The organism is Mycobacterium fragae, from assembly GCF_002102185.1.
Lineage (GTDB): Bacteria > Actinomycetota > Actinomycetes > Mycobacteriales > Mycobacteriaceae > Mycobacterium > Mycobacterium fragae.
The window spans coordinates 1-115,343 of the sequence record NZ_LQOW01000008.1 but is presented as its reverse complement, the minus strand read 5'-3'; the positions used below and the strand labels follow the sequence as shown (position 1 = coordinate 115,343).

The 115,343-nt window shown below is 64.4% G+C and carries 100 protein-coding genes, 1 tRNA gene and 5 pseudogenes (1 of these 106 running past the window's edge); 46 read left to right on the top strand and 60 right to left on the bottom strand.

What is annotated here, in order from left to right:
- A protein-coding gene (locus tag AWC06_RS05975; protein ID WP_264480035.1) for a cytochrome P450 crosses the window boundary here: on the top strand, positions 1 to 1,124 show its 3' portion. Its footprint begins 109 nt before the window's first position; 1,124 of the gene's 1,233 nt are visible here — the last part of the coding sequence; its start codon lies off the left edge, out of view; its stop codon occupies positions 1,122 to 1,124.
- Positions 1,121 to 2,281 carry a Zn-dependent alcohol dehydrogenase gene (locus tag AWC06_RS05970; protein WP_085195355.1) on the top strand — a complete coding sequence of 387 codons (1,161 nt, stop codon included), beginning with the start codon at positions 1,121 to 1,123 and terminating at the stop codon, positions 2,279 to 2,281. The genes AWC06_RS05975 and AWC06_RS05970 overlap by 4 nt, the downstream gene beginning before the upstream one ends.
- Here AWC06_RS05970 and AWC06_RS05965 read toward each other — a convergent pair.
- The gene (locus AWC06_RS05965; protein WP_085195353.1) at positions 2,256 to 2,993 is read right to left on the bottom strand and encodes an SDR family NAD(P)-dependent oxidoreductase; all 738 of its coding nucleotides are present in this window, start codon (positions 2,991 to 2,993) and stop codon (positions 2,256 to 2,258) included. The two genes, AWC06_RS05970 and AWC06_RS05965, sit on opposite strands and share 26 nt — an antisense overlap.
- Entirely contained in the window at positions 2,990 to 3,430 is a 441-nt protein-coding gene (locus tag AWC06_RS05960) for a VOC family protein (protein WP_169715301.1), read from the bottom strand. The genes AWC06_RS05965 and AWC06_RS05960 overlap by 4 nt, the downstream gene beginning before the upstream one ends.
- A 73-nt stretch (positions 3,431 to 3,503) precedes the next feature.
- Here AWC06_RS05960 and AWC06_RS05955 point away from each other — a divergent pair, with 73 nt between their 5' ends.
- From AWC06_RS05955 to AWC06_RS05945, 3 genes are all read left to right on the top strand, one after another.
- The gene (locus AWC06_RS05955) at positions 3,504 to 4,271 is read left to right on the top strand and encodes an alpha/beta fold hydrolase (RefSeq protein WP_085195349.1); all 768 of its coding nucleotides are present in this window, start codon (positions 3,504 to 3,506) and stop codon (positions 4,269 to 4,271) included.
- Positions 4,272 to 4,282: 11 nt separating this feature from the next.
- Positions 4,283 to 4,672: a PPOX class F420-dependent oxidoreductase gene (locus AWC06_RS05950; protein ID WP_085195347.1), complete on the top strand. Its 390-nt coding sequence runs from the start codon at positions 4,283 to 4,285 to the stop codon at positions 4,670 to 4,672.
- 212 nt (positions 4,673 to 4,884) lie between these two features.
- Positions 4,885 to 6,528: an alkaline phosphatase family protein gene (locus AWC06_RS05945; RefSeq protein WP_085195345.1), complete on the top strand. Its 1,644-nt coding sequence runs from the start codon at positions 4,885 to 4,887 to the stop codon at positions 6,526 to 6,528.
- 6 nt (positions 6,529 to 6,534) lie between these two features.
- Here the strand turns inward: AWC06_RS05945 and AWC06_RS05940 are convergent, their stop codons facing one another.
- The 3 genes from AWC06_RS05940 to AWC06_RS05930 all read right to left on the bottom strand — a co-directional run bounded on the left by AWC06_RS05940 (position 6,535) and on the right by AWC06_RS05930 (position 9,347).
- Positions 6,535 to 7,755, bottom strand: a complete 1,221-nt coding sequence (locus AWC06_RS05940) for a cytochrome P450 (RefSeq protein ID WP_085195441.1) — start codon at positions 7,753 to 7,755, stop codon at positions 6,535 to 6,537.
- Positions 7,756 to 7,780: 25 nt separating this feature from the next.
- The gene (locus AWC06_RS05935; RefSeq protein WP_085195343.1) at positions 7,781 to 8,803 is read right to left on the bottom strand and encodes an LLM class F420-dependent oxidoreductase; all 1,023 of its coding nucleotides are present in this window, start codon (positions 8,801 to 8,803) and stop codon (positions 7,781 to 7,783) included.
- Positions 8,804 to 8,888: 85 nt separating this feature from the next.
- Entirely contained in the window at positions 8,889 to 9,347 is a 459-nt protein-coding gene (locus AWC06_RS05930) for a pyridoxamine 5'-phosphate oxidase family protein (protein WP_085195342.1), read from the bottom strand.
- 107 nt (positions 9,348 to 9,454) lie between these two features.
- On the opposite strand from AWC06_RS05930, the gene AWC06_RS05925 reads away from it, so the two are divergent.
- Complete coding sequence (locus tag AWC06_RS05925) at positions 9,455 to 10,951, top strand: acyl-CoA carboxylase subunit beta (RefSeq protein ID WP_085195340.1); 1,497 nt, start codon at positions 9,455 to 9,457, stop codon at positions 10,949 to 10,951.
- A 22-nt stretch (positions 10,952 to 10,973) separates the two neighbouring features.
- On the opposite strand, the pseudogene AWC06_RS05920 reads toward AWC06_RS05925, so the two are convergent.
- The 4 genes and pseudogenes from AWC06_RS05920 to AWC06_RS05905 form a co-directional block, all read right to left on the bottom strand.
- A pseudogene (locus tag AWC06_RS05920) lies at positions 10,974 to 11,809 on the bottom strand (SDR family oxidoreductase).
- Between the two features lie 5 nt (positions 11,810 to 11,814).
- On the bottom strand, positions 11,815 to 12,861 hold the full coding sequence (locus tag AWC06_RS05915) for a TIGR03857 family LLM class F420-dependent oxidoreductase (RefSeq protein WP_085195338.1): 1,047 nt from the start codon (positions 12,859 to 12,861) through the stop codon (positions 11,815 to 11,817).
- A complete protein-coding gene (locus AWC06_RS05910; RefSeq protein WP_085195336.1) occupies positions 12,858 to 13,985 on the bottom strand; it encodes an alpha/beta hydrolase family protein in 1,128 nt (375 codons plus the stop codon). Before AWC06_RS05910 ends, AWC06_RS05915 begins: the two co-directional genes overlap by 4 nt.
- Positions 13,986 to 14,015: 30 nt before the next feature.
- Positions 14,016 to 14,459 (bottom strand): nuclear transport factor 2 family protein, encoded by a 444-nt coding sequence (locus tag AWC06_RS05905; RefSeq protein ID WP_085195334.1) that lies wholly within the window; start codon positions 14,457 to 14,459, stop codon positions 14,016 to 14,018.
- A 78-nt stretch (positions 14,460 to 14,537) separates the two neighbouring features.
- On the opposite strand from AWC06_RS05905, the gene AWC06_RS05900 reads away from it, so the two are divergent.
- The 6 genes from AWC06_RS05900 (at position 14,538) to AWC06_RS05875 (ending at position 21,444) form a co-directional block, all read left to right on the top strand.
- The gene (locus tag AWC06_RS05900) at positions 14,538 to 15,530 is read left to right on the top strand and encodes a Rieske 2Fe-2S domain-containing protein (protein ID WP_085195439.1); all 993 of its coding nucleotides are present in this window, start codon (positions 14,538 to 14,540) and stop codon (positions 15,528 to 15,530) included.
- On the top strand, positions 15,527 to 16,144 hold the full coding sequence (locus AWC06_RS05895; protein WP_085195332.1) for a cysteine hydrolase family protein: 618 nt from the start codon (positions 15,527 to 15,529) through the stop codon (positions 16,142 to 16,144). The genes AWC06_RS05900 and AWC06_RS05895 overlap by 4 nt, the downstream gene beginning before the upstream one ends.
- Positions 16,141 to 17,793, top strand: a complete 1,653-nt coding sequence (locus tag AWC06_RS05890) for an acyl-CoA synthetase (protein WP_085195330.1) — start codon at positions 16,141 to 16,143, stop codon at positions 17,791 to 17,793. Before AWC06_RS05895 ends, AWC06_RS05890 begins: the two co-directional genes overlap by 4 nt.
- A 63-nt stretch (positions 17,794 to 17,856) precedes the next feature.
- Positions 17,857 to 19,065: a cytochrome P450 gene (locus tag AWC06_RS05885; RefSeq protein ID WP_085195328.1), complete on the top strand. Its 1,209-nt coding sequence runs from the start codon at positions 17,857 to 17,859 to the stop codon at positions 19,063 to 19,065.
- A gap of 22 nt (positions 19,066 to 19,087) precedes the next feature.
- Entirely contained in the window at positions 19,088 to 20,302 is a 1,215-nt protein-coding gene (locus tag AWC06_RS05880; protein WP_085195437.1) for a CaiB/BaiF CoA transferase family protein, read from the top strand.
- On the top strand, positions 20,299 to 21,444 hold the full coding sequence (locus tag AWC06_RS05875) for a thiolase family protein (protein ID WP_085195326.1): 1,146 nt from the start codon (positions 20,299 to 20,301) through the stop codon (positions 21,442 to 21,444). The genes AWC06_RS05880 and AWC06_RS05875 overlap by 4 nt, the downstream gene beginning before the upstream one ends.
- Here the strand turns inward: AWC06_RS05875 and AWC06_RS05870 are convergent.
- Complete coding sequence (locus AWC06_RS05870; protein ID WP_139819927.1) at positions 21,441 to 22,055, bottom strand: TetR/AcrR family transcriptional regulator; 615 nt, start codon at positions 22,053 to 22,055, stop codon at positions 21,441 to 21,443. The genes AWC06_RS05875 and AWC06_RS05870 overlap by 4 nt on opposite strands.
- A 146-nt stretch (positions 22,056 to 22,201) precedes the next feature.
- Here AWC06_RS05870 and AWC06_RS05865 point away from each other — a divergent pair, with 146 nt between their 5' ends.
- Both AWC06_RS05865 and AWC06_RS05860 read left to right on the top strand, forming a co-directional pair.
- Positions 22,202 to 22,969: an alpha/beta fold hydrolase gene (locus tag AWC06_RS05865; protein WP_211281913.1), complete on the top strand. Its 768-nt coding sequence runs from the start codon at positions 22,202 to 22,204 to the stop codon at positions 22,967 to 22,969.
- Between the two features lie 39 nt (positions 22,970 to 23,008).
- Entirely contained in the window at positions 23,009 to 23,950 is a 942-nt protein-coding gene (locus tag AWC06_RS05860; RefSeq protein WP_085195322.1) for an alpha/beta hydrolase, read from the top strand.
- 28 nt (positions 23,951 to 23,978) lie between these two features.
- On the opposite strand, the gene AWC06_RS05855 is transcribed toward AWC06_RS05860, so the two are convergent.
- The 8 genes and pseudogenes from AWC06_RS05855 to AWC06_RS05820 all read right to left on the bottom strand — a co-directional run bounded on the left by AWC06_RS05855 (position 23,979) and on the right by AWC06_RS05820 (position 32,765).
- Positions 23,979 to 25,166, bottom strand: coding sequence for an acyl-CoA dehydrogenase family protein (locus AWC06_RS05855; RefSeq protein WP_085195321.1), 1,188 nt, complete (start codon positions 25,164 to 25,166; stop codon positions 23,979 to 23,981).
- The gene (locus AWC06_RS05850) at positions 25,167 to 26,222 is read right to left on the bottom strand and encodes an acyl-CoA dehydrogenase family protein (RefSeq protein WP_085195319.1); all 1,056 of its coding nucleotides are present in this window, start codon (positions 26,220 to 26,222) and stop codon (positions 25,167 to 25,169) included.
- Positions 26,223 to 26,224: 2 nt separating this feature from the next.
- Positions 26,225 to 27,061, bottom strand: a complete 837-nt coding sequence (locus tag AWC06_RS05845; protein ID WP_085195317.1) for an amidohydrolase family protein — start codon at positions 27,059 to 27,061, stop codon at positions 26,225 to 26,227.
- On the bottom strand, positions 27,058 to 28,686 hold the full coding sequence (locus tag AWC06_RS05840; RefSeq protein WP_085195315.1) for an acyl-CoA synthetase: 1,629 nt from the start codon (positions 28,684 to 28,686) through the stop codon (positions 27,058 to 27,060). Before AWC06_RS05840 ends, AWC06_RS05845 begins: the two co-directional genes overlap by 4 nt.
- 22 nt (positions 28,687 to 28,708) lie before the next feature.
- Complete coding sequence (locus tag AWC06_RS05835; RefSeq protein WP_085195313.1) at positions 28,709 to 29,911, bottom strand: amidohydrolase family protein; 1,203 nt, start codon at positions 29,909 to 29,911, stop codon at positions 28,709 to 28,711.
- Positions 29,899 to 30,753 carry an enoyl-CoA hydratase gene (locus tag AWC06_RS05830; protein ID WP_085195311.1) on the bottom strand — a complete coding sequence of 285 codons (855 nt, stop codon included), beginning with the start codon at positions 30,751 to 30,753 and terminating at the stop codon, positions 29,899 to 29,901. The genes AWC06_RS05835 and AWC06_RS05830 overlap by 13 nt, the downstream gene beginning before the upstream one ends.
- A gap of 176 nt (positions 30,754 to 30,929) precedes the next feature.
- A pseudogene (locus tag AWC06_RS05825) lies at positions 30,930 to 31,951 on the bottom strand (dihydrodipicolinate synthase family protein).
- Positions 31,952 to 31,967: 16 nt separating this feature from the next.
- Positions 31,968 to 32,765, bottom strand: coding sequence for an SDR family NAD(P)-dependent oxidoreductase (locus AWC06_RS05820; RefSeq protein WP_085195433.1), 798 nt, complete (start codon positions 32,763 to 32,765; stop codon positions 31,968 to 31,970).
- Between the two features lie 104 nt (positions 32,766 to 32,869).
- Between AWC06_RS05820 and AWC06_RS05815 the strand changes: the two genes are divergently transcribed.
- Positions 32,870 to 33,646 (top strand): TetR/AcrR family transcriptional regulator, encoded by a 777-nt coding sequence (locus AWC06_RS05815; protein WP_085195309.1) that lies wholly within the window; start codon positions 32,870 to 32,872, stop codon positions 33,644 to 33,646.
- Here the strand turns inward: AWC06_RS05815 and AWC06_RS05810 are convergent.
- Genes AWC06_RS05810 through AWC06_RS05800 form a run of 3 tightly spaced genes read right to left on the bottom strand, consistent with a single transcriptional unit; the run spans position 33,643 to position 35,958 of the window.
- A complete protein-coding gene (locus tag AWC06_RS05810; RefSeq protein WP_085195308.1) occupies positions 33,643 to 34,518 on the bottom strand; it encodes an enoyl-CoA hydratase/isomerase family protein in 876 nt (291 codons plus the stop codon). The genes AWC06_RS05815 and AWC06_RS05810 overlap by 4 nt on opposite strands.
- Positions 34,515 to 35,300 (bottom strand): FadR/GntR family transcriptional regulator, encoded by a 786-nt coding sequence (locus AWC06_RS05805; protein WP_085195306.1) that lies wholly within the window; start codon positions 35,298 to 35,300, stop codon positions 34,515 to 34,517. The genes AWC06_RS05810 and AWC06_RS05805 overlap by 4 nt, the downstream gene beginning before the upstream one ends.
- 1 nt (position 35,301) lies before the next feature.
- Positions 35,302 to 35,958 (bottom strand): hotdog family protein, encoded by a 657-nt coding sequence (locus tag AWC06_RS05800; protein ID WP_085195304.1) that lies wholly within the window; start codon positions 35,956 to 35,958, stop codon positions 35,302 to 35,304.
- A 121-nt stretch (positions 35,959 to 36,079) separates the two neighbouring features.
- Here AWC06_RS05800 and AWC06_RS05795 point away from each other — a divergent pair, with 121 nt between their 5' ends.
- From AWC06_RS05795 to AWC06_RS05770, 6 genes are read left to right on the top strand one after another with little or no spacing between them, the layout of a single operon-like run.
- The gene (locus AWC06_RS05795; RefSeq protein WP_085195302.1) at positions 36,080 to 36,901 is read left to right on the top strand and encodes an enoyl-CoA hydratase/isomerase family protein; all 822 of its coding nucleotides are present in this window, start codon (positions 36,080 to 36,082) and stop codon (positions 36,899 to 36,901) included.
- Between the two features lie 28 nt (positions 36,902 to 36,929).
- Positions 36,930 to 37,742 carry an enoyl-CoA hydratase/isomerase family protein gene (locus tag AWC06_RS05790; RefSeq protein ID WP_085195300.1) on the top strand — a complete coding sequence of 271 codons (813 nt, stop codon included), beginning with the start codon at positions 36,930 to 36,932 and terminating at the stop codon, positions 37,740 to 37,742.
- Positions 37,739 to 38,515, top strand: coding sequence for an enoyl-CoA hydratase/isomerase family protein (locus tag AWC06_RS05785; protein WP_085195431.1), 777 nt, complete (start codon positions 37,739 to 37,741; stop codon positions 38,513 to 38,515). The genes AWC06_RS05790 and AWC06_RS05785 overlap by 4 nt, the downstream gene beginning before the upstream one ends.
- Positions 38,512 to 40,002 carry a class I adenylate-forming enzyme family protein gene (locus tag AWC06_RS05780; protein ID WP_139819926.1) on the top strand — a complete coding sequence of 497 codons (1,491 nt, stop codon included), beginning with the start codon at positions 38,512 to 38,514 and terminating at the stop codon, positions 40,000 to 40,002. Before AWC06_RS05785 ends, AWC06_RS05780 begins: the two co-directional genes overlap by 4 nt.
- A complete protein-coding gene (locus AWC06_RS05775) occupies positions 39,992 to 41,563 on the top strand; it encodes a class I adenylate-forming enzyme family protein (RefSeq protein ID WP_085195296.1) in 1,572 nt (523 codons plus the stop codon). The genes AWC06_RS05780 and AWC06_RS05775 overlap by 11 nt, the downstream gene beginning before the upstream one ends.
- Positions 41,556 to 43,076 (top strand): class I adenylate-forming enzyme family protein, encoded by a 1,521-nt coding sequence (locus AWC06_RS05770; protein WP_085195294.1) that lies wholly within the window; start codon positions 41,556 to 41,558, stop codon positions 43,074 to 43,076. Before AWC06_RS05775 ends, AWC06_RS05770 begins: the two co-directional genes overlap by 8 nt.
- Positions 43,077 to 43,078: 2 nt before the next feature.
- Here the strand turns inward: AWC06_RS05770 and AWC06_RS05765 are convergent, their stop codons facing one another.
- From AWC06_RS05765 to fabG, 5 genes are read right to left on the bottom strand one after another with little or no spacing between them, the layout of a single operon-like run.
- Positions 43,079 to 43,768: a GntR family transcriptional regulator gene (locus AWC06_RS05765; RefSeq protein ID WP_085195293.1), complete on the bottom strand. Its 690-nt coding sequence runs from the start codon at positions 43,766 to 43,768 to the stop codon at positions 43,079 to 43,081.
- A 2-nt stretch (positions 43,769 to 43,770) separates the two neighbouring features.
- A complete protein-coding gene (locus AWC06_RS05760; protein ID WP_085195291.1) occupies positions 43,771 to 44,964 on the bottom strand; it encodes an acyl-CoA dehydrogenase family protein in 1,194 nt (397 codons plus the stop codon).
- 12 nt (positions 44,965 to 44,976) lie between these two features.
- Positions 44,977 to 46,164, bottom strand: coding sequence for a CoA transferase (locus tag AWC06_RS05755; protein WP_085195290.1), 1,188 nt, complete (start codon positions 46,162 to 46,164; stop codon positions 44,977 to 44,979).
- 2 nt (positions 46,165 to 46,166) lie between these two features.
- On the bottom strand, positions 46,167 to 47,390 hold the full coding sequence (locus AWC06_RS05750) for an acetyl-CoA C-acetyltransferase (RefSeq protein WP_085195288.1): 1,224 nt from the start codon (positions 47,388 to 47,390) through the stop codon (positions 46,167 to 46,169).
- Positions 47,387 to 48,127, bottom strand: a complete 741-nt coding sequence (gene fabG / locus AWC06_RS05745; RefSeq protein WP_085195286.1) for a 3-oxoacyl-ACP reductase FabG — start codon at positions 48,125 to 48,127, stop codon at positions 47,387 to 47,389. The genes AWC06_RS05750 and fabG overlap by 4 nt, the downstream gene beginning before the upstream one ends.
- Before the next feature lie 53 nt (positions 48,128 to 48,180).
- Between fabG and AWC06_RS05740 the strand changes: the two genes are divergently transcribed.
- The gene (locus AWC06_RS05740) at positions 48,181 to 49,389 is read left to right on the top strand and encodes an acyl-CoA dehydrogenase family protein (protein WP_085195284.1); all 1,209 of its coding nucleotides are present in this window, start codon (positions 48,181 to 48,183) and stop codon (positions 49,387 to 49,389) included.
- Positions 49,390 to 49,441: 52 nt separating this feature from the next.
- Here the strand turns inward: AWC06_RS05740 and AWC06_RS05735 are convergent, their stop codons facing one another.
- The 10 genes and pseudogenes from AWC06_RS05735 to AWC06_RS05690 form a co-directional block, all read right to left on the bottom strand.
- On the bottom strand, positions 49,442 to 50,515 hold the full coding sequence (locus AWC06_RS05735) for a phosphotransferase family protein (RefSeq protein WP_085195282.1): 1,074 nt from the start codon (positions 50,513 to 50,515) through the stop codon (positions 49,442 to 49,444).
- Positions 50,516 to 50,614: 99 nt separating this feature from the next.
- Positions 50,615 to 50,994 (bottom strand): annotated as a pseudogene (locus tag AWC06_RS23550) (maleylpyruvate isomerase N-terminal domain-containing protein).
- A gap of 28 nt (positions 50,995 to 51,022) precedes the next feature.
- Entirely contained in the window at positions 51,023 to 52,489 is a 1,467-nt protein-coding gene (locus AWC06_RS05725; RefSeq protein WP_372458071.1) for an adenylate/guanylate cyclase domain-containing protein, read from the bottom strand.
- 112 nt (positions 52,490 to 52,601) lie between these two features.
- Positions 52,602 to 54,086, bottom strand: a complete 1,485-nt coding sequence (locus tag AWC06_RS05720) for an aldehyde dehydrogenase family protein (protein WP_085195280.1) — start codon at positions 54,084 to 54,086, stop codon at positions 52,602 to 52,604.
- Positions 54,087 to 54,268: 182 nt separating this feature from the next.
- On the bottom strand, positions 54,269 to 55,486 hold the full coding sequence (locus AWC06_RS05715; RefSeq protein WP_085195278.1) for a cytochrome P450: 1,218 nt from the start codon (positions 55,484 to 55,486) through the stop codon (positions 54,269 to 54,271).
- Complete coding sequence (locus AWC06_RS05710; RefSeq protein ID WP_085195276.1) at positions 55,486 to 56,466, bottom strand: SDR family NAD(P)-dependent oxidoreductase; 981 nt, start codon at positions 56,464 to 56,466, stop codon at positions 55,486 to 55,488. The genes AWC06_RS05715 and AWC06_RS05710 overlap by 1 nt, the downstream gene beginning before the upstream one ends.
- The gene (locus tag AWC06_RS05705) at positions 56,459 to 57,601 is read right to left on the bottom strand and encodes a spirocyclase AveC family protein (RefSeq protein ID WP_085195274.1); all 1,143 of its coding nucleotides are present in this window, start codon (positions 57,599 to 57,601) and stop codon (positions 56,459 to 56,461) included. The genes AWC06_RS05710 and AWC06_RS05705 overlap by 8 nt, the downstream gene beginning before the upstream one ends.
- A 12-nt stretch (positions 57,602 to 57,613) precedes the next feature.
- Positions 57,614 to 58,726 (bottom strand): ABC transporter substrate-binding protein, encoded by a 1,113-nt coding sequence (locus AWC06_RS05700; RefSeq protein WP_085195273.1) that lies wholly within the window; start codon positions 58,724 to 58,726, stop codon positions 57,614 to 57,616.
- Between the two features lie 81 nt (positions 58,727 to 58,807).
- On the bottom strand, positions 58,808 to 59,659 hold the full coding sequence (locus AWC06_RS05695) for a CbbQ/NirQ/NorQ/GpvN family protein (protein WP_085195271.1): 852 nt from the start codon (positions 59,657 to 59,659) through the stop codon (positions 58,808 to 58,810).
- Positions 59,660 to 59,802: 143 nt separating this feature from the next.
- Positions 59,803 to 61,452 (bottom strand): nitric oxide reductase activation protein NorD, encoded by a 1,650-nt coding sequence (locus AWC06_RS05690; RefSeq protein ID WP_085195269.1) that lies wholly within the window; start codon positions 61,450 to 61,452, stop codon positions 59,803 to 59,805.
- 134 nt (positions 61,453 to 61,586) lie between these two features.
- Here AWC06_RS05690 and AWC06_RS05685 point away from each other — a divergent pair, with 134 nt between their 5' ends.
- The 7 genes from AWC06_RS05685 (at position 61,587) to AWC06_RS05655 (ending at position 68,336) form a co-directional block, all read left to right on the top strand.
- Entirely contained in the window at positions 61,587 to 62,744 is a 1,158-nt protein-coding gene (locus AWC06_RS05685; protein WP_085195267.1) for an acyl-CoA dehydrogenase family protein, read from the top strand.
- Complete coding sequence (locus tag AWC06_RS05680; RefSeq protein WP_085195265.1) at positions 62,741 to 63,829, top strand: acyl-CoA dehydrogenase family protein; 1,089 nt, start codon at positions 62,741 to 62,743, stop codon at positions 63,827 to 63,829. Before AWC06_RS05685 ends, AWC06_RS05680 begins: the two co-directional genes overlap by 4 nt.
- A gap of 137 nt (positions 63,830 to 63,966) precedes the next feature.
- Positions 63,967 to 64,614, top strand: coding sequence for a nitroreductase family protein (locus AWC06_RS05675; protein WP_085195263.1), 648 nt, complete (start codon positions 63,967 to 63,969; stop codon positions 64,612 to 64,614).
- A gap of 129 nt (positions 64,615 to 64,743) precedes the next feature.
- Positions 64,744 to 66,063, top strand: coding sequence for a TetR/AcrR family transcriptional regulator (locus AWC06_RS05670; RefSeq protein WP_085195261.1), 1,320 nt, complete (start codon positions 64,744 to 64,746; stop codon positions 66,061 to 66,063).
- 91 nt (positions 66,064 to 66,154) lie between these two features.
- Entirely contained in the window at positions 66,155 to 66,997 is an 843-nt protein-coding gene (locus AWC06_RS05665) for an SDR family oxidoreductase (RefSeq protein WP_085195259.1), read from the top strand.
- A 106-nt stretch (positions 66,998 to 67,103) separates the two neighbouring features.
- On the top strand, positions 67,104 to 67,526 hold the full coding sequence (locus AWC06_RS05660) for a lipoprotein LpqH (protein WP_169715300.1): 423 nt from the start codon (positions 67,104 to 67,106) through the stop codon (positions 67,524 to 67,526).
- A 285-nt stretch (positions 67,527 to 67,811) separates the two neighbouring features.
- On the top strand, positions 67,812 to 68,336 hold the full coding sequence (locus tag AWC06_RS05655; protein ID WP_085195254.1) for an excisionase family DNA-binding protein: 525 nt from the start codon (positions 67,812 to 67,814) through the stop codon (positions 68,334 to 68,336).
- Positions 68,337 to 68,448: 112 nt separating this feature from the next.
- Here the strand turns inward: AWC06_RS05655 and AWC06_RS05650 are convergent.
- Positions 68,449 to 68,532 (bottom strand) — tRNA-Leu (locus tag AWC06_RS05650).
- A gap of 80 nt (positions 68,533 to 68,612) precedes the next feature.
- Here AWC06_RS05650 and AWC06_RS05645 point away from each other — a divergent pair.
- On the top strand, positions 68,613 to 68,993 hold the full coding sequence (locus AWC06_RS05645; RefSeq protein ID WP_085195252.1) for a hypothetical protein: 381 nt from the start codon (positions 68,613 to 68,615) through the stop codon (positions 68,991 to 68,993).
- Entirely contained in the window at positions 68,990 to 69,319 is a 330-nt protein-coding gene (locus tag AWC06_RS05640) for a DUF3817 domain-containing protein (RefSeq protein WP_085195250.1), read from the top strand. Before AWC06_RS05645 ends, AWC06_RS05640 begins: the two co-directional genes overlap by 4 nt.
- A 70-nt stretch (positions 69,320 to 69,389) precedes the next feature.
- On the opposite strand, the gene rdgB is transcribed toward AWC06_RS05640, so the two are convergent.
- The 11 genes from rdgB to clpS form a co-directional block, all read right to left on the bottom strand.
- Positions 69,390 to 69,989, bottom strand: a complete 600-nt coding sequence (gene rdgB / locus AWC06_RS05635) for an RdgB/HAM1 family non-canonical purine NTP pyrophosphatase (protein ID WP_085195427.1) — start codon at positions 69,987 to 69,989, stop codon at positions 69,390 to 69,392.
- A complete protein-coding gene (rph, locus tag AWC06_RS05630; protein ID WP_085195248.1) occupies positions 69,986 to 70,765 on the bottom strand; it encodes a ribonuclease PH in 780 nt (259 codons plus the stop codon). The genes rdgB and rph overlap by 4 nt, the downstream gene beginning before the upstream one ends.
- A 28-nt stretch (positions 70,766 to 70,793) precedes the next feature.
- The gene (locus AWC06_RS05625) at positions 70,794 to 71,561 is read right to left on the bottom strand and encodes a cyclic nucleotide-degrading phosphodiesterase (RefSeq protein ID WP_211281907.1); all 768 of its coding nucleotides are present in this window, start codon (positions 71,559 to 71,561) and stop codon (positions 70,794 to 70,796) included.
- Positions 71,562 to 71,628: 67 nt separating this feature from the next.
- The gene (gene murI, locus AWC06_RS05620; RefSeq protein ID WP_085195244.1) at positions 71,629 to 72,450 is read right to left on the bottom strand and encodes a glutamate racemase; all 822 of its coding nucleotides are present in this window, start codon (positions 72,448 to 72,450) and stop codon (positions 71,629 to 71,631) included.
- Positions 72,447 to 73,112, bottom strand: coding sequence for a rhomboid family intramembrane serine protease (locus AWC06_RS05615; protein ID WP_085195242.1), 666 nt, complete (start codon positions 73,110 to 73,112; stop codon positions 72,447 to 72,449). Before AWC06_RS05615 ends, murI begins: the two co-directional genes overlap by 4 nt.
- On the bottom strand, positions 73,103 to 74,065 hold the full coding sequence (locus AWC06_RS05610) for a cysteine synthase (RefSeq protein WP_085195240.1): 963 nt from the start codon (positions 74,063 to 74,065) through the stop codon (positions 73,103 to 73,105). The genes AWC06_RS05615 and AWC06_RS05610 overlap by 10 nt, the downstream gene beginning before the upstream one ends.
- A 3-nt stretch (positions 74,066 to 74,068) precedes the next feature.
- Positions 74,069 to 74,341 carry a MoaD/ThiS family protein gene (locus AWC06_RS05605; protein ID WP_085195238.1) on the bottom strand — a complete coding sequence of 91 codons (273 nt, stop codon included), beginning with the start codon at positions 74,339 to 74,341 and terminating at the stop codon, positions 74,069 to 74,071.
- Between the two features lie 9 nt (positions 74,342 to 74,350).
- Positions 74,351 to 74,764: a M67 family metallopeptidase gene (locus tag AWC06_RS05600; RefSeq protein ID WP_085195236.1), complete on the bottom strand. Its 414-nt coding sequence runs from the start codon at positions 74,762 to 74,764 to the stop codon at positions 74,351 to 74,353.
- Position 74,765: 1 nt separating this feature from the next.
- A complete protein-coding gene (locus AWC06_RS05595) occupies positions 74,766 to 75,803 on the bottom strand; it encodes a P1 family peptidase (RefSeq protein WP_085195234.1) in 1,038 nt (345 codons plus the stop codon).
- On the bottom strand, positions 75,803 to 76,378 hold the full coding sequence (gene aosR / locus AWC06_RS05590; protein ID WP_085195232.1) for an oxidative stress transcriptional regulator AosR: 576 nt from the start codon (positions 76,376 to 76,378) through the stop codon (positions 75,803 to 75,805). The genes AWC06_RS05595 and aosR overlap by 1 nt, the downstream gene beginning before the upstream one ends.
- Before the next feature lie 24 nt (positions 76,379 to 76,402).
- A complete protein-coding gene (gene clpS / locus AWC06_RS05585; protein ID WP_085195230.1) occupies positions 76,403 to 76,705 on the bottom strand; it encodes an ATP-dependent Clp protease adapter ClpS in 303 nt (100 codons plus the stop codon).
- Positions 76,706 to 76,746: 41 nt separating this feature from the next.
- Between clpS and AWC06_RS05580 the strand changes: the two genes are divergently transcribed.
- Together AWC06_RS05580 and AWC06_RS05575 are read left to right on the top strand one after the other, a co-directional pair.
- A complete protein-coding gene (locus AWC06_RS05580; protein ID WP_085195228.1) occupies positions 76,747 to 78,063 on the top strand; it encodes a nicotinate phosphoribosyltransferase in 1,317 nt (438 codons plus the stop codon).
- Between the two features lie 26 nt (positions 78,064 to 78,089).
- A complete protein-coding gene (locus AWC06_RS05575) occupies positions 78,090 to 80,057 on the top strand; it encodes an ATP-dependent DNA helicase (protein ID WP_085195425.1) in 1,968 nt (655 codons plus the stop codon).
- 30 nt (positions 80,058 to 80,087) lie between these two features.
- Here AWC06_RS05575 and AWC06_RS23930 read toward each other — a convergent pair.
- Positions 80,088 to 80,753: pseudogene (locus AWC06_RS23930) on the bottom strand (NHL repeat-containing protein); the annotation flags it as partial.
- A gap of 353 nt (positions 80,754 to 81,106) precedes the next feature.
- Positions 81,107 to 82,231 carry a BTAD domain-containing putative transcriptional regulator gene (locus AWC06_RS05565; RefSeq protein ID WP_085195224.1) on the bottom strand — a complete coding sequence of 375 codons (1,125 nt, stop codon included), beginning with the start codon at positions 82,229 to 82,231 and terminating at the stop codon, positions 81,107 to 81,109.
- Between the two features lie 251 nt (positions 82,232 to 82,482).
- Here AWC06_RS05565 and AWC06_RS05560 point away from each other — a divergent pair, with 251 nt between their 5' ends.
- Complete coding sequence (locus tag AWC06_RS05560) at positions 82,483 to 83,043, top strand: hypothetical protein (protein ID WP_085195222.1); 561 nt, start codon at positions 82,483 to 82,485, stop codon at positions 83,041 to 83,043.
- Positions 83,044 to 83,772: 729 nt separating this feature from the next.
- Complete coding sequence (locus AWC06_RS05555; protein ID WP_085195220.1) at positions 83,773 to 84,456, top strand: S1 family peptidase; 684 nt, start codon at positions 83,773 to 83,775, stop codon at positions 84,454 to 84,456.
- A gap of 22 nt (positions 84,457 to 84,478) precedes the next feature.
- On the opposite strand, the gene AWC06_RS23545 is transcribed toward AWC06_RS05555, so the two are convergent.
- Together AWC06_RS23545 and AWC06_RS23925 are read right to left on the bottom strand one after the other, a co-directional pair.
- A complete protein-coding gene (locus AWC06_RS23545; protein WP_227371037.1) occupies positions 84,479 to 84,949 on the bottom strand; it encodes a hypothetical protein in 471 nt (156 codons plus the stop codon).
- A 312-nt stretch (positions 84,950 to 85,261) separates the two neighbouring features.
- Positions 85,262 to 85,366, bottom strand: a pseudogene (locus AWC06_RS23925) (DUF2510 domain-containing protein); the annotation flags it as partial.
- A gap of 456 nt (positions 85,367 to 85,822) precedes the next feature.
- Here AWC06_RS23925 and AWC06_RS05545 point away from each other — a divergent pair.
- The gene (locus AWC06_RS05545) at positions 85,823 to 86,461 is read left to right on the top strand and encodes a vWA domain-containing protein (protein ID WP_211281905.1); all 639 of its coding nucleotides are present in this window, start codon (positions 85,823 to 85,825) and stop codon (positions 86,459 to 86,461) included.
- Positions 86,462 to 86,783: 322 nt separating this feature from the next.
- Positions 86,784 to 87,593, top strand: coding sequence for a protein phosphatase 2C domain-containing protein (locus AWC06_RS05540; RefSeq protein WP_169715297.1), 810 nt, complete (start codon positions 86,784 to 86,786; stop codon positions 87,591 to 87,593).
- 590 nt (positions 87,594 to 88,183) lie between these two features.
- Here the strand turns inward: AWC06_RS05540 and AWC06_RS05535 are convergent.
- Complete coding sequence (locus AWC06_RS05535) at positions 88,184 to 89,443, bottom strand: glycoside hydrolase family 3 N-terminal domain-containing protein (RefSeq protein WP_085195214.1); 1,260 nt, start codon at positions 89,441 to 89,443, stop codon at positions 88,184 to 88,186.
- Between the two features lie 13 nt (positions 89,444 to 89,456).
- Positions 89,457 to 92,000: a protein kinase domain-containing protein gene (locus tag AWC06_RS23540; protein ID WP_085195212.1), complete on the bottom strand. Its 2,544-nt coding sequence runs from the start codon at positions 91,998 to 92,000 to the stop codon at positions 89,457 to 89,459.
- Positions 92,001 to 92,596: 596 nt separating this feature from the next.
- On the opposite strand from AWC06_RS23540, the gene AWC06_RS05525 reads away from it, so the two are divergent.
- Positions 92,597 to 93,310, top strand: coding sequence for a serine hydrolase (locus AWC06_RS05525; protein ID WP_244899022.1), 714 nt, complete (start codon positions 92,597 to 92,599; stop codon positions 93,308 to 93,310).
- A 78-nt stretch (positions 93,311 to 93,388) separates the two neighbouring features.
- Here AWC06_RS05525 and AWC06_RS23535 read toward each other — a convergent pair whose 3' ends face one another.
- A complete protein-coding gene (locus tag AWC06_RS23535; protein ID WP_085195207.1) occupies positions 93,389 to 95,914 on the bottom strand; it encodes a protein kinase domain-containing protein in 2,526 nt (841 codons plus the stop codon).
- A gap of 793 nt (positions 95,915 to 96,707) precedes the next feature.
- Here AWC06_RS23535 and AWC06_RS05515 point away from each other — a divergent pair.
- Together AWC06_RS05515 and AWC06_RS05510 are read left to right on the top strand one after the other, a co-directional pair.
- A complete protein-coding gene (locus AWC06_RS05515) occupies positions 96,708 to 99,263 on the top strand; it encodes a protein kinase domain-containing protein (RefSeq protein ID WP_085195206.1) in 2,556 nt (851 codons plus the stop codon).
- Positions 99,264 to 99,582: 319 nt separating this feature from the next.
- Positions 99,583 to 100,617 (top strand): adenylate/guanylate cyclase domain-containing protein, encoded by a 1,035-nt coding sequence (locus AWC06_RS05510; protein WP_227371204.1) that lies wholly within the window; start codon positions 99,583 to 99,585, stop codon positions 100,615 to 100,617.
- A 31-nt stretch (positions 100,618 to 100,648) separates the two neighbouring features.
- On the opposite strand, the gene AWC06_RS05505 is transcribed toward AWC06_RS05510, so the two are convergent.
- Complete coding sequence (locus tag AWC06_RS05505) at positions 100,649 to 103,243, bottom strand: glycosyltransferase family 1 protein (RefSeq protein WP_085195204.1); 2,595 nt, start codon at positions 103,241 to 103,243, stop codon at positions 100,649 to 100,651.
- Positions 103,244 to 103,421: 178 nt separating this feature from the next.
- Here AWC06_RS05505 and AWC06_RS05500 point away from each other — a divergent pair, with 178 nt between their 5' ends.
- Both AWC06_RS05500 and glgB read left to right on the top strand, forming a co-directional pair.
- Complete coding sequence (locus tag AWC06_RS05500; protein WP_211281903.1) at positions 103,422 to 105,506, top strand: alpha-1,4-glucan--maltose-1-phosphate maltosyltransferase; 2,085 nt, start codon at positions 103,422 to 103,424, stop codon at positions 105,504 to 105,506.
- Positions 105,507 to 105,513: 7 nt separating this feature from the next.
- Positions 105,514 to 107,709, top strand: a complete 2,196-nt coding sequence (gene glgB / locus AWC06_RS05495) for a 1,4-alpha-glucan branching protein GlgB (protein ID WP_085195200.1) — start codon at positions 105,514 to 105,516, stop codon at positions 107,707 to 107,709.
- 21 nt (positions 107,710 to 107,730) lie between these two features.
- Here glgB and AWC06_RS05490 read toward each other — a convergent pair whose 3' ends face one another.
- Positions 107,731 to 108,630 carry a thioredoxin family protein gene (locus tag AWC06_RS05490; protein ID WP_085195198.1) on the bottom strand — a complete coding sequence of 300 codons (900 nt, stop codon included), beginning with the start codon at positions 108,628 to 108,630 and terminating at the stop codon, positions 107,731 to 107,733.
- Between the two features lie 153 nt (positions 108,631 to 108,783).
- The gene (locus tag AWC06_RS05485) at positions 108,784 to 109,965 is read right to left on the bottom strand and encodes an acetyl-CoA C-acetyltransferase (RefSeq protein WP_085195196.1); all 1,182 of its coding nucleotides are present in this window, start codon (positions 109,963 to 109,965) and stop codon (positions 108,784 to 108,786) included.
- A gap of 81 nt (positions 109,966 to 110,046) precedes the next feature.
- Between AWC06_RS05485 and mce the strand changes: the two genes are divergently transcribed.
- Positions 110,047 to 110,529: a methylmalonyl-CoA epimerase gene (mce, locus tag AWC06_RS05480; RefSeq protein WP_085195194.1), complete on the top strand. Its 483-nt coding sequence runs from the start codon at positions 110,047 to 110,049 to the stop codon at positions 110,527 to 110,529.
- A gap of 1 nt (position 110,530) precedes the next feature.
- Here mce and AWC06_RS05475 read toward each other — a convergent pair whose 3' ends face one another.
- Positions 110,531 to 110,821, bottom strand: coding sequence for a hypothetical protein (locus tag AWC06_RS05475; protein ID WP_085195192.1), 291 nt, complete (start codon positions 110,819 to 110,821; stop codon positions 110,531 to 110,533).
- 22 nt (positions 110,822 to 110,843) lie between these two features.
- Positions 110,844 to 111,515, bottom strand: coding sequence for an endonuclease NucS (gene nucS / locus AWC06_RS05470; protein WP_085195190.1), 672 nt, complete (start codon positions 111,513 to 111,515; stop codon positions 110,844 to 110,846).
- A 48-nt stretch (positions 111,516 to 111,563) separates the two neighbouring features.
- Here nucS and AWC06_RS05465 point away from each other — a divergent pair, with 48 nt between their 5' ends.
- The 3 genes from AWC06_RS05465 to AWC06_RS05455 all read left to right on the top strand — a co-directional run bounded on the left by AWC06_RS05465 (position 111,564) and on the right by AWC06_RS05455 (position 115,217).
- Positions 111,564 to 113,168: an adenylate/guanylate cyclase domain-containing protein gene (locus AWC06_RS05465; RefSeq protein WP_085195189.1), complete on the top strand. Its 1,605-nt coding sequence runs from the start codon at positions 111,564 to 111,566 to the stop codon at positions 113,166 to 113,168.
- A 67-nt stretch (positions 113,169 to 113,235) separates the two neighbouring features.
- Positions 113,236 to 114,723 (top strand): DNA-3-methyladenine glycosylase 2 family protein, encoded by a 1,488-nt coding sequence (locus tag AWC06_RS05460; RefSeq protein WP_085195187.1) that lies wholly within the window; start codon positions 113,236 to 113,238, stop codon positions 114,721 to 114,723.
- The gene (locus AWC06_RS05455; protein ID WP_085195185.1) at positions 114,720 to 115,217 is read left to right on the top strand and encodes a methylated-DNA--[protein]-cysteine S-methyltransferase; all 498 of its coding nucleotides are present in this window, start codon (positions 114,720 to 114,722) and stop codon (positions 115,215 to 115,217) included. The genes AWC06_RS05460 and AWC06_RS05455 overlap by 4 nt, the downstream gene beginning before the upstream one ends.
- Positions 115,218 to 115,343: the final 126 nt, after the last annotated feature.

The following is a 115,343-nucleotide window of genomic DNA, read 5'->3' as shown; positions in this document are numbered from 1 at the left end:
TTTGGCACGGTGCCCTCATGGACAATTCGCAACTCCCGCCGGAACTGAAGCCGGCTGATGAATGGGTGCTGTTCGGCTACGACGACGTCTTCCAGAGCTTCCGCGACGACCGGATCTTCAGCTCGCACGCCTACGACCAGACGATCGGATTGGTCATGGGCCACACCATCCTGGCGATGGGCGGTAAGGAACATCACGATCATCGCAGCCTGGTAGCCAAGGCATTTCGCGCCACCGCGCTGGAGCGATGGGAACCGGCGGTCATCGGGCCGGTCTGCAATCAGTTGGTCGATGAAATCAAACACTCTCGCACAGCCGACCTCGTGAAGGCCGTGACGTTCGAATTCCCGACGCGGATCATCGCCACGCTGCTCGGGCTGCCGCGCGAAGACCTGGATCTATTCCGGCGGCTATCCCTTGACCTCATCTCGATTCCGACCGACATCGAGGCGGGCTTGAACGCGTCGATCGAGTTACAGAGCTATTTCCTGAACCAGGTCGAGCAGCGACGCCGGAAAATGACAGACGACATCATCGGCGATCTGGTCGCCGCGGAGATCGACGGCGAGAGGCTCACCGACGAGGCCATCATCTCGTTTTTGCGGCTGCTGCTCCCGGCCGGATTGGAAACCACCTACCGCTCGTCGGGTAATCTGCTCTACCTGCTGTTGAGCCACCCCGAGCAGTTAGCGCTGCTCTACGCTGACCGGTCGCTGATTCCCGCAGCGATCGAGGAGGGGTTGCGCTACGAGACACCACTCACCACGGTCGTGCGCACGACCACCGAAGATGTCGAAATCGGCGGCAAGACAATACCTTCCGGTTCACAGATCGACTTGTGTATGGGCTCGGCCAACCGCGACGAAACCCGCTGGCATGATCCGAACACGTTCGACATCCGCCGGCCGCGACAGGCACACATCGCATTCGCCGGCGGTATCCACATGTGCCTGGGTATGCATTTGGCCCGGCTGGAGACCCGGGTGATCCTGAACAGCCTGCTGGACCGCCTCGCCAACTTGGCCCTGGTTACCGACGACGGTTCGGGAGAGGCTCCCAGAATTGTCGGACTGACGTTCCGGTCGCCCAACAAGCTTCCGGTCACCTTCACACCCGCCGCATGAAAAGCCGCGCGGCCATCCTGCACGACGTCGGCAGCCCGTGGTCTGTCGAGGAATTCGAACTCGATCCACCGCGCGCCGGCGAGGTGCTCGTCGAAATGGCCGCCGCAGGGTTGTGCCACTCCGACGACCACATCCTGAAGGGTGACCTGGCGGCGCCCAACGAGGTCATGCGCTCGCTTGGTCTGCCCACCATGTTCCCGACGATCGGCGGCCACGAGGGTTCCGGCATTGTGCGCCAAGTCGGCGCCGGCGTCACCGATTTCGAGCCGGGTGACCACGTGGTGATGTCGTTCGTGGCCGTTTGCGGCGGCTGTCGCTGGTGCGCAACCGGCATGGAGTACCTCTGCGATGCCGGCATCGGCACCCTGACGCCGGGAATGCCAACCGATGGCACATTTCGCCATCACACCGTCGACGGCAAACCGCTGGGTCACATCTCTAAGATCGGGGCATTTGCCGAACATACTGTGGTATCGACGAATTCACTGGTGAAAATCGAGGCGGATCTGCCGCTACTGCCCAGCGCGCTGTTGTCGTGCGCCATTCCCACGGGGTACGGTTCGGCCGCCAATCGGGCCGGCGTGCGCGGCGGTGACACCGTCGTCGTCATCGGAGCCGGCGGTATCGGTACCGGCGCAATCCAGGGCGCGAAGATCAACGGTGCCGCGCAGATCGTGGCCGTCGACCCAGTGGAATTCAAACAGAAATCGGCGCTGCGGTTCGGCGCCACCCATAGCACCGCAACCGTCGACGACGCGCTTGATCTGGTGCGTGGCCTGACTTTCGGGGTGATGGCCGACGCGGTCGTTGTTTCGCCGTCGTTGATCAGCGCTGACGACGTCCGCAGCGCGTTGCAGCTCACCCGCAAGGGCGGGACATGTGTGCTCACCGGCATGACTGCGCAAACCACCCGATCGGTCAATCTCGACCTGCAGGACTTCATCCTGATGAACAAAACCTTGGCGGGCACGGTGTTCGGCTCCTGCAACCCCAAGGCTGACATCTACCGGCTGGCCGGTCTCTATCAGAGCGGTCAACTGCTGCTCGATGAGATGATCACCAAACGTTATCGTCTCGATGACATCAACGACGCCTACGCTGACCTGCTCAATGGTGAAATCGTCCGCGGTGTCATCGATTTCGGGGTGGGCCCATGAGCCGCTGCATCTGTCCGTAAGCGTCGATCGGGCTGTGTAGGGCCAAACCGCCATCAGCGTGCACGACTTGTCCTGTGACCCAGGGCAGTTCGAGAACGCCAACGATGGCGGCGGCCACGTCTGCCGCCTCGCCCAGTCGGCCCAACGGCGTGCGCTCGCACAAGCCCTCCACCCAGCCGGGCAGTTTCTCCGCCTCGGCCAACATCGGTGTTCGGGTGACCCCCGGACCGACCGCGTTCACCCGAATGCCGTAGCTACCCCATTCCACGGCAGCGACCTTGACAAGCATGTCCACCCCGGCCTTGGACACGCAGTACGCGCCCATATCCCGGTCGGCGATCGTTCCGCTGATGCTGGAAACCCCGACGATCGATCCGCCCGTGCCGGCATCGATCATCGCTTGCGCGGCGGCCCGCATCGTCAGCCAGGTGCCGGTGAGGTTGACCGCCAGCACGCGCTGCCACTGTGCGGGCGATTGCGCCAGCAGCGTGCCGGATGCGCCGATGCCGGCGCAGGCCACCACACGGGTGGGGGTCCCGTGCTCGCGCACCGTCTGGCTCATCGCAGCCGACACCGCATCCGGATCGCTGATATCGCAGTGAATCTCGCCGCCGGCCTGGTCCCACACCACAACGTCATGGCCCGCGTCGCGCAACCGGCCGGCGACGCTCCCCCCGATCCCCGACGCGCCCCCGGTCACTACCGCTGTCATGCCGGCGATCCGATCAGCTCAACGAGTACCCCGTCCGGCGCAGTGATCACCGCCATCGGGACCGTTGCGCCGGAGGGCGCAGGCATGTTGATGCGACGAACACCGTCGGTGAAACCCAAAGCGGCCAAGGCCGACAGCGTGGCGTCGACGTCACGCTGCAAGGACAGCAGGAAGAACCCATGACGGGGCGCCGCCGCCGGTGCCGGCGCATCGGCGGCTCCCTCGAAGACCACGAGCTCGACGATGCCGGTGTCGGGGGTTTGCGGATCGCCCAAGAATATCGAACGCAGCGAATCGGTCTTGGCGCCGAACAATTCTGGCCAATCACCGGTGAAGGTGTGGTCGAACAGCTCAGCGAATCCCAGCCCGTCGCGCCAAAACCTTATCGACCGCTCGACGTCGGCGGTGCAGATCGCGGCATGATGAATACCTGACACAAGCTTGCTCCCGCATCTTCCGTGCGCGATTTTTGTAATGATGCGATTTTAGGGTTTTAGGTGGAGGACAAGCGTGGAATCACCTGCTCTGGTTCTCGTCCACGGCGGTGAACACTCGGCGGATTGCTGGGACCTCACCGTGGAAGAACTACATCGGCAGGCCCCGGATCTGCGGGTCCTGGCGGTGGACATGCCCGGCCACGGCGCCACGCCCGGGGACCTGACCACGGTCACCATTGCCGACTGCGTGCGATCCGCCGTAACGCAGATCGAGGGCGCGGGGTTCGACGAGATGATCGTCGTCGGCCACTCGCTCGCCGGGATAGCGGTGCCCGGGATCGTGGCCAAATTGGGGTCCGCGCGCGTGCGGGAGATGATATTGGCGGCGTCATGCCTGCTGGCACAAGGAACGGCGATCGTCGACGCACTCGCTGGGCCGTTGGCATGGTATGTGCGTCGAGCGGTCCGGCTGAGGAAACCTCCCGAGACGACGCCGAATGTGATCAGCGCCATGCTGTTTTGCAACGGCATGAACCGCGCGCAGCGCCGATTCACGTTGTCCCGGATGCACCCCGAGGCCGCGACGATCATCACCGAACTGGTCGATCGCAGCGACTTGCCGGAGGAGGTTCCACGGACCTGGATCCTGACGCTGCGCGATCACGCGCTTTTCCGGCGCACACAGCTTCGCAGCATTGCCGCTCTCGGCGGCGTGCAGACGCTCATCCCAGTCGACACCTGCCACGATCTGATGATCAGCGAACCCTGCCTGCTGGCGCAGATCCTCATCGAGCGCTGCCGGCTGAGGTCAACCCCGCCTCGCAATCGGACCTCGACATAGGGAGTGCTGAAATGACCGAGCAAATTCCACTGAACCCGCAACAGCTCGACGCAGAGAAAGTCGTTCTGCTTCAGACCCGCAAACGCGACGGCAGCTGGGTGGACACTCCGGTCAACATTGCAGTAGAGGGAGACCGTGCCTACTTCCGCACCCCCGGACGAGCGTCGAAGAACAAGCGGCTGCGCAACTTCCCCGAGGTCCGGGTCCGGCCCTGCACATGGTCCGGCAAGCCAACCGAGGGCCCGGTTATGACGGCGCGCGCCCGGCTGCTGTCCGGCGAGGAGTCGAAGGCGGCGGGGCGGCTGATCGACAGCAAGTACCCGCTGTTACAGCGGCTTCTGGTCCGGCTTGCGCACAAGATCATGCGCACACCTACTCTGCACTACGAGCTGAGCCGTTAGCACGACGATTACGTTGTGGCACAACAACGATCGGCTGCGCAGTCGACTTGACTGCTTTAGCAGATGACTTCTGGCGCCAACACATCACGAAAGTCACTAAACGGCAACTGCTGAGTGTCAATTCACACAACAATCTGGGTGGATCGCGTGTCATGGGTCACCATCGACGGAGCAAACGCGTAAAGCGCGTCAACCGCAAAGGTGATTGCTTGATGCTCAGTCGTTTTCGCCGTGTGGCGAGTGCGGTCGGGGCACTCGTCCTGTTGGCCATTCCACCGGACACCGCGCCCGCGTCGGGAGCAGCCGTTGAGAGCCCGAACCTGCTGCTCAACCCTGGCGCCGAGTTCGGCGACCCGTCACTGTCGGGATACAGTTCGGTAACCATCCCGGGCTGGGCCGTCACCGGCACACCGACCGTGATCAAGTACGGCACCCCGCGCCGTCCGTCGTGGCCGCTCGGGTCGCCGCCCCCAACTCTGCCTGCGCCCTTCGCGTTTCCGCGCTCTCAGAACGGGCCCCCGGACGGCGGCGTACAGTTCTTTGGCGGTGGAAATGTGGCCTCAGCCACGCTCACCCAAATCGTCGACCTGTCCAGTCCGCAGGCGGCGGCCCAGATCGACAGCGGCACTGTGCCCTACAGGCTGAGCGGATGGCTCGGAGGCTTCAACACAGATCCGTCCGAAGCGTCGGTCACCGTCAACTTCTTGGCCGCGGACCACCAATCACCACTGGGCACCGGCAAGATCGGCCCGGTCACTCTGCTCGATCGCCGGTTGAGGACTGTGCTCCTCGAACGTCAGACCATCGCGACGATTCCGGCGGGCACCCGCAGCGCACAAGTGGTCGTGACCCTCAAAGACCGCAACACGGAAATCGGGAACTACAACAACGCCTATGCCGACAACATCTCGTTCACCGTCGGCCTACCACTGCCTGCCCCACCGCCACCCACACCACCGCAGTCGATAATCGGCCGCCTCAGGCACGTGTTCATGATCTATCTCGAGAACCATGGCGTGAAAGACATCGTCGGCAGCCCCAACGCGCCCTACATCAACGGCCTGATCGACAACTACGGGTACGGGTCGAACTACTACGCCCAAACCCACCCCAGTCTTCCGAACTACTACCCGATCCTCGGCGGATCGGACTTCGGCGTCAACTACAACTGCCAGCTGGACTGCTTCGACAAACACAACCTGGCCGACAACATCGAGGGAGCGGGTATGGGGTGGGCCGCCTACGAACAATCCATGCCCTCACCATGTTTCACGCAGTCCTCGGGTCCCTACACCCCCGGCGAGCTACCATTTCTAGCCTTCCACGACATCGTCTCCAACACCGCTCGCTGCCAGGCACACGTGCTGCCGCTGCAGCGGATGGCCACGGATCTCGCCTCCATCTCCACCACCCCGAACTACGTCTGGTGGGCTGCGGACGAAGATCACAACATGGAAGGCCCGATCAACCTCGAGTTCATAATCAGTCTGCTCACCAATCATCAATACAACATCAAGGCCGGCGACCAGTTCCTCTCGGAAACACTGCCCACGATCCTGAACTCGCCCGCATTCCAAACGGAGCCCAGTGCCGTCTTCATCACGTGGGACGAGGACTACAACAACATCTCACTGGGCATCGGCAACGAAGGCAACCACGTCCCCATGATCGTGATCCCGTCACCGAACTCCGGCATGCGCCAAGGCCACATCGTCGCCGTGAACTACAACAACCACTACAGCCTGCTGCGCACCATCGAGGACGCCCTCGGACTTTCCCGACTCACTAACAACGACAAATTCGCCCAACCAATGAACGAATACTGGCCGTGCCCTTCGCCCTGCCCTCCAGCGTAAGAAAACTCAGCGGCATGAGTATCGAACCGGCAGGTGTTTCAGGCCGCCGACGAATGTCGTTGCGGTGAACTGCGGCTCACCGGTCAGTTCAATGGATTTCAGCCGAGGCAGCAACTCGCTGAAGAAGCTGTTGACCTCCATGCGTGCCAGCGCGGCGCCCAGGCAGAAATGCACGCCGTACCCGAATGCCAGATGCTTGTTGGGATCCCGGCCGACGTCGAAGCGGAATGGATCCTCGAACACGTCCTCGTCGCGGTTGGCCGACACATAGGACAACAGCACCGACTCCCCCGCAGCGATCGGCACCCCGTGCACCATGGTGTCCTCCGCGGCGGTGCGCATGAACGCCTTGACCGGAGTGGCCCAGCGGATCATCTCCTCGGTGGCCAGCGGCACCAATCCTGGATCTTTGCGCAGCCGCTCAAGCTGGTCCGGGTTTTCGATCAGAGCGTGCAGGCCCCCGGAGATTGTCGCGCTCGTGGTGTCATGCCCGGCCGCAGCGACGATGAGGTAGTACGACACGGTGTCGATGTCCGACAACGGCTCGCCGTTGATGCGCGCATTGGCGATCGCCGAGGCCAAGTCTTCGGTTGGATGTTCGCGCCGCGACGCGGTCACCGCGCTGAAATACTGGAACATGTCGAGCAGCACCGCGGTTTGGTCCTCGGTGGTGGTGCCTCGCTTGAACTCAGCATCGTCGCTGCCGAACAACTCCTGGGTGAGCCTGAGCATGCGCGGGAAATCCGCCTCCGGGACACCCAACAGCGACATGATCACGTAGAGCGGGAGGTTGACCGCGACCTCCTGCACAAAGTCGCACTCGGGGCCGGCGGCCACCATCTTGTCGACATAGATTTTGGCCAGTTCATCGACGCGTGCCTTCAATGCCCGCATCGCCTTGGGGCGGAACCAGTCCGCGCCGATCGCCCGCACCTCCCGGTGCTGCGGGTCATCCATGTGGATCAGAGTGCGTACCCCCGTGGCGGCTTGCAGGTCGTCACCTTCGGCGGTCGTCAGGACCGGACGCGGCCAGTTGGTGAACAGCATGTTCTCGCGTTCGATATCCATGATGTCGACGTGCTTGGTGATTGCCCAAAAGGGCCGATAATTCGGAACCTCGACCCAGGACACCGGCGCGTTGGCGCGCAAATGAGCCAGTGCCGCATGCAACTTCGGCTCGTCGATATACGCCAGCGGATCGGCAAGGACCTTGGCGGCGTCGTCCATCGTCGGCGTGCTCATCGGCGGCTCCTTACTGGCGCAACTCTTGCATTACGGCGGTGACGGTGGCCTTGGAAGCGGTCGCAAAGCCCGGCAGCACGCGGTCCACAACGCTGTCGCAACGGCTTCGCAGAGCGGCTGCGACTTTGTCGACCGGCGCGACAACGGCGAAAGCCTCGAGCATCTCGTCATCGATCAGCGTGCCCATTGTGTCCCATGCGCCCTCAAGCGAGAGGCGGTGCAGTTCTGTTTGCAATTCGCCCCAACCGTGCAGCTCGAGTACCCGGCGATAAGCGGGCGTCGATCCGTAGAAGGCGATCTGCTTGCGGGTGGCGGCAGCGGCGGCTTCGAATTCAGCGTCCGTGTCACCGGTCACGACGAACATCGGGAAGGACAGCTGGAACTCGCGCCGATCCCGACCGGAGCGCTGCAAGCCGCGCAGCAGGGCTGGCATGGTCACGTCCTCGAGATAACGCTTCGTTGTGAACGCGTGGCCGAGCATGCCGTCGGCGACCTCGCCGCACATCTCGGTCATCGCTTCGCCCACCGCGGCGATGAAGATCTTCGGCGCGGAAAACGGCTGCGGCTCAGGCGCGAACATCGGCGTCATGAGCTTGTGCGTATAGAACTCGCCCTCGAAGTGCAGCCTGGCACCGTCATTCCACGCCGACCAGATCGCATGCAGCGCCAGCACGAATTCGCGCATGCGACGAACCGGATGACTCCATGGCATGCTGAATCGTTTTTCGATGTGCGGCTTGATTTGGGTGCCGAGTCCGAGGATGAACCGCCCCTGCGAGTAGGTCTGCAGGTCCCACCCAATGTTGGCGACTGTCATCGGGTTACGGGCGAATGCCACTGCGATGCTGGTGCCGAGCTCGATTTTCGACGTGTGCTCGGCGGCCAGTGCCAGCGGCAGGAACGGATCATGGTTGGTCTCTGCTGACCAGCATCCGTCGTAGCCCTGTTGCTCGAGATCGGCGGCCAGCGCGGGGACGCGGGCAAGGTCGCTGAAGATCCCCCCGTCGATCTTGAGGCCGCGCCCGGGCGTCATACTCGAGAAGTTACAGTAAGCTATTCGGTAGGGTCAATGCCGACGGCCGCGCAACGGCAAAAGCGCTGCGACATCAGCTACTTCGCTATGACTGCTTCATCGCGATGCGGGCGTTGTCCCATGTCAGAATTCGACCCTCGGGCACGAAGCGCAAAAATACCTGTTTCGCGTAGTAGGCCTGGGTCGCCGCGGGCAGGTTTGCGACGGGTGGGCGAAACGCCGCGTACTTCGCGTTGACGGTGGCCTCGATTCGGGAAGTGGCCGCGGTATCCTCGACGACCTCGACACGTCCGGTGAAGTGGACCCCGCGCAACTCGGACCAGCGTTCTCCCGATTCCACCAGGAACGATGCCCGGGGATCGTGCCGGATCCGGGCGATCTTCTTGGTGCCGGCCGGCGTCATCATCGCGATACTGCGATCTTCGACCACAAACCACACGGGTAACGCGATCGGCATTCCGTCTCGTCGCAGGGTGGTGAAAATCCCGGTATGCGCCGATTCGACTACTTCCCACGCCTCGTCCACCGTCAACCGGATTGTCATCGCAGCGCTCCATCCTCCGTTGGTGGCATGGCCGGTGGCCGCGCACCTCTCGCAGAGGCTACAGTAAGCACTTCGGTACCTGTCGGCCGACGAGTGAGGACCTGCGGATGACAAAGTCCCCCGACTGGGAGGAGACGCTCGACGACCTCGGCCGTCGCCGCCAGCACACGTGGGCGATGGGCGGTCCCGAACGGCTTGCCAAACACCGCGGCAAGGGCAAACTCGACGCCCGGGCGCGGATCAACCGGCTCCTCGACCCGGGCACGTTCCGCGAACTCGGCACGCTCGTCGGTGGCGAGATCGCGGCCGACGGGATCGTCGTCGGCTCGGGTGTGGTCAACGGCTCGCCGGTGATGGTGGGCGCCGAGGATTTCACCACGATGGCCGGCAGCATCGGGCCCGGGGGCAACTCCAAGCGCTACCGCATCGCGGAACTGGCGCTACGCGACAAAATTCCGCTGGTGATGCTGTTGGAAGGCGCCGGCTTTCGTCCCACCGGCGGTCACTACGGACGCACCCCGACCGACCTGCTCGCCCAGACGCGGTGCTCAGGCAGGGTTCCGACCGTCTCCGCGGTGCTCGGCCCGTCCGCGGGACACGGCGCATTGGTGGCTCCGGTGTGTGACTTTCGGATCATGAGCGCGCAGGGCGCGATCTTCACCGCCGGACCTCCCGTCGTCAAAGAGTCCACCGGAGAAGATATTTCGAAGGAGGACCTCGGCGGACCGGACGTCGCTTTGCCCAGCGGGGTGATTCACAACGTCGCCGAAGATGACGAGGCCGTGCTGGAAGACATTCGCCGCTACCTGTCGTACTTCCCGCCGAGCGCCTGGTCCTACCCCTCGCAGCTGCCCGCGGACGAAACGAGCGGAGCACGGCCCACGCCCGAGTTGCTCGACATCGTCTCCCGGGACAACCGGCGCATCTATGACATGCGCGCGGTGCTCGACGTGATCTTCGATCGGCCGGATTGGTTCGAGGTTCAGCCGCAGTTCGGCAAGGCGATCATCTGCGCGCTGGCCCATCTGGGTGGTCATCCGGTAGCGGTGGTGGCCAATCAACCCCAGGTGCTGGCCGGCTCGATCGACGCCGATGCCGCCGACAAGGCGGCGCACTTCATCATGGTGGCCGACTCGTTTCACCTGCCGATCGTCTTCCTCGCCGACAACCCCGGCATGCTGCCGGGCAGCCGGTCCGAGCGCGAGGGCGTGCTGCGGGCCGGCGCGCGGATGTTCGCCGCCCAGACCGCGGCGACCACCTTGAAGCTGCACCTCACGCTGCGCAAGGCCTACGGGTTCGGCTCGATGGTCATGTCACTGTTGGGGTTCGACGACCAGGTGGCGACTTTCGCCTATCCCGGCGCGACGATGGGTGCCATGAGCGCGGCGGCGCTGAGCCGCGCGTCGCACGCGGGCGAAGACTTGTCCGCCAAGCTGCGAAATGCGGAGCTGCAGGCGTCGTACCGGTCGGCCGAACACATGGGTTTCGACGAATTGATCGACCCTCGCGAGACGCGTGATGCGCTGCTTGCTTCCCTCAAGCGAGGTATCCACAGCCGACAAGCCGCCGCAGAACCGGTGAGCCGCACCGTCATCGTGCCGTAACGAGCTGGCGCGTGCAGACGGGTCAGTAGACGTAGTCCTCGCCGCTCGCCCGCACCGTGATGTCGCTGATGTTGATTCCCCAGGGCTGGTCGATGACGTGCACCACCGCGTCGGCCAGGTCATCGGGGTGATCAGCCAGTACTCCATCGAGTCGACGTCGGTCTGCTCGGATCGAAGGGCCCCGTTCTGCAAGTTGCCGACGTTCTCCAAGAACTGAGCGGCTTTGTGCCCGACGATGCCGACGGCCGCCGCTTCGTTGACGACTCCGCTGGCGAGATTGGTCCCCAGGACACCGGTCGGCTTGACCGTGGTCACCTTGATCCTGCCCTGGGCCTCGACCCGCAACGAATCGGAGAGCACGTCCACCGCCGCCTTGGTGGCGCTGTAGACGCCGGAGCCCTCGGTTCCGGCGTTGCCGTAGATGGACGAAATGTTGACGACGTGGCCTCGGCCCTGCTCGATCATCGTGTCGTAGACGGCCGATATGCCGTTCACGACGCCTTTGATGTTGATGTCGATCGCATTGTGCCATCTCTCCCAGGCGCGTTCGTGGTCGGCGAAGAACGCCAGCGGCATCACACCTGCGTTGTTCACAATCACGTCGATGGCGCCGTAAGTGTCGACGGCGTGTCGGGCCGCGGCCTTGACCTGGACCATGTCGGCGACGTCTGCGACATGCGTGGTGGCTTGGAAACCCGCGGCCCAGATACCCTCGAAAACCTCGTTCAGGCCTTCGGCGTTGACGTCCACACCGACGACCCGCGCGCCACCGGCGGCGCACTTTTCCGAAATCAGCTTGCCGAAGCCGCTGGCTGCGCCGGTCACGATGATGACCTTGTCCTGCAAGTACTGCGACATAGCTCTCATGGTTGCACGGCGCGGTACGCGGCGACGACGGGTTGCAGTTCGTCGGGCGTTGCGCCGTGCATGATCACCGCGTCGGCGCCGTAGTCGAACTCCCTGCGAATGCGTTCCACGCACTGCTGCGCTGACCCGGTGGCCGACGGTTCCAGCCATTCGTCTGGAATCAATCCAGCGATGTGCTCGATCTGCTCGGCCGTGGCCTTGTGGTCGATTCCGCCGGGAATCGAGGTCACCACGGGGTCGTCCCGGAATCGTTGCAGCACAGCGGGATCCCAACCATTCGTCCGCACCATCAAATCGCCGTAACCCTGAAGGTAGGTGGCCAGCCGGGCGACGGTCTTCTTCAGCCGCAAAGGCTCGGGAAGGTGGTCGCCGACCGTCGCAAAGCACGACCACACCCGCACCGTGTCCGGATCACGGCCAGCCTGCTCCGCGGCCTCTTTGACGGTCTTGACGCAGCGCTGCAACGTCTCCGGGGTGAAGTAGGTATGAAGGATGACGTCGTCGAAAACGCGTCCTCCGAGCGCAAGCGACTTGGGCCCGAACGCCACCAATGCCAGTCGGATGTCCTCATTGAAGTCCGGATCGAGGAACAGCACCGGGTACTTGCCCATCGGGCCGTCGTGGTTGAAGATCACCTCGCCGTGCCACAAACGGCGCATGACCTGGGCCCAATCCTCCATCTGCGCGGTCATTACCGCCGGAATGCCGAACGCGCTGTAGATGGGGCCGATGCCGCGGCCGATGCCCAGCGTGAACCGGCCACCGGAGAGGCGATGCATCGTGGTCGCCCACGATCCGATGATCAGCGGATGACGGGTGTTGTGATTGGTTGCGGCGGTGGCGATCTGCATGCGGCTGGTCACCGCGCACGCGGCGCCGACGAGAGACGACGCCTCCTTGACGTTCCAGCGTTCGGAAACGAATGCGGTGCCGAAACCCAACTCCTCCCCGCGGCGGGCCTCATCCATCAAGGATGCCGGACCTTCCCCGCCGGCGCCCGCCAACAAGTAGTAGCCCAATTCGTCAAGGATCCGATCGGTCAAGTCGCAACTCCTTCACCGGTGGCCACTTCGCGCAGGAATCGCTCGGAGATCGCCTGCACGCGCCGGGAGAAGATGTGACCGACGTGGCTGCCGTCGTACCAATAGAACTGACCGCCCCACCGCCGCTGCAACGCGAGGGCCGGCTCGCGCATCGCCATCCGGTCGTGCCACGCTCCGACGATCAGCCGGCGATGCCGCGGCGGCGCCGGCTCGACGCTCAGCGGATCGATCACCGATGTCAGCAGCGCCACCTCCGGCGATCCCAACAGCTGCCGGAAGCCATCACGCGACGATCCCCAGCGCGCCAAGTGGCGCGCGATCATCGCGTTGAGGCCCAGGATCGGGGTGAACAGTGCGACGGCGTCGATCCGCTTCTCGAAGTGTGAAACCAGTGCCGCCACCGCGCTGCCCATCGAAACCCCGGAGACCACAACGGCACTCGCCTGCCGCTGCACCCATTGCACGACGGCGCGAATCTCTGATACCGCGCGCATCATGCCTGCGACATTGATCAGCGGATCCGTATCCGGATAAGGCGGCCACTGGCCGCGCCGGCTGCCGTGACCGGGCTGGACCGGCACAGCAACGTTGAAGCCCAGCCTGCGCTGCAGCCGCCCGGCGCGAGACACCAACAGGTCCTCCGGGCGGCCCTGACCGGCGCCGTGCACCCAGATCAGCCAGGGCCGTGGCCCGTCGCGATGCCGGCACAGGTGCACCACCGCGGTCGCCGGGCCGCCCAGCCCCGCAGCTTCCAGCGTGCGGGGCAGCGCGGGATCGTGTTCGAACGTCAAGCGCTCGTACGCCAGTGTGCCGATACGACGGCGCCGGATCGTGCTCACCCGCAATGGGTCTGGGGCGGCGTGTGCCCGGTCAATGCCCAACGTCGACAGCTCCTCGGCCGCAGCGGCGCATGCGCTCAGTGGCCGTACCTGTTCCGACAAACCGCCACTCAAGAGCGAAAAGCCAGCCAGCACAAGCTCGTCGAGCATGACCTCGCCGAATTGTCGCACTCCGCGAGGCGACGCCGCGGCCCAGCCCGTCGATTCGGTGAGGCCGGCCACCGTTCGCGGCACCACCAGGCTCAGCTCGCGGGTGATGTCGACCGCACGCGTCGTCAACGACATGGGTATTCCAGCGCGATGAGGTGCGCGCGATCAGTCCTCGTCACCACCGGTCACCCTCACGATGGTTCGGGTCAGATGCAACGTCTTGATCCGCCAAGTGCCGTCTTGCTTCTCGTACGTCTCGTGGTAATGACCGGCGCCGTGTAATTCGCGGCCGTCGCCGAAGATGATCCAGTCTTCCATCGCCCAGATACCGGAAGCGCTGGTAGCCGAGGTGAGCGTGAGCTCCGGGGTATGGCAGTGATGCATGGTGGCCGCGTCCTGCAGGCCGGCCAGCACCCTCGGAACGAAGTTGTCCACGCCCTCGACAGGCGGGGCCGTCATCGGGTCGGCACCGCGGGTCGAGGCCGCCATGTCCAACGTGACCACCACGTCGGTGCTGAACAGGCTGCGCCAGCCCTCGGCGTCCTTGGTATCGAGGAAACGGCAGTAGCGCGCCTTCAACTGCCGCAACGCTTCAAGCTCGTCGATCACCCTGCTATGCCTCCCTCGGCCCGAAATCTATACTGTAACGAATTTAGTATCAGCCCGATGAGTGTGGAAGGCGCCGCCGTGAAGGTCCCGTTCACGTGGAAGGTCACCGGATGGTTCATGATCGGCTGGTCGCCGGAGTTTCCGACCGGTGAGGTCCGCCCGCTCCGATACTTCGGCGAAGACCTGGTCGCCTACCGCGACGAATCCGGTGAGCTGCACGTACTGGAAGCGCACTGCAAACACCTGGGCGCACACATCGGGCACGGCGGCAAGGTGGTGGGCGACTGTGTGGAGTGCCCGTTTCACGGCTGGCGCTGGGGTCCCGATGGTAACAACAAATTCATTCCATATCAGCCGGACCGGCCCAACCGCGCGCTGACACTGCGCGTGTACCCGGTGCGGGAGCAGTATGAGTGTGTCTTCGTGTGGCACCAACCGGAGGGCAAGGAGCCGCAGTGGGACATGCCGGACATCTTCTACAAGTTCCCGCAGTTCGAAACCGATCCCGCGGCCTACTACCGGGCATACCCGGAGTTCTCCCGGCGGGTGGAACGCGAACCGGTGCACCCGCAGATTGTGGCGGAAAACGCCCCCGACAGTGCCCATTTCCAATACGTGCATCACGCCACAGTGACACCCAGGATGCTGGACTGGAAAATCGTGGACCACGAATGGCAATTCGTCGCGGGCTTTCCGGATGCAAGCAGCGACGACCCCGACGAGATGGCCTTGCGGTTCCACAGTCACTTGTTCGGGCTCGGTGGGGCGATCAGCGCCTTCGAAGGCATGCAGAACCATCGGCTGATATTCACTTGCACGCCCGTCGACGACGAGTGTTCCGACCTGTTCTACTCGATCTGGTGGCCGCGAATCCCCGGCGACGACTCCGAGGTGCCGCCGGACGCGCTGCGCGAGCGTATCGAACAGCAATTCCTGTCGACCGTCTGGGACGACCTGGAGATCTGGCGCTACCAGCGCTACGTTGAGCGTCCACCCCTGGCCAAGCAGGATGCGAAACCGTATATGACGCTGCGCAAATGGGCGACTCAGTTCTACGACGTGCCGGCATGACAGCACTCAAAGAACTCACTGCGCCAGGGCACACCGCGATCGTCACTCAGGAGTGTCAGGGCGCCGTCGTCGGACCACATGCCGGGTTGGCGGTACTCGCTGAGGAAGCACGCCGCGTCGCAGTACCCAACATCGCGAGGTTGCTGCCGGCGGCCCGGGCAGCCGGCGTGCGCGTCGTGCACTGCTTGGTGCACCGACGGCCCGACGGGCTCGGCGCCAATCACAACGCCAAGATCTTCGCGATCGGCCGCGGCGAAGTGGACATCGTTCCCGGCACACCCGGAGCGGCGCTGCTACCCGAATTAGGTCCTGAACCAAACGATCTGGTCTTGACCCGAGGGCATGGCGTCGGGCCGATGGGCGGCACCGATCTCGACGCCGTCCTGCGCAACCTCGGTGTGTCGACCATCGTCGCGGTCGGTGTGTCCCTGAATGTTGCGATTCCCAACCTGGTCATGGACGCCGTCAACGCCGCATATCGCGTCGTCGTGCCACGCGATGCCGTGGCTGGTGTGCCCGCCGAGTACGGTTCCGCGGTGATCGACAATACGCTGTCGCTGCTGGCGACCATCACCACAACCGACGAGCTGCTCGCGCTATGGAAGGATCCATGACGGACACCACAACCCAATTCACCGTACCCGCCGTCGCAGCGGCGGTCGCGTCGGCGATCGGCGACCGCGAGCTGGTTATCCACGGCGAGCGCCGCTACACCTACGCGCAAATCATCGAGCGGTCCAACAGGCTTGCGGCGTATTTGCATTCGCGCGGGCTGGGATGCCATACCGAGCGATCCGCTCTGGCCGGCCACGAGGTGGGACAGGATCTCATCGGCATCTACGCCTACAACGGAAACGAATTCGTCGAGTCGCTGCTCGGCGCCTTCCGCGCTCGGGTGGCCCCCTTCAACGTCAACTTCCGGTATGTCAAAAGCGAGCTGCAGTACCTGCTCGCCGATGCCGATGCGAGCGCGCTGATCTATCACGCCGCATTCGCGCCGCGAGTAGCCGAAGTCTTGCCGAACCTGCCAAAGCTGCGTGTGCTCATCCAAATCGCCGACGAATCAGGCAATGACCTGGTTTACGGCGCCGTGGATTACAACAGCATCATCGAATCCGGTTCGCCTGTGCCTCCACCGGTTCAAAACTCACCCGACGACTTGTACGTCCTATACACCGGCGGCACGACGGGAATGCCGAAGGGTGTGTTGTGGCGCCAGCACGACATCTTCATGACGTCGTTCGGCGGGCGAAACCTCGTGACCGGAGAGACGGTCGATTCCATCGAGCAGATCGTCGCACCGATCACCGCAGGCCCCGGCACCAAATTGCTGATTCTGCCGCCGCTAATCCACGGCGCCGCCCAATGGAGCGCCATGACGGCAATCACGACCGGGCAGACGCTCGTCTTCCCTTCGGTCGTCGACCATTTGGACGCCGACGACGTGGTACGCACCATCGAAAGGGAAAAGGTAACGGTCGTTACGGTTGTCGGTGACGCGATGGCCCGGCCACTGCTCGCCGCCATCGAGCGGGGCATCGCCGACTTGTCGTCGTTGGCGGTGGTCGCCAATGGCGGCGCACTGTTGACGCCCTATGTCAAAGAGCGGTTGATCGAGGCACTGCCCAACGCCATGGTCATCGACGGCGTCGGCTCCTCGGAGACGGGTGCACAGATGAGTCATCTGTCGACACCGGGCGCGGTCTCAACCGGTACTTTCAATGCCGGACCGGATACCTTCGTGGCCGCGGAGGATCTCGGCTCGATCCTGCAACCGGGTCACGACGGCATCGGCTGGCTCGCGCAGCGCGGATACGTTCCGCTCGGCTACAAGGGCGACGCCGCCAAGACTGCCGCGACGTTCCCGGTGATCGACGGTGTGCGCTACGCGATTCCGGGCGACCGCGCCCGCCACCGCGCCGACGGGTCCATCGAACTACTGGGCCGTGACTCGGTGACAATCAATTCCGGCGGCGAGAAGATCTTCGCCGAGGAGGTCGAAACGGCGATCGCATCGCACCCGGCGGTGGCCGATGTGGTGGTTGCCGGACGACCGAGCGAGCGGTGGGGTCAGGAGGTCGTCGCCGTCGTCGCGCTCACCGACGGCGCGCATGCGGATGCCGAAGAGTTGATCGCCCACGCCGCGCAATCGCTCGCTCGCTACAAACTTCCCAAGGCGATCGCCTTCCGTGCCGCGATCGAACGCAGCCCGTCGGGCAAGGCCGATTACCGCTGGGCGCGTGAGCAGGCAGTCAACGGCTAAGACTGTGATGTAGGCTACTGTAATATTTACAGTACGATTATGTAGCCGAGCCGGAGCGCAGCTGTGGACAGTCGACTTGAAGACGCCGTCATCGACGACAAACCCGCCGACTTCATCCGCGACCCATACCCGTACTTCGCTCACAAGCGCAAAGGTGCCGGCGTCTTCCGCGGAACGGTCCTCGACTATTCCAAAACCCCGGAATCGCTGCAGCCCAAGAACTCCTTCGCCGCCATGTCGTTCGACGCGGTGAACAAGGCATTTCGCGACGGCCAGGTCTTCAGCTCGGCGAGCTACGACAACACGATCGGTCTGTTCATCGGTCCGACCATTCTGGCGATGGCGGGCAAGAAGCACCGCGACCACCGCAATCTGGTATCGGCAGCGTTCAAGTCCAAGGCGCTCACCCGCTGGGAGCCAACGATTGTGCGGCCGATCTGCGATGCGCTGATCGACGAGTTCATCGACACCGACCACGCCGATCTGGTCCGGGATTTCACCTTCGAGTTCCCTACTCGTGTCATCGCCAGGCTCTTGGGTTTGCCAACCGAAGACCTGCCCGAGTTTCGCCGGCGGGCGGTGCAGTTGATCAACTACGCCGTCAAGTACGAGCGCGCCTTCGAAGCATCGGCGGCGCTGAAGGATTACTTCCTCGAGCAGATCGAACAACGCAGGGCTAAGCCGACGGAGGACATCATCGGCGATCTGGTCACCGCGGAGATCGACGGCGAAAAGCTGAGCGACGAGGCGATCTATTCGTTCCTGCGGTTGCTACTGCCCGCCGGACTGGAAACCACCTATCGGTCTTCGGGCAATCTGCTGTACTTGTTGCTCACCCACGCGGACCAATTCGAGGCGGTGCAAGCCGATCACGAGTTGATCCGGCCGGCGATCGAAGAGGGGCTGCGCTTCGAGACACCACTGACCACAGTGCAGCGGTTCACCACCGAGGACACTGAGCTGGAAGGGGTGGAGATTCCCGCGCGGTCGGCTGTCGACGTGTGCATCGGCTCGGCGAATCGCGACGAGCGCCGCTGGGAGCGCTCGGAGCAATTCGACATCTTCCGTGACCACATGCCGCACATCTCCTTCGCCGCCGGCGAGCACACTTGCTTAGGCCTTCACCTCGCGCGGATGGAGACCAGGGTCGCATTGGAGTGCCTGCTGAGTCGGGTGACCAACATCAAGCTCGTCACCGACAACGATCCGCACATCTACGGGCAGCCCTTCCGCTCCCCGACGGCGCTACCGGTGACGTTCGACGAGAAGTAAGGTCGCGAGAATGGTCAAGGTAATGCAGGGCTTTCGGGTCCTTGAGCTTGCGCAGTTCACGTTCGTCCCGGCGGCGGGCGCCATTCTTGCCGACTGGGGAGCGGACGTCCTCAAGGTCGAGCACCCGGTGCGCGGTGATACCCAGCGCGGCTTCCTCAACATGGGTGGCATCCAGGTCAACCCGGACCGGCATCCGCTGATGGAACATCCCAACCGGGGTAAACGCAGCGTGGGTATCGATGTTTCCACACCGGGTGGGCAGGAAGTGCTCTACGAACTGGCCAAAGCTTCCGACGTGTTCCTGACCAACTACATGCCCGCGCAGCGGCAGAAGAACAAATTCGACGTCGAGCACATTCGGGCGGTCAACCCGAACATCGTCTACGCTCGCGGGACCGCCTACGGCGACAAGGGAATCGAGCGCGACGTCGGCGGCTACGACGGGACAGCATTCTGGACCCGCAGCGGCATCGGCTACGCGCTGACACCTGAGGAGCTGGGCGGCGCACTGCCACAAGGCATCCCGGCCTTCGGCGACTCGATCGGCGGCATGTTCATCGCCGGGGGCATCTCCGCCGCACTGCTGCATCGGGAACGGACCGGCGAGGCCCTCGAGCTTGATGTGTCGCTGCTGAGCACGGCCTGGTGGGCGGCGGGCGCAAGCGTGACCCAGGGCATGGAGACCGGCGAGGTGATGCGCGTCGCCATGCCGGGCTCCGCGAACCCGTCGGTCAATCCCTTCATGGGCAACTACCAAACCTCCGACGGCGGCACCATCAACCTGTGCATCATCAGCCCGACCGGCCTGATCCGCGACACCTTCGAGCACCTCGGCATCCCCGAGGCAGCCGATGATCCCCGCTTCGCCGATGTGCTTCCGCTGATACAAAATGCCAACGCGGCCGCCGAACTGATCGCAAAGGCCTTTGCGGGCAAGCCCTTTGACTACTGGCGCCAACACCTGAAGACGATGAAAGGCCAATGGGCGCCGTTCCAGAGCCTCATCGACCTGGCCGACGACGAGCAGGCCATCGCCAACGACATGATCGCCGAAGTCGAACTCGCCAGCGGCGGCGCACCATTCAAAGTCGTGCGCGGCCCGGTCCAGTTCAACCACGAGCCGCTGGTTACCACCCGGGCGCCGCAGGCCTCCGAACACACCGAGATCGTTCTGATGGAGCTCGGCATGGACTGGGACCGCATTGCCGAGCTCAAGGATGCGGGGGCCATAGCGTGAATGACGTTGCCATCATCGGGGTGGGTCTGCACCCGTTCGGGCGCTTCGAAGGCAAGTCCGCGATGCAGATGGCTGCCGACGCGATCCAGCTGGCGCTCGCAGATGCCGGTGTCGAGTGGAAAGACATCCAGTTCGCCGTGGGCGGCAGCTGGACCGTCGCCAACCCGGACGCGATCGTCGGCATGGTCGGCCTCACCGGTATCCCGTTCACCGATGTGTTCAACGCGTGCGCGACGGCGGCGAGCGCGACGAAATTGTGCGCCGACAGTATCCGGTTGGGCGACTACGACATCGGCATCGCCGTCGGCATGGACAAGCACCCGCGAGGCGCCTTCACCGAAGACCCCGCGCTGGTCGGGATGCCCAGCTGGTACGCGCAGAACGGGCAATACCTCACTACCAAGTTCTTCGGCATGAAGGCCAGCCGTTACCTGCACGACTACGGCATCTCGACCGAGACGCTGGCCAAGGTGGCCGCGAAGAACTTCCGCAACGGAGCGCTGAATCCCAACGCTTTTCGGCGCAAACCGATCTCCGAAGACGACATCCTCAACTCCCCCGTGCTGAATTACCCTCTCACCCAGTACATGTTCTGCGCGCCCGACGAAGGAGCTGCCGCGGTCATCATGTGCCGGGCCGAGATCGCGCAGCGGTTCACCGCCAAACCTGTATATGTCCGAGCGGTCGAAATCCGCACTCGCCGCTACGGTGCCTACGAGGTGAACACCACGTATGCGCCCGTCGAGGAAGACGGGTCGCCGACCGTCTACGCGGCTAAAGCCGCATTCGAGAAAGCAGGTGTGGCACCGCAGGACGTCGACGTCATCCAGCTGCAGGACACGGACGCCGGCGCCGAGGTGATCCACATGGCCGAGGCAGGCTTCTGCCCCGACGGTGAGCAGGAGAAGCTGCTGGCCGAGGGGGCCACCGAGATCACCGGCGCAATGCCGGTCAACACCGACGGCGGGCTGATTGCCAACGGGGAGCCGATCGGTGCGTCCGGCCTGAGGCAGATGCACGAGCTCGTGCGCCAGCTGCGCGGCCAGGCCGGCGATCGCCAGGTCCCCGGGACTCCGCGGGTCGGTTTCGCGCAGGTTTACGGTGCGCCCGGCACTGCCGCCGCGACGATCCTGACCACCTAGCCCAGGGCGGAGATGAGCCGATCCATCACCGCACCGGCTTCCTTCCGGGCCCGGTTGTGATCGTCTGCACGCGCAATGTAGAGGGTCGCCTCGCGCATGGCGCCCAGCAGCGTGAGGGCGGTCGCTTCCACCGGCTGGGGCGGGATGCGCCCGCTATCGACAGCGCTAGCGAGAAGTTCTCGCACCAGCCCGATGTTGTGCCGGTTTCCGATCTCGGTCCACCGAGTCCACCCGAGCACCGCGGGGGCATCCACTAGCACAATGCGCTGAATCTCGGTGTCAGCGCAGGCGTTCAGCCAGAACCCCGCACCCAGCCGCATGATCTCGACCGGATCGGTCTGACCGGCTGACGCGATCGCCTCACCCATTCGGGCTGCCACTTCGCTCTCGACTTGCTCAAACACCGCCGCGAACAGCTCGGTCTTGTCGGCGAAATGGTGATACAAGGCGCCACGGGTCACCCCCGCGGCGCGCACGATCGTCTCCAGCGCCACGTCGGCGAAACCGTGCTCGGCGAACAAGGCTCGCGCCGCGGCGATCAGCGACTCACGGGTTTCTGCTGCGCGCTCGGCCTGCGTACGGCGAGTATCGGCCATTGCCTTGCCTTTCATACATACAGTATGTATGTTCGTACATACTGTATGTAGGTGTATGTGTTTTTACCTTAACTTTGGAGGCCTCTATGCCCATCCTCGACTTGCCGCAGGGACGCGTTCAGTATCGGCTCGCAGGGCCAGCCGACAGTACAAGCCCACCCGTGGTGTTCGTACACGGCCTGCTGGTCAACAACGAACTGTGGACCGGGGTGACCGATGCGCTTGCGATGGACGGTGTGCGTTCATATGCCCTCGACCTGCCCCTTGGGTCCCACCCCATCGCATTGCGACCGGACGCCGATCTGAGCCCAGCCGGCGTCGCACGCCTGATCATCGCGTTCCTCGAGACGCTCGGGTTGACTGATGTCACGCTAGTCGGCAACGACACCGGAACTGCGTTGTGCCAGTTCGTCATAGACGTCGACGACAGTCGGATCGGCCGACTCGTGTTGACCGACGGCGACGCCTTCGATCAATTCCCGCCTCGTTCGCTGCGGCCGGTATTCAGCCTCGGCCGACGCTCCGCGGGCGTCTATGCGCTGATGACGATCATGCGGCCCGACGGGCTGCGGCAGCGCATTCAGGGCCAAAACGTGTCCAAGCCATTGGATTGCGAGCTGACGCGCCGCTGGATCACGCCGGCGCTGACCGACCGCGGCGTGCGGCGCGACACCGCCAAATTCCTGCGCGGCGTCGATTCTTCAGAATTGCTTGAACTATCCACCCGGCTGAGGCGGTTCACGAAACCGGTCCTAGTGTTATGGGGCGATGCGGACCAACTCTTTCCGATCGAGCTGGCGCACCGGCTGCAGAACGCCTTTCCTGACGCGCGACTGGTCGAAATACCCGGCGGACGCACCTTTTTCCCGCTCGATGAGCCGCAACGGGTAGCCCACGAAATCCAGGCCGCGTTCCAACCACGCCACTGACGATCGCATCTTCACCAGTTATCGGGAAGGGGCAGCGTAATGCCGACCACCGCACGTTGGAAAGTCCACTTCGCCAGCGGTGACAGCCGCTGCGCGGCCTGGTATTACCTCGGCAACAACGGCGCCTGCGTGATCATGGCCGCGGGTCTGGCTGTGACCAAAGAGCCCGGCACCGACCGTCTCGCACAGCGACTCCACGATGCCGGCTACAGCGTCCTGGCCTTCGATTATCGCCACCTCGGCGAAAGCGGCGGGCAACCACGCCAACTCGTGCGCATCGGTGAACAACTCGCCGACTGGGAAGCCGCGATCAGCTTCGTTGCCACCCTGCCCGGTGTGGACCCCGACAGACTCGCGATATGGGGATTCTCGGTCTCTGGCGGCCACGTCTTTGCAGTTGCCGCTCGCAATCCCCAGCTTGGCGCGGCCATCGCGCACTCACCACTGGCCGATGGGCTGCACGCAATGCGCAATGCGCTACGGCATACCACAGCGTTTGCACTGGCGCGCCTTGTTGCCCGCGCGGTCGCCGACGGCCTCGGTGGCCTACTGGGCCGCGCGCCGCTACTGATACCGCTGGCCGGAGAACGCGGCACCGTGGCGTCTTTGACTACGCCCGACTCGCTCAACGGCGCCCGAGCGCTCAACCCGGACAACCAATACCCGCAATGGCAACAGAACGTCGCGGCCCGTTCCGCAATCCGCGTCGGCCTATACCGACCCGGCCGATTAGCGGGGCGGATCCGATGCCCTCTGCTTGTAATCGCTTACAACCGCGACGGTGTCGCCCCTCCCGGGCCCGCGATCAACGCCGCACGCAAAGCTGCCCGCGGCCAGCTTGCTTGCCTGCCCGGCGGACACTACGAAGCATTCCTCGACGGCCAGGAGCAAGCCGCCACGGTCCTGGTGTCGTTCCTCGACGACCGATTGCTCCAGCGCGGCGGCGCCGAGCGTGCACCTATGGTGACGACACGCCGGTGACGATCGCCGCCGTTGCACGTTCGGCGAGTCAAGAGGCTTTCGGCGGAGCGTAGGCGGGCTTGCCCAGACCAAGGACATACTGCGCGATCATGTTGCGGAACACCTCCAGAGTTCCACCGTAGATGCCCACCAACGGCGCGAAGCGGTAAACGTATTCGGCGCTGCCGTCATCGGCGGCCCCGTCGGTCCCGAAGGGCAACGCCGACGCGGGCCCCAATACATCCATCAGGTCCGGAGATATGTCGCGCATCGTCTGTGCGATCGCCACCCGGCCGAAAATGCTTGGCGCGGACAGTGCTGCCTCCATCCGGGCAACGCTGCGCCCCAGCCGATATGCGACAGATTGGTCGTCGACCGGTCGGCGGCCATCCGGACCCGGTTGCCCCAGGCGAGCCGCGGCCTTGTCGACCGCCTCGACCATGGATCCGGCCTGGTGCATCATGATTGACGTGTCCTGCAGCCCATCGGGCGCAGCCGCCACGGCGCCGTGCTCGACGTTGAGCGGCTCTCGCAGCACTGTCCAGCCGGCGTTGACATCGCCCAATCGATACTTGTCATCGACGCGGACGTCGCTGTAGTAGACGATGTTGGTGCGGTCGCCGTCCACCGTGCGGATGCCCTGGATTTCGATGCCCGGGGAGTTCAACGGAACCAGAAACATCGTCAGGCTCTTGTGTTTCGGGGCGTCCGGGTCGGTGTTGGTGATCAGAAAAACATACTGGCAGTTGTGCGCGCCGGTGGTGAACATCTTGGAGCCGTTAATGATCCACGCGTCGCCGTCGCGCACTGCGCGCGTCTTGCAGGTGGCGACATCCGATCCGCCTTCGGGTTCGGTGTAGCCAAGGCAAAGTCGGACGTGGCCGCTGAAGACCCCCGGTAGCACCTCGTCCTTCAGCTCGGGTGACCCGAACTTCGCCACCGACCGCGCCACCATGGCGGTGGTCCCCCAGGTCACCCACGGCACATGCGCGCGCCGCTTCTCCAGTTCCCAGATCCGCCGTCGAACCCGGCTGAAACCGCCGTCGGATGCAGGCTTCCACTCCGCCTCCAAAAACCCGGCGGCGCCGAATGCCAAGTGCACACCTTCGTCGAAGTTGTCGCCCGTCTCGCGATCGCGGCGCTTGACTTCCTCGGTGACATGGGTGGCCAAAAACCTTCGCGCCTCCTCGCGGAACGCCTCGTCTTCGTCGGACAGCTCGACTCGTGAGAAGTCCACTTATGCGTCCTTTCCCGAACCGCTTTCGCGTGCTGCGACGATTTCGGCGATCTGCCGCGCGGTGGCGCCGGGATCGCCGCCGGCCAGCGGCCATCCCCTGGCGCGCACCAGATACGCCGTCGCGGCGGCCTCCGCCGATACTCCCAAACCGCCCTGAATGTGGACCGCCATCGTCGCGGCTTTGGCTGCCTCTTCTGCCATGAACACGAACGCCGACGGAGCCAATTCGGGTCGCTCGTCGGGTTCGTTGTCGAGGAACCACGCCGCCCGCCGTGCGAGGTTGCGTCCGCCCTGCACGGTGATCGCCATGTTGGCCAGCGGGTGGGAGATGCCTTGCAGTGTGGAGATCGGCACGCCCAGCGTGTAGCGGGTCTTGGCGAACTCCGCCGCGATTGTCATCGTCTCTTCGACGAGGCCGACCAGTGCGGCAGCAGTCAGCAGTCGCCACTCGGCAAGCGCCCGTTGATATTTCAGCACCGCATCGGGACCGTCCGCCAACACCGTGCGGCTGTCCGCGGTGGCAGGGTCAACCCACGCCATCGGCAGCCGACCGATATTGTCGACCTTCGCCGGCCGGGTGGCGAACGTCAAGCGCACCACCACGTCGGGACCGTCGGCGACGATGATCTGGTCGGCGATCGATCCGATCGGGATCAGCCTGGGCCCGGAGGCGCTCTCGATTTGCGGATCCAGTACGGCGAGCTGCTTGCCAGTTACGACATCGGACTCCACCGCGCCGAGTCCGGCCAGCAGGCGGGCCGCGCAGACATGATCTATCCACGGGACCGGCGCCAGCGACCGCCCGATCTCCTCGGCCACCAACGTCAGGTCAACCAGCGTGGCCCCATCCCCGCCCGCGGATTCCGGTAGCGCCATCGTGGTCGCGCCCATCGCGCACAACCGCTCCCACAGGTTCTTGTCGAAGCCGGATTCCTCTGCAGCGCGTACGGTTTCGATCGGACAATGGGTCTTGAAGAAATCACGGTAGGCGGCCTGCAGCGCCTCGTGATCGGCCGTCAGGCTGTAGTCGAGCCTGCGCAGTTCGTATCGGTCCATACTCAGCGCTCCTCCTGGCCACCGAAAAAGAATTCCTGTGCGTTGTTGTAGAGATAGTTGTCGAGCACCGTGGCGGGCAGATCCAGAGCGAGTGCTTCGGGTACTACCCGCCGCATCTTCAAAACCGGCCAGTCCGATGCGTAGATCACTTTGTTTTGGCCTCGAGTTCGCATGTAGTGCAGCAGGTTTTCCGGCAGTCGCTTCGGGGACCACGCCGACGTCATCAGGCGCAGGTTGCTGTATTTGATCAGCAGCCGGATCGCGACGTCCCACCATGGGTCGGCGCCGTGGATCATGCAGAGACGCAACTCCGGGAAGCGCACGCAGATCCGGTCGAGATGCATGGGGTGCTGCACTTCCCCGGGGATCGGCGGCCCCGGAATGCCAGTGTTGACACACAGCGGCAGGTCCAGTTCCGCGCATTTGGCGTATAGCGGATAGTAAACCGCGTCACTGGGCGGATACTGCCCGTCGCCCCAGAAGCTGGGCCCCACCATGGCGTAGGCGACCGGCAAATCGTTTACCACAGCGCTCAATTCCCGCAATGGTTGCACCGGACGCAGCAGGTTGACACCGCCCATCGCCAAGGCGAACCGATCCGGCTGCGCCGCGATGAACTTGCGGGCCGTGGTGGACGGCTTGACGAGTGAGTCCATCAGAATGGCCTTCTGCACACCCTGCTCGTCCATCTCCTCGAGCAGCTCACCCAAGTCAACCGGCGCGAACATCGACTCCGGCCCTTTGAAGTAGTCATCGCGGACCTTGAGCATCCACGTCGGCTGGCTTTCCGCCTCACCGAAATGCACGTTCACCAAGCAATCAATGGCCTTGTGCGTCATAGCGACTCCTGCAGAACCTGTGTCACGGCCCGTTGTTTCGCCCACTGGTAGTTCGGCTTGCCGTTGCCGAGTCGCTGAATCTGCTCGACGAAGATGAACGCCTTGGGCGCTTTGAAGTGGGCCAGCTGGGATGTGCAGAAACGGTAAAGCTCCTGCTCGCCGATGCCGTCCGAGTCCGGGTGCGGCGCGACCAGCGCGACGACTTCCTCGCCCCACCGCTCGCTGGGCCGACCCACCACCAACGCGTCGGCGACGCCGGGATGCGCGCGCAGCACTTCTTCGACCTCTTCGACGAAGACCTTTTCGCCGCCGGTGTTCACGACCAGCGAGTCGCGCCCGAAGAGCCGGATCGTGCCGTCCGCCTCGACGGACGCCCGGTCACCGGCGATGACCACCCGCTGGCCCTCCACCTCAGGAAAGGTCCGCTCGGTGGCCTCGGCATCGTCGAAGTAGCCCAATGGAATCCGGCCGGTCCTGGCCGCCCAGCCGATCTCGCTTTCGCCGGGGCGCAGGAACCTGCTCAGGTCTGCGGAGACGACCGTCGCGCCCACCCTGGGCTCGAAAGTCTCGCTTGCGACACCGTTGCGACTGTGGCCGAATCCCATGTTGCCGGTTTCCGAGGATCCGTAGCCTTCGATGATCGTGATGTGTGGCAGACACTCCATCAGCGCGTGCTTGTATTTGGGATTCGTGGCGGCCCCTCCGGTGCCGATGGACTGCAGCGAGGACAAGTCGTACGAGCCGCGTCGGAGTTCGGCAACCAGCGGACCGGCATACGCGTCCCCGACCATGGTCATCATGCCGACCTTTTCGCGCGCCGCGGTTTCCCACACCGCGCGCACATCCAGCTTCGTCCGGTCGTCGTACAGCACGACGGGGAGACCGTTGAGCAACGCCGCGAAGGCGGTCCACATGCCGGCCGCGTGCATGAGCGGCGAAACGGCGAACCATGGCTGGCCCCCCGGGCGCACCTTGGCGTGGATCTCCTCGGCGCTGGCGTGGTCGGCGCCGACCATCGATGCCACGTACATGTCGGACTGTCGCCACAGCACGCCCTTGGGGCGCCCGGTGGTGCCGCCGGTGCACATCATGATCAGGTCATCCGGCGATCCCGTAACAGTATGGTCGGTATTCCCTTGCGCCAGCGCCTCATCCAGTGGAATTGCGCCCGCCAGCTCGGGAGCGCCGCTGCCGTCGTCGATCGAGATCAGGAGCTCGGTTCCCTCGGGCGGAAGCACCTCAGCGAATCGCGCCCCGAGTGAGCGGTGATAGATGATGCCCCGTGGCCGCACGTAGGCGAGCAAATCCGCGATCTCGCGTGGCGAGTAGTAGTGGTTCACGTTGACCGGAACGGCCCGCGCTTTGAGGCAGCCGATCACCATGTCGGGGTAGAGGTCGTTGTACATGATCAGCGCGACCCGATCCTGTCCGCACTCCCAGCGGTTGAGCGTTTCGCGGGCACGGTGCGCACCAAACCCGTTGGCGCTCAAGAAGCTCGCCAGCCGGGCGGTCCGTATTGCCGATTCCGCGAATGTGCTGCGGCGGTCTCCGCACAGCGTCATCAGCCGATCAGGGACGACATCCGCGATGGCGTCCAGCACGGCGCCGATGGTCCACTCGCTCATGGGTTTGCTCGGCTTCGAGCGGTCAAGCCGCCGACCCCACCGTGACGCCCAAGAGGTCCAACGCGTTGTCGCGCATGATTTTCCGAATATCGCCCTCGCTGAAACCGGCTAGTTCCTCGGTGAACGACACCGGATTCTCCAAGCCTTCGCCATGCGGCCAGTCCGAGCCGAACAGAATCTTGTCGACGCCGATCGCCGATGCCAGCGCCGGCAAGTCGTCCTCGTAGTAGGGGGCGATCCAGACATTGTTGCGCAACTGTTCCACCGGGTCCTCGGGGAACAGCCGCGGGTGGTTGTTTGCTGCCTTCTTCAGGCGCTTGATCAGCCGGTACACGAAGTATGAACCGTTCTCGATGCTGACCGCCTTCAGTTGCGGATGACGGGTGAACACCCCGTGCACGATCATCGAGGCCATGGTGTCGTGAATCGCGCGGTCGTCGACGAGTACCTGGTCCAACGGATTTGCCCCGGCGAACGCCTCGAACGTCGACTTGCCGCCCCACATCGCGGCGATCTGCAGGTAGCCGCTGTCACTCAAGTGGAAGCCCACCGGAACTCCCGCCTCCGCCAACCTGGCCCATACCGGATCGTGGACGGGGTCGCCCAACGACCGCGGCTTGACCACGCCGGGAACCGGTGCGGGCCGCACCAGCACCAGTTTCGCGCCACGTCCCAACACGAACTCGAGCTCCTCGACGGCCGCCTCGGGGTCGGCCAGCGAAATGATCGGCGCGGCGATGATCCGATGGTCGGGCCGATCGAAACCCCAGTCCTCGTCGAGCCACAGGTTGAAGGCGTGCAGTGAGGCCATCGTTGCGTCGATGTCGTGCTTGAGCGCTTCCTCGACGCCGCACGCGAACGTCGGCAACATGAACACCGTCTCGATACCCTGGCTCTCCATCACCCTGATACGAGCGTCGCGGTTCTGATACTCCGGGTGGTCCCCAAGCCGCTCGACCTTCATCAGCGACGCCGGGTCGACGCCCTCCGGAATCTCGCCGCGGAACAGCAGATCGAGGCAGCCGGGCACGATGATCGGGTCGAAGGTCGGGTTCGGGATGAAGCGGTTGACGCGGTCGCCGATGATCGCCTGGGTGTGCTTGCCGTCGCTGACCATCTGCACGCCGCGTTTGCGGAACTTCTTGTCCAGGTGCCGGGTGAACGCGTCCAGCGGCTCGTAGTAGTGGTTGTCGACGTCGATCGCCTTGTAGCTCAGGTTGGCCATGGTGATCCTTCCAGCCCGGGAAAATTGGGTGCCCGCTTCTCGAAGAAACTCGTGATCCCCTCGATGACATCCGGGCGTTGCAGCGACTCGTGCAAGAATTTTTCGGCCCTCGCACTCGCGTCCGCGACCTCGCGCATGGCATCACCGTAGGCCTGCCGCTTGATGACGGCCATCGACGCCGGCGAGCAGTTGCGCGCAATGTCCTCGGCGTACTCCATCGCGCGCTGCATCAGGTGTTCTGGCGCGACCACTTCTTTGACCAGGCCGAGTTCGGCCGCCTCCTCGGCGAGGAAAGTTCGGCCGCTCAACAACAGATCGAGCGCAACGCCCCAGCCGGCCAGCCGCGGAAGTATCCACGAGATGCCGTACTCGGCGATCAGTCCGCGGCGTGCGAATGACGCCGCGAACTTGGCGCCGGCGGCGGCGAACCGCACGTCGCACATCAGTGCCTGGGTGAGGCCGATTCCGACACACGACCCGTTGATGGCCGCGATGACGGGTTTGCACAGGGTTGTCAAATAGTAGGGTTGCCGTTCGCCGACCAACTCGGTCAGCTTCTGATCGTCGGTCTTCTCTAACGATTCGGCGACATCTCCTTTTAAACCGCCCATTGCACCCAGCTGAGCGCCGGCACAGAAGGCCTTGCCCCGACCGGTCACCACGATCGCTCGAACGCCCGCGTCGTCCTCGGCGCGGTCCAGGCCGGCGTAGAAGGCGGTCGCGATATCGCCGCCCCAGGTGTTGAGTCGGTCCGGGCGGTTCAACGTCAAGACCGCGACGCCGGCCGGCGTCGTCTCGTAAAGCACCGCGTCGTCCGTGGCCACACCTTCGGCGGTGCTCATGCGATCCTCCCGTCGCCCAGTCGCCAGTTAAGACACGCAAAACCGCCAACGGCGTGCATTAAGTGGCCACTCGCGCTACCTGATCAAAGTTTGTATCCATACTGTATACCTATCGGTAGTGCATTCCGCAACTGGCCTCGACGGCAGCGGAGTGCGGCGCGAGCAGGGAAAACCCGCTACCCGGCGGACACGGAGGCATCGATGAGTCCGAGTCGTCGATACGCGTTTTCGATCTGGCTCTTGGCTTCGGGCGGCAACTCGGCCTGCGGGGGCCGGGAATGCGGATAGCCGCCCACCGGCAGGCCGAGAATCGACGCGGCGTATTTGAACGCACCGCCCCAGTGCGTGAAGTAGTCGGCGCGGCCGGGATAGCAGGTGAACCAGGATCCGAGGTCGATGTCGAACTGGTCGAGGCCCGAATCACGGGCGTAGTCCATCGCCTCGACGAGCTTGTCGTTGCACACCAAGTCCCAATACTCGGAAAGCAATGGCCGCTGCGGAGTCTCGAACAGATAGCCGGCCGTGCCCAACTGGGCCGGGCAGACGATCCCGTCGCGCAGCCATCCGGCCCGATACACCGTCTTTTCGCATTCCCAGATCACCAGATCCGGTGCCAGTTCATGCAACAACCGGCTGTTAGCCGGCCGGAAGGCACCCTCCTTGGTAGCGCAGACCGCGGGTATCTCGTGGTAGATCCGCGCGCTTTCCGCTGCCGTCAGCACATACCCCGAAGAGGGCGAATTGAACATGCCCAGCGCGATATCCGTGCGCCGGCCAATGTATTCGAAGAACCTCAGTACGCCTTACCGCCGTGAGCTTCCATCATCGGGGTCTGGATGTAGGCGATGTCGGCGCCGGCACCCTGGGCGTGCAGCGTCAGCTCCAAACAGTCCTTGGCCGACATGGCGGCCGTGCAGGCCTGCACCACGATGTCGGGATTCGCGGCCCTGGCCTCCTCGATTGCCACTTCCAGCAAGCGCTTGCGCTCATCGAGCGTCAGCGACCAGAATTCGGCGATGCCGCTGGTGCACCACAGCAGCGGATGCTTGAGATCGCTGACGCAGTAACGGATTAGGGTCTGGTAAGCGTCCCAGTCGATGTCGTCGCCGTCGTCGCCGCAGAACGGCGTGTACAGCGAGTCACCGATTCCGCGCAAATTGCTGCATGCCCACGCACATGCCTCACTAGCTGTTGCCACCATCCGCTCCTGTGGGTTAGGTGAAGTCCGAACCGCCGTCGACGTTGATATTCGCGCCGGTCATATAGGAATTGCGTTTAGACGCCAAAAACGCTACGACGGGCCCCATTTCGTCCGGTAGCCCGGCTCGTGGCATGTGGGCGGGATGCCCGAAGTGCTTGGCGATGGCGTCCATCAACTGATAGGGGTCATCACCGTCAACGCCCACAGACTTCGCCCAGCCGACCAGCGACTCGGAGGCGATGCTGCCCGGGGAGACCACATTGACCAGGATCTCGTCCTTGGCCAGCAGCAGCGACAAGTTTTTGGAGATGCTCGTCAGCGCCGCTTTGGCCGCAGTGTAGGCAGGCAGGATGACACTTTGCCGCTGTGTCGAGTGCGCGGAGAAGTTGACGATTCGCGCCCACGCCGCGTTGCGAAGCAGCGGAAGTGCCGAACGCACGCAGTGCACCATGCCCATCACGCCGTCCTCAAAAGCCTGACGCCACTGGTCGTCGGTCAGGTCCTCGAAGCTACCTGCCGCGCCTGGTCCGACGGCGTTGATCAGGATGTTGAGTTCGCCGTTCCACCGCTCACCGAGCTCGGCGAAGACCGCGTCGACCTGTCCGGCATCGCGGACGTCGGCCACCAGTCCGACGGCGTCCGGGCTGCCGCGACCAGTCAGGTCCGCTGTCGCGCGATCGAGGTCGGGTCGCGAGCGGGCGATGATCGCGATCCTGGCGCCGTCATCGGCCAAGCAGCGCGCGGTGGCCAGTCCCATCCCGCGACCACCGCCGACCACTGCCGCGTTCGCGTCGGCCAGTCCTAAGTCCATGGCATAAGCGCCTATCACCATCGCGTGCCGCAGCCGCGGATACCAAAATGCCTACGGTGGGTATTACAGTAGCAGGCAGATGTCCCGTCGAGGAGGTGCCCGCAGTGGCGAAGCAAGCAACCGCCGAAAAGCGTCAGCGACGCGAACGCGGGTCCATCAATCCAGATGACATCATCACCGGTGCATTCGAACTCGCGGAGCAGGTGTCGATCGACAACCTGAGCATGCCGCTGCTCGGTAAGCACCTCGGTGTCGGAGTCACCAGCATCTACTGGTATTTCCGCAAGAAGGACGACCTGCTCAACGCGATGACCGACCGCGCCTTGCGCAAGTATGTGTTCGCCACGCCGTACGTGGAAGCCAAGGACTGGCGCGAGACGTTGCGCAACCATGCACGTTCGATGCGGAAAACGTTCATGGGCAACCCGATACTGTGCGATCTGATTTTGATCAGGTCGGCGCTCAGCCCGAGAGCGGCACGGCTGGGCGTGCAGGAAATCGAGAAGGCGATCGCGGGGCTGGTCGAGGCAGGACTATCGCCGGAAGAAGCCTTCGACACCTATTCGGCGGTGTCTGTTCATGTCCGCGGCTCCGTGGTTCTGCACCGGCTGCAGCAAAAGAACCAAGCGAGCGAGAACGGGGCACGCACCATCGAGGACGCCATGGTCATCGATCCCCAAACGGCGCCGCTGCTCGCCAAAATGACGGCAAAAGGCCACCATATCGGGGCTGCCGACGACAACAATTTCGAATACGGCCTGGACTGCATTCTCGACCACGCCGGCCGATTGATTGAGCAGAATTCGAAGTCCACTGCGCGGCAACGGAAGACAACTAAGACAACCAAATCAACACGGGCACGGGCCAAAGCGTCACGCTAAGGTTCCGGTACGTCGAAGTGCTCGTCGCGCAACCGGAATGCCTCTTTGGTCCCATGCTGCGCTCGGGTCTTGACGAAGTTGAACTCCCCCGGCGCGAATTGCAGGTTGGTTCCGAATGCGTGGAACAGGTAGCTCGCCACTTCCTCACCCTGGTAGGCCTGGGTCTGTTCGACGAGCCGGAACGCCTCTTTGGCGATGACGACACCGTCGGCCGGCATTTTCGCGGCCTTCTCCGCCCAGTACCGAGCCCGGGCCGCAACCATTCCGGGATCGCAAGTGTCAGTGAAGATTCCCAGGTGCTCAATTTCGCCGGCTTCGATGATGTCGCCGGTCAATAGCAGGCGCCGTGCCAGTACCGGTCCTAATCGGTGGAAGAACATGTGCAGGCTGCCCAGCGCAGGCCCGAGGAACCTGGTGGCCGGCATGCCGATCTTGGTATCGCGGGCGATCACGGAGATGTCGGTCATCAGCGCCATCTCGAATCCACCGCCGAGCGCGTAGCCACTGATCTCGCCGACGGTGACCTTGGGGAACCCCATCAGGTTGTGGTAGAAGCCGAACGACTTGCGGTCGACAGTGAGCCTGCGGCGTTGGCTGGGACGGCTTTTGGCCGGCGCGGTTTGGGCACCCCGCTCGCCGTACCATTCGTAAGCATTGTTCATATCGGCGCCGGTGCTGAAGACGCCGTCGGCTCCGCGCAGCAGCACTACGACGAGATCGTCGTCGTCAGCGACCTGATCCAGATATCGGGCGATGGCATCGCGCATGGTGGCGTCGTAGGAGTTGCGCTGCTTGGGGTTGTTCAGCGTGATGGTGGCGATCCGCTTTTCGGAATCGACGTCGTACAGAACACGATCGTCTGCCGCTGTCATCTGACCGGCTCCTTTCTGCGCCCGCCATCCGACATCCGCTTGGCCTCAATGGTTTTGTCGGTGCCGAAGGCAAGGGTGTTGCGGCGCGCAGCCGCCAGGTGATCCTGCGCCAGCCGGACCGCTCGGGTGGCATTGCCGTCGCGGATGGCGTCGAGCAGACGCTGATGGTCGCGCAGCGCTGCGCGTCTGGTCTTGCCGGCCATGGGCGCCGGATCGCCGTCATCGCTCCATACCGACGACTCGTGCGCCGACCAGATCAATTCCAGCGAGCCGATCACCAGGATCATCGGCTCGTTGCCGCATCGCGACACCAGCGTTTCGTGGAACCGCCGCGCATTCGGAACGTATCGCGCGAGATCATCGAATTGCTCTGCTTGCGCGTCGATTTCAGCCTGTAGATAGGGCACCACTTCGGTCATACGATCGTCGCGAGCGGCACACATCCCGGCGCAGATCGGTTCGAGATGCAGCAAGGCCTCGCTGACGTCGGCCGGTGTCGCCGCGCGGGCCTGCAAAACCATGCTGATCATGTGCGCCGTCCGTTCCGCCGCCGGCGCGTGCACAACTGCGCCACCGACATTGCCGCGGCGCACCGAGATCAACCCGTCGCTCTCCAAGATGTGGATTGCTTCCCGCACGGCGGGAGGACTGACGCCGAATTCCGAAAACAGGGTTTCCTGCGATGGAAGTGTGTCGCCTTCTTTCAGGCGTCCGGACAGGATGTCGTCACGCAGCCGCGACGCGACGATTTCGGCGACGCGGGGTTGGCGGATGCGTGCCATGTCAGGCCTTCTCGGCTCGTCGCTTGCCGAACCGGTATCCGGTCAACTTGTCTGGCGGCTGCGCCAACGTGTTCACCTCGCCGATGCAGAGCACCTCGTCATCGAGCAGCAACCGGGCGGTCGACGTGATGCCCCGGTCCACCTCCGACCGTGCGATGTCGAATTGCAGCTCGGTGAGCACGGGTGTCGGCCGACGGAAGGTGACGTTAAGCGAACGGGTCTTGCCGGAGAGCCCGGCAACGCAGTTCTGGTGCTGCATGACACAGTCGAAGAACACCGCGAGAAAGCCGCCGTGGACCAATCCCGGCGGTCCCTCGTACACCAACGGAAAGGTGACCCGGCCGCACGCGGTCTCGGCGTCGAGGCGGTCGAAGCAGTATTCCGGAAAGCACGGGTTGAACGCGCCGATGTCTGTCGCGTGGTCGAGATAGACGCGTCGGCTGGCCTGGTCGGAGCCGATGCGGGGTGCGCTGTCGGGCGGCGCCGCCGCGGCCAGCTCGCGTTCCCAATCCCCGATTTGCGCAACGATGTTGTCCACTGTGGGGTGGGCATGTTCTAAAGAAAGCAACAGTGAACTGAGACGGCGAATGGCGCCTGCAGCGGCGACGGTCTGGGCAAGCGGCTCCTCGCCGAATCTGGCAGCGCTGCTGGTCGCCATGCGTCCTCGTTTCCAACGCGGCTGTTCCGCCGCCAGGCTTTCCTTGCTAAGTTATACAGCGTAGCAATCGTATCGCCTACTGTATGGGTAACCGTATCGGCGGGGAAGGGCGGATTCAACGGTGAGTCAAGACCGCGATCCCGCGCCGGCCGACGGCTCGCTCACCACGAGCCGGGACGGCACGGTTCTGCGACTCACCTTGGACCGGTCGGCCCGGCGCAACTCGCTGACACATCCCATGATCGAGGCGTTCGTCGAAGCGTTGACCGACGCCGCGACGGACGACTCGCTGCGCGTAATCCATATCGGCGGCGCCGGCGACGACTTCTGCGCCGGCGCCGACTGGGTCGCCACCAACGACAGCGGGCAACCGCGCCCGCGGACCGGCGACCTCGTCCGCCGCATCCCGCATGCCGCGCATCGTGTGATCGAACTGATCCACACCATCCATCTGCCGGTGGTGTGCAGCGTGCGCGGATTCGCCGTCGGCCTCGGCTGCAATCTGGCGCTGGCCGCAGACTTCACGGTGGCCGCGACCGACGCGGTGTTCTGGGAGCCGTTCGTGACGCGGGGTTTCAGCCCGGATTCGGGCGCGAGCTGGCTGCTGCCCCGGCTGGTCGGCATGACGCGGGCAAAACGGATGCTGCTGCTCGGCGAAAAAGTCGCCGCAACCGATGCCGCCGACTGGGGACTGATCCACCGAGCCGTCAACTCGGCGGACCTCGAGAACACAACCGGGCAACTGCTGACACGACTGGCCGCCGGTCCCACGGTGGCACTCGGTCTGGCCAAGCAGGCGCTTCACTACGGCCAGCATGTGACGTTGGCCCAGTCCATGACGCAAGAACTCTTCAATCTGGAGCTTTCATGCCGGACAGCAGATTTCAAAGAGGGCCTGGCGGCGTTTCGAGAACGACGACCGCCGGAATTTCGCGGCCGATGACGGCGGGCCAGAGCGAAGGGGAAACCTGATGTCGCCACCGACTTTCGACACCATCAAGTATGAGGTCGACGGGCACAAGGCCACGATTACGCTGAACCGGCCGGATGCTCTCAACGCGCTCAGCCCGCACATGATCACCGAGTTGCGCGCTGCGTACAACGAGGCCGAAAACGACGACGCGGTATGGCTTCTCATTGTCACGGGCACCGGACGCGCCTTTTGCACCGGCGCGGACGTCAAGGCGATCCCCGGCGACGGGAAGGTGATCAACGAGCGGCCATATATGTCCACCTACGAACAGTGGGAAGCGCCGCAGGAGGGCACTCCGCCGTTTCGCACGATGGCCAAGCCAGTGCTCGCCGCGATCAACGGATTGTGTTGTGGGGCCGGGCTCGATTGGGTCACGACCGGAGACATCGTCATCGCGTCCGACAAAGCGACGTTCTTCGACCCTCATGTCAGCATCGGGCTGGTGGCCGCACGCGAGGTGGTTCGGGTGGCTCGGGTACTGCCCCGTTCGGTCGCACTGCGGATGGCACTGATGGGCAAGCATGAGCGGATGAGCGCCCAACGCGCATATGAACTCGGATTGATCAGCGAGATCGTCGAACACGACCGGCTGCTGGAACGCGCCCACGAGATCGCCGACATCGTCAACTCCAATGCGCCGCTGGCCGTCCGGGGCACCCGCCTGGCCATCCTCAAGGGCCTGGACCTGCCGCTGCACGAGGCCGAGATGCTGGCCGAGTCATTCCGCGAACGCAACCTGCACACCGAAGACTCACTCGAGGGCCCCAAAGCTTTCATCGAGAAGCGCCCACCGGAATGGCAGTGCCGATGAGCTTTCAAACCATCCAGCTCGACGTGGACGGCGCCGATCGGGTCGCCACTATCACGTTGAACCGGCCCGATCAGCTCAACGCGTTCAACCGGACGATGTGTGAGGAGATGGCCCAAGCCTGGGCGACCGTCAAGTCGAACGATTCGGTCAACGCGGTGGTGCTGCGTGCCGCCGGTAAGGCGTTCAGTGCCGGCCTCGACATCAAAACTCCCTACGGCCAACCCGAAAACATCTGGAACCACGAGGATCCCGGCGAATCGCTCAGCCCGAAGTGGCAGAAGATGTGGAAGCCGGTGGTGTGCGCCGTGCAAGGTATCTGCACTGCGGGCGCGTTTTACTTCCTCAACGAGTCCGATGTGGCCATCTGCTCGACGGACGCCACATTTTTCGACTCCCACGTGTCGGCAGGACTGATCTGCGCGCTGGAGCCGATCGGCCTGATGCGCCGCGTCGGCCTGGGCGAGACATTACGAATAGCACTGATGGGCAACGACGAGCGCGTCAGCGCCGACACCGCTCTTCGCATCGGCCTGGTGTCCGAAGTGGTCTCCCCCGACGAACTGTGGCCGCGTGCGCACGAGATCGCCGCGGCGATCGCGACCAAGCCGCCGTCGGCGACCCAGGGCACCGTCAAGGCGATCTGGGAGTCGCTGGACAAGCCATACCGGGCGGCGATGGAGCAGAACCTCATCTACACCCGCCTCGGTAATCCGATCGGAACCGCTGAGCTGGCGACGCACAGCCCCCCCGTTGTGCAGCCGAGGACCAGGTGACGATGCATCCGCTCAGCCAGCGCATCGCCGATGTCTTGCGCCTGCAACCCGACGCGCGGGCCATCGAATACGACGGCCAATGGCTGTCGTGGGCACAGCTCGCCGAGATGGCAGACAGGATCCGTGTTCTCGTCGGTAGCAGTTGGCCCCAGGTCGGAATCATGCTGCGCAACAAGCCGACACACGTTGCAGCGCTCCTTGGGGTTCTGCTGGGCGGAGCCACGGTCGTCACGATCAACCCGGCCCGTAGCGAGGACCGCACCAGAGCCGACGTCGAAAAGCTTGCCCTCCCAATGCTGATCGGCGAGCCCGATGACCTTGCGGACGTGACCGAACCGACTGCGACCAACGTGGTGTCGATCTCGGACCTGGCGAGCGAGCCGCAAGTGCGGGTAGTCGCCGACCGTGGCGCCGATGCTCAGGTACGCCCCGGGGTTGCGGTGCGCATGCTGACCAGCGGGACGACCGGACCGCCCAAGCGGGTCGATCTCACCTACGACATGCTGGCGCACAGCGTGTTGGGTCCCGAGACCGAGCGGCCACCGGCGCCGACGGAGCTGCGGCGCGGCGTCGCGATCGTGAACTCGCCGTTGGTACACATCGGCGGCGTATTCCGGGTATTGCAATGTGTCGCCGAGGCGAGACCCTTTGTGCTGCTGGAGCGATTCGAGCTGGGCCGCTGGGCCGAGGCGGTGCGCAAGCACAAGCCGCGGACGGTCTCGCTGGTGCCCGCCGCATTGCGGATGGTGCTGCATTCGGAGTTGACTGCCGACGACCTGCAGAGCATCCGCGCCGTGACATCCGGCACCGCCCCACTGTCACCGGAGGATGCTGACGCGTTCACCGACAAATACGGCATCCCGGTGCTGACATCCTATGCGGCAACCGAATTCGGCGGCGGTGTAGCCGGCTGGACATTGGCCGACCACCAGCAGTACTGGCAGGCCAAACGAGGCAGCGTGGGACGAGCCAGCCTCGGAGCGCAACTGCGAGTCGTCAGCGACGACGGCAGTCCCCTCGGGCCCGACCAGATCGGCCTGCTCGAAGTCAAACCGGGGCAGCTGGGGCCTGCGACGGATTGGATCCGCACCACGGACATGGCGCGCATCGACGCCGACGGGTTCCTGTGGATCGTCGGCCGCTCCGATCAGGCCATCATTCGCGGCGGCTTCAAGGTCATGCCCGACGACGTGCGCATCGCACTGGAGAGCCATCCCGCGGTCGCCGCCGCTGCGGTGGTCGGACGGCCTGACGAGCGCCTCGGCGAAACACCCGTCGCCGTGGTGGAGCTGCGAAAGCCGGCATCGGCCGACGCCGCTGCGCTGGTCGACTACCTACGGACCCGCTTGGCGCGCTACGAGATTCCCACCGAAATCGCGATCCTCGACGAAATGCCCAGAACGCCGTCGGGCAAGGCCGATCTCGCTGCGGTCCGACGTTTCTTCAGCGACACGGTCTCCGCTGCGCAGGGCGACCATGCCGATTGACTCGCCGACTGTCGGCGAAATCCTGCGAGGCCAAGTGCGCAGCAGGGGCGATCATCAATTTCTGGTCTGCGACGCCGAACGCGTCAGTTACGCCGAGGCTGATCGTCGCTCCGCGCAACTGGCTCGTGGGCTCATGGCTCTGGGCGCCGGCAAGGGTAGCCATGTCGGGTTGATGTACCCCAACGGCGTCGCTTTTGTCCTCGCCATGCTGGCCGCCGCGCGAATCGGCGCCGTCGCCGTCCCGTTCTCTACGTTCGCCACTGCGCCGGAGCTCCGCGATCAATTGGTCGACAGCGACGTGCAGATCCTTCTCGCCGCAGCATCCTACCGCTCCCACGACTACGCGCGGCGGGTGTCTGAGGTTCTCTCAGACAGCGACTTGAGGTGTGAGCGCCGATTATTCAACGAGCGCGTCCCGCAGCTGCGTCATGTGGTGATCGATACGGACAAGCTCTGCGCGCTCGCCGCGACGCTCGACGAGACCCTGTTGACGGCAATGGAACAGGATGTCGACGGTTCTGACCCCCTTGCGATCATCTATACGTCGGGCACGACAAGCGCGCCCAAAGGCGTGGTGCACACTCACGGCGCGCTGCTCAACCATCAGCGCAACCTCAACGAGATTCGCGCGTTGAGCGCTGACGACAAGCTGTTCTGCAATTCGCCGTTCTTCTGGATCGGTGGATTCGCATTTGCGCTGTTAGCCACCTTGGTCGCCGGATCGACGCTGGTGTGTTCCAATGCGTCCGATGCGGCGCAGACACTTGATCTGCTGGAAGCCGAAAAGCCCACGGCCGCCAATGGATTTGCCGTCGGGATCGCCCACCTCGTACGACATCCGAGTTTTGCCAGCCGGGACCTGTCGTCGATGAGACGCGGCAACCTCTACCCGATCATGGCGCCCGAAGTTCGACCGGCTGATCCCGAGTTGCGGCACAACATGCTCGGCCTGACCGAGGCAGGCAGTGTCGTTTCGATCAGCGACGACGAGGGCGACCAACCCGAGCATCGCCGCGGATCGTTCGGCAAGCCGGCACCGGGATTCGAAACCAAGGTGCTTGATCCGCACAGCGGAATGCCCGTGGCGGAGGGCGAACTCGGAGAGCTCTGCATCCGCGGGCCCTACCTGATGCAGCGGTACTACAAGCGCAGCCGGGAAGAATGCTTCGACGTCGACGGCTGGTTTCACACCGGCGACCTGGTGGCCACCGACCGCGACGGGTTTCTCTATTTCATCCGGCGCCGCGATTCGATGATCAAAACCGCCGGTGCCAATGTCTCGCCCTCCGAGGTCGAGAAGGCGATCGGCAAGGTCACCGGAGGCGTGGTCGCCCATGTGGTCGGCATCCCCGATCCCGAACGCGGACAGGTGGTTGCTGCGGTGATCGCGGTGGAGAACGGCGCCCAATTCGACGAGAACGCGCTTCGCCGGGCGCTGACCGCCGAACTCTCGGCGTACAAGATCCCCAAGAGGTTCGCCGTGATCCCCGCGGACCGCCTGCCGCTGCTATCCAGCGGCAAGGTCGATTTGCACGAACTGAAGAAGATTTTCGATGGGTGATCGCACCATCGATCGGATCGTGAGGCTTCGCGCCGCCGAGCACGGCGCCAAACCGATGGTGATCGACCCGGACTCCCGACTCAGCTACGACGAACTCGACGTCACCACACGTGATTTGGCGGCGGCGTTCATCGAGGCCGGAATCGGGAAGGGCACCCGCGTGGGGCTGATCATGCCCAACGGTGTGCGCTGGGTACAAGTCGCCATCGCGCTGACCCGGATTGGCGCCGTACTGGTTCCGTTGAGCACCTTGCTGCAGGCCCGGGAGCTGATGGCCCAGTTGCGGGTGGCCTCGGTGCAGTTTCTGATCAGCGTCGACGAGTTCCGCGGTCACCGCTATCTCGACGACCTCAAGCCAGCCGAACTTCCTGCGCTGCGGCAGGTTTGGCGTACCGACCAGTTGCGGCAGCTCCCCGTGAGCGAACGGGCCGCCCGGATCGTCGATGCGCTCGCGGCGACGGTCATGCCCAGCGACCCGATGGTCATCATCTTCACCTCCGGAAGCAGCGGACCGCCCAAGGGCGTCGTGCACTCGCACGGCAGCGCCCTGGGCGCGGTGCAATCGGGTCTGGCAAGCCGCTGCATCGACGCGGATACCCGCTTGTATCTACCGATGCCGTTCTTCTGGGTGGGCGGCTTCGGCAGCGGCGTGCTCTCCGCACTACTGGCTGGCGCCACCCTGGTCACCGAGGAAATTCCCCGGCCGGACACCACCTTGCGGCTGCTGGAACGCGAGCGGGTGACGCTGTTTCGCGGCTGGCCCGATCAGGCCGAAGCTCTGGCCCGCCACCCCAGCAGGGCCGAAACGGATCTCTCCGCGCTGCGCGCGGGCAGTCTGGATGCGCTGCTGCCACCCGAGCAACGTGCCGAACCCGGAGCCCGAGCCAGCTTGTTCGGCATGACCGAGGCGTTCGGCCCCTACTGCGGTTACCCCGCGGACACCGACATGCCGCGCTCCGCCTGGGGCAGTTGCGGCAAGCCCTTCCCGGGAATGGGTGTCCGCATCGCCGACCCCGACACCGGATGTCCGCTGCCGGCGGGAACCGTTGGGATCATTCAGATCCGCGGACCACACACACTGCGCGGGATGTGCCGGCGCAGCCGGGAAGAACTCTTCACCGCCGATGGGTTTTACCCGACCGGCGATCTCGGCCGCCTCGACGACGACGGCTTCCTGTTCTACCACGGCCGTTCCGACGACATGTTCAAGGTGAGCGGTGCCACGGTGTATCCCGGCGAGGTCGAGCAGGCCCTGCTGGAAATCGATGGCGTCGACAACGCTTTTGTCGCCAACGTAACCGGCGCGCAAGGCGATCAAGTGGGCGCGGCAGTCGTCTGCGACACGGCCACAATAACCGCCGAGCAGCTCCGCGGATGCGCGCGAAAGCTACTGAGCTCCTTCAAGGTACCGACGGTGTGGCTGCTGGTGGATTCCGACGACGCGATTCCACGCGGGCCGACCGGCAAGGTCGACCTCTGGCGACTGCGGGAGATGTTGCAGTCCGCGCAGTGAGGTTATCCGCGCGGGTGGCTCGCTCCGTCTACTACCCCGTGCTCGATCAGATGGTCTATCAATGGTGCTGCGCCGGCGGCCAGATGCTCGGACATGGCTTTGCGGGCTAGCTCGTCGTCGTGTTTCTCCAACGCCGCCAATACCCGGCGATGGTCTTTTATCGATTGGTCGGGCCAGCCGGCGATAATGGGAAATACCGATTCTGGTGCGTAGCGGGTGATCTGTGACATCAGCTGGGCGAGCTTCGGTGAGTCAGCGGCAACGTTGATGGCGCGGTGGAATTCGTGGTTGAGACGCACAGCGCGTTCACCGTCATCGTTGGCATAGGCCTCCTCGAGGAGGACCTGGATGGCCTTGAGTTCGCGCAACTGATCCTCGCCGATGTTGATCGCGGCCCGCGCGGCGAGCTCTCCGCCGACGTGTGCCTGCACATTGGCGACATCGGCGAGATCGCGTCCCGTCACCGGCAACACGACAAAGCCGCGCCGTGGTTGCTGAGCGAGGAGCCCCTCGGCGCGCAGTTCGAACAACGCCTCACGCACTGGCGTGACACTGATACCCAATTCCGCGGCGAGCTGCTCCAGACGAACATACTCCCCGGCGGAGTAGGTGCCGTCGAAAATTCGCTTGCGGACGTAGCGGGCGACGTCCTCGGACAACTGCGGCCGTGTGGCGAAATCCGGAATGCTCACAGTCAAATCCGATACTCGGCGAGCAGCCGCTTGCTGATGATGGACTTCTGGATTTCGCTCGTTCCCTCACCGATGAGCAGGAACGGGGCATCGCGCATCAGCCGCTCGATCTCATACTCCTTGGAGTAGCCGTAGCCGCCGTGGATGCGGAAACTCTGCTGGGTGACCTCCGAACAGAATTCGCTGGCAAGGTATTTGGCCATGCCCGCGGCGAGGTCGTTCCGCTCGCCGGAATCCTTCAACCTTGCGGCGTTGACCATCATCAGATGCGCTGCTTCGACTTTGGTCGCCATCTCGGCGAGCTGGAACGCGATGGCCTGGTGTTCGGCTATCGGCTTGCCGAAGGTGTGGCGCTGCTGGGCATAGCGTGCCGCTAGCTCGAACGCGCGGATGGCGACACCACAAGCTCTTGCCGAGACGTTGACCCGGCCGACTTCGATGCCGTCCATCATCTGGAAGAAACCCTGTCCGGGCACACCTCCGAGGATGTCGTCGGCGCCTGCCACATACCCGTCGAAGATGAACTCGGTGGTGTCAATTCCCTTGTAGCCCAATTTGTCGAGCTTGCCGGGTATCACCAGGCCTGGTGCTACCTCGCCGAAGCCGGTCGGTTTCTCGATGAGGAATGCGGTCAGATTGCGGTGTGGTGTTTCTGCTCCCTCGTCGGTGCGTACCAGCACCGCCACCAAGGTAGAACTACCGCCGTTGGTCAACCACATCTTCTGGCCGGTGATGGTGTAGGTGCCGTCGGGGTTGCGCGTCGCCCGGGTGCGGATCGCGGCGACGTCGGAGCCCAACTCCGGCTCGGACATCGAGAAGGCACCGCGAACTTCGCCGGTTGCCATGCGTGGCAACAGGTTCTGCTTTTGCGCATCGGTGCCGTGCTGGCGCAACATGTAGGCGACGATGAAGTGGGTATTGAGTACTCCCGAAATGCTCATCCAGCCGCGGGCCAGCTCTTCGACGCACAGCGCATAGGTCAGCAGCGACTCGCCCAGGCCGCCGTATTCTTGCGGAATCATCAGACCGAAGAGGCCCATCTCCCGCATCTGGTCCACGATGGCCTGCGGATAAGTGTCCGTCCGTTCGAGTTCGGGTGCGCTGGGAATGATCTCCTTCTCGACGAATTGGCGCACTGTGGCGATGATCTCGGTCTGGAATTCGGTCAGATCAACTGTCTGGGCGAGCTTGGTCATTGCCTACCTCTCTTAACCGGCAATCGTCTTCGCGCTTGTCAGCCGCTCGATGTCGCTAGCAGTCAGCCCCAGGCGATCCATGAGCACGTCGGCGGTGTCACCGCCCAGCATGGGTGCGGGCTTAGCCGCGGGATGCGTGCCGTCGAAAACCGTCGGCAGCCCCGGCGCGAGGTAGTCACCAAGTCCGTCTTGGTGCAACGATGAGAACAGTGGATTCGCCGTCACCCGTTCATCTTCGGCGGCCTGTGCGAAGGTCCGATAGCGCTCGAACAACACGGTGGTGGCGGACAGCGCTTGAGTGATCTCCTCGGCAATGTGCTCGGCGAACCATGTCGCGAATAACCCGCTCAGCACGTCGCGGTATCGGTAGCGGTCGCCCTCGTCGCTGAAGTCCGCGCCGAGTGACTCGGCGAGCGCCGAGACCGCCGCGCCGGTACCCGTCACCTCGACCAGGTCGCGGAAGTGGCGCGACGTCAGCGTGACGACCATGAACGAGACGCCGTCGCGGCTGGTGAAGTCTTGACCGTACTGGCCATAGATCGCATTGCCGAGGCGTTGGCGTTCGGTGCCGTTCACCTGAGGCTCGGTCAGCCAACCCAGGTTGCCCGCGGTGGCCAGCGCGACATCCTCGAGCGCGATGCTGATGTGGGCGCCCGCGGCGGACCGGTCGCGTCGTCGCATCGCGGCGACCACGGCCAGCGCCGCGTAGAGGCCGCAGCAGACATCCCAGGCCGGCAGCACATGGTTGATCGGGCCGGCATGGTTCGCGGGACCGGTAACCATCGGGAATCCCGTTGCCGCGTTGACCGTGTAATCCACCCCGGTGGACCCATCGCCGCGGCCGAGCAGCTGAACATGGATGACATCGCCGCGTAGCGCGGCGAGCTGCTCATACGACAGCCAGGACAAGCCCGCGGCGTTGGTCACCACGATGCCGTCACCCTCGACGATCAGCCGCCGCACCAGGTCCTGCCCTTCGGTTGAGCGCAAATCGATGGTGGCCGAACGCTTTCCCTTGTTCAGACCGGTCCAGTAAATCGACGTACCGCTCGCCGCCAGGGGCCAGCGACGAACGTCGGACGCGCCGCCGATGGGATCGACACGTATCACCTCGGCGCCGAGTTGGCTCAAGGTCATCCCGCACAGGGGTGCCGCGACGAAGCTGGAAACTTCGATGACGGTGACATCGGCCAAGGGCATGTTCACTGGGAGTCGACCCGCTCGAAGACCGCGGCAAGGCCTTGTCCGCCGCCGATGCACATGGTTTCCAGCCCGTAGCGCCCCCCGCGGCGATTGAGCTCGCGCGCCAAGGTGGCCAGCATCCTGCCGCCGGTCGCGCCGACCGGATGACCAAGCGAGATTCCTGAGCCGTGTACGTTCGTCCGCTCCCGGTCGGCGGCGCCAAACCCCCACTCCCGCATCACGGCGAGGACTTGCGCGGCGAATGCCTCGTTGAGTTCGATGAGGTCGATATCGCTCAATTGCAGCCCGGCTTTGGCCAGTGCGATCTCGGTCGCGGGCACCGGACCGATCCCCATGACGTCCGGCGGTACCGCCGCGACGCCCCATGACACCAGCCGGACCAGTGGGCTCAGTCCCAGTGCGTCGGCTTTTTCCCGCGTCGTCACCACACACATCGATGCGGCGTCGTTTTGTCCACTGGCGTTGCCTGCCGTTACTGTGGCGTCTGGGTCGTTGGCCAGCAGAACGGGTTTGAGCTTGCCCAACGATTCCATTGTCGTGTCGGCACGCGGATGTTCGTCGGTGTCGATCCGCTCCTCGCCGCGGCGGGTACGCACCACAACCGGAATGATTTCCTCGGCCAGGATGCCGTCCTTCTGCGCCGCGACCGCGCGCTGGTGTGATGTCACCGCGAGTTCGTCCTGCTCGTCGCGCGAAATGTTGTATCGCCGTCGCAGATTCTCCGCGGTCTCCAACATCCCGCCGGGCACCGGGTAGTGGCGACCGCCGGCGGTGGTACGTCCGCGGGCCAGCCCGTCGTGCACCCGCACACCGGTGCGGGCACCGCCCCAGCGCATGTCGGTGGAATAGAAGGCGACGTTGCTCATGCTCTCAGTGCCGCCGGCGACGACGAGATCGCTGTCGCCGCTGGCGACTTGCAGAATCGCTTGGATGACCGCCTGCAAACCTGATCCGCAACGGCGGTCGATCTGCATACCGGGAACCGTGACCGGCAGACCGGAGTCCAGAGCGACCACGCGCCCGATTGCGGGCGCCTCACTGCTGGGATAGCAGTGCCCCAGAATGACGTCCTGCACCGATTCTTTCGGTATACCAGTCCGATCCAGTAGTCCTTTGAGTGCAGCGACGCCGAGGTCGACGGCGGTCTGCGACTTGAACATTCCGCCATAGCGCCCGATCGGCGTTCGCACGGGCTCACAGATCACGGCCTCGCGCGTGCTCACATGAACCTCCCGCCGGTCACCTCGAGCACCGTCCCGGTCATATAGGAAGACAAATCGGAAGCCAGGAACAACGCGACGTTGGCGACCTCGGCCGGTTCCCCGGCTCGGCCCATCGGCACCTCGGCTACCTTTTCGTCCCAGATGCGTTGCGGCATGGCCTCTGTCATGGCGGAGCGGATCAAGCCGGGCGCTATTGCATTCACCCGAACGCCGAGGTGAGCGAGTTCCTTGGCGGCGGCCTTGGTCATGCCGATGATCCCGGCCTTGGCCGCCGAGTAGTTTGTCTGACCGACCAAACCGACCTTGCCCGATAGCGATGACATGTTCACGATCGCGCCGCGTTTGTTCTCGCGCATGATCGCCGCCGCCTTGCGGGTGCCGTTCCAGGTGCCCTTCAGATGCACGGCGATCACTTGGTCGAACTGCTCTTCGGTCATCTTGCGCATGGTCGCGTCGCGGGTGATGCCGGCGTTGTTGACCATGATGTCCAGACCACCGAACCGCTCGACGGCGGTCCCGACGAGGCCATCGAGGTCGGCCGCGGCCGTGACATCGCAGCGCACCGCCAAGGCGATGTCGTCGCCGCCGAGCCGTTTCGCAGCGACCTCGGTCGCCTCGAGATTGACGTCACCGAGTACCACCCGCGCGCCCTCGGCAACGAATCGCTCCGCTATAGCGAAACCGAGTCCCTGCGCACCGCCAGTGACGACAGCGGTCTGACCGTCCAGCAACGACACCTGATCACCATCCTCGCGTCGACCTCCTCGATTTCAGACATCCTATTTCATATATGATCGGCCTCTGCAGCCCGGGCCGGAAGGAGCGTGGATCAGTGACCACCGCGGTCGACGACGACGATTTCCAGCACATCCTCGCTCAGACCCGCCAGTTCGTCCGCACCGCAGTCATGCCGCGGGAACAGGAGATTCTGGACCAGGACCGAGTTCCGGATGATCTTCGGGACCAGGCCAAGAAGATGGGATTATTCGGCTACGCCATTCCGCAGGAGTGGGGTGGGCTCGGTCTGAACTTGGCTCAAGATGTCGAGCTGGCAATGGAATTGGGCTATACCTCGCTGGCGCTGCGCTCGATGTTCGGCACCAACAACGGCATCGCCGGTCAGGTGTTGGTCGGATTCGGCACTGACGAGCAGAAGGCTCGTTGGCTGGAAGCGATGGCCGTTGGAGACGTAGTCGCTTCCTTCGCATTGACCGAGGCCGGCGCCGGATCGAACCCGTCGGGATTGCGCACCAAAGCGGTTCGCGACCAAGGCGATTGGGTGATCTCTGGGGAGAAGCGCTTTATCACCAACGCGCCGGTTGCCGATCTGTTCGTGGTCTTCGCGCGCACCCGGCCAGCTGACGACGCGGGTCCCGGCATCGCCGTATTCCTGGTTCCGGCGGACACCGCGGGCGTCGAGGTCGGGGCCAAGGACGCCAAGATGGGCCAAGAAGGCGCATGGACCGCCGACGTCAGTTTCACCGACGTCCGCATGCCGGCCGGCGCGCTGATCGGCGGCAGTGAAGACATCGGCTATCGAGCGGCGATGACTTCACTGGCGCGCGGTCGGATCCATATCGCCGCACTCGCGGTGGGAACCGCGCAGCGTGCACTCGACGAGTCGGTAACCTATGCCGCCACCGCCACGCAGGGCGGAACGCCGATCGGTAATTTTCAGTTGGTGCAGGCGATGCTCGCCGATCAGCAGACCGGGGTGATGGCCGGGCGGGCCCTGGTTCGTGAGGCCGCTCGGCTATGGCTCACCGATGAGGACCGCAGAATCGCGCCGTCGGCGGCGAAGCTGTTCTGCACCGAGATGGCCGGCAAGGTCGCCGATCTCGCTGTGCAGATTCATGGCGGCAGTGGCTACATGCGCGAGGTGCCGGTGGAGCGGATCTATCGTGACGTTCGGCTGCTGCGGCTCTACGAAGGCACCAGCGAGATTCAGCGCCTGATCGTCGGGTCGAATCTGGTCAAAGCGGAGCAACGTCGGCACTAACACTGTGGCGAGCGTGCGTGTCTGTACGCCGACAGCCGATGACGCTGGCATTTTATGCACGCTCGCGGCAGAGGTCGAGGGTGTCGACGTCACGGATCGCCCGGCAGCCGCGGCTCAGCATGGTCAGCACCATGTCGTCGCCGCGGTCGGTGGCGGTGGCGAACGCGAATCCCAGCGCCGAGATCAATAATGCTTGCGGCATGCCGAGTCGGTAATCACGCCAACAGGTTTCGCGGTCGTAGTCCGTCACGCCGTAACTCAGCACTGCCCGGTGGTACTCGTCGACGAGGTCTTCCTCGATCGCTGAGCGCAGTTCCGGCTGGAGACTGGTCGCGGTGAAGTAGGCCAGGTCCCGTGCGGGCAGCCCGACGCCGAGCGTCTGCCAATCCACCACCGTGACCCGAGTCGCGTCGGGATAGAACAGCATGTTGTCGAGACGGTAGTCGCCATGGAGCAGCGCGAACCGATCCTGCTCGGCAAGCAGCCATGGCGTCACCAAACCCATTGCCGTGGTGAAGGTCTCACGGTCGACGGTGCTCATGCGGTCGCCGAGCTTATCCAGCGTGATGTCGGCGCTCATCCGCGCGACCTCGCCGAGGCCCTTGGCCGACGCCTCGTCCGGTCGCGCGAAGGCGATGCCGGGAAAATCCAGCCAGACGGGATCACACCAGCTCGGCCCGTGCAGGCCGGCTAGGGCTGTGACGGCTAGCCGCGCCTCCTGCTCACCGCAGCCCGCGATTTGGTCACCCTGCGCCGCCGGCGCCTGGTCGGCCAGCAGCAGCGCATAGTCAAGAGCGTCATCGCTGATCTCGCAGTAGAAGCAGTGCGGCGTCGGCACCCGCACCCGGTCGGCGACGGCGGCATAGAAGGCGCATTCACTGCGGTAGCCGATGGTCACCCGGTCGCGCACAGTGTCGTCCTGGGCAGGCAGCTTGATCACGAAGTTGTCCGGCAAACGACCCGGATCTGTCGCATACCTGGCCGACACTCGGTACGTGGCCCCGGTTTGTCCGGTGCCGATGGCGGCGACGTCAACCCCGGTCACCACCACCGGTGTGCCATGACTACTGAGTACAGCGGAAAGCCATTCAGGAGTGACGTCACCCGGGTATCGGGGAATGGACATCACGTGCCTCCGGGTGTCACCAGTACTCGGACGATCACGCCCGACCGACTCGACAACTGTAAGCCATACGGGAAAGGGGGCTGCGGACCGGCTATCGGGTCAAGGCCTCTGCGTCCCGGGCGGTTCAGCCGTGGAGAGCCGATCACGCAACAGCGGCAATCCGGGTCCCTCGAGCGTGTGAAGCAGAGCCGGACGGCCGGCGGCGCTCATCATCAAGGCGGCGACTGGTCCCCGGATCTCGGCTCCTTTACCCCAGGACCGCTCAATGTCTGTGCTGCGTAGAGAAATCCCCCAAAGGCGGCCCAGCGGCACGAAGCCAAACGGCCACGGTCCGGTCAGGAAGGCGCTGCCACGGTCTTGATGTCCCAACCGGCACACAGGCTCGGCGTCGACAGCTGCGCATCATCGAGACTCTCGAGCACGTCCGCAATCCGGCGTCGCTCGTCCGCGACCGCGGCAAAGACAAACTGCCGGTCCACTTCCACCATTGCCAGCTCCAATATGCGTTTAGCTCTTGGTCACCGGTATCCAGACGTGGGTGGATTCGGAGCGGCCACGGAGCACGATGTCACCATGTTCGACCCAGTTCCGGCGCTCGTCGGGGTCGGCTCGGTCAATCGCGGCGGCTGAGCACACGATCCGCCCGTCCAACGTTTTGGCGAAATCAGCCAGCCGCGCGGCCTCGTTGACCGGGTCACCGATCACCGTGTATTCATAACGGTTTTCGGCGCCGATGTTGCCCGCGAACACCTTCCCCGCTGAGACGCCTATGCCGAAATCGACCAGCGCTAGCCGGCCCAGCTGGCTGCGCAGGTCGCATGCGGTGGCCAACGCGGCCGATGCCGCACTGTCCGACGGCAGCGGCGCACCGAACACCGCCAGCGCGGCGTCTCCCTGGAACTTGTTGATGAACCCGTTCCGCTCGTCGACAGCGCTGACGACAATTCGGAAGAAGTCGTTCAACACCCCGGCAACGTCTTGTGGCGGACGGCTCGCGGCCAACGTCGTCGAACCTACCAAGTCGATGAAAAGGATTGCCGCGTCCCGTACATCTCCCGACAGCGAGGTGCCCTGTTCGAGGGCGCGACGGGCCACATCAGCTCCGACATGACGACCGAACAGATCACGCAACCGGTCACGTTCGGCGATACCGGCAACCATTCGGTTGAATCCGCTTTGCAAACGCCCGATTTCAGAGCGCTCATACACCCCGACGTACGTATCGATCCGGCCCCGCTCGACCTGCGCCATCGCGTCGACGACTTCTCGTACCGGGTCCGAAATCGAGCGGGAGGTTAGGATCATCGCCGGGAGACCAATAAGCACCGCGGCGAGCGTTACCACCAGAATGGGCATCTCAACCGACACGTCCTTATGAATGATCCAACCGTTTGATCGAATGACAACCATCGCCGCGATCGCCGCGCATGGCAGCCCGCTGCCCACCAACCACATGCCCACCAGCCGGGTGAGCACGCGTGGGGCCATCACAACGCCTTCAGAGCCCTGGGTCGCTGCGAGTAGAACCGGGCGAAGAGAAGATTGGGTAAGCAGCAAACCAAGGCTCGCTGCCGCCGTCCCGCCGAAGACGATCGCCAGCAAGGTCGGGACGACAAGCGCCACAGCTCTATCAAGGTTCAGCAGAAGGAACGCAACGCCGCTTACCGCCCACGTCGCCGCCAGGATCCTCGACTGCCGGCCGTAAAGGGCCATCGCCGCCCGCCGTTGATCAGCATCCGGCTGCTGCCCGCGGACAAACCACCGCAGGACCGGAGCGAGGTTCAGCATGCCGGCCACCGCGACGGCGACGGTTCCCAGAACGACGATGATCGCGACGGTCGCCACACTCTTCGCAGTCGAGTATCCGTGCGGCCCGATGACGATCTGGCCGCGAAGAGGTATCACTATGGTGGCAGCGTCTGCGATACCAATCAGGTGGGCGCCTGCCAGCCCCGCCGCATAGCGGATCGACAACCGACGGGAAGCCGTCACCTGCGCCTTGGTCACGGGAACAACGTAGCCGAGCGACGGCAGGGCTCACCTCGCCCGTCGGCTCGCAGCTAACCCGACGAACCGGGCAAGCCCCTCACCCAGTCGGATATCCCACCGACTTGATCTCGGTGTATTGGTCGAATCCGGCCACACCGTTCTGGCGGCCCACTCCACTTGCCTTGTATCCGCCGAACGGTGTGTCGGCGCCGTACGGAGCGCCACCATTGACGCCGATGAAGCCGGCTCGCAGCCGCCGCGCCACCGCCAGCGAATGCTCGAGCGAACCCGACATGACGTTTCCGGCCAATCCGTACACGCTGTCGTTGGCAATCCGGATCGCGTCTTCCTCATCGTTGAACGGGATGACAGCCAGCACTGGGCCGAAGATCTCCTCCTGGGCGATCGTCATGGAATTGTCGACGTCGACGAAAAGGGTTGGCCTGACGTAGAACCCCTTGTCGAAACCGGTGGGCGCATCCGGACCACCGACCAGAGCGGTGGCGCCCTCTTCGACTCCCTTGTTGATGTAGCTCAGCACCCGCTTGCGCTGCTTGTCCGAGATCACCGGACCGCACAAGGTTCCCGGATCCTGCGGATCTCCCGGCATGACGTTCTCGTAGATGCTCTTGAGGATCGCCACGCCCTCGTCGTAGCGAGACCGCGGCAGCAACATTCGGGTCGGGTTGGCACAGCCCTGCCCGGCGTGCATACATGGCGCGATGCCGATCGCGCAGGCCAGCCCGAAATCGGCGTCTTCTAAGACAATGGTGGCCGACTTGCCGCCGAGCTCGAGGAACAGCCGCTTCATCGTCGCCGCGCCTTTTTCCATGATTCGTTTCCCGACTGCGGTCGAGCCGGTGAACGAGATCAGATCAACTTTCGGCGACAAAGTGAGTTCCTCGCCCACCAGGTGATCCGACGCGGTGACGACGTTGACCACACCCGGTGGGATATCAGTCTTTTCGGCGATCAGACGGCCCAGGCGGGTCGCATTGAACGGAGTGTCCGGCGCGGGCTTGAGCACCACTGTGTTGCCGGTGGCAAGCGCCTGGCCGATCTTGTTGATGGTGACCTCGAACGGGAAGTTCCACGGCACGATCGCACCGACCACCCCAACCGGTTCCCGCCATACCTTGCGCGCAGTCAGGGTGCCGGTAAGGCTGATCGTCTTGTCGCCCAAGTCGGTTTCCCAGGGATACTCGTCGATCAGCTTGGCGGGATAGCGCAGCCCGTCCTCCAGCGGAGCATCCAGCTGGGGACCGAACGTAATTGCCCGGGGGGCGCCGACTTCGAGGATGAGCTCTTCCCGTAGCTCTTCCCGCTCGGAGTCGATGGCCTCGTGCAGCTGCAGCAGGCAGCGCTGACGCAACGCGCGGTTGGTCGACCAGTCGGTCTCGTCGAAGGCCCGCCGGGCGGCGTCGATGGCCCGGTGCATATCCTCCTTCGACGCGTCGGCGACCTCTCCGACCGCCTCCTCGGTTGCCGGGTTGATGTTGGTGAAGGTGCCGGCCTGGCCGTCGACCAACTTGCCGTCGATCATCATCTTCGGCTCGAAGCGGACCTTTACAGCCTCAGTCATGCCTGTTCAGCTCTCTTTGGACGAGGCGCTGGTCAGAGCGCCGGGATACAGGACGGCGATCCCCAGAGGGGTCACCCTATGGAGAGCCTTACTGGAAACTAGCCGATTGGCAATAAGCAACCTGCGCGGGCCGACGGGAGTGACGGCCCGTTCATCGAGTCGAGGTTTGCTCAACGCCACTCCTACTGGGGATCGAACAGCACCGGCAGCGAGGTCGGCGACCTGAAGACCTGTCCGCGGATATGCGGATCGTCGCCGTCGGGGTCCATCCGCAGGTTCGGCAGCCGGTCCAGCAGCAGGTTGATGGCGGTGCGCATTTCCAGCCGTGCCAGGTGCATGCCGAGGCAGACGTGCACGCCGTGGCCCCAGGCGAGATTCGGCTTCTGCTGTCGGTGAATGTCGAACGTGTCTGGATCGGGGTAACGATCCTCTTGCCGGTTCGCCGAGCCCAGCATCGGCATCACCGTCGCGCCGGCCGGGATCGCCACCCCGCCGAGTTCGGTGTCGCGGGTCGCCACCCGGGTGATGGTCAGCAGCGGCGGTTCCCAACGCACGCCCTCCTCGATGGCTTGCGGCAGCAGCGAGCGGTCCGCGCGGATGGCGTCCAATTGCGCCGGATCCGACAACAGCCCGAAGAGCAGGCTGCCCAGCGCCCGGTAGGTCGTCTCCACCCCGGCGGGCAGCAGCAGACGCAGGAAGGAGTAGATCTCCTCGTCGGCGAGCTTTTCTCCGTCGATCTCGGCCGCGGCGAGCGCGCTGATCAGATCGTCCTTTGGCTCGGCGCGCCGGGCCTCGAGGATCGGTGCGAAGTAGTCACACAGGGCAGCCGAGGCCGCAAGCCCGCGCTCGGGGTTCATCAGCCAACTCAGCAACGAGATTGACCACCGCTGGAACTGTGGGTAGTCCCTCTCCGGCAAGCCCAACAGGCCCGCAATGATCTGGCTCGGATAGTCGAAGGTGAACTCCTTCACCAGATCTGCCTTGCCGTTGGGGGCGAACTTGTCGATAAGACTGTTTGCGACGCGGCCAACCAATTCGTCTTGCCAGCGCGCCAACGACTTCTGCGAGAAAGCCTTCGACACCAACGAACGCAACCGGCCGTGGATTGGCTCATCCATGCCGAGCATCACGCCTTCACCCAGCACCGGACCGAAGGCGGCGATGACGGCCGACGACGAAAACGTCTCGTTGTCGCGCAGCATCTGCTGGATGTCCTCGTGGCGATACACGATGAACATCGGCAGCGATTCCTCGTGGGGAAGTGCTCCCGATGTCTCGAGTCGCTGCACCGGCTCCTCACGGCGGATCCGCGCCAGTTCGGTGTAGGGGTCACGCACGTCACCGGAGATGGCGTCGTCGAAGGCGCCGAAGTCCTCCAGGTCGTCGAAAAGCTGTTCCATCACTGCTCCTTAACGTCGCTCTTTCGGCTCGCCAGGCGCTGCAACACCGGCTTCGGCAATATCCGCGCGGCAAGGACCATCGCACGTTGGGCCGCCGTCAATGGCCACGCCCCGTTCCGCATCGCGCCCTGTCGAGGGATGCCCAACACGATCCGCGACACGTGATGCATGCCCGACGCCGGAAGGATCCGGTTGGCTGCCAACAGCATCGAGGCCTCCAGTCCAACGCCGCGACGCCGGAACGGCTTGGTGTCGGCCAGCGCCTTCACAAGTCCGCCGGTGAACCGCTCGGGTGGCCTGGCAAGACGCATCGCGAGCGGGTGGCGGGTGTCTATCGTGCTGTGCAGCCGGACGTACGGGCCTTCGAAGTTGCGGTTGTCGGTCATGCCCGCGTCGGTGATGATGTCGGTGTCGTAAAAGCCAGCGACCAAGACGGTGACCCCGAGGCCGAAGGGGGCGATCTCGCACGCCATCGACTCCCCCCAGCGCTCCAACGCTCCCTTTGCCGCCGAATACGCTGCGGTGACCGGCTGACCGCGCACGCCGACCGCGCTGGATACCAGGACGATTCGCCCCTCCCCCGCCGCCCGCATTGATGGCAGCAGAGCCTGAGTCAATGCGACCGGGCCGAGAACGCTAGTGGCAAACATCTGCTGCCACAACGCCGTATCGATCTCCTCCACCATCCCGGCGACGTAGATCCCGGCGTTGTGCACGAGTGCGTAGGGCGCCCCGACGGCTTCTTCGATTGCCTTTGCCGCCGCGGCTACCGACGCTGAGTCCATCAGGTCGAGCTGCACTCCGATCAGCCGATCGTCGTCGTCCGCGGCTCCCGTCGCCTCCCGGAGCAGCAGCATCCCCTTCTCGGGCGTGCGCATCGCCGCGACCACCCGCCAACCTTCGCGGTAGAGGCGAACTGTCGAGGCGAAGCCCAGACCGCGGGAAGCGCCGGTGATGACGACGCTGCGAGGCTCACCCATTCTTGCTCGGGGTTGCACAGGGACCTTCGCCAGGCGGTGGCGGCTGCACATCGGGTCGGCCATTCGGCTCCCCGCTCGCCCACGTTGACCAGATACCGACGGAATAGGGTCCTTGAGCGCCGGCCTTCTCGTAATAACCCTGCGGGTCATACACTTTGGCTTCCGGATAGGGCCACGGGCAGGCCACCGAAGTCGCCGCATGGCTGACCTTGATGACCCAGAACCACCCACCGTAGGCGAAGTACGACACGTTGATGATGGCGAACATCACCAGGAAGGTGCCGAGCACCGGACGCGCGGGGAAGATCTTCGCTTTCGCTGCAAGCTTCTCCGCCACCGACTTCCCGGTGTCATCCCGGTAGCAGAGGATCGCCGCGGGCACCATCACGAAGGTCACCGACAACGACTCCCAGATCAGCGGGAACTGGAATGTCGTGCCGGTGAATACCGAGCCCCACGGAATGACCTGCGAGTAGATGTACATGCCCCAGTGGATGAGAGTGTTCTCCAAAAACGCATCGAAAACAAAGCCGATCACGAGGACGAGAAGGCCCAGGCTGACCAGCGGGTGGCGCGACACGAACGACGTAGGCCCGTATTTGGCCTGGAGCTTCCGCAGAATCCAGACCCCCGGGAAGTAGGGCCCGAAATAGAACATCACGTAGCCGAACACCACGAACGGTTCGACGGTCGGCGACAACGACACCAGCGGCCACGACTCCGGCCAGTGAACGAGGTCAGGGTTGTAGACCGCGAACGGCGACCAGTTCATGATCGGGTCCTGCCACACGATCAGCGTGGTGCACAGGAACATCAGCATGACCGGACTGCCCGGATTGCGGCGCCAGCCTCTGATGAACACCAGCAGCAGCACGATCAGCGCCACCACGGTGGCACTGTCCAGGAATGTGATGTAGTCCAGGCCGAAGCTGAATTTCACCGGTCGTGGTCGGCCGTGCACGTTCGGGTTGGCGACACGCGGGTCGAGGGCCACGCGGCAGTTCGCGATGAAGAACAGCGTGAAGGCGGCCAGCGCGGCACCGGCGATCCAGCCACCCCAGCCACGTCTTTCGGCTCGCTTCGGGGATGCCGGTTTCTGTTCCGCGGCAAGCGGTGCGGATTGCTCAGTACTCATTTCTCGTCGGCCTTACTCTCCGAAGCGACCGACCAAGTGCGAATTGATGCCGTCGGCATCGAGGGTCCGTGCCACCAGATAGCCCGCGCCCATCCACGCACGCCGTGTCCATTTGCCGAACGAGACTCGGGTACCGGGGGCGCCGGAGGCGGCAGGCATCATCTTCACCCGCTCCAGTGCCTCTTTCACTCCCCGCGGACTGAGCGGGTGTGCGTCGGTGAACGCGCGGACCAGTGTCGCGGCCACGTCACGGTTGACCACCGGCACGCAGTACTCGGGGCGCCTGCCGTCGTACTTCTGCGCGTAACGGTCCAGGAATTCCTGGCCGATTCGATTCTCTTCGTCGTACTGATCGACTCCGACCCAACCCATGAACGCGTTCCACATGATCGGATTCACCCAGGCATTCTGGAAAGCGGTAGTCGTGAATCGTGGCGGGTCCCAATCGACCGCCTCCAATGCAGGGTTGATGAACACGATCCCGAAGCCGAAGCCCAAGTGCACGATCCCTTCCGCCTTTGCATCGTGCAGGGTGCAGACAGCTTCATTGATGTCCTGAGCGGTTTGGGCGATGGCCGCTTCCGCGACGATGCGAATGCCCTTGCGACGGCATGCACTTCGCAGATTCTTCAGGTAGCTCTCACCGATCAGATTCTGCTCGACAAGGACTCCGATCTCGGAGAGCCCGCGTTTGGCGACGAGGTCCGCGATGAAGATCGGCTCGTCGGTCATCGAACCCTGTGGAAACGAGAAGGTCCACTCGCCGAGCCAGTCGTCGGTCCCGGTGACGGCGATGGCCGGCACCTTGAACCGCTCTTCGATCGCCTCACGTGTCGGCACGCAGTTGTCGGTGATGTGTGGGCCGAACACGACGAGACACCCCTCGTCGACCAGTTCCCCGAAAGCGTCGATCACCGCTTTCACCGAACCTTTGGGCAAGCCCTCCACCTCGCGATAGACCATCTGAACGGGACGGTCCATCAGCCCCTGCTCGACGGCCTCCTCGAAGACGAGGTCAAAGCACCGGGTGAAGTCCGCCTTCATCTCCTCGGGAAACATCGGCGGCAGCGTGAAGTCCATCAGGTAGCCGACCTTGATCGGCTCTGCGCTGCTTTCGTAGGACATCTGACCTCCCGGGTGGCGAACTCACGCGCCCGATGCAAGACCTAATATTTGTTCAGACCCTAGCGGGGGCGATATGCAGAATCAATCATCGGGTCCATCCGGCCCGCCCAGATAAATCTCGATCATCTCGTTGAGGCCGTTGCCCACATCCACGTCGTCCGTGAGCGGCCCGGCGATCGCAGCTCGAGCCGCATCCCACAGGGGCAGGCCCTGTGCGACAAGCTTGCCCGCCGCGATGAGCACGCGGGTTGACGCGACCTCACGCAACCCACCGGTTTCCAGCCGGCGGATAGCCTGTCCGAACCGCACCAGTTCGGCTGCGGTAGCGTCGTCCACGTTCGCCTCGTGAGCAACGATTCCCTCTTCGACATCGGCTGCGGGGAAACCGAATTCGATGGCTACCATCCGCTGACGTGTCGAATCTTTCAGATCTTTGAGCACACTCTGATAGCCGGGGTTGTAAGACACCACCAGGCCGAATCCGGGCGCCGCGTCCAAGGTGACACCGAGCCGTTCGATGGGTAGCTGCCGCCGGTGGTCGGCGAGCGGGTGCAGCACCACGGTGGTGTCCTGTCGCGCTTCCACCACTTCGTCGAGGTAGCAGATCGCGCCCTCGCGCACCGCCCGGGTGAGCGGCCCGTCCACCCATACCGTCTCGTCACCCTGCAGCAGATATCGGCCGACCAGGTCCGCTGTGGTGAGATCGTCGTGGCAGGCTACGGTGATCAGCGGCCGGCCGAGATCGTAGGCCATCGCCTCCACGAAGCGGGTCTTGCCGCAACCCGTCGGGCCCTTTAAAACGACTGCCAAACCCTGCTGGTATGCCGCCTTGAAGACGGCTTCTTCGCTGCCGATCGCCTGGTAGTAAGGCCGTACCGCCTTCGCCTCGTAGCTCAGGCCGATCCGGTGAACGAGTCCGGACTCGTTGGCCATGGCTTCCCTTCCGCAGCTTTGCTTGGGAGCCTAACCGGAACAGATGTTTGTTTCAAGTCTGGTCACTAGCGCGCTCGGGACGCCGCTGCACCAACTGCGTTCTGGCACATGGCATCAGCTCAAATCCGCGACAACGAAGTTCGTCATGACACCCTCCGGCGGACCTCCGCCGAGCGCAGCGCGGACCGAAAGAGCGGTCCGATCACACCAGCGAGTTGATCTGGTCGGGCGATCGTCGCATGCGCAGTGCTACCGAAGACGCGGCGCAGCGATTGCACGTCGGTTCCCGCGCCAATCGTCAGACACACGCAACCCGTGCCGCGACGGCGGGCTTCGATCAAGGCGCGTCGCGCATCCGCCGCACCGTAGGCCCGCTCGTACCCGTGGTCGTATGCGAGCCCGTCCGAGAGCACCACCAAGAGCCGCCGTGACGTACCGCCGCGTGCCTCCAAGACCGCCGACCCGTGGCGGATAGCCGCACCGAGGCGGGAATACGCGCCGGGTTCGAGGCTGTTCAGCCGCTTCATGATTCGGGAGTCGAGGTGATCGTCGAAGCGTTTGACCGGAACCATGCTCACCGCGCGCCGGCCTTGCGAGTAATAGGCGTAGAGCGCGACCCGGTCGCCCAGGTCGTTTAGTGCAACGGCGAGATTAGCGACCGCCGCACGTTGTTGTTCGTGCACCGTCCGCCCCACCGTTCCGGGCTCGCCCGCCGAGCCCGAAACATCGAGGAGAAGCAGCACCGACAGGTCCCGCTGGCGCCGCAGGCTGTCGAGATACACCGCCTCCTCGGGCACCGACCCGGCCAACACCTCGACGCGCGCCTCAACCGCTGCGTCGATATCGATGTCGTCACCCTGCGACTGGCGGTGGCGGCGATACAGTCCCATCCCAAGCCGCGACAGCGGGCGCCGCATGCCAATGGCGTCGTCGATCGCATGCGTTGCCGATGCTTTGATCTGCGGCTCGACCTCGCGCACAGTGCACCACGCGGGCCGGTAGCTCTTGCGTGTGACGTCCCATTCCGGATATGTCAGGTCGGCGCCTTCGGCTTCGTGATCCTCGGCATGCCCGCTCGAGGTTGAAGCCAGCGACGCAACGGCATGTATACCGCGATTGGCTGAATTCGTCCGATGCGTCGGGGTATCCGCGCCGGGCGGTCCGCCGCCGCTACCGGTTTGTCGGGCCGAAGACAGCATCTTCTTCAGCCACTTTCCGATGAAGCCGCCTCCGCCAACCGGGCTGGTGAACATATCAGGATCGTCGGAATCGTCGATCGCGTCGCCATTGAGTTCATCTAATTCCGTCGCGGCGCGGCCACGCGGAACATGTCGGGGTTCTTCCTGGTCCTGTTTCTTGGCCGCTCGGGAACACGCCGCCAGTACCTTCGCCGCTCGGATCACGCCGAATTCCGGCGCCTGGTCGTCGATCGCTACCCGCCCTTCGGCGATTTTCAGCGAAGCGGCAGGTGAGTCGCTGCGGCTCGCAATGTCGCGGTTGCCCACCGACGCCAAAATGCCTGGCAGCAGGTAGCTATTGAGGACCAATGCGCGGTGCGCCTCGACCGCCAGATAACGCCGTGCCAGCCGCGGTCGGCGAACCAGGGAACGCAGGACGGCGGGGTCCAGGCTGCCGGCCGCGATCATCGAGGCCTGTACGGCGACGGCTTCGAGTTTCGCCCGCGCTCGCGCGGAAGGATCGATGTAAATCGTCTGGCCGTCAGTCCACGGGGGTTGACCCGGTTGCAGTTCGGCAACCGCCACCGCCCGGCCCGCGAGTGCGCAGCCGATCATGCCCAAAGCCTGCAGCTGGTTGCCAGGAGCGTCGCTTGGCACGCTCCACCTCCAGGGTCCTCGTTGACCAAATATCTGTTCCAACGTAAAGTCCCGCTTGGTCACAGTCAATTGCGCGAAGTCGACAGGAACACGTGGATTTCTCCTACCCACGCGAGATAGAGCAGTTCCGCAAGGAGCTGCGAGCTTGGCTGGCCGCCAACCTGACTGATGACGTTGTGACTGCCGGCCGACGGCGCGGCAAGGATGACGCCTCGTTCGCCACCCTTCGGGACTGGAACGCGACGATGGCCGGCGCCGGGTGGGCAGCGGTGTCGTGGCCGCGCGAGTACGGCGGACGTGGGGCGACGGTGCTCGAGCAGTTGGTGTACGCCGAGGAAACCACCCGTGCCCGAGTGCCGATACCGCTCAACGTGATCGGGATGAACAACATTGCGCCGGCGATCATGCAGTACGGAACCGAGGCACAAAAGCGCACGCTTCTCCCGCGCATGATGCGAGCGGACGACATCTGGTGCCAAGGCATGTCGGAGCCCGAGGCGGGCTCGGATCTCGCCTCGCTGCGTAGCCGGGCCGTCCGGGACGGCGATCATTTCGTTGTCAACGGGCAGAAGATCTGGACCTCGCTGGGCTACCGCGCCGACTGGTGTCAGCTTTACGTGCGCACCCAACCGGATGCCCCGAAGCACAAGGGCATCTCCTGTCTGATCGTCGACATGTCGTTGCCCGGCATCGAGGTCCGGCCGCTCGTCACGCTCAACGGCGACGCCGACTTCGCCGAAATGTTCTTCAACGACGTACGCGTGCCCGCGAACGCATTGCTTGGCCCGCTGAACGGAGGCTGGCAGATCGCCACTACAACGCTCAGCCATGAGCGAGCCGGCGCAGCGCGCCTCTACACCGAAATGCGGGTGCGACTCGAGGAGTTGGTGGCAGACCTCGCCGACATCAAGATCGACGGTCGGCCCGTGCTGGAAGACCCCGCGACACTGCGGAGGCTTGGCGAAATCGCGCTGCGCATCAAGTATCTCGAGGTGCTGTGCCAGCGGTCGATCTCAGCCACACTTTACGGCGGTGACGCCTTCGGATCGGCGAGCCTGGCCAAGACGATCTGGGGTGAGGTCGGCCAGGACATCGCCGCGCTGGCCTTCGATTTGCTCGGGATGCTCGATGCCGGTCGTCGGTGGGCGGACTATCGGTTGACATCGCGGTCGCTCACCATCGCGGGCGGGACTACGCAGATCAACAAGAACATCACCGCACAGCGCGTTCTCGGGTTGCCGCGCTCATGAACCTGGAGCTGACCGACGAGCAGCTGGCGCTGCGCGACACTGTGCGACGGTTCCTCGCCGACAAGGCGTCGATCGCCCGGCATGTTCGCCCGCTGCTCGAGGATCCCGTCGGCACGACCGAGACGGTTTGGCGCGGCCTGGCCGACCTCGGGACCACGGGTTTGCTTGTGCCTCAGGAATACGACGGCGCCGGCACGACGATGGTCGAGGCCGGCATCGTCCTCGAGGAGCTCGGCGCCGGCCTTTACCCCGGGCCGTGGCTCTCCAGTGCGGTCGCCGCGACACGCGCGCTGACTCGGTTCGGGGCCGATGGCAGCGCTGCCGCCGAGCTTTTCACCGGGATAGCCGACGGCTCGACAACCGCTACAGTCGGCCCGCTCGGTGGCATTCACCCAACGGTCGACGACGGCGCCGTGTTGCATGGCGAGATCAACGGCATATTCGACGTGGCCGCCGCCGACGTCATTCTCGTACTGGCTGATGACCGCGGCAGCACTGGGCTTTTCGCGGTGAAGACATCAGCGGGCATCGATGTCACGCCGCAGTCCGGAATCGACCAGACCCGCAAGCGGTTCCGGGTAAATCTCAACGACACGCCGGCGCAACGCCTCGCCACCGCGCCGCCGGATGCCGTCGAGGCACTGGTCGACGACGTGGTGGTTGCCTGGGCCGCTGATGCGCTCGGTGCCGCACGGGCGGTCATGGATTTGGCCGTCGAATACGCCAAAGTGAGGCGGCAATTCGGCCAGCCGATCGGTGCGTTCCAGGCAGTCCAGCATCTGTGTGTCGACATGTATGAGACGGTCGAGCTCGCTCGCAGCGGCGTGATGCATGCACTGTGGGCAGCCGATTCCGCGGACCGCGAAGAGCGGCATTTGGCCGCCATGCGGGCCAAGGCATTCGCCGGCAGGCTGGCCACCGTCGGTGACGTCGCGATCCAGGTGTTGGGCGGCATCGGTTACACCTGGGAGCACGACGCTCACCTGTACCTCAAGCGACTGCTGAACTGGAGCGCGTTTCTCGGAGGGCCCGACCGCTATCTCGAAGAACTCGGCACGCAGTTCGCACGCGCCGTTCTGCAGTGAGCAAACAGGAGCCTTCATGATCGACTTCACCGGGCAGGTGGCCATCGTCACCGGAGCGGGTCGCGGTTCCATCTTCGAAGAAGCCTTCGCCGTGCGGGCCCGGCTCGGCGTCGACGTGTTTGCACAGTGACGTAATCATGGACATCGAGCAGCTCCTGACCACCACGCGATCGGCGCGAAAGTCGCTCGATCTTGAGGCGCACGTCGACCCCGGTGATATCCGTGAGTGCCTCCGACTCGGGTTGCAGGCGGCGAACGGCTCCAATCAACAGTCGTGGCGCTGGCTCGTCGTCGGTGATGCGGGACTGCGGCAAAAGCTGGCAGTGCTATACCGCGATGCCTACCTGCGCAGGGTCGGCGGGCAGATGCTCGCCGAGCTGATCCCAGGGCACAGCCCCGAGGGCAGGCTCATGTCGTCGACCGAGTGGCTGGTCGAGAACATGGCCAAGGTGCCGTTGCTGATAATCCCGTGCTACGAACCGCATCTGCCGCGCATCGACGGCGACGAATCCTTTTACCAGGCAACCCTTTACGGGTCGATCTTTCCGGCGGTATGGAGCTTCCAACTGGCGCTGCATGCCCGCGGATACGGGACCTGCATCACGACGCTGCACCTCCATCACGAGGACGCCGTGCGGGAACTGCTCGAGATCCCGGAAACCTACCGCCAGGGTTGTCTGCTTCCGGTGGGCCGGCTCCGCGCGGGTCACACCTTCCGGCCGGCCCCGCGGCGTCCGCTGAACGAGGTCGTCGCCGTTGACGGCTGGCACGGCGCGCATCTCTAACACCGGGCGAAAACACAGCAGGCTGGTAGCGTTAAACCAAATATTGGGTCGGTGGTCTCGATGGGCGGCCATGGAGGTGTCGTGGGGCTTCAGCAACCATCCGACGGTTCAGCCGCCGGAGACCCGCACATGACGCCGCGCACACGAGGTGCTTCCCGAAAGATCTTCGACCTAGCGGACCGCCGCCCGAGTGCATATGAGGACGGCACCCGTCGAACCGAGATCCTGCAAACGGCAGAGTCGTTGATTGCCACTTCGGGTTTGCGTACCTCGCTGCAGGAGATCGCCGATGCGGCGGGCATTTTGCCCGGAAGCCTGTACCACCATTTCGAGTCCAAAGAAGCGATCCTCGTAGAGCTGGTCCGGCGATATCACGCCGATTTGGACCGCATCGGCGAGATTGCCCACGAGAGGCTGGACCAGCCCGCCTCGCGTCCCGTCGCTGACGACATCGTCGAGCTTGGAGCTGCGATCGCGCGCTGCGCGGTGCAACATCGTGCCGCCCTGCAGATGTCGTTCTATGAAGCGCCGAGTGCGAACCAAGAGCTGGTGGCACTGCTCAAAAAGCCGCCCACCGCGGTGCAGCAAGCGATGCTGCAAACGCTGCGCGCCGGTAGGTGGAGTGGCTACGTCAGACCCGACATCGATCTGCCCACGCTGGCGGACCGGATCTGCCAGACCATGATGCACGTCGGGCTCGACATCATTCGGCATACTGCCGCAGCGGACCAGACGGCGGGGGTCTTGTGCCGCATCATGTTGCAGGGCCTCGCCAGTAGCCCGCCCGGCGACCAGGAGCTGAATCGCTCCAGCGCTTTCGCAGCAGCCGAGGCGGCGATCAAGACATGGAGCGACGAGGGTAGCTCCGACCCCAACGACAAAGCCGCCCATGTCCGCGCGGTCGCACGAGCCGAGTTCGGCCGAAAAGGCTACGAAGTCACCACCATCAGGGATATCGCGGCGGCGGCGGGCCTGGGCACGGGGACTGTGTACCGGCTGATTGGTTCAAAAGACGAACTGCTCGCGTCAATCATGGAGTCGTTCGGCAAGAAGGCCGGCGGTGGATTTGCCAGCGTACTTCGCACGGATGCCACACCGGTCGAGAAGCTAGACGCGCTGAGCTGGGTCAACATCAACGCGTTGGATCAGTTCCCCGATGAGTGGAAGATCCAGCTGGCGTGGATGCGCCAGTCTCCGCCTGACACGCCAAATCCGGGATTGGCGTTCATCATGCGATTGCGGCAACTCAGAACGCTGTTGTCCGAAGGGATCCGATCGGGGGACCTTCGGGTTGATGGTTCCCCGTCGCTTGCAATGCTGTCGCGCTGCGTGATGGATCTCTTGTGGATGCCGGAAAACATCGTGCGGGCCCAGGGAACTCGGGCGGCGCTGATCAATGCCCGCGACACCGTGGTGCGTGGCGTCGCCGACCGCGGCGCTCGCAAGTAGCCGCCTATCGCTTGGCACTTCTTGTACCAAATATCTGTTCTATATAGAGTGCTTCCGAGCCGTACTGCTGGCGGCGCAAGAGAGGATAGAAATGACTGGTATCGAGCAGTTCCGCTACGACGGGAAGCGGGCGCTGGTGGTAGGCGGCGCGACCGGCATGGGCGCCGCGGCGGCCAAGACAGTGGGTGCTTTGGGCGCGGAGGTCATCGTCATGGACTACGCGCCCGTCGACGCTGAACTCGGCCGAGGGATTCAGGTGGACCTTCGGGACAAGGCGTCGATCGACGGCGCGATCGAGCAGCTGGGCGGACCGGTCGATGCCATCTTCTCAGCCGCCGGCATCGCCGATGGACCGGACCTGATGCGGATCAACTTCATCGGGCATCGTCATCTCATCGACCGGATGCTGGCCGACGGCCAGCTCCCCCGCGGCTCGGCGATCTGCTTCATCTCCTCGGTGGGAGGCATCGGCTGGGAGAACGACCTGCCCCGGCTTCAGGAGTTCTTGGCCACGCCCGACTTCGAGTCGGCGGACGCTTGGGTTAAGGCCCATGAGCCGGAAGGAATCATCCACTACGGCTTCAGCAAGCAGGCCATCAACGCCTACGTCGCGATGCAGGCGTTTCCCATGCTGGCCAAGGGTGTGCGCATCAACGCCATCTGCCCGGGTCCGACTGATACTCCGCTGGCCCGGGCGAATGCCGATCTGTGGCTCACCTTCGCCCAGGACTACCGGGATGCCACCGGTTCTTCGGTGCACACGCCAGAGCAGATGGCCAATGTGATGGCGTTTCTGAACAGTGATGCGGCCGCCGGCATCAACGGTGTGACCCTGCTCGTCGACTACGGTCATGTGATGTCGTCTCTTACCGGGTCTTTCGCGCCCGGCAAGCCGATCATCGACTTGATCATGGGCCGGGTGTCTCTCACGTAGCCCACACCTCGCGGGTTTAGTCCCGAAGGCGACCGCAAGGCTGGTAGAAAAGCGGTGCGACCAGAGCCAGATAGTGACCATGCGGCTTTGGGGATGGAGGTGCCCGGTGAGAAGCCGGTTCGTCGCTGCCGCAATAACCGCTTTGGTGGTGGCGGCATCGTGTGCGGGATGCTTGATGCGCGACCAGAAAGTGCCGCAGAAGACCGCCCGGATCACGGTCAACAACAACACCCGCACGTCGCACGCCGTCTCCTGCAGTCAGGTTCAGTGGTTGTTGACCGCTGACATCAGCGCGGCGCCGGCTCGTGTCCAGGTGGTCCTGAAGCTGGATTCGGAAAAGCCCAAACTGGAATCGGTGAACATCAATAATTTCGGGGGCTTCACCGGTGTTTCCGACTCAGGAGCCGGCAACGGAACAGTTGTTTTCGCGCGTGACACATACACCATCAGAGGCGAGGCCCAAGGATCACAGGTCGGCGATCCAAGCGTGTCGACGACCGCACCGTTCAAGATCGAAGTGGGCTGCTGAGCGAAGCCGTCAGGAGCTTCTGTCAGGTGGCTCTTGCACGTCTCGGTGGGGAGGCGGTTTCTGCAGCCACCTCCTGAGCCGGAGAAGCTGATCGGCCACTATGCCGATCGCCAAGAGGATCAGTATCACCACGACAGCGGTGCCCACATCCTCAATGGTGACAGGTTAAAGCTCGCTCAGAGGTTTCACCGCCGGCGAGGCGGTGGTATACGCCAATGACGACCTGGGTCCCCATTCTCAGAGAGGACGTTCAAGTAACCTCCCGCACGTATTATTTCTGGCGTCATGGATAGGCCAGCGATCTTCTTTTTCCTCGCCTTATTTCTCGTATTCCTCCTCGTTATGGGCGGGATCATGATCGCGGGGAGAGCCGCCGAGGCCAGGGCTGCTTCTCCGAGGACCCAAGCAGCCTTGGCTAAAAAAGAAGCCCAAGCAGATCGGAACCGTGCGGACATTTCGCACGTGGACAAAATTGACGCAGACGATGATGCTTCCGACCTGCTCTACGAGAAGGCGCCGAAGCAGTTCCTCTACACCAAGCAGCAGGCAGCAACGGCGCTAGCCATGTCGGCGGCCCATCTCAACGAGCTAATTCGGGCCGGAAAGATCAGGGCCGTAAAAGACGGCGGCAGGGTGAAGCTTACGACCGCGGACCTGCAAGCCTATGTTGATTCCCTGCCCTCCTTGGCTGACACTCCGTTCGCTGAGCCGACTAGTACCCCGACAGCTGAGTCCGAGCCCGCCCCCGGAACTCCCCGGGCGAAACGAAAAGCGCGCTCGGTTTCAGGGGAACCCAAGCTTGGCACCTGATCAGGTGACTGGCTTGCATCGAGCCGGTTCGTCGTGCGTGAATGTGGTTGCACCGCAAAGGATGTTCGGCCCAGAAGTTGGCTAAGCTGCGCAAACATTACGGCAGCGTCAGTGCGGGCGGAGGGACTCGAACCCTCAAGCTCTTTCGAGCACGGGCACCTAAAACCCGCGCGGTTGCCAGTTTCGCCACGCCCGCGGCCCAGCGATCGTACCGCTTAGATCAGACGACGGACCCGTCGGCGATGCGCCCCCAGAGCCTCGCGGTACCGTCTAAACGTGTCCACTACGCATCGTCGCAGGCCTGCGCTGATCGCTCTGGTCATCGTCGCTGCCTGCGGTTGTCTGGCGTTGGGCTGGTGGCAGTGGACGAGGTTTCAGTCCGCGTCGGGCACCTTCCAGAACCTCGGGTATGCCCTGCAATGGCCGCTATTCGCCGGGTTCTGCGTGTACGCGTACCGAAAATTCGTCCGCTACGAAGAAGTACCGCCTGAGCCGTCGAAAGACCATGCCATGACGGAGCTACCGGACGGCCTGCTACCGGAGCGACCCAAACCTGTACAGCAGCCGGCCGACGATCCCGCGCTGGCCGAGTACAACGCGTACCTGGCTCAGCTCGCCAAGGGCGACAACGACAACCAGAACAGGACGACTGCATGACCACACGCGAGACGATGCCCGCAGAAAAAATCCGGACCGCTCTGCTCGGTTATCGCGTGATGGCATGGACGACCGGTATCTGGCTGATCGCACTGTGCTACGAGATCGTCTCCCACCTGGTCTTCCATCACGAAATCCGCTGGATCGAAATCGTGCACGGATGGGTCTACTTCGTCTACGTATTGGCCGCGTTCAACCTCGCGATCAAGGTCCGCTGGCCGATTCTCAAGACGATCGGCGTGCTGCTCGCCGGGACCATCCCGCTGCTCGGCATCATCGTCGAGCACTTCCAGACTCGAAACGTCAAGGCGCGCTTCGCCCTATAACTCGCCGACTGTGCGATTTCGTACGCACCACACGGCGTGTCGCGGATAAAACCGCACAGTCGCGACCTGCCTAGGCGAGCTCACGCAAGGCCGGCAACAGAAGCCTCAGCGCGCGACCACGATGCGACGCGGCGTCCTTCTCCGCCGGAGACAGCTGCGCCGCGGTGCAATTGGACCCATCCGGTATGAACACCGGGTCGTAGCCGAAGCCGCCGTCACCGCGCGGCTCCCGAGCGATGGTACCCGGCCACTCGCCGCGCACCACGACCCCTCCGGACGCCGACACCAATGCGCACGCCGACACGAACGCGGCACCGCGTCGCTCATCGGGCACATCGCGCAGCTGCGCCAACAACAGCGCGGTATTGGCGGCGTCGTCGCCGTGCACACCCGCCCATCGCGCGGACAGCACCCCGGGCATGCCGTTCAACGCGGCCACCTCCAGCCCCGAATCGTCGGCGACACAAGGCAAACCCGTCGCGGTATACCCGTCGCGGGCCTTGGCCAGCGCGTTGTCCTCGAATGTCGCACCGGTCTCTGGGGTTTCGTCGAACGGCGGCACGTCGTCGAGCGACACGAGCGTCAGCGTCGACAGCGCCGCTGCATCCAGCACCCGCCGCAGTTCGGCCAGCTTCTTACGGTTGCGACTGGCGACCAGCAGGGGGGTCAGCTTCCGAACGCCTTCTGCGGAGCGGGCCCTTCGGGTAGCACGCCCGGATAAGGCAGCTCCAGGGCTTCGCGTTGCGCGGCGAACAGTTTGTCGCAAGCGCCCTGCGCGGCGTCGAGCAGCTTGTCCAGTGTCGATCGCGGGAACGTCGCACCCTCGCCGGTGCCCTGAACTTCGACCAGCGTTCCGGTGTCCGTGGCAACGACATTCATGTCCACCTCGGCGCGCGCGTCTTCCTCGTAGGGCAGGTCGACCCGCACCCGCCCGTCGACCACGCCGACACTGACGGCGGCGATCGCGCATGACAGCGGCCGGGGATCGGACAGCTTGCCGGCCGCCGACAGGTAGGTCACCGCATCGGCGAGCGCAACGTAGGCGCCGGTGACGGCCGCGGTGCGAGTACCGCCATCGGCCTGAAGCACATCGCAGTCGATCGCGATGGTGTTCTCCCCCAACGCCGCCAGATCGATGCAAGCCCGCAACGAGCGGCCGACCAGCCGGCTGATCTCCTGCGTGCGTCCGGATAACCGGCCCTTCACCGATTCGCGGTCGCCCCGCGTGTGAGTGGCGGCCGGCAGCATCGCGTATTCGGCGGTGAGCCAGCCCAACCCAGAACCCTTGCGCCAACGAGGCACGCCCTCGGTAACGCTTGCCGTGCACATCACCTTGGTCTGACCGAATTCGATCAGCACCGAGCCCGCCGGATGCGACGTGAACCCTCGGGTGATGACCACCGGGCGAAGCTCGTTGTCGAGGCGGCCGTCTTCTCGTTTGGACACGCCGCCAACACTAACCCCAGCTGGGGATTCAGGAACGACCGACGGTGAACGTCTCGCCGCACACCACCGCGTGCACGGGACCGTCGAATTCTGCCTTGGCCTCGCTGATCACGTCCTCGCGCGAGGTCCACGGCGGAATGTGGGTGAGCAGCAGCTCCCCGACCCCTGCCGCCGCCGCGATCTGCCCGGCTTCGGTGCCCGACAAGTGCAGATTGCGCGGCCGATCGGGCCCATGCGTCCAGGACGCCTCGCAGAGGAACACGTCGGCGTTGCGGGCCAGTTCCACAACCGAGTCACAGAATCCGGTGTCGCCGCTGTACGCAAACGACGCCCCGGCCGGGTTGGTGATCCGCAGGCCATACGACTCGGTCGGGTGACTCACCACCCGCGGCACGACGGTCACCGCACCCAAGTTCACCGGCTCACCGTCGACCCAATGCCGGACGTCGAAGACATCGGAGATGTCGTCGATCTCGCCGCCGTATGGCGATGAAGCGGCACCGACCCGCGACCACGTGTCGCCCGGCCCGTACATCAACGCCTTGCCGACCGGAGGCGACGGATGGTAGCGGCGCCACACGCACAACCCGGGCAGATCCAGGCAATGGTCGGCGTGCAGATGCGACAACAACACATGGACGGAACCCGGATCGGCGTGCCGCTGCAGCGAACCGAGCACGCCCCCGCCGAAGTCGATGACCAGCGGCGGAGTATCAGGGGCCCTCAGCAGATAACCCGATGCCGGCGAATCCGGGCCTACAACACTGCCGGAGCAGCCCAGCACGGTTATTCGCACGATTCCTACTGTGCCATGTCCGACGCCTGGTTGGCGAAAACATCCCCGCTTTACTGTGCGAGGACAGTCACCTCGGTGCACCGATGTGATGGTGAACCGGTTGGACACCGGTGATCGCCGGGCCCAGGAACCGCGCCGCGAGGCTGAGAAAGGCCTCCGGGTCACCGGTGGCTTCGAACACCCGGGTCGCCGGCGGCGCCTCATGCGGGCGCAGCAAATCCCGCTCGGTGAGCACCCGCAGCAATTCCTTGGCGGTCTCCTCGGCGCTGGAGACCAGCGTGACGGCGTCGCCCATCACCAACTGGATCAAGCCGGACAGCAGTGGGTAATGCGTACAGCCCAATACCAACGTGTCCACGCCGGCGCGCTGCAGCGGCTCGAGGTAGCCTTCCGCCAGCCCGAGCACCTGACGACCACTGGTGATGCCGCGCTCGACGAAGTCGACGAAGCGCGGGCAGGCCACCGCGGTGATCTCGGTGTCGCGCGCCGCGGCGAACGCGTCCTGATAGGAGCGCGACGTGATGGTCGCCTGGGTGCCGATGACTCCGATGCGGCCGTTACGGGTGGTGGCGACCGCACGCCGCACCGCCGGCACGATCACCTCGACCACGGGCACGTCGTAGCGATCATGGGCGTCCCGCAGGCAGGCCGAGGATGCCGCGTTGCAGGCGATCACCAGCGCCTTGACTCCGCGGTCGACGAGGTCGTCGCCGATGGCCAGGGCATGCGCGCGGATCTCGGGGATGGTGAGCGGACCGTAGGGACCGTTGCCGGTGTCGCCGACGTAGATGATGTCCTCGTCGGGCAGTTGGTCGATGATCGCTCGCGCGACCGTCAACCCGCCGACCCCCGAGTCGAAGATTCCGACGGGTGCCAACGCGCGGCTCATGTCGACAAGGCCCGTCGACGTTCGCGGGCCCTGCGTTCAGGACGGGACAACAGGTAGGCGGCCAGCACCCCGGCGATACCGCCGCACAGATGCCCCTGCCAGGACACGCCGCCGCACACATTGAGCACCGGCACGGCGCCCCACAACACGCCGCCGTAGAAGAACAGCACCAGCAGCCCGATGATGATCTGCCAGACCGAGCGGGTGAAGAAACCAAACACCAGCAAGAAGGTGAGCCAGCCGAAGATCAGGCCCGAAGCGCCGATGTGATCGGTCTCGCCGCAGGGCGATCCCAAATTGCCGATCAACCAGGTGCCGAGGCCGCCGACAATCCACACGATCGCGGTCGCCCAGACGAACCGGGACAGCCCGGCCAGCGTGACCAGGAAACCGAGAACCAACGCCGGGACGGTATTGGCCATCAGATGCGCCCAGCTCGCATGCAGCAGCGGCGCGAACAGGATGCCCCACAGGCCGTCGGCCTCCAAGGGCCGGATCCCGTTGTAATCCAGCCGGTGGCCGTCGAGTTGGTCGAACGCCTCGATGACATACAGCAGCGCCACAAAGCTGACGATCGTGGTTCCGCCGACCACCGCCGCCGAGCGTTTCTTCGGCTGCTGTGCGGGCGGCACCGGGTGTCGACCCGCGCCTCTCAAGCCCATAGCTGCCCTTCCAACGCGTCCTCGGCTTCGTCCACGCTACCGGCGTAGGCCCCGGTGGACAGGTACTTCCACCCCGCGTCGGCCACCACGAACGCGATGTCGGCGCGCTCGTTAGCCCTTACGGCCTTGGCCGCGATTCCCAACGCCGCGTGCAGCACCGCACCGGTGGAGATGCCCGCGAAGATGCCTTCGGCATCGATCAACTCGCGGGTGCGGCGCACCGCGTCGGCGGCGCCAACGGAATACCGGCTGGTCAGCACGCTCGGGTCATACAGCTCGGGCACGAAGCCCTCGTCGATGTTGCGCAGCGCGTACACGCCCTCGCCGTAGCGGGGTTCGGCGGCAATGATCGCGACATCCGGCACATGCTCACGCAGGAACCGGCCGGTGCCCATCAGCGTGCCCGTGGTGCCCAGCCCGGCGACGAAATGGGTGATCTCCGGCAAGTCGGCCAGCAGCTCGGGGCCGGTGCCGTAGTAGTGCGAGTCCGTGTTGGCCTGGTTGCCGTATTGGTAGAGCATCACCCACGACGGGTTGGCGGCTGCCAGCTCCTTGGCGGTGGCCACCGCGGTGTTGGAGCCGCCCTCCGGCGGCGAGAAAATGATCTGCGCGCCGTAGAGCTCGAGCAGCTGGCGGCGTTCGATCGAGGTGTTCTCCGGCATCACGCAGATCAGCTGGTAGCCCTTCAACCGCGCCGCCATCGCCAACGAGATGCCGGTGTTGCCGCTGGTGGGCTCCAGGATCGTCGCTCCGGGCGCCAGCACCCCGTCGGCTTCGGCCTGCTCGATCATCCGCAACGCCGGCCGGTCCTTGATCGACCCGGTGGGGTTGCGGTCTTCGAGTTTGGCCCACAGCCGGACATGCGGGTCGTCGTCCCACCTCGGTGACATGTGCGGCAACCCGACCAGCGGCGTGTTGCCGAGTGCACCCAGCAGCGAGTCGTAGCGGGTCACGCGTTACCCACCGGCGACGGCGGGCAAGATGGTGATCGAGTCGCCGTCGGCGATCGTGGTGTCCAGCCCGCCGGAGAACCGCACGTCTTCGTCGTTGACGTAGATGTTGACGAATCGGTGCAGCTTCCCGTTTTCGACAAGACGCTCGGAGATGCCTGCGTAATTGGCCTCAAGGTCGCTGATGACTGCCTGCAGCGTGTCGCCGCTGGCTTCGACGCGTTTTTCGCCGCCGGTGTGCGGGCGCAGGATGGTCGGGATCGAGACGGTGATGCTCATGAACAGCTCCTAGTAATGCTCAACGATGTTGACGGGCTCTTCGGTGACGACGCCGTCGATGATCCGGTAGCTGCGGACCTCCTCGTCGCCAGGGTCGCGGGTAGACACCAGCACGTAATGGGCGTCTGGCTCAGCGGCCAGGCTGACGTCGGTGCGGCTGGGATACGCCTCGGTCGCAGTGTGCGAGTGATAGATGACCACCGGCTCCTCGCCCGCGTCGTCCATCGATCGCCACACCTTGAGTTGCTCTTGCGCGTCGAAGCGGTAGAACGTCGGCGAGCGTTCGGCGTTGATCATCGCGATGTGCCGCTCCGGACGGTCGGAGCCCTCCGGGCCGGCCAGTACACCGCAGGCCTCATCGGGGTGGTCGGCGCGGGCATGCGCGATCATCGCGTCCACCAGGTCGGCACGAATCACCAGCACGTCACCGGGTCCCTTTCGTTTGCTCGAATGCTCCGGGCAACAGGTCCCGGTAGGTCGGTATTCCGGCCACCGACTCGGCGGCGATCACGCCGTCCAGCACCGCGCGGGCCAGGCAGTCGGCCGCGGCGGCGCCCACGGCAGCGACCAGCGCGGTCTCCGGCGATAGCGCCGCCGGCGTGTCGGCCGGTGGCGCCACCTCGACGGCGCCGGTGGCCAGCGCGAACACCATATCGCCGTCCACGGGGGTGTGCGCCGGCCGGATGGTGCGGGCCAGCCCGTCGTGCGCGGTGCTGGCGACTTGCCGACAGGCGGCCGGGCTCAGCGCGGCGTCGGTGGCGACCACCGCCACGGCAGTGTTCAGCGAGCTGAGCGGGGGTTCCAGCTGGGTCAACGCGGCGACCTGCTCGTCGGGTGGCGAGGTCAGCCCGAACTCGTCGACCAGATACGACAGCCACGGCAGGCCGGTGGTCTGGTCGACGACGTTGCCCGCGGAATTCACCGCCACCACCGCGCCGACGGTCACCCCCGAGTCCAGCGTGGTCGACGCCGTCCCCACACCGCCCTTGAGCACACCGGCGCAGGCCCCCACTCCGGCGCCGGCGGTGCCGACAGCGAATTCGACGTCCGCAGCGTCACAAGCGGCGTAGCCGAATTCCGGCGTCGGCCGGCACGCCCAGTCGCCGACGTCCAAATCGAAAATCACCGCGCCCGGCACAATGGGCACCACCCCGCCGCGCAGCGCCACGCCGCGGTCGTGCTCCTCCAGCCAGCGCATGACTCCGTCGGCCGCGGCCAGTCCGTAGGCGCTGCCGCCGGCGATCAGCACTGCATCCACGTAGCGCACGCTGTTGGCCGGGTCGAGCAGATCGGTCTCCCTGCTGCCGGGCGCCCCGCCCCGAGCGTCCACGGCGCCGACCGTGCCCGGCGGCGTCAAAACGACGGTGACGCCACGAGCCCAGCCGGCGCCCATGGTCGCGTCGGGGTCCAGCCGGTGGCAGTGACCGACGAGAATGCCCCCGACGGCGGTGATCGAATTCATCAGGTCGGTTTCCGCATCAGGGCCAGCACGAGATATTCCTGCAGGACCGTCAGCCATTGGTACACGTCAAAGTGCGGAGCCATCGGGTGATCGTCAGGCAGCCGATCCGGCCCATCCGGCCGGACGTCGAGCATTGTGCCCAGCGCCAGGCGGATGTCGTTGACGGCCGCAATCCAGGCGTTCGCCGCTTCCTCGGTCAGCTCGAACCGCCCGCCGTCGTCCGGAACCGTCGCCAATAGCTGTTGTGCCGCAGCGCGTTTGGCCTCGATGATCTCGGGCTCGTGCAGGCTGCGCAATGCGGCGTTGAGGCTTTCCGCGGATTCGGATGCACCGTCATCCGGTTTGGAGAAGTCCGGCAGCAATCGCTGCAGCGTCGTATTGTCGGGGCGTTCGGTGTTGCCCGTCTTCATGCCGGTGATCTGCTCGAGTTCGTCTGGCGGCGAAGAAGATTCACGCTCATCGAGCAGCCCGATCATCGAGCCGACGAGATTCTTGAGCAACGCTGCCTCGTGCGGGTCCAGGACGGACCGAAAACGGGGACCCTCAGCGGTCTCCACCCGCTTCCACTTGCGCACGTGTGAACCCGGACGTCCTCGATCTCAGCGGTCCTGCTGCATGGTGGCCCACAGGCCGGCTGCATGCAGCTTGGACACGTCGACCTCCATGGATTCCCGGCTGCCCGACGAGACCACGGCCTTACCTTCGTTGTGTACCTGCAACATCAGTTTGGTGGCGTGTGGTTCGCTGTAGCCGAACAACTTCTGGAACACGTACGTCACGTAGTTCATCAAGTTGACCGGGTCGTCCCACACGATCGTGACCCACGGACTGGCGGTCACATCGACTGGGTCGGCCTCACGTTGCCCGGTGGTTCCCGGCTTAGTCGGCGCTGACGCAACCATGGCTCCCAGGATACCGATGACGCACCCGATACCGTTGCGGTGTGGACGACTCGGCCTGCACTGGGCTGTTGACCGACAAGTACGAGCTGACCATGCTGGCGGCGGCGTTGCGCGACGGGACCGCGCATCGCCGGACCACCTTCGAGCTCTTCGCTCGACGGTTGCCCAACGGCAGGCGCTACGGAGTGGTGGCCGGCACCGGCCGGTTCCTGGAAGCACTTCCGCGGTTCCGCTTCGACGACACTGCGCTGGCATCGGTTGCGGAATTCCTCGACGCCGATACCGTGCGCTACCTCCGGGATTTTCAGTTCCGCGGCGATGTCGACGGGTACGCCGAAGGCGAGCTGTACTTCCCCGGGTCTCCCGTGATTTCGGTGCACGGTAGCTTCGCCGAATGCATCGTGCTGGAAACGCTGGCTTTGTCGATCTTCAACTACGACAGCGCAATTGCCTCGGCGGCCGCGCGCATGGTCGTTGCCGCGCAAGACCGACCGCTGATCGAGATGGGTTCGCGACGCACCCATGAACAAGCCGCCGTCGCGGCGGCCCGCGCCGCCTACATCGCCGGATTCGCCGCGTCGTCCAATCTCGAAGCGCAGCGCCGATACGGGGTGCCGGCCGAGGGCACCGCTGCTCACGCCTTCACCCTGCTGCACGCCCGTTCCGATGGGCCCGACGAGCCCGCTGCGTTTCGCGCCCAGGTCGAAGCGCTCGGAACCGGCACCACACTGCTGGTGGACACCTATGACGTGACGACCGGGGTGGCCAACGCCGTGGCGGCTGCCGGTACCGGTCTGGGCGGAGTGCGCATCGACTCCGGTGAGCTGGGGGTGCTGGCCCGTCAAGTCCGCGACCAGCTGGACCGGCTCGGCGCCACACAGACTCAAATCGTCGTCTCAGGTGACCTGGACGAATTCGCGATCGCGGCGCTACGTGCCGACCCTGTCAATAGCTACGGGGTCGGCACCTCGCTGGTCACCGGGTCGGGCGCGCCGACGGCCAACATGATCTACAAGCTGGTCGAAGTCGATGGCATACCAGTGCAGAAGCGGAGCAGTCACAAAGAGTCCCAGGGCGGTCATAAACAGGCACTGCGGACGACCCGCCCGAGCGGCACGATCACCGAGGAGATCGTGCATCCCGCCGGCCGCCCACCCGATACCACTGAACAGAGCCGGGTGGTGACGATCCCCCTGGTTCGTGCCGGACAGCCGGTCTCCGACACAGACTTGGGCGTGGCTCGCAAGCTGGTCGCCGCTGGCTTGAGAAGCTTGCCGTGGGAGGGTCTGATGTTGTCGCACGGGGAGCCTGCGATTCCGACAGTGCAGATCCCGGTCACACACATCTCCGAGGAGTAGCCACGCCCGAAGACTCGCCGGTGTCGGTGCCCGATCTGTTGGCCGCCGCGGTCGCGGCGCTGGGTGGCAGCGAACGCAGCGGCCAACTGCAGATGGCCAATGCGGTGGCCCGCGCCTTCGAAACCGGCGAGCACCTCGCTGTCCAGGCCGGCACCGGCACCGGAAAGTCGCTGGCTTACCTGGTGCCGGCGATTGTCCGCGCAGTGTCCGACGACACATCGGTCGTGGTGTCCACCGCGACGATCGCGCTGCAGCGCCAACTCGTCGATCGCGATCTGCCGCAGCTGGTCGAGGCGCTCAGCGACGCACTGCCTCGCCCCCCGCGGTTCGCATTGCTGAAGGGTCGACAGAATTACCTGTGCCTGAACAAGATCCACAACGGGACCGACGCTGACGCACCGCAGGACGAACTGTTCGAACCGCAGGCCGTCACCGCTCTGGGCCGCGACGTGCAACGCCTCACCGTCTGGGCATCGACGACCGACTCCGGTGACCGCGACGATCTCAAACCGGGCGTCGCCGACCGGTCGTGGCAGCAAGTAAGTGTGTCAGCGCGCGAATGCCTCGGCGTGGCCCGCTGCCCGTTCGGCACCGAGTGCTTTGCCGAACGGGCGCGAGGAAACGCGGGCGGTGCCGATATTGTCGTCACCAACCACGCGCTGCTGGCCATCGATGCCGTCGCCGAATCGGCGGTGCTGCCTGAACATCAGCTGCTGGTCGACGAGGCGCACGAGCTCGTCGACCGCGTCACCGCAGTGGCCACCGGGGAGTTGACCGCGGCTGCGCTGGGTGTCGCCTCCCGTCGGATCACCAGGTTGGTCGGACCGGAACTGCTGCAGCGGTGGGAGACGGCGTCGGCCGCCTTGACTGCGGCAATCAGCGACGCTGGTCCGGGCAGAATCGATCACCTCGACGACGAGCTCGCAACCCATCTGAGTGCGCTGCGCGATGCGGCCAGCGCGGCGCGCTCGGCGATCGACACGTCGCCCACCGATGCCAAGGCCGCGGCGGCGCGCGCCGAGGCGGTCGCCGGCCTGACCGAGATCGCCGACACCGCATCGCGGATTCTGGCGTCGTTTGCGCCAGCAATCCCCGACCGCACCGATGTGGTCTGGCTGGATCACGAAGACAACCGCGGGTCGACACGTGCGGTGCTGAGGGTGGCGCCGCTGTCGGTGGCCGGGCTCCTGCGTAACCAGATGTTCGCCAGTTCGACGGCGGTGCTGACGTCGGCGACGCTGACCGTCGGCGGCACGTTCGACGCGATAGCCACCATGTGGGGGCTGGCCGGCGGGGATGAAGAGCCGCGTTGGCGCGGCCTCGACGTCGGGTCGCCGTTCCAGCACGCAAAAGCCGGGATTCTGTACGTCGCCGCGCATCTGCCGCCGCCGGGCCGCGACGGCACCGGCTCCGCCGAGCAGCTGAGCGAGATCGCCGAGCTCATCACCGCCGCCGGCGGGCGAACGCTCGGGCTGTTCTCGTCGATGCGGGCAGCTCGCGCGGCCGCCGAGGCCATGGCGGAGCGGCTGTCCACGCCGGTGTTGTGCCAAGGCGACGACAACACCGCGGCGTTGGTCGAGCAGTTCGCCGCCGACCCCCCGACGTCGCTGTTCGGCACGCTGTCACTGTGGCAGGGCGTGGACGTGCCCGGCCCGTCGCTGTCGTTGGTGATCATCGACCGCATTCCATTCCCGCGGCCCGACGACGCGCTGCTGAGTGCCCGGCAGCGGGCGGTGGCCGCCCACGGTGGCAACGGCTTCATGACTGTCGCCGCCAGTCACGCCGCGCTCCTGCTGGCGCAGGGGGCGGGCCGGCTACTGCGTGGCGTCGACGATCGAGGCGTGGTGGCGGTGCTCGACTCGCGAATGGCCACCGCCCGCTACGGCGGCTATCTGCGGGCGTCGCTGCCGCCGTTCTGGGCGACAACTGACGGCGCCGCAGTCCGTAATGCCCTTGCGCGGCTGCGCATCTCGGCCGAAGCCCGGCCTGCATGACTCAGCCTTGGGCAGGGAAGGCGTCCATCACCCCGCCGTCAGCTTCACCACCCGATTGTGCGGAGGGTCGGTGACGTAGAGGTTGCCGACGCTGTCCACCGCCACTGCTCTGGGTTGGCCGAGTCCGGTGAACGGCACGACGGACTGGGTGCTCGAGCCCGCCGCCAGTTCCAGCACCCGATTGTTGAAAGTGTCGGCGACGTAGATGTCGTCGCGGGTGTCCACCGCCACACCGAGGGGGCCGCTGAGGCCGGTGAACGGCAGCACGGTCTGGGTGCTCGAGCTCGCCGCAAGTTTCACCACGCGATTGTTGGCAAAGTCGGTGACGTAGATGTTGCCGGCGCTGTCCACCGCCACACCGCCGAGGGTGGTTGAGAGGCCGGTGAATGGCAGCACGGTCTGGGTGCTCGAGCCCGCCGCCAGTTTCAGCACGCGACCGCTGTTGCCAGGATTGCCAAGGTCGGCGACATAGACGTTGCCGCCGGCGTCCACGACCACACCCGAGGGGATGTCGAGACCGGTGAACGGCAGCACCGTCTGGGTGCTCGAGCCCGCCGCCAGTTTGAGTACCCCGTCGTCGCCGTTGGTGACGTAGACGTTGCCGTGGGTGTCCACCGCCACGGCCCTGGGACCGACGAGTCCGGTGAACGGCAGGGCCGTCGGGGTGCTCGATCCGGCCGGCAGTTTCAGCACCCGACTGTGAACCTCGGGATTGTCGGGACAGGCGGGGCATTCAGGCGCGGTGACGTAGACGTTGCCGGCGGTGTCCACCGCCACCTGGGATTCGGCGAACATACCGGGGAACGACGGCAGCGCGGTTTGCACGCGAGGCGCTGCCGGATGCGGTCGCAGCAGATAAGCGGTGACGCCGGCGGCGACGATGACTGCCACGATCAACAGGGCAGCCGGGATCACGACGGCCTTTCGCCGCCACCACCGGCGCGGAGACGGGCTGGGGGTGTCCACCGGCTCACCGTACGCAGTCATCCGGTTGACTGATGGGCGAACGAGCTATTGCCCTACCACGCCCGGCGATCTTGCCGATCTCGTTATGGTTGCAGCTCGAAGGTGAACTCGTGTCCGCAGATGCTGATGTGGTCGCCATCGGCGAGAGTGGCAGTGGGATGCAGTCTGCGGCCTTGCAGCAGCACACCGTTGGCCGATCTCAAATCGGCGATCACGAAACTGCTTCCGGTATCGATGATTACCGCGTGATGTCGACTGACCGCGGCGTCGTTGATAACGATGTCATTGTCGGCGAGTCGCCCTATCCGTGTTGCGCCGGCCTGTAGCGGATGGCGCCGTCCGGCGGCGTCGCGCAGGCTGCAGAGGGCGGACTTGCGGGTGGAGGCAGTGTGCGTGGTCGCAAGGGTGCGGGCTGCGGTGGTCTTGGCAGCCTGCTCGGTGTCCAAAGGCTGCTGGCGCAGGATTCGCACGTGCAGACCCTCGATCGTGGGGCCCGGGTCGATACCCAGATCCTCGGAGAGCACTGTTTTCAATCGCCGATAGGCTTCCAGTGCATCGGACTGTCGTTCAGCGACGTAGTAGGCGGTTATCAACTGCGCCCAAAGCGGTTCGCGATACGGGTGCTCGGCGGCAAGTTGTTCGAGTTCACCGATAACGGCATAGCCGCGCCCGCATGCGATTTCGGCTTCGGCGCGGGCGGTATGGGTCCCTACCTTGTCTTCCATCAGGGCAGTGGCGAACGCATCGACAAACGCAAAGTCGCGCAAGTCATCGAGTACCGGCCCTCGCCATTCGGCCAGCGCCGCCGACAGATGGCTACTGGCCTGTTCGAATTGTCCCGCCGCGGCGGCCTGCATTCCGTTGGTCTTTTCGACGATGAAGCGGTCTAGATCGCATTCGCCGTCAGCAACGTTGAGTCGATATCCCGGTGGCGCGCTCGCTAACACCGCGCGGGCATCCGCCTCAGCACTGTCCAGGATCCGGCGAAGGTTGGAGACGTAGGAGTGGACGCTTGCTCGTGCCGCCGGCGCCGGAGCTTGATCCCAGGCGGCGTTGACGAGCGACTCCGTGCTCACCGCGCGATTACGGTTGATCAGGAGCATGGCCAACACCGCCCGCTGCTTGGGCGTACCCAACCCGACCGCCGCGCCCGCCACGGTCATCGACAACGGCCCCAGGAGACCGAACCCGAGACGACTATCGCCCATAGCGCTTTCAGCCTTCCAGGTCGTCAGCGATGTCAGCTCTTATTGTGACGCCGCTGACCAATCGGCGGCGACGATTCCTCCGGGCTGGGTTGAACCGCGAAGGCATGCCGCGGCACAGCATCATTGCGCGGCGAGAATCCCCCAAGAATCTGATGAGAATCCTCCAAGGCGTAGTCGGCAATGTTTCCGTCGCAAGCGCCATCACGGCGAACCCCAGAGCCGGAGTTCCTCCGGAGATTAGGAAGCAGATCATGAACCAAATCTCGCCCGACCAGCAGCAGCCAAGCCAGCGCCGCAACGATTTTCGGAGCGCGCGCGAACACAGCGGCCTGGCACAACCGACAAGTGACGCATCGCCGCCGATCCCCAAGGGCGGCGCTGCACGGTTTTCCACCGCGACCTTGCTCCTGTTCGGGGGCTTCGCGCTAGCCATCGTCAGCAGCTTTCTCACCTGGGAGACGATGACGGCCACCGTCTCCGCATTGGACACGCCGCTGTACACGGAGACGAAAATCATCGGGCTAAGTGCCGCCGCGAAATTCGTCGTCCTCGCGGTGATCGGCGTAGCTGTGTGGCTCGCGTGGCCGATCCTGGTCAAATCGTCTGTGTCGGCTAAGCGCCTCGCCGGCCTGTCTGGTGTGGCCTTGCTGTCCGTCCTCTTCTCGGCCGGCTGGTTGGTCAGCGTCTCGGGCGACAACACGAACGGCGTGAGCGCCTCAGTGGGGTTCGGATACCTGCTGTATACAGCGGCGGCAATTGCCATTGCCGTGGGCATCATCCGAACGTGGATGAATCGTTCGAAGACGCAGTAACTGTCTGGCGGCGGCGGTCTGCTCCGTCCACCACTCGGATGAGAGCACGACCGCCCGCCGCCACGTCGCGGGCCGGGTGAAATCGATCCGGACCATTGGCAATTGTTTTATCGAAAAGACTTGCAGATATCGAAATTGTGTGATGGTGGGCGTAGCCATTTGCGGCGTCGCCCGCCACGCGCAGGAGGTGTAACCATGAAGATCGCTTTCGCAGGGCTTTGCACAGCCGCCGCCGTAGCATTCGCGACTATCACGATTGCCCCACCGGCACAGGCAAAACCATGTGAAACTCCCGATGGCAGGGTGACCCAGGCATGCACCGACTGCCTTAATCATGCAGGGGGCCAAAATGGTGACCCGACGCCGGCCGTGGAGAAATGCGGACAACCCGGGACGGTTTCGCAACCCCCGCAGGGCCAAAACCCGCAGGGCCAAAACCCGTAATCAAGACAGCCTGAGCGGGTCCGAGGCGATGTCCCGACCCGCTCAGCATTTCACGCGCGCAACTTCTTTCGCGCCATAGCTGACTGCGCCCTTGCCAGCATTCCGGGTTGCAACCAAAGCGTCATACCAGCCGCCAAGAATCCGTTGAGAATCCGCCAAGGCGTCCGTCGCACCCTATGTCTGTAGCGCATCTGTTCACGCGACCGACAACGAAGGACGAGAGATGACAACAGGATTCGCCGCAACTGGCACGCATCACAACTACCGGAATGCCAATCCGAGCCCATGCTCAAGAAGCTGCTGGCCGCGCTGATTCCTCCTGTTGCTGTGGCGGCTATCGCACCCACGGCTGCGCATGCCTATGGAGGCCTGCTGGCCGTCGGGATGAAGCTGACCTTCGACAACCACGACTGCTCACTAGGGTTTTTCGCCACGGACTCCGTGGGAGATCAGCTCGCGATCACCGCTGGGCACTGTGCGCACGGGCTTCACGAAAAGGTGTACAACACCTTTGGTCAGCAAATAGGCGAAGTTGTCGCATGGCAGCCAGATACCGAAGATGGTGACGGAAATCTGATCGGTTCACGCGGATTCACGATCGTCTACACGTATAAGACCTTTAGCATCGAAGCATTTTTCACCAGCGTGGGAAACGCGAAAGTTGGTGATCACGTTCGGCTTTACGGGGAGCGGACCACCGGCACGGACGGCACCATCACCCGCGTTTCCCTCACCGCCGGTCGCCCGGATTTGGACCTACTAACGGCCGATATTGTGCAGCTCCCTGGCGACTCGGGCGGCCCTTGGTACTCGCAGGGCCCAACCTTGGTCGGTATCGCATCCAGCAGCAACGAAGAGAATGGTGGTGGCTCCCAAGGCGCCCAGGCCCAGCCCGTCGGCGCGCTCGAGCAAGAAATCAAGGCCGTTGCGCGCTACGGACAGGGCTTCTCCGTCTACCTCCAAGGCTGAGCACGCGTCGCGGAACGCCGACTCAGTAGGCCTGTCCCCTGGTGTTCGATCGAGACATCCAGATCCGGACCACGCCCACGGCGATGGCAACGACGGCTGCCAGGTATAGCAGTAACCCAAATCCTGGCGAGACACTCACAGCGCTGTCGTCATCGCTGGTGCTTTCCGAAGCAGCGGTGTACCAGTTCGTGACGGCGAGACCGGCGAGCAAGATGACTACGACGCTCAGTCCGATCAGCCGTTGGACAGACAGCCGAGCCCCGGTGAAGAAGGGCCACGCCAGCCACCCGGCTCCGGCGATCATTAGGAGCACCATCAGCTTCCAATAGGCCGGGGGTGAAACGTCTTTCGAGATGATATCTATCCCGAGCGCGCTGCCCGTCACGGTAAACCATGTCAGAAATAGGCTGATGACGGCTGCAACGGAGCCGCCGATGAGAAGCCAGGCGGTGGCCGACTTTGCGACGTTGGCTTGGATCGCCGCAAAACTCACAGGCGGTACCTGGCCGCTATCGGGTCGACTTTCGTAGGGAGGTGGAGGCCATGCCGGGGGAGGTAGTCCCCCGGGGGGACCAGCCTCTGCGCTGGGCGTCATGCCGGGCGGAGGCATGCCGGGCGCGGGCTGGTGGGGCATGTTGGGAGGAGGCGGCGGCGGCGGAGGAGGAGGGGGCATTGCACCCCCGGATGGTGGCATTGGCGGCCTCGGCGCGGGCTGGGTCGGCGCGTAAGCCGACGGGGGCGGTGGACTGGGCGCAGGCGGAGGCTGCTGCGGCGGTGGGGACATCGCGGGCGCCGGCGTGGATCTTGGCTTCCGTTGACGGTGCGGTGTCCAGTCCTGACCGTCCCAATAACGCTGTGCGCTGGAATCCTGCGGGTCGTCGTACCAGCCGGGCTGGTTGGGTGTCGTCATGGGCAGATCCTCCCGCTTGACTGAACTGCACCCGAGAAAACACAGCATAACGCCGGGGTCAGCCATCAGTGACGTTTTGCCAGTCGCAATTCATTCCGAATCGGCTATCCATAAGTAGGGGCCAGCTGCGCGGTGACCCGCATCCAGCGTTTCCCAGTGATCGCGTCAGCACCGGACCGGTCGCGCTAGCACGTGTTTTCGTCGAATTTACCTGGCGGACAACGGATCCGACGAATGCTTATCGATTCGCAGGATTCAGCAACTGAACCCGGGACCTGCGTGGAGAGTTGGCATAGGACGGCGTGAAGTCAGTGGTTTGGACAATGCCGCGAAAAAGGCGCTAGCCCGTGAATACACAAGTAGACTTTGACGGCCGGGTTTGCGAGGTCATGGTGGTCGACTTAATCAGCCGCTGAGAGTGGGTGTCCTGTGGAGCCTAAGGGATCAATTCTTCTGGTGTACTTCGTTGCCGATGAATCGGGCTCGATGGGGCGCAATATCGGCGAACTAAACGATGGCCTGGCCTCGCTGCACGACGCATTGCAACGAGAGTCATTCGCAGCCGCAAAGGTGCGGTTATCGGTGATCGGCTTCTCCGATACCGCGTTCACCTACCTGGAACCCGCTGACTTGCGTGTTCTTCAGGGGATGCCGGTGCTGACCGCCCAAAGCCTGACCTCCTATGCGGCAGCGTTTGACCAGCTCGCCTACCGGATCAGCGTTGACGTTCCCAGCCTGAAAGCTCAGGGATACACAGTGCATCGGCCTGCGGTTTTTTTCCTGACTGATGGTCTGCCGAACGAAAACGAGGATTGGCGCTCAGTTCGAGCGAATCTGCTGGCGCAGCCCGCGGCGCCCAACATTCTTGCCTTCGGAATCGGGGATGCCGACGCCGCAGTCATAGGCGAGGTTGCGACCAAGCCCCACTTCGCGTTCGTCGCGGCACGCGGGGTGGATGCGGGCGCAGCGATCTCGGAGTTCCTTACCTCGCTGACGCAGTCGGTAATCAGTTCCGGGCAGGCCATCGCGGCCGGTGCGACTGAATTGCAATTTGAGAAACCAGAAGGGTTTACCTTGGCCGTAGACGTCGTGTAGGCCGGTCTACGCCCGGTGCGTGCTCATGTTCCCCTTCAAACGGAGACGAAAAAACAAAGCACCTCGCGACGGGAGTCCGCCCGCGCCGCTGGAACCGCCGACAGTCCCGCTGCCAGCTCGCGCTCCTGAGCCAATCGCATTTGGTGCAAGGGGTTCGGCCTCTAACAAGCCGAGAAGTACTGGAGTCGTTGGGCCGACCATCATCCCCCAGATCACGGTCGGAACACCCTCGCCGGCCGTGGAGCCATCAGCAATAGGTACGGGCTATTGCTCGTTGCCATTCCGACCCGATGTGGTGATCGATGGATGGTCTACCGACACCATGACCGTACGCGGAGTATCGCAGCGCGGTCACCTGCATCGCTACAACGGCGCGCCGCGTCAGGACGATTTCGCATTGCATCTTTTGCCCGACGGGCGCCTGATTGTCCTTGTCGCCGATGGTGTTTCGGGGGCGCCACAATCGCATATCGGCGCGAGCACCGTCACCAAGCAAGCCGCCGACTGGCTGCACTCCTACCTCGGCCATGACATCGCGAACACCGACTGGTTGGCTCTGTTCAAGAGCGCCGCATGGGCGCTCACGGAGAGGGCCCAAACCCTTCTGGGACTTGATGCGCCCGATCCGGTGCGCGCTGAGGAGCAACTCGCGACGACGTTGGCGTGTGCGGTCATCGAACCCACCGGTATGCATACGTTGCGGGCCTATGTCATTGGCGCCGGTGATTCGGTCGCCTGGCTGCTCTCAGCCGGACAATTCGTCGAGGTTCTGGCCGGCAAGGCGGTGCCGGTCGACGGGGTTGCGTCATCGGCGGTGGTGGGATTGCCGCGTGTTCCCACCGAAGTCAAACCGATGATCGTCGACATCGCAGAAGACGACGTCTTGTTGATTGCTACTGACGGAATCGGCGATCCCCTGGGCGCCGGGCAGGGCGCGGTGGGCGACTTGTTCCGGGAAGTGTTGACCAAACCGTCGGCGCCTTCGCTGATCGAGTTTGCTCACGCGGTGGATTTCAGCCGTGAAACCTTCGATGATGATCGGACCCTCGTCGCGGTGTGGCCACGAAGACGATTATCCGAGGCGACCATGGTCCAGTCGCGGGGACGTAGTGCCGTGGAAGGTCTGCGATGACCGCTCCGATCAGAACGGGTTGACGTTGTAGTCGCTGTCAATGACCATGCCGTGCCCTGTCGTGTCGTTGGTGAAGGTGGTCCCAGTGTCGGTCGGCACTATCGTCCAACCTTGAAACTGATACGTCTGCCCATTCGCCAAGGTGATATCGGGCTGCCCTGGTGGTGCCAAGCCGAGATTGGCTGTACGCCAAGTGAATCGGCCTGATGCAGTGATGATTGCTTGATCCTGATGCAACACCGATGGATCACCTGGCCACCCGGGGTACGGTGCGGGGTCCATGGGGGCCTGTGGGAAACCGGCCGTCTGACATACCACATTAGGCCCGGCTCCGTCGCTATCGTCGGAGCCGACCTCACAGCGCATCGGCGGCGACAGGGTCTTCACGTTCACAAAATGGCAAAGACTGGGATCAGCGCTTGCCGGTGGCGCGAAAGCCACCGCCGCACAAATGACTCCGGCGCTCGCCCATCCGATTTTCGTGATCATGCTGGTGTCTTTTCTCCGGACGCAATGTCCGTCATTACGGCGGATCACACAAAGGTTCCTACGGACGGCTTGGAAAATTCTTGGTGTATTCGTGGGTGCGGTCAATGGTGACAGCTGTTGAGGGCCTTGGCCTCTGCCATCCGCCGCACGGATGCCTCTATCTTGGGCATGCTCAACTCACCACCGTCCAGCGCCGAGATGAGCCGGTCGAGCACCTTTGGGACCTCGGTGTCGGTCACCCAGAGTGCGGTATCGGCACCGGCCTGCAAGGCCTTCAATACGGCCTCGGGGACGCTGTAGCGATCGGTGATCGCCTTCATGGTCGACAGGTCGTCGGTGAACACCGGGCCGTTAAACGGCGGGCCGCCATAGTCGCTTCCTTTGCGCAGCAGTTCAACCGCGGCTGGACTCAAGCTGGCGGGGTCATTACCCGTCAAATGGGGCACCTGCATATGGCCGATCATCACCCCCACCGGTGCCTGTGTCACCAGCGTTCGGTAGGGCACGAGGTCGAGGCTTTTCAAGTCCTCCAGCGGCGGGCTGACGACTCCGGTCATGTGCGAATCCCCGGACGCACGCCCGTGTCCGGGAAAGTGCTTGAGCACTGGCAGCAAGCCGGCGTCGCGCAGTCCCTTCGCGTACGCGCTGGCGTACTCCGTCACCACGGCAGGGTTCGGGCTGAACGACCGGTCACCGATCACCGTGTCATCGGGCGCGTCGGTGACATCGACGACAGGCGCGAAATCGATCGTGATGCCGTAGCTGCGCATTTTTCGACCACGCTCCAGGGCCTGCTGATAGACGCCCTCGGACGGCATGCTCTGCGCCAGCTCGCGGGCCGACGGTGCCGTCCCGATAAGTGACGACAGCCGTTCCACCCGGCCGCCCTCCTCATCGACGCTGACGGCGAGCGGCAGCGGGCGTGCCGAGCGGGAGATGGCGGTGAGCGTCCCGTCTTTGAGCATGGACAGGTCGGTCCAGCTGGCAATGAAGATCCCGCCGACGTGCTGGGTGGCGACGACGCGGCGCGCGTCGGCTGCGTCAGTCACCCCGACCATCAGCAACTGTGCAAGCTTGTCGCGCTTGGACATCGACGCCAGAAACGACGATGGGACACCGCAGCCCGGCGGCGCCGGCTTGGCCTTCGGGGCCATCGCGTGAGTCGGCAATGCTGTCGGTCGGGCTGCCGTCGACGATGCATGGCGCGGGCGGGTCAGCTGAATGCCGGCGAATACGACGCCGCCCACCAAAACCACGCCGAGTATCGCGCCGACGATGTTTTGGGCGCGCGAGCTCGATCGAGGTGGGCGAGCCGGGGTTGCTGACGAGCGACGGGGTCGTTGCGGTCGATTACTTGTCATTCCCGATCACCCATCAGTTGTGCGCGGTCCTTCCAGCACTGAGATCCTGGGCATAGCAATGGAGTGGATCGAAATTGTTGCTGGCGCACCACGACAGCGCATCGTCGGAGTTGTCAAAAGGTACCGGTGCGACCATGACCCAGTAGTATGCGTCGGCGAACTGAGCCGTTGGCCAGTCACCCGACCAAAGAAGCTTGGCGCCGTACCGATCACGGAGCGTCCGATATTCATCCAAAATCTGTGGGTTGTGATACTCGATGCCGTCGTCGGGCGTCCATGGGGCCTGGGAGTGCTTGGAACTGAGTTGCGGGATCCAGTGATCAAAGAGTTGGGCGGTGACGAAGTCGCGATCGCCGGCGGCGATTTGCTGCAGCTCCTGAAAGGCCGCGGCCTCGGGATCAGGTGGAGGGGTCTCCGTGGACGAAGGCGTGGAATAGGAAGTAGACGGCTCGGTGGTGGTTGAAGGTGCGCTTGATGGCGGGCCGTTGTTGTGGTTGGCCAGCGCCACTGCGGCCACAACCACCGCGACGATAACCGCAGCCGCGAAGCCGACGCCGCCCCATATCTTGCCCGATGAGGGTGGTTGGGTTGTTGGTGGTGGTGGTGTTGGGGTGGGGGCTGGTGGTCGGGAGTACACGCTCGCGGGCGGGGGTGGGGTGGAGGTGCCGACGGGTGGTCGGGAATGCACGATCGGTGTCGGTGGTGGGGTGGGTGCCACACTGATCGGTGGTGAGGCCGGGGTTGCGGTCTTCTTTTGGTGTTGGGCTTGTTCGATGGCGTGGCCCAGCACATAGCTCCAGGCTTCGGGCAGCGGACGCTGCTGGGGGGCATTGCTGAGCGTGTCGGTGATGATCTGGCGCAACAGCGCAGGGGTGCTCGCCGGAATGTGCTGAAGATTTTTGGTGTCATGATCACCGGCAAGCAGCCGCAACGCCAGCAGACCCAGCTTGTAGGCATCCGAATAGATGGTGGCCAGCTCCTCACCGGGGGGCGCCTCCCAATCCGGTGTCTCCATCTGCGGCAGAGCCGACACACCGTTGATGCGCATCGCATCGCAGTCGATGAAATACACAGCCTCATGCGGGGACAACGAAAACAACAAGTTCTTCGGCGAGATATCCCCCACGCACACACCATGTTTGTGCATGAACGCCAGCGCAGAAGCCACCTCACGCAACAACGAATAACGCTGAGCGTCATCAACACCGATGCCACGTGCGGCCAAAACCGAAGAATGATTCAGCAGATGCTGAAACTCCGCGGTAGTCCTCGACACCCCCTTCACCGTGGTCAGATCGATGAAAAAAGCCTCCGGAATAGCCGGCATCACAAACCCCGTTGACGCCCCGCCATCTTCGACCAACGCACACGGCCAAGCAGCAAACGAGATCAACCGCTCCGCCTGCGCATAAGACAACGACTCCTCCACCAAAGCCGGCATCGCCGCCAACGCAGTGAAATCAATATCGGAACGCGACTGCGCCTTGTACTCCTTATAGACCATCGACGCCGCGAACTTCGTCTTCACATTCGGCGCGCGATACACCACCCCCTGCCCACCCTGACCAATCTTGCTCAACACCCCCAACTTGTCGCGCCCAATCACCGGACGAGTCTTCACCGACCCCCCACCCCGACGGCCAACAGCACCAGCGGCCACCGTCGAACCAGCCCGCCCAGAGCCCTGCCCCCCACCGCCCACCGCCGGCGCCGAATCCTCAACCAAAGTCGGAGCACTCTGCGATGCGCTCAGCGCCTGCGCAGCCGCGGTAGCCAACTCACGCGCACTCTGATAACGCTCCTCGGGGTTTTTGGCCATGCCCCGCGCGATCACCTCATCAAAGCCCACCGGCACCGCAGGATTAACCACACTGGGCTTGGGCGGCTCCACCGTCAAATGACCCGCAATCTGCTGTTCCATACTGTCGCCGGGGAACGGCCGCACACCGGTCAAACACTCATACAGCACACACGCCAACGCATACACATCCGCACGCGCATCAGCAGTACCCGTGGTGAAACGCTCCGGAGCCATATAGGCCCACGTCCCCACCATCATCCCGGTACTGGTCAACTTGGTGGCCGCCGCATCATGAGCAATACCGAAATCGATCAAATACACAAAATCATCACCGGTCACCAACGCATTCGACGGCTTGATATCCCGATGCACCAACCCCACCGCATGCGCCGCATGCAACGCCGAAGCCAACTGCGCGATCACCAACACCGCACGTTGCGGGCTCATCGCCCCATCCCGCGCCAGCAAACCATTCACATCGATGCCATCCACCACCGGCATCACCAAATACAGCTGGCCGTCAACCTCCCCCGTGTCATAAATCGGGATAATATGCGGCTCGGTCAACCGCGCCGCCGTATGCGCCTCACGACGAAACCGCTCCCGATAACCCGGCTCCGCACTTAGCTCAGTAGGCAGCACTTTAATCGCCACATCACGCCCGATCACGCTGTCATGAGCCTTAAACACCTTGCCCATGCCACCCTCGCCGATCAACGCGATCAGCCGATACCGCCCAAACACCACCTCATCCACCGGCGGCCTCCCACACAACACCCCCGAGCGCACATGCTAGCGAACCACCACCCACCCCACAGACAATTCGCCAACCCAACCCACAACCCACCCATCACCACCAATCGGAGAACTAGGGCTGACAACCGGCAGGGAATCAATCACATTGGGGCAGAACGGCTGCCCCGCCCGCTTCGGCGCAAAGTGCGGCTTTCCCGTTGTCGAAGATGTGGGCGAGCTAGGGTGAGCGCAGTCATGCCTTTGCCGAACACCTCCGCAACATCGTCTGAGTCGCTAAGTGGCATCGCACCGGTGGCTTCCGGTGGTGCGGGCATCTGGGCCGGGACGGCGACGACAGCATGAACGCGCGGGGTGGTCTGCACTCGCGGCGTGCCTCGGGGGGGCGTGCGTCGTGGTGGTCTCAGCATGGCAAGTGGGTGCTCGCGCTCAGTGGGGCGCTTGTTGTGGCTGCTGGGGCGGTCGTCGCTTTCGAGGTCGCGCCCGGACCTGCGCCGGTGCATCCATCCGCTCCCGCACCACCGCGACAAGCCACCCCGAACTCGTCAGCGCCCTCGCGGTCGGCGAACCCGCCAACCAAGCCGCCGAACCCTACCGCGTTGGCGGCCGACTTCGCCCAGCTGCAGGCCCGGCTACACGCGAAGACCGGCGTCGTCCTGGGTCCAGTGGGCGCAGGATCCGATGCGCCCGTCACGTTAGGCGACTGGAGTTCCGGACCGGCCTGGTCCACGATCAAGGTCGCGTTGGTGATCGCCGCAATGCGCCAACAGAACACCGGCCAGGTGACGAAGCCGATGATCGCCGCGATCACCGAGTCCGACAACGCGGCTGCCGAATCGATCTGGGAGGGCCTCGGCGAGCCGACCACTGCCGCCGCCAAGGTCGAGGCGGTGCTGCGCGAGACTGGAGACCCCACAACCGTCCAATCCCAGAAGGTGCGGCCCGAATACACCGCCTTCGGCCAGACCGACTGGTCGCTGGCCCACCAAGCGCTATTTCTGTCCGCTGTGGCATGTGATCCGCGCGACCAGCCTGTGCTGACTTTGATGGGTGAGGTGGAGAACGACCAGAAGTGGGGCCTGGGAGTCCTTCCCAACACCAAAATCAAGGGCGGCTGGGGCCCGTCGCTGTCGGGGCGCTATCTCGTGCGGCAGATCGGCATCCTGCCAACACCAAAAGGCCTGACAGTCGTTGCGGTCGCCGCTGAACCCGACTCGGGATCATTCCCCGACGGCATCCAGGCCCTCACCGAGCTCGCAAAATGGCTCCAAGCCCACGTTGATGTCTTGCCCGCCGCACAGTGCAAGGCCTGACACACGCGCTCAGCTCGGGCCGCAGAGAACCTAAATGCACTGCGTATCAACATCTTCCGGACGGGACAGCAGTAGGGACTAGTAGATGTAAACGACCGCGTCGTTGCCGCCCCGGCACGTGATCCACTGGTCGAGGCCTTCTTGTTGGCACTGCATCAAGAAGGCATTGCCGCTGCATTGGACATTAGGATGGTCGTTTTGGACATCCGGGCAGTTCGCGAGCGGGGACTGTGCGGCAACTGAGCGTGGTGTCTGCGGCGACGTGAGGTCGGGATTGTCGGCCAGGTAGCTTTGCCCGACCACGATCGCGAACGCACACGATGTGAATTTGTCGGAGCTAGTAGGTGCTGCGGGGCCGACTCGGTAGCCGCGGGGTAGCGGAAATCCGCCCTCGCACTGGCTATCGCCACCTTGATCGGCGCCTTGCAGCAGTGAGGGCGGAACGCTGAACGTCGGGGTCGTCGGCGTTGGTGAATAAGAGGCGGTGCTCGAGGGGGACGTCGACGAGCTGGGCGATGCCGAGGGCGGCGATGACTGGCGGTTGCCGACGACGACCGCCACGATGATCGCCACGACGACAACCACTGCCGCCGCGCCGACGCCGCCCCATATCTTGCCCGATGAGGGTGGTTGGGTTGTTGGTGGTGGTGGTGTTGGGGTGGGGGCTGGTGGTCGGGAGTACACGCTCGCGGGCGGGGGTGGGGTGGAGGTGCCGACGGGTGGTCGGGAATGCACGATCGGTGTCGGTGGTGGGGTGGGTGCCACACTGATCGGTGGTGAGGCCGGGGTTGCGGTCTTCTTTTGGTGTTGGGCTTGTTCGATGGCGTGGCCCAGCACATAGCTCCAGGCTTCGGGCAGCGGACGCTGCTGGGGGGCATTGCTGAGCGTGTCGGTGATGATCTGGCGCAACAGCGCAGGGGTGCTCGCCGGAATGTGCTGAAGATTTTTGGTGTCATGATCACCGGCAAGCAGCCGCAACGCCAGCAGACCCAGCTTGTAGGCATCCGAATAGATGGTGGCCAGCTCCTCACCGGGGGGCGCCTCCCAATCCGGTGTCTCCATCTGCGGCAGAGCCGACACACCGTTGATGCGCATCGCATCGCAGTCGATGAAATACACAGCCTCATGCGGGGACAACGAAAACAACAAGTTCTTCGGCGAGATATCCCCCACGCACACACCATGTTTGTGCATGAACGCCAGCGCAGAAGCCACCTCACGCAACAACGAATAACGCTGAGCGTCATCAACACCGATGCCACGTGCGGCCAAAACCGAAGAATGATTCAGCAGATGCTGAAACTCCGCGGTAGTCCTCGACACCCCCTTCACCGTGGTCAGATCGATGAAAAAAGCCTCCGGAATAGCCGGCATCACAAACCCCGTTGACGCCCCGCCATCTTCGACCAACGCACACGGCCAAGCAGCAAACGAGATCAACCGCTCCGCCTGCGCATAAGACAACGACTCCTCCACCAAAGCCGGCATCGCCGCCAACGCAGTGAAATCAATATCGGAACGCGACTGCGCCTTGTACTCCTTATAGACCATCGACGCCGCGAACTTCGTCTTCACATTCGGCGCGCGATACACCACCCCCTGCCCACCCTGACCAATCTTGCTCAACACCCCCAACTTGTCGCGCCCAATCACCGGACGAGTCTTCACCGACCCCCCACCCCGACGGCCAACAGCACCAGCGGCCACCGTCGAACCAGCCCGCCCAGAGCCCTGCCCCCCACCGCCCACCGCCGGCGCCGAATCCTCAACCAAAGTCGGAGCACTCTGCGATGCGCTCAGCGCCTGCGCAGCCGCGGTAGCCAACTCACGCGCACTCTGATAACGCTCCTCGGGGTTTTTGGCCATGCCCCGCGCGATCACCTCATCAAAGCCCACCGGCACCGCAGGATTAACCACACTGGGCTTGGGCGGCTCCACCGTCAAATGACCCGCAATCTGCTGTTCCATACTGTCGCCGGGGAACGGCCGCACACCGGTCAAACACTCATACAGCACACACGCCAACGCATACACATCCGCACGCGCATCAGCAGTACCCGTGGTGAAACGCTCCGGAGCCATATAGGCCCACGTCCCCACCATCATCCCGGTACTGGTCAACTTGGTGGCCGCCGCATCATGAGCAATACCGAAATCGATCAAATACACAAAATCATCACCGGTCACCAACGCATTCGACGGCTTGATATCCCGATGCACCAACCCCACCGCATGCGCCGCATGCAACGCCGAAGCCAACTGCGCGATCACCAACACCGCACGTTGCGGGCTCATCGCCCCATCCCGCGCCAGCAAACCATTCACATCGATGCCATCCACCACCGGCATCACCAAATACAGCTGGCCGTCAACCTCCCCCGTGTCATAAATCGGGATAATATGCGGCTCGGTCAACCGCGCCGCCGTATGCGCCTCACGACGAAACCGCTCCCGATAACCCGGCTCCGCACTTAGCTCAGTAGGCAGCACTTTAATCGCCACATCACGCCCGATCACGCTGTCATGAGCCTTAAACACCTTGCCCATGCCACCCTCGCCGATCAACGCGATCAGCCGATACCGCCCAAACACCACCTCATCCACCGGCGGCCTCCCACACAACACCCCCGAGCGCACATGCTAGCGAACCACCACCCACCCCACAGACAATTCGCCAACCCAACCCACAACCCGATCGCAGCGACCCGATAGTCGCCGTAGAAGCCCTTCCTGTGGACGTGGCTATGCCTGCACTGGTTCCCCGCAACACGTTGAGCCGCTTCCGGGACATACCTGGCACGAAAGCCTTTGCGCCGGAGGCGATGCCAGCACCCCAGTAGCCGCCGTTGACGTGATAGATCTGGCCCATAAAGAGTTTCCGGATGTCGGGAGACACTGAATGATTCGGGCCCGGACCAGACAGTCCATCCCTGTGGGCGTATCCAGTAGCAAACCGGTTCACATGTGTCGCAAGTAATCTCGTCCGCTGTGACCTGACAGGGCGTACCGCTCACCAGCGGCGCGCACGGAGGCAGCCGCGCTGGTCTGGTGATTGACATGCCTTGCAGCAAAATGGATTTCGCATTTACTTCGGTCGCCCAAGGCACCGCCAGCGGGAACGTCACCGCCAGCTCAGATCCGCAGCACCCAATATGCGAGCCGGTGGCGCTCGCCCCGCTGGCCCAGCGAGACACCATCGAGTGGTGAATCGGCGCCAAGAAGGCTCAGACGGCCGCTGAGCATCACCACCTGCGCGGGATCTACGGCATGGGGCGCTGCATCGTGGCCTTCGCCCACGTGGGTTGCAGGCAGCGGACACCTACCTGGTCGGTGAATCGGCGGTGGGGAGATGAATGGTCGGATAGCATTCCGGCCAGGTGGGTGATGGAGGCCGCCCGTGGATGAGGTGGCGTTTGGCCGTTATCGGCTGATCGCGTTGATCGGCGAGGGCGGCATGGGCAAGGTATATCGCGCCCATGACACCGTGATGGGCCGCGATGTGGCGGTCAAGGTATTGCCCCCGGAGTTGGCCAGCGAATCCGGCTATGAGCAACGGTTTCGCCGTGAGGCTTCCACCGCGGCGCGGTTGACCGAGCCGCATATCATCCCGATTTTTGAGACGGGCGAAATCGAGGGCCGGTTGTACCTGGTGATGCCGGTTGTCGACGGCATCGACCTGCAGAGTTTGTTGCAGCGCGAGGGGCCGATGAGCCCCCAGCGGGCTGTGCAGGTAATCCAGCAACTGGCCGCGGCGCTGAATGCCGCGCACGCCGCGGGACTGGTGCACCGTGATATCAAACCGTCGAACGCATTAGTGACCGGCGACGACTTTGTGTATCTGATTGATTTCGGCATCGCTCACGATGCCGCGGCCACTCGGCTGACGAGCACCGGCATGATGGTGGGCACGTGGGCCTATATGGCGCCGGAGCGTTTCACCGCTGGGACCGCCGATGCCCGCTCGGATGTATATGCGTTGGCGTGTGTGCTGTATGAGTGTTTGACCGGAACCACACCCTATGCGGGAGGCATGGAGCAGCAGATCGCCGGACATCTGACGTTGGACCCGCCCAAGCCCAGCCAGCAGCGACCTGACCTACCTGTGGGATTGGATGAGGTTATCGCGAAAGGTATGGCCAAAAAGCCCGACGAGCGCTATCAGAGCGCCCGTGAGCTGGCCACCGCCGCACACCATGCCCTCACCTCCAGCAGGGTTCCGGAACCCACTCCCGCCGCTAGCCTGCTTGCCAACCCGCCCCGACCCGCACCCGGATCCACTCTGCTGGATGAGCAGAAGCCCCCACCCACAGCAGACGCAACCCAGCCACAGCCTGCCGATGCGATCCAGGTCCCCGAGCCAGGTCGAAAGTCAGCGGCCACACGAGAAGTCATCCAACGCGACAAGCTGGGTCCGCGCACCAAGATCGGTCAGGGCGGACAAGGGGTGGTCTCTCGCGCACCCAATGTGAAGACAAAATTCGCGGCCTCAATGGTCTACAAGGAGTACAAGGCTGCGGCCCGCACCGAAATCGATTTCACCGCGCTGGCCGCCATGCCGGCCTTGGTGGAGGAATCGCTGACCTACACCCAGGCCGAACGGCTGATCTCGATTGCCGCCTGGCCGTGTGCGATCGTCGAAGACGCGGGAACGCCAACGGGATTCGTGATGCCCGCCATTCCTCAGGAATTCTTCATCTCGCTGACCACGGCAAAAGGAGTCGCGTCGACTACTGCGGAGTTTCAGCATTTGTTGAATCATTCGTCGATACTGGCGGCCCGTGGCATCACACTCGATGACGTGCAACGCTTTACGTTGCTGCGCGAGGTGGCCTCGGGGCTGGCGTTTATGCATAAACACGGGGTGTGCGTTGGGGATATCTCACCCAAGAATCTGTTGTTTTCGCTGACACCCCATGAGGCCGTGTATTTCATCGACTGTGACGCCATGCGCATCAACGGTGTCTCGGCGTTGCCCCAGGTGGAAACACCTGGTTGGGAAGTGCCTTTCGGTGAGGAACTGGCCACGATCTACTCGGATGCCTACAAGCTGGGCTTGCTGGCTTTACGGTTGGTGGCCGGCGAGCATGACACCAAAAGCCCTCAACACCTTCCCTCGACGACACCAGCCCTGCTGCGCCAGATCATCACCGACACCCTCAACAATGCGCCACAACAACGCCCGCTGCCCGAGGCCTGGACCTACGTCCTCGGCCACGCCATCGAACACGCCCAACATCAAAAAAAGACCACATCCCCGGTCGGTGCCCCACAGACCCCACCACCAATACCCATCGTGCACTCCAGACCAACCGCGCATTCCGCACCGCCAGTGCGCCCCTCGGAGCCACCACCATCGGCGCCACCAACCTGGGCGCCACCCGTAAGCGGACCACCCTCATCGAGGGCCCCGATATGGGCTGCCGGCGGCGTGGTGGCGGCCGTAGTTATCGTGGCGTCGGTTGTCATCGCGGTGGCGCTCGCCAAACACAACACCGGCGCGCCGTCGAGCGCACCGCAAACCTCATCCACCGAGCCATCCAGTTCTTCCGCTCAAACTTCATCCACCGAGCCATTCAGTTCTTCCGCTCAGTCCTCTCCGCCCACACAGACACCGGGGCCTGGCCAAATGAGCGGCCACTATATCGACACCGAAACCTACGCACCAACTGGTCAAACCACTACCAACGATTGGTATTTCACTCCCTGCGGGGACGGATGCGCCGACGCGGGATTCGGCCAAGCGCGGTTGGTGAACGGCCAATGGACAATGGAGGTGACATCGAATGCCACGTGCTCCGATGGTTCGAGTGTTCAGAACGCGAACACCGACTATTACACGTGGGATCCGAACACTCTGGCGGGCACAGCTCAAGTTACTACCAAATTGGCCGCCTGCGGCAGAAGCCCGGGCGAATCATTCTCTGTCAACGTGCAATTGAGGCAGGTATCCTGACGCATACTCCTGTGACAGTCTCGCCAGCTTAAAGGGCAAGCGCCGCAAAAGAATTGAGGCCGGATGCCGACCCGCGGGCGCGTTCGCAGTCGTAATGTCCATGCGCTCAGTTCCGTGCATTGGGTGGCGGCCGCTGTTTAGAACGCCGTAGCTACCCGCAATCACCGCAGAAATCGTCGGATGGCACAGACGAAAAACTCCATCGGAGACCGGATGGAAGTCGATCCGGAACCGGCGCCGTCGCACTCCACACTCGGTATGATCAGCCCGGTCGAGTTCGAAAACCCTAAGGACTCGCACGGCGTCCATGCACCACCGTATGAGCGCGGCGACGGCTAGTGGCGAGGCGATGATGGCAGCCTTTGTCAACGCGCCGGGCGGGCAGCCCGATGAGCCGCTGGGCCACCTCGTCGTCGACGAGGGCGGCTCTCAACGCCGCGTGCCGATTTTTGATCAGCTGTTCGTTGGTCGGGAATGCGCGGGGATCAGTGAGCCGCGCAGGCTGGTGATCGATGATCCGGAGATCTCCCGCACTCACCTCGAGATCAGGCTGGACGCCGCAAGCGATCAAGCTTTCGTGGTCGACACCAGCAGCAACGGCACATTGCTGAACGGTGTGCGGCTCGAACGCGCGGTTCTGCTGCCGATCCGCCCGGGCGACGAGATCCGTATCGGCGATGTGGCGCTGACCTTCTCCTCGCAGCGGTTCACCGCCGTGCCCGCGGCCGTCGTGAAGCGCACGCAGGCCCGGATCAGTCAGGCCGCCATGGTGATGGTGGTCGGCGACATCGTCAATTACTCAACGATCTCGCAGGTGACAGACGAGGCAGTCATTGCCCGCAGCCTCCATACGTTGTGGCACCAACTCGGCGATGTCCTGCAGGCTCATCACGGCACCCTTGCGCACTACGCCGGCGATGCGCTGTTCGCGGTCTGGGAGGTCAGCAGGTTCCCGAATGCGGCCGAACTGGCGATCGACTTCGCATTGGCGGCGAATCGGCGTGTCGAGGAGCTGGGGCCCGAGCTGCCGTTGCGCGACCCCGACGGCTCGCCGATCCACATGGGTTGGGGGGTGGTACGGGGCATGGCCGCGCTGGCCGCAATGACCAGATCGGCAGACGCCGTGATCGGCGATGCAGCCAACGTCGCGTTCCGGTTGTCCGGGCTCGCCGGTCGTGATGGGCGGGCACCAGTGCTGGTGACCAACGGCGTGCACCGTGCTGCGGCAGCGCAGTTTACCTGGGGCACAAGCGAATCCGTCGAAATCAAGGGGCGGCGCGGGATGGAGACCGTTTACCCGGTGATTGAGCGCAAGACACCAATCACGCAGACCGAAGACGCCCCTGCGCCTTGACGCGAACTGAAGGCCCGCAGCGTCCGCCGGGCTAGGCGAGGGTGACCAGACCGAGCTCGTTGGGCTCCGCCAGCATCGGGTGAGTCGGCAGCACCCGCACGGTGTAACCGACCGCGCCGGCGACCGGCAGCGACATCGTCGTGGAAAATATGTCGCCGTCGGCCGCGGTACCGGCATGTGACATCTCGACGGTGACCGGATCCACCAGCGCGTCGGCGGCGTCGACCCGGCCCACCGCTGCCTGCACGGTCACCTCGTCGGGAGAAAGCCCGGCCAGCTGTACGGTCGCGGTCAGCGTCAGCTTGGACCCCAGTACCGGAGTGTCGGGCAGCCCACTGCTGTCCACCTCCGTGATGCGGATCTTCGGCCAAGCCTCGAATGCGCGCCGGCGGTAGGCGGCCAGCTCCCGGGCCGGGTCGAATGCCACCCGGCCGTCCCCCTCCACGCCGACCGTTCGGCGCAGCGACTCCGCCGCCGGCATGTAATAGCGCTCGACGTAGTCGCGCACCATCCGCGATGCCAGCACCTTGGGGCCGAGCGTCTGCAGGGTGTGGCGCACCATCTCGATCCACCGCGGCGGTACACCATGCTCGTCGCGCTCGTAGAACTTCGGCGCCACAGATTGCTGCAGCAAGTCGTACAGTGCCCGGGCCTCCAGGTCGTCGCGACGGCCCTCGGAGGCCACTCCGGACGCCGACGGTATCTCCCAGCCGTTTTCGCCGTCGTACCACTCATCCCACCACCCGTCGCGGATGGAGAGGTTCAACCCGCCGTTGAGCGCGCTCTTCATCCCCGATGTTCCGCAGGCTTCCAACGGGCGCAACGGGTTGTTCAGCCACACGTCGCAGCCCCAGTACAGCCGCCGCGCCATCGACATGTCGTAGTCGGGCAAGAAGGCGATGCGGTGACGCACCTCAGGCCGGTCGGCGAACTGCACCACCTGCTGGATCAGCGCCTTGCCGCCGTCGTCGGCAGGATGCGACTTGCCCGCGACAATCAGCTGGATCGGTCTGTTGTCGTCGAGCAGCAGCTGCTGCAGGCGATCCGGGTCGCGCAGCATCAACGTCAGCCGCTTGTAGGTCGGCACCCTCCGGGCGAACCCGACGGTGAGCACGTCGGGGTCGAAGGCCGTCGAAATCCAGCCCAGTTCGGCAGCGGGCGCGCCGCGCTCCAGCCACGAGCGGCGCAGCCGCTCCCGGACGTCGTCGACGAGCGACGCACGCAGTTGCGAGCGAATCCACCACAGGTGCCCGGAGTCGACGTGCTGCAGCCGCTGCCACACCGCGGGTTCGCTCAGCGAGTCGGATCCGGCGAGTTCACGACCCAACTGCAACCATTGCGGCGCGGCCCAAGTGGGCCCGTGCACCCCGTTGGTGATCGACCCGATCGGCACCTCGTCGGGGTCGAATCCTCGCCACAGCCCGTTGAACATCGCTCGGCTCACCCGACCGTGTAGCAGCGAGACGCCGTTGGCGCGCTGCGCCAGCCGCAGGCCCATGTGGGCCATGTTGAATTTCTCCGGATCCTCCTCGCCGCCCAGCGCCAGGATCCGCTCGACGGGCACGCCGGGCAGCAGCGCAGATCCGCCGTCTTCGACGCTGTCGTCGAAATACCGCTGCACCATCTCCACCGGGAACCGGTCGATACCGGCGGCCACCGGGGTATGCGTGGTGAACACCGTGCTGGAGCGAACCACGGTAAGCGCGGTGTCGAAGTCCAGACCCGCGTCGACGAGTTCGCGGATGCGTTCGGCGCCAAGGAATCCGGCATGGCCCTCGTTCATGTGGAAGACCTCGGGCGCGGGCAGGCCTTCGATGGCGGTGAAGGCGCGAATCGCCCGCACGCCTCCGATGCCGGCCAAGATCTCTTGGCGGATGCGATGCTCCTGGTCGCCGCCGTAGAGGCGGTCGGTGACGCCGCGCAGGTCGTGTTCGTTCTGCGGGATGTCGGAGTCCAACAGCAGCAACGGGACGCGGCCGACCTGCGCCACCCAGATTCGGGCCCGCAGTGGTATCGATTCCGGCAGCGCGAGTTCGACGAGCACAGGATCGCCCGCGGAATCGGTGAGCAGCCGCAACGGCAGCCCCTGCGGATCCAGCGCCGGATAAGTCTCGTGTTGCCACCCGTCCGCCGTCAGCGACTGCCGAAAGTACCCGGAGCGGTAATACAGCCCCACCGCGATGAGCGGTAGTCCGAGATCGGAAGCGGACTTCAGATGGTCGCCGGCCAAGATTCCCAAGCCCCCCGAATAGTTCGGCAACACCTCGGCCACGCCGAATTCCATCGAGAAGTATGCGATCCCGTTGGGCATGGCCGCGCCGTCGCTTTGTTGCTGCTGATACCACAGCGGGCGACTCAGGTAGTCGTTCAGGTCGGCCGCCAGCTCATCGAGCCTGTCCAGAAACCCGCCCTCGACGGCCAGCTCATCAAGCCGGGCCGGGCTGACCGCGCCCAGCAGCGCCACCGGATCCTGACCGCATTGCTCCCAGAGCGCCGGGTCGATTGCCTCGAAGAGATCCTGTGTCGGCTTCTCCCAGGACCACCGCAAATTGGTCGACAGCTGTTCCAGCGCCGTCAGGCGCTCGGGAAGGTGAGCACGGACGGTGAACCGGCGGAGGGCTTTCACGCGTCTTTACCTTACTGACGCCACGCCACGGTTCGCCTCGCGACGACGACCGCTTCCCAGCGCTCCGGTGTGGCCCGCCACTACGGTGGGTATTGGGCGCAAGGAGGCTTTTGGAAACCGAGCACATCGCGGTTTGACCGCGCCCACAACGAACGACGGACTACGAAACGGAGTGTCGGTGCCCGGTCGCGTCGAGATCGATGATGTCCAGCCCGTCGTCTCCTGCGGTGCGTACCCGGCAAAAGCCGTGGTCGGCGAGGTGGTTCCGGTGAGCGCGACCGTATGGAGCGACGGCCATGAAACGGTCGCGGCGACGCTGGTGGTGCGCTACCTCGGGCCGCAATATCCCCAAGTCGCCGAGCCGCGCCGGATCAAGGCGGTGCAGGTTGCCGAAGTCACCCAAAACAAGGCGCACGGGTTGTCACGGGTCAAGCCACTTCTGGCCCCCATGAGCATGGGCGAGGAGCCCTTCGTCTTCCACGGTCACTTCACCCCGGACCGCGTCGGGTTGTGGACCTTCCGGGTAGACGGCTGGGGCGACCGGATTCACACCTGGCGGCACGCTGTGATCGCCAAGCTGAATGCCGGCCAAGGCGAGACCGAACTGTCCAACGATCTGCTGGTCGGTGCTCAGTTGTTCGAACGGGCGGCGGCCGGCGTTCCCCGCGCCCAGCGAGACCCGCTGCGAGCGGCAGCGGCCGCCCTGCGCACACCGGGCGACCCGGTTACCCGCGCCGCGCTGGCGCTGACCGCCGAAATCGACGAACTGCTCACCCACTACCCGTTGCGCGAGCTGGTCACCCGCGGCGAGCAATACGGGGTGTGGGTCGATCGGCCGCTGGCCCGCTTCGGCTCGTGGTACGAGATGTTCCCCCGCTCGACGGGCGGCTGGGACGCCGACGGCAACCCGGTGCACGGTACCTTCGCCACCGCGGCGGAGGCGTTGCCGCGAATCGCGCAGATGGGCTTCGACATCGTGTACCTGCCCCCCATTCACCCGATCGGCAAGGTCCACCGCAAGGGTCGTAACAACACCGCAACCGCCGTCCCCGGTGACGTCGGATCGCCGTGGGCCATCGGCAGCGACGAGGGCGGCCACGACGCCGTGCATCCACAGCTGGGCACGATCGACGACTTCGACGAGTTCGTCGGGGCGGCGCGCGACTTGGGCATGGAAGTGGCGCTGGACTTGGCCTTGCAGTGCGCTCCGGATCACCCGTGGGCCAAAGAACACCGCGAGTGGTTCACCGAATTGCCCGACGGCACCATCGCCTACGCGGAAAACCCGCCGAAGAAGTACCAGGACATCTACCCCATCAACTTCGACAACGACCCGGTCGGCCTCTACGACGAGGTGCTGCGGGTGGTGCGGCACTGGATTGACCACGGGGTGAAGGTCTTCAGGGTGGACAACCCACACACCAAGCCGCCGAATTTCTGGGCGTGGCTGATCGCGCAGGTGAAAGCGATCGACCCGGATGTGCTGTTTTTGTCCGAGGCGTTCACCCCGCCGGCCCGCCAATTCGGGCTCGCCAAGCTCGGTTTCACCCAGTCCTACACGTATTTCACTTGGCGCACGGCGAAGTGGGAGCTCACCGAGTTCGGAGAGGAGATTCCCCGACTCGCCGACTACCGCCGCCCCAACCTGTTCGTCAACACCCCCGACATCCTGCATGCGGTCCTGCAACACAACGGGCCCGGCATGTTCGCGATCCGCGCCGTGCTGGCAACGACGATGAGCCCGGCCTGGGGCATGTATTCCGGTTACGAGCTTTTCGAGCATCGTGCTGTGCTCGAGGGCAGCGAGGAATACCTCAACTCCGAGAAGTACGAGTTGCGACCCCGCGATTTTGCGGGCGCCCTCGCCGAAGGAAGATCACTGGAGCCGTTCATCACCCGGCTCAACAACATTCGTCGACTCCATCCGGCGCTACAGCAGCTGCGCACTATCCGGTTCCATCCAATCGACAACGACGCATTACTCGCCTACAGCAAGTTCGATCCGACCACGGGCGATTGTGTGCTGGTGGTGGTGACGCTCAATGCGTTCGGGCCGGAGGAGGCGACCCTGTGGTTGGACATGCCCGCACTGGGTATGGAGCCCTATGAGCGCTTCTGGGTGCGCGACGAGCTGACCGGCGAGGAATACCAATGGGGAGCAGCCAATTACGTACGCATCGACCCGGGCCGCGCCGTCGCCCACATCATCAACATGCCGCTGATACCGTCCGAATCCCGAATGACGCTGCTGCGCCGGAGGTGACGTTGCAATGACGCCTACCGATCAACTCGCCAGGACCCACCTGGCGCCCGAACCCAGCGACCTGGCCCGCCTGGTGGCCGGCGAGCACCACAATCCACACGGCATCCTGGGCGCCCACGAGTATCGCGACCACACGATCATCCGTGCATTCCGCCCGCACGCGGCCGAAGTAGTCGCGCTTGTCGGCGAAGATCGGTTCCCGTTGCAGCACATCGATTCCGGTCTATTCGCCGTGGCGCTGCCGTTCGTCAACCTCATCGACTACCGCCTCGAGGTGAGCTACAACGGTGCCGACCCGCATATCGTCGCCGACGCCTACCGCTTCCTGCCGACGTTGGGCGAGGTCGACCTTCATCTGTTCGCCGAAGGCCGCCACGAACGGCTTTGGGAGGTCATGGGCGCCCACCCGCGCTCCTTCACCACCGCCGACGGTGTGGTCGATGGCGTGTCCTTCGCCGTGTGGGCGCCAAACGCCAAAGGCGTCAGCTTGATCGGTGAGTTCAATGGCTGGAATGGCAACGATGCGCCGCTGCGGGTCCTCGGCTCGTCGGGCGTGTGGGAGCTGTTTTGGCCCGGCTTCCCCCGCGAGGGCCTGTACAAGTTCCGGGTGCACGGCGCTGACGGCGTCGTCACAGACCGTGCCGACCCGTTCGCCTTTGCCGCCGAGGTGCCGCCGAGCACCGCATCACGGGTGACATCGACCACCTACAGCTGGCGTGACGCCGACTGGATGACCAAGCGCGCCCAGCGCAACCCGGTGTTCGAACCGATGAGCACCTACGAAGTCCACCTCGGCTCGTGGCGGCCAGGCCTGTCCTACCGCGAACTTGCCCGCGAGCTGACGGATTACGTGCTGGCGCACGGGTTTACCCATGTCGAGATGCTGCCCGTCGCGGAGCACCCATTTGCCGGATCCTGGGGATATCAGGTCACGTCCTACTATGCGCCGACGTCGCGATTCGGCACCCCGGATGATTTCCGGGCGCTGGTCGACGCGCTGCATCAGGCCGGCATCGGTGTCATCGTGGACTGGGTCCCGGCGCACTTCCCCAAGGACGCATGGGCGCTCGGCAGGTTCGACGGCACACCGCTCTACGAGCATTCCGACCCTCGGCGCGGCGAGCAACTCGACTGGGGCACTTACGTGTTCGACTTCGGCCGTGCCGAGGTCCGCAATTTCCTGGTGGCCAATGCGCTTTACTGGGTCGAGGAGTTCCACATCGACGGCCTGCGGGTGGACGCCGTCGCCTCGATGCTCTACCTCGACTATTCGCGCCCGGCGGGCGGCTGGACGCCGAATGTCTACGGTGGCCGGGAGAACCTGGAAGCAGTGCAGTTCCTGCAGGAGATGAATGCCACCGCGCACAAGGCGGCGCCCGGAATCGTCACCATCGCCGAAGAGTCGACCTCGTGGCCAGGTGTATCGCGGCCCACTAACGTTGGTGGACTGGGCTTTTCGATGAAATGGAACATGGGGTGGATGCACGACACCCTCGATTACATCAGCCACGACCCGGTGCACCGCAGTTACCACCACCACGAGATCACCTTCTCGATGCTCTACGCGTTCAGCGAGAACTTCGTGCTGCCGCTCAGCCACGACGAGGTGGTGCACGGCAAGGGCACGCTGTGGGGCCGCATGCCGGGCAACGACCACGTGAAGGCGGCGGGATTACGCAGCCTGCTGGCATACCAGTGGGCACACCCCGGAAAACAGCTGCTGTTCATGGGCCAAGAATTCGGGCAACGCGCGGAATGGTCCGAGGAGCGTGGTGTGGACTGGTTCCAACTCGACGAGAGCGGTTTCTCCAACGGCGTGTTGCGACTGGTGCGCGACATCAACGACATCTATCGCAGCCACCCGGCATTGTGGAGCCAGGACACCACGCCAGAGGGCTATTCGTGGATCGACGCGAACGACTCCGCCAATAACGTGTTGAGCTTCCTGCGCTACGGCAGCGACGGATCGGTGATGGCCTGCGTCTTCAATTTCGCCGGTTCCGAGCACAGCGGCTACCGCCTCGGCCTGCCCAACGCCGGGCGGTGGCGGGAGGTGCTCAACACCGACGCGACCAACTACAACGGCGCCGGAATCGGCAACCTCGGCGGTGTCGATGCGACCGACGAGCCGTGGCACGGCCGCCCGGCATCCGCGGTGCTGGTGCTGCCGCCCACTTCGGCGCTGTGGCTGGAGCCCGAATAGAGCGCCGTCACCAATCCCGCGCTAGTACAGCGCGTTGGCCAGGTTGCGCCGGCCGGTGATGACGTCCGGGTCGGTGGGGTCGAAGAGCTCGAACAATTCGATGAGGCGGGTGCGCACCTTGGTGCGGTCGTCGCCGGATGTCTGCCGCACCAACGCGATCAAGCGGTCGAAGGCGCCGGCGACGTCCTGGTTGAGGAGCTGCACATCGGCGGCGGCGAACGCGGCTTCGATGTCACCGGGTGCCGCATCAGAGACCGCCACCGCGTCGGGGCGCTGGGCGGTCGCGCGCATCAAGAAGGCGATCTGACGTACTGCGCCCTTGGCTTCGGCGTGGTTGGGGTTCGCGTCCAGTATCGCCTGATACGAGTCGAGTGCCGCGGCGAAGTCACCGTCCTGCAACTGCTGGCGCGCCTGCGCCAGCTCCGGGTCCACTTGCTCGGGCTCCTCCGAAGTCGTTGCGCCACTGAGCTTGCCCGCTGTTGCCGACAGGAGAGAGTCCAGCCAACGCCGTAACTGGTCTGGTGGCTGCATACCCTGAAAGCTGGACAGCGGCTGGCCGGCAGCCAGCGCCACCACGGTGGGGACCACTTGGACGCCGAAGATCTGGGCCACTCGCGGAACCGCGTCCACGTTGACGCTCACCAGTGACCACTTGTTGTTGTCGGCGGCGGCCAGGCCGGACAACACGTCGGCCAGCTGGAGGCACACATCGCTACGCGGCGACCACAACAGCACCACGACCGGCACCTGGTTGGACCGGAGCAGTACCTCGTCTTCGAAATTGGCTTCGGTGATCTCGGTGCCGACGGGGACCGCCTGCTCTTGCCCAGCCTCGCCGCCGGCCGGGGCGCTTTGCTTGAGAGCGGACAGATCGACCGCGCCGGCCATAGCCGGACCAATCGGGGGTCGGGGACGGCTCACGTCGTCAAGTCTGGCACGCCGCTAGCGAGGCCTGGCCACCCGGCTGCGAGACCTCCGTGACGAAGATCACAGACCAGCCCGGCGGTGCGTCGGACCGCAACGCCAGCAACCATTTCTGTAACGTCAATCGAACGCTTGTGCGACAGCCGAGTGTTACCCCGCCCGCAGGAGCAGCGCATCGCCCTGACCACCGGCGCCGCATAGCGCCGCAACGCCGTAGCCGGAGCCGCGGCGCGCCAACTCGAGAGCGGCATGCAGCGTGATCCGGGCACCCGACATGCCGATCGGATGGCCGACGGCGATCGCCCCGCCGTTGACGTTCACGATCTCGGGGTCGACACCCAGTTCCCTGGTCGAGGCCAGCGCCACCGCGGAGAACGCCTCGTTGATCTCCACCACGTCAAGCTGATCGACCGAGATGCCCTCCCGGCCAAGAGCTTTCTTGACCGCGTTGGCCGGTTGTGACTGCAGCGTCGAGTCCGGGCCGGCCACCACGCCGTGCGCACCGATCTCGACCAGCCACGGCAATCCCAGCTCTGTGGCCTTGTCCTTGTTCATCACCACCACCGCGGCAGCACCATCGGAGATCTGCGACGACGATCCCGCGGTGATGGTGCCGTCCGGCCGGAACGCCGGTTTGAGGCCGGCCAGCGATTCGGCGGTGGTGTTGGCGCGAATGCCCTCGTCCTCGCTGAACTGCAGCGGATCACCTTTGCGCTGAGGGATATTCACCGGCACGACTTCGTCGGTGAACACGCCGTCCTTCCACGCCGCGGCGGCTTTCTGGTGCGACCGGGCGGCGTACTCGTCTTGCTCTTGGCGGGTGAATTTGTCGACGTCGTTGCGCTGTTCAGTCAGCGCCCCCATCGGCTGGTCGGTGAACACGTCATGCAGCCCGTCGTAGGCCATGTGATCCAACACGGTCACATCGCCGTACTTATAGCCGGCCCGACTGTCCATCAACAGGTGCGGGGCCTTGGTCATGGATTCCTGGCCGCCTGCTACCACCACGTCGAACTCGCCGGCGCGAATGAGCTGGTCAGCCAGGGCGATGGAGTCGATACCGGACAGGCACATCTTGTTGATGGTCAGCGCCGGGACGTCCCACCCGATACCGGCGGCCACCGCGGCCTGCCGTGCGGGCATCTGACCGGCGCCGGCGGTCAGGACCTGGCCCATGATCACGTACTCGACCGCTGAGGCCGGCACGTTGGCCTTCTCCAGAGCGCCGGCAATCGCGATAGCGCCCAGGTCACTGGCCGAAAAATCCTTCAGCGAACCCATCAACTTGCCGATGGGGGTCCGTGCTCCAGCAACGATCACCGATGTCGTCATGAGAACCTCCAGAGAGGGCGGGAAACGGCCGATCCGGCGGACCGGGAAGCGCAATCTTTCCCGTCAGGTTACCGTGACGTTATGACCACCGAACACGTTGACGTCCGTCGTACGCTGGCCAGCGCGTTGGTGACGGCGGTTGATCACGTTGGGATTGCGGTGGCGGACCTCGACGCGGCGATCGCCTGGTACCACGACAACCTCGGCATGATCGTGCTGCACGAGGAAGTCAACGACGATCAGGGGATCCGGGAGGCGATGTTGTCGGTGCGCGGCGCGCCGGTCGGCAGTGCACAGGTGCAGCTGATGGCTCCCATCGACGAGTCGTCGGTGATCGCGAAGTTCCTCGACAAGCGCGGGCCCGGCATCCAGCAGCTGGCCTATCGGGTAAGCGACCTGGAAACCCTGACCGAGCGGCTGCGCGAGCAGGGTATCCGGCTGCTCTACGAGGCGCCCCGGCGCGGGACGGCGAACTCGCGGATCAACTTCATCCATCCCAAAGACGCGGGCGGAGTTCTGATCGAGCTGGTCGAACCGCCCACCGAAGCAGACTCCACGCACTGATCTAAGACCACTTTCGGGTCGGCCCGCGCGTTGCGCGATTGGCCCAGCATGGCGTGTGCCAATGTCGCCGGTCGTCCATCGCCGCCTTCCCAGAATCCGCCATCCATACCACCACATGTGCTGTGCCGGAACGGATCTCGTGATCGCAGCCAGGACAGCGATACGTCTTGACAGCGCGCGAGGCGGCCACGGGTCGCACCTCGTACTCATGACCATCGGGTCCGGTTTCCACCCGGCCTGTAACCGGCAGCGGCCGAAGCGGCTGCTGCCGCCGGGTACGGCGCCGAGCCATGACGCCAGTCTAGTGAGATGCCTCAGAACAGCCGATACTCGTTGGTGTCCATACCGCGTAGTTCATCGTAATCCAATGTAAGACAACGGATTCCGCGGTCTATCGCGAGGGTACGCGCCTGTGGCTTGATCTGCTGGGCCGCCAATACCCCGCTCACCGGTGCAAGCAGGCTGTCGCGGTTGAGCAACTCAAGATAACGGGTGAGTTGCTCGACACCGTCGATCTCGCCTCGGCGCTTGATCTCGACCGCGACCGAGCGCCCCTGTTCGTCGCGGCACAGCAGGTCGACCGGCCCGATGGCAGTCATGTATTCCCGGCGCACCAGCGTGTATCCGGCGCCGAGCAGCTCGACGTGCTCGGCCAGTAGCGCTTGCAGGTGAGCTTCCACGCCGTCCTTGACCAGCCCCGGGTCCATCCCGAGCTCATGGCTGGAGTCGTGCTCGATGTCCTCGACGGTGATGCGCAGTCGCTCGCCCGCCTTGTTCTGCACCACCCATACCGGCAGCGGCCCGTCGAGCTCTTCGCTGAGCCAGCATGGCGGGCTCATCCAGTTCAACGGCTTGTAGGCGCGGTCGTCGGCATGCACGCTCACGGAGCCGTCGGCCTTGAACAGCAGAAGCCTGCGAGCCGACGGTAGATGCGCGGTGAGCCGTCCGAGATAGTCCACCGTGCACTGGGCGATGACGAGACGCACGCGACTCACATTAGGGGCAGGGACGCACGCAAACTAAGCTGGCGCTAAATGACGGCCAAGGAATCGCTGGCGCAACGCTTGGGCCGGATGCTGGAGCGGCTGACTCGACAGAGCGGCCGGCTGCCAGAGACCCCGGCATATGGCTCGTGGCTCCTCGGGCGGGTGTCGGAGAGCCAAGCTCGCCGACGGGTGCGTATCCAGATTATCCTGACCGTCTTCGTCGTGGTCTTTAACGTGCTCGGAGTCGCCGTCGCACTGCTAATAGTCACTGTTGCCGTTCCGACCCCCAGTGTCTTCACCGACGCGCCGCTGTGGCTGACGTTCGGCGTCATACCGGCATACGTCGTTATCGCGCTTGCGCTCGGTGCCTACTGGATCACCCGGCGAACCGTCGCGGCGCTGCGGTGGGCCATCGAGGAGCGCAAACCTAGCCCGGCCGACGAGCGCAACACCTTCTTAGCCCCATCGCGTGTCGCGATCGCGCTATTGATCCTCTGGGGGGGCGGGGCGGCGCTGTTGACGACGCTCTACGGCTTGGTCAACACCATGTTCATCCCCAAATCGCTGTTCTCGGTGTGCTTCTGCGGTGTGGTGGTGGCCACCGGCTCATATCTCTTCACCGAGTTCGCACTACGGCCGGTCGCCGCCCAAGCATTGGAGGCGGGACCACCGCCACGCCGCCTCGCGCCGGGCATCATGGGCCGAACCATGGCGGTCTGGATGCTCGCTTCTGGGTTGCCCGTCATTGGCATCGCACTGACGGCATTCTTCGCACTGGTACTGCGGAACCTTACCGAGACCGAGCTGGCGGTGGCGGTGCTGATCATTTCAACCGCAACACTGCTCTTCGGGTCCTTCGTGATGTGGTTGCTGTCCTGGCTGATCGCAACACCGGTACGAGCGGTGCGATTGGCGCTCAGACGCGTGGAGCAGGGGGATTTGCGCGGCAACCTCGTGGTATTCGACGGGACCGAACTGGGCGAACTTCAGCGTGGCTTCAACGCGATGGTCGACGGGTTACGCGAGCGGGAGATGGTGCGCGACCTGTTCGGCCGTCACGTCGGGCGCGAGGTCGCCGCGGCCGCCGAACGAGAACGACCGAAGCTGGGCGGCGAAGAGCGTCATGTCGCAGTGGTTTTCGTCGATATCGTTGCTTCGACCCAGTTGGTGACAAAGCGACCGGCTGCGGAGATCGTCCAGTTGCTCAATCGGTTCTTTGCGGTGATCGTCGACGAGGTGGATCGCCATTGCGGACTGGTCAACAAATTCGAGGGTGATGCGACGCTGGCCATCTTCGGTGCTCCCAACCGCCTGGAGCATCCGGAAGACGAGGCGCTCGCAGCCGCCCGCGCCATCGCAGAGCGGCTCGAGCGTGAGGTGTCGGACTGCCAGGCCGGCATAGGGGTGGCGGCGGGACAAGTTGTCGCCGGCAATGTGGGCGCTCGAGAACGGTTCGAATACACGGTGATCGGCGAGCCGGTCAACGAGGCAGCCCGGCTGTGCGAACTGGCCAAATCACATTCGCCGCGGTTGTTGGCGTCGTCGGATGCGGTAAACGCGGCGAGCGAAAACGAGCGTAGCTACTGGTCCTTGGGTGACACGGTGACTCTGCGCGGGCACGAGGAGCCGACGCAGCTGGCCACCCTCGCCTAAGGCGGGCTCCACGACCATGTCGCATTCCCGCCAGTGATGTCGGTGGGCAGGTGTAATTGTTCTAAGCGTGCATGAAGACTTCGACCGCTGCTACCGGGCCGTGCAGTCCAAGGACGCCCGGTTCGACGGGTGGTTCGTCACGGCGGTCCTTACCACCGGAATCTATTGCCGGCCGAGTTGCCCCGCCCGGCCGCCGTTCGCCCGCAACGTCCGGTTTTACCCCACCGCCGCGGCCGCTCAGCGCGCCGGTTTCCGGCCGTGCAAGCGTTGCCGCCCGGACGCTTCTCCGGGTTCGCCCGAATGGAACGTGCGCGGCGACGTGGTCGCGCGGGCCATGCGGCTTATCGGCGACGGCATCGTGGACCGCGAAGGTGTCACCGGGCTTGCCGCCCGCCTCGGCTACACGACGCGCCAACTGCAACGGATGTTGCAGGCCGAGGTCGGTGCCGGTCCGCTCGCCTTGGCCCGGGCGCAGCGAGCACAAACCGCCCGTGTGCTTATCGAGACGACAGACCTGCCTTTCAGCGATGTCGCTTTTGCGGCAGGCTTTTCCAGTATTCGCCAGTTCAACGACACGGTGCGCACGGTAAACTGCTGCACCCCAACCACATTGCGCACGAAAGCGCGTGGTCGGTTTGGCGACGACGTCGCCTCCTCCGGGGCGGTTTCGTTGCGGTTGCCCGTGCGGAGGCCATTCGCCTATGAGGGGGTCTTCGGCCATCTGGCCGCTACTGCGGTGCCCGGATGCGAAGAGGTTTGCGACAACACATATCGCCGAACGCTGCGGCTGCCGAATGGCGTTGGCGTCGTCAGCCTGACCCCGGCGCCCGATCATGTCCGTTGCCTGCTGGTGCTCGATGACTTCCGCGACGTGACGACCGCGATCGCCCGCTGTCGACGGTTGTTGGACCTCGACGCCGATCCGGAAGCCGTGATCGAGGTGCTGAGCTCTGATCCGGCGCTGAGCCCGGTGGTGGCCAAGGCGCCCGGGCAGCGCATACCCCGCACTGTCGACGAGGCTGAACTGGCCGTACGGGCAGTCCTCGGACAGCAGGTGTCCACCAAAGCAGCGCGAACCCACGCGGCGAGGCTGGTCAGCGTCTACGGGCAGCCGGTCCACGACCCCGACGGCGCACTGACGCACACCTTCCCGTCGGTTGAGCAGCTCGCCGACATCGATCCGGCCCATCTGGCCGTTCCCGATGCACGCCGACGCACGCTGAGCGCCCTTATCGCCGGGCTCGCCGACGGCAGTGTGGTTCTTGATGCCGGCTGCGACTGGGACACCGCCCGCACGCAGTTGCTTGCAATCCCGGGCATCGGCCCGTGGACCGCGGAAGTGATCGCCATGCGCGGCCTGGGTGACCCCGATGCTTTTCCCATCAGCGACCTCGGATTGCGACTGGCTGCAAAGCAATTGGAGTTGCCGACAGACCCGCAGGCTCTTACGGCGCGAAGCAGTCCGTGGCGCCCCTGGCGTTCCTATGCCACGCAGCATCTATGGACCACGCTGGCGCATCCGGTGAACCAGTGGCCATCGAAGGAGATCGCATGATCCACCACCGCACCATTGACAGCCCGATCGGACCGTTGGCGCTGGCCGGGACCGGCCGGGTCCTGACGCATCTGCGAATGGTGGACCAGAGCCACGAGCCGAGCCGTGCGGATTGGGTGCCCGATGACCGGGTCTTCCCCGAGGCTGTCGACCAACTCAACGCGTACTTCGCCGGCGAGCGCACAGATTTCGACGTCGAGCTCAGCTTGACGGGCAGCGTGTTCCAGCGGCGGGTCTGGCAAGCACTGATGACCATTCCGTACGGGGAGACCCGGTCATACGGAGAAATCGCGGAACAGATCGGTGCCAGCGGGGCCGCCCGAGCTGTCGGATTGGCAAACGGCCGCAATCCGATCGCCATTATCGTGCCTTGTCACCGGGTAATCGGCGCGAGTGGAAGCCTTATTGGTTATGGCGGCGGCCTCGACCGTAAACGATCACTGCTCGAATTGGAGAGAAGCAGAATAGCGGGAAATTTGTTCCTTTTCGATTAGGGTTTTGGGGTGTAAAAAAGGGCACCTTGTGGGTGCCCTTTTTTTGTGGGTGTTCGGCGGTGTCCTACTTTTCCACCCGGGTTGGGTAGTATCATCGGCGCTGGCAGGCTTAGCTTCCGGGTTCGG

Coding starts and splice junctions, on each gene's coding strand:
- AWC06_RS05970 (WP_085195355.1), top strand. CDS start 1,121: ATGAAAAGCCGCGCGGCCATCCTGCACGACGTCGGCAGCCCGTGGTCT.
- AWC06_RS05965 (WP_085195353.1), bottom strand. CDS start 2,993: ATGACAGCGGTAGTGACCGGGGGCGCGTCGGGGATCGGGGGGAGCGTC.
- AWC06_RS05950 (WP_085195347.1), top strand. CDS start 4,283: ATGACCGAGCAAATTCCACTGAACCCGCAACAGCTCGACGCAGAGAAA.
- AWC06_RS05945 (WP_085195345.1), top strand. CDS start 4,885: ATGCTCAGTCGTTTTCGCCGTGTGGCGAGTGCGGTCGGGGCACTCGTC.
- AWC06_RS05940 (WP_085195441.1), bottom strand. CDS start 7,755: ATGGACGACGCCGCCAAGGTCCTTGCCGATCCGCTGGCGTATATCGAC.
- AWC06_RS05935 (WP_085195343.1), bottom strand. CDS start 8,803: ATGACGCCCGGGCGCGGCCTCAAGATCGACGGGGGGATCTTCAGCGAC.
- AWC06_RS05930 (WP_085195342.1), bottom strand. CDS start 9,347: ATGACAATCCGGTTGACGGTGGACGAGGCGTGGGAAGTAGTCGAATCG.
- AWC06_RS05925 (WP_085195340.1), top strand. CDS start 9,455: ATGACAAAGTCCCCCGACTGGGAGGAGACGCTCGACGACCTCGGCCGT.
- AWC06_RS05910 (WP_085195336.1), bottom strand. CDS start 13,985: ATGTCGTTGACGACGCGTGCGGTCGACATCACCCGCGAGCTGAGCCTG.
- AWC06_RS05895 (WP_085195332.1), top strand. CDS start 15,527: ATGACAGCACTCAAAGAACTCACTGCGCCAGGGCACACCGCGATCGTC.
- AWC06_RS05890 (WP_085195330.1), top strand. CDS start 16,141: ATGACGGACACCACAACCCAATTCACCGTACCCGCCGTCGCAGCGGCG.
- AWC06_RS05880 (WP_085195437.1), top strand. CDS start 19,088: ATGCAGGGCTTTCGGGTCCTTGAGCTTGCGCAGTTCACGTTCGTCCCG.
- AWC06_RS05870 (WP_139819927.1), bottom strand. CDS start 22,055: ATGAAAGGCAAGGCAATGGCCGATACTCGCCGTACGCAGGCCGAGCGC.
- AWC06_RS05860 (WP_085195322.1), top strand. CDS start 23,009: ATGCCGACCACCGCACGTTGGAAAGTCCACTTCGCCAGCGGTGACAGC.
- AWC06_RS05850 (WP_085195319.1), bottom strand. CDS start 26,222: ATGGACCGATACGAACTGCGCAGGCTCGACTACAGCCTGACGGCCGAT.
- AWC06_RS05845 (WP_085195317.1), bottom strand. CDS start 27,061: ATGACGCACAAGGCCATTGATTGCTTGGTGAACGTGCATTTCGGTGAG.
- AWC06_RS05840 (WP_085195315.1), bottom strand. CDS start 28,686: ATGAGCGAGTGGACCATCGGCGCCGTGCTGGACGCCATCGCGGATGTC.
- AWC06_RS05835 (WP_085195313.1), bottom strand. CDS start 29,911: ATGGCCAACCTGAGCTACAAGGCGATCGACGTCGACAACCACTACTAC.
- AWC06_RS05830 (WP_085195311.1), bottom strand. CDS start 30,753: ATGAGCACCGCCGAAGGTGTGGCCACGGACGACGCGGTGCTTTACGAG.
- AWC06_RS05820 (WP_085195433.1), bottom strand. CDS start 32,765: ATGGACTTAGGACTGGCCGACGCGAACGCGGCAGTGGTCGGCGGTGGT.
- AWC06_RS05810 (WP_085195308.1), bottom strand. CDS start 34,518: ATGACAGCGGCAGACGATCGTGTTCTGTACGACGTCGATTCCGAAAAG.
- AWC06_RS05805 (WP_085195306.1), bottom strand. CDS start 35,300: ATGGCACGCATCCGCCAACCCCGCGTCGCCGAAATCGTCGCGTCGCGG.
- AWC06_RS05800 (WP_085195304.1), bottom strand. CDS start 35,958: ATGGCGACCAGCAGCGCTGCCAGATTCGGCGAGGAGCCGCTTGCCCAG.
- AWC06_RS05790 (WP_085195300.1), top strand. CDS start 36,930: ATGTCGCCACCGACTTTCGACACCATCAAGTATGAGGTCGACGGGCAC.
- AWC06_RS05785 (WP_085195431.1), top strand. CDS start 37,739: ATGAGCTTTCAAACCATCCAGCTCGACGTGGACGGCGCCGATCGGGTC.
- AWC06_RS05775 (WP_085195296.1), top strand. CDS start 39,992: ATGCCGATTGACTCGCCGACTGTCGGCGAAATCCTGCGAGGCCAAGTG.
- AWC06_RS05770 (WP_085195294.1), top strand. CDS start 41,556: ATGGGTGATCGCACCATCGATCGGATCGTGAGGCTTCGCGCCGCCGAG.
- AWC06_RS05760 (WP_085195291.1), bottom strand. CDS start 44,964: ATGACCAAGCTCGCCCAGACAGTTGATCTGACCGAATTCCAGACCGAG.
- AWC06_RS05755 (WP_085195290.1), bottom strand. CDS start 46,164: ATGCCCTTGGCCGATGTCACCGTCATCGAAGTTTCCAGCTTCGTCGCG.
- AWC06_RS05740 (WP_085195284.1), top strand. CDS start 48,181: ATGATCGGCCTCTGCAGCCCGGGCCGGAAGGAGCGTGGATCAGTGACC.
- AWC06_RS05735 (WP_085195282.1), bottom strand. CDS start 50,515: ATGTCCATTCCCCGATACCCGGGTGACGTCACTCCTGAATGGCTTTCC.
- AWC06_RS05720 (WP_085195280.1), bottom strand. CDS start 54,086: ATGACTGAGGCTGTAAAGGTCCGCTTCGAGCCGAAGATGATGATCGAC.
- AWC06_RS05715 (WP_085195278.1), bottom strand. CDS start 55,486: ATGGAACAGCTTTTCGACGACCTGGAGGACTTCGGCGCCTTCGACGAC.
- AWC06_RS05710 (WP_085195276.1), bottom strand. CDS start 56,466: ATGGGTGAGCCTCGCAGCGTCGTCATCACCGGCGCTTCCCGCGGTCTG.
- AWC06_RS05705 (WP_085195274.1), bottom strand. CDS start 57,601: ATGAGTACTGAGCAATCCGCACCGCTTGCCGCGGAACAGAAACCGGCA.
- AWC06_RS05700 (WP_085195273.1), bottom strand. CDS start 58,726: ATGTCCTACGAAAGCAGCGCAGAGCCGATCAAGGTCGGCTACCTGATG.
- AWC06_RS05695 (WP_085195271.1), bottom strand. CDS start 59,659: ATGGCCAACGAGTCCGGACTCGTTCACCGGATCGGCCTGAGCTACGAG.
- AWC06_RS05690 (WP_085195269.1), bottom strand. CDS start 61,452: ATGATCGGCTGCGCACTCGCGGGCCGGGCGGTGGCGGTTGCCGAACTG.
- AWC06_RS05680 (WP_085195265.1), top strand. CDS start 62,741: ATGAACCTGGAGCTGACCGACGAGCAGCTGGCGCTGCGCGACACTGTG.
- AWC06_RS05675 (WP_085195263.1), top strand. CDS start 63,967: ATGGACATCGAGCAGCTCCTGACCACCACGCGATCGGCGCGAAAGTCG.
- AWC06_RS05670 (WP_085195261.1), top strand. CDS start 64,744: ATGACGCCGCGCACACGAGGTGCTTCCCGAAAGATCTTCGACCTAGCG.
- AWC06_RS05665 (WP_085195259.1), top strand. CDS start 66,155: ATGACTGGTATCGAGCAGTTCCGCTACGACGGGAAGCGGGCGCTGGTG.
- AWC06_RS05655 (WP_085195254.1), top strand. CDS start 67,812: ATGGATAGGCCAGCGATCTTCTTTTTCCTCGCCTTATTTCTCGTATTC.
- AWC06_RS05640 (WP_085195250.1), top strand. CDS start 68,990: ATGACCACACGCGAGACGATGCCCGCAGAAAAAATCCGGACCGCTCTG.
- murI (WP_085195244.1), bottom strand. CDS start 72,450: ATGAGCCGCGCGTTGGCACCCGTCGGAATCTTCGACTCGGGGGTCGGC.
- AWC06_RS05615 (WP_085195242.1), bottom strand. CDS start 73,112: ATGGGCTTGAGAGGCGCGGGTCGACACCCGGTGCCGCCCGCACAGCAG.
- AWC06_RS05605 (WP_085195238.1), bottom strand. CDS start 74,341: ATGAGCATCACCGTCTCGATCCCGACCATCCTGCGCCCGCACACCGGC.
- AWC06_RS05595 (WP_085195234.1), bottom strand. CDS start 75,803: ATGAATTCGATCACCGCCGTCGGGGGCATTCTCGTCGGTCACTGCCAC.
- clpS (WP_085195230.1), bottom strand. CDS start 76,705: ATGGTTGCGTCAGCGCCGACTAAGCCGGGAACCACCGGGCAACGTGAG.
- AWC06_RS05565 (WP_085195224.1), bottom strand. CDS start 82,231: ATGGGCGATAGTCGTCTCGGGTTCGGTCTCCTGGGGCCGTTGTCGATG.
- AWC06_RS05560 (WP_085195222.1), top strand. CDS start 82,483: ATGAACCAAATCTCGCCCGACCAGCAGCAGCCAAGCCAGCGCCGCAAC.
- AWC06_RS05555 (WP_085195220.1), top strand. CDS start 83,773: ATGCTCAAGAAGCTGCTGGCCGCGCTGATTCCTCCTGTTGCTGTGGCG.
- AWC06_RS05540 (WP_169715297.1), top strand. CDS start 86,784: ATGACCGTACGCGGAGTATCGCAGCGCGGTCACCTGCATCGCTACAAC.
- AWC06_RS05535 (WP_085195214.1), bottom strand. CDS start 89,443: ATGACAAGTAATCGACCGCAACGACCCCGTCGCTCGTCAGCAACCCCG.
- AWC06_RS05510 (WP_227371204.1), top strand. CDS start 99,583: ATGAGCGCGGCGACGGCTAGTGGCGAGGCGATGATGGCAGCCTTTGTC.
- glgB (WP_085195200.1), top strand. CDS start 105,514: ATGACGCCTACCGATCAACTCGCCAGGACCCACCTGGCGCCCGAACCC.
- AWC06_RS05485 (WP_085195196.1), bottom strand. CDS start 109,965: ATGACGACATCGGTGATCGTTGCTGGAGCACGGACCCCCATCGGCAAG.
- mce (WP_085195194.1), top strand. CDS start 110,047: ATGACCACCGAACACGTTGACGTCCGTCGTACGCTGGCCAGCGCGTTG.
- AWC06_RS05475 (WP_085195192.1), bottom strand. CDS start 110,821: ATGGCTCGGCGCCGTACCCGGCGGCAGCAGCCGCTTCGGCCGCTGCCG.
- AWC06_RS05465 (WP_085195189.1), top strand. CDS start 111,564: ATGACGGCCAAGGAATCGCTGGCGCAACGCTTGGGCCGGATGCTGGAG.
- AWC06_RS05455 (WP_085195185.1), top strand. CDS start 114,720: ATGATCCACCACCGCACCATTGACAGCCCGATCGGACCGTTGGCGCTG.